Below are 115,343 nucleotides of genomic sequence, written 5' to 3' on the forward strand. Positions count from 1 at the left end.
AACAAGCAAAAGCTGCTCTTGCTAAAGCTAAAACTGACCTACAATCACTGTCTGCAGAAATAAAAGAAGCTGATGCAATTAACAAATCTGTCGCTAAAGCTAAAGCAGCCCTAGCTAAGAAGAAAGCTGCAGCAGAGAAGAAAGCTGTAGCAAAAGCCAAAGTAGCGGCTAAAAAAGCAGCGGCACGTGAAAAGGTAGCTGCCAAGAAAGCTGCTGCTAAGGCCAAATTAGCAGCAAAAAAAGCAGCGGCTAAAGCTAAGATAAAAGCTAAGAAAGCAGCAGCTAAAGCCAAAGCAGCCGCTAAAGCCAAAGCAGCGAAAGAAAAGGCAGCCGCTAAAAAAGTAGCCGCTAAAGCTAAAGCAGCAGCAAAAAAGCTAGCCGCTAAAAGCAAAGCTAAAAAGGCGGTCAAAAAACCTGTAAAGAAAACCGCTAAAAAAGCAGCTAAGAAAACAGTAAAGAAAGCATCTAAAAAGAAATAACGATTAAGCAAGTTCTAAAAAACCGCGTTTATATCACCATATAGACGCGGTTTTTTTATGTTTTTCATATACTTACAGAGTCATGAAAGCCAATGCCAACTTACTAATCATTAGCTATTTAGACAATACGTACAACAAACAAGCAATCACTAGAAATACTACAAAGGGCGAATAGAAACATTACATTTTTCTAGGTTATGTATACTTGCCGTTGCCAAATAATTTAATACCGTTTTTTTTGAGCTTAATGTTTGAAACTCAATATAATAGATATATTCACCCACTTCATTGACATCTGGCTCTGGTGGCATTTCAGAGATTACCTTGGCATTAGTAAATAAATTGGCTTTTCGGGTAAATACCTCCTCACATATCCCCCAGTACTGCTCTTTTTCTTTCTCTTTTCTTAACTTTTCTTTGAGTAATTCAGCTTGTCTCTCAAGCTCTTCTTCTATCTTTTTTTGCTTTATCCACTCTTCTAAAGAGTTTGTTACATGTAATGTGTGCGCATTAACATTAAGGGTAAACAGGCGCCTTTCTTGTGTCCTACAGCGAAACGTAAAGATAATATTTCGCATCGAGGATTCACTTTCATTTAAGGAGCCATCGATAAATTGATAACAATAATCATTGTTATGGGCTTTATCGGCGGCAGTCAACATTTCGGGGTAATACTGCTGGTAAGAAATAGGGAGCCAAAGCCGCTTTTGCTTTATTTGTTCATCTTGAGAATCATTAGTTTCTGCTATTGCCTGCTGGGGCAATGCGAACAATAATAAGTACGCATATAGTACGATAGAATGAGTAATACGCTGTGTTAAACAACTAAAATAAACAACAATCACAAGTAACTACACCACTTCGGTTAGATATAACTATCATTGAGTATAGAAGTGATTCGTAAATTTAGCGCTTTTCCTTATTATTGATCGCTAAAAGAACCTACAAATAATCTGAAATCGGTCTCACCATGAATAAGCACTTCGCCAATATCGACCAAACTGGAGCCATCAAGCTACTAAAAAATATAACTATAATTGATATACGTGACCAACACAGTTATCTCACGGGACATATCGAAGGCGCCCTGCATATTACGGATAAAAATATTGATTTATTTGTACAAAATACTGAATTTGATCAAACTATTCTGGTTTATTGTTATCACGGTCACAGCAGCCAGCATGCTGCTGGGTTTTTATATGAACAAGGGTTTGAAACAGTGTATAGCTTGATTGGAGGGTATGATGCTTGGCAAATAAAAGGTGAGTAACACTCACCTTTTATTTGATAATAATAAGCGCTTAGAGGTTAAGATCTGGAGACGGTATTTCGCCATCAGCAAAATGCAGACTACCAAAGCTCGCATTCCATTTTAACAGCAGTTGAGATAAGTCAACGACCTGCTTAAACAATGCACGTAATTCTTGCTCGCCATCTTTAGGACCAGTATACAGAGTGATCCCTCGGTGTTGGTCTGCCAGTGGATGACTACGATACTTTGATCGATACATTTCTAGCTTCCAGCGCACGCTGTGTATAGCATGGCGATAATATTCTAACTTTGTTGCTAAAGAAATACGGCTATAGTCAGTGAGCTCACCAAACATACCAAAATCGGTGCCGAATAAAATAGCTTCTCGGCAATTTTCATCGACATGAACATCTGCCGTTCTTGGCATTTCTAAATAAACTGACAGATCACCTAATACCTCACCGGGGGTTATGTAATTGACATGATGCCCCTCACCCTCATTGGTATTGTCATTAGGTAGCGAAACGATAAGCTGACCTTTAACAATAAAATAACTCCACGTATCTAAATCGCCTTTTGATATAACTTTTTCACCGGACGTAAAATGAATAATACGCGAGAAACTCATTAACTTAGTGAATTGCTGCTGATCTTGTTTTTTTATTGCCTTATAAAACGGTATTGCGCTAAGCAATGCTTCAAGTGCGTCGCTAGGGATAGTGGAGACTTCACGTATTTTCATTTACAGGAAAACCTAAAAAATTATTGACGATGACGCAGAATACCCTGCATATTTGCTATAGAACGACTGCCTGTATATTGTTTGTAGAGATACAACTCAGTCTGTTAGGTTTCCAATTATAGCAGTAATTGCCTATTCGGGTGCTATGTGGAATATATTTCTTCTTTTGTTACGTATTATATTTACCGATTAGCGACTCTGGTTAATACACTCAAGTATATTCTCTATACATTCTTTTTTTTAGTCTACACTTTATGTAAAAAGCACTATTCAATTAACAGCAAAAATATACCTACCCAACGGTTAAGTGTCGACTACATAAGGTTTACCCATGAATTACAACTCCGCTTATGCCCGATCCATTGCTGATCAATTAGAAGCTGCAATTACGGCACAAACCATTGACGTCCCAGTACTTCCTGATGCTACACATAAAGTGCTAGCACTTACTCAGGATCCCGATTCGGATGCCTTACAACTCGCCAACATTTTGCAATCAGAACCGACACTATCTGGGCACGTCATATGCATTGCAAACTCAGCCGCTTACTCGGCTGCATCCAATATTGTTTCGCTGCAACAAGCAATTACTCGTTTAGGCATGGTAGAAATTAGTAATATTGCCATTGCTGTATCACTCAATAACAAGCTGTTTAAGGCATTGGGTTATGAACAGCATGTTGATGCTATCTGGCAACATGCTCTGTTAACGGCTCTATGGTCAAAAGAGGTCGCACGTAAACAACGAAAAAATGTAGAGGCCGCATTTTTGTGTGGTTTACTACACAGTATTGGCAAAATAGTGATCTTACAAACCATTGCAGACTTTCGTGCATCACAAGAAAGTATTATGGGCGATTACGACTTAACCGTTCTATTTTCACAATTTCAGCGCGATGTATCTGAAGTCATTACTGATTCGTGGAGTTTACCCAGTATTATTGCGGAAGCTGTCACTTTCCACCATCACTTCGATGATGCACCGAATCACTCAGATGTTGCTGCTGCCGTTATGTTTAGTCGTCAAATCGCAACACATACAACCGATGAAACACAATTAAGCGACGAAGCATTGCGGCAATCACCCGCATTACGTTTATTGAACTTTTATCCGGATGACATTGATGAACTCTTAGCATTAGTTCCTAAAATCAATGAAGATGTCAAGGCACTTGCGCTATGAGTAATACCAACAGTTCAGAGAATATCATCAAAAACACAAGTTTCGATGTCATCGTAATTGGTAGTGGGCCTGCGGGTCAAAAATCAGCGGTGCAAGCTGCAAAGTTGGGTAAAAAAGTGGCATTAATAGAGCGTGATCGTTACTTAGGTGGCGCTTGTGTGCACCGCGGCACAATTCCTTCAAAAACATTACGAGAAAATGCCCTACGTGTCACTCACATGCGAGCTAATGCTAAATTATCTAACTTTTCATTGTGTGAAAATTTAGAAATGTCGGTACTGATTGATCGTTTAGACGACGTACTAAAAGCTCATGACAACTACATGGAAAAACAAATCAGCCGTAACCATATCGAACGTATCCATGGCTGTGCTGAGTTTATTGACGAGCATAGTATAGAGTTGGTTCGACCTTTAGCGGAACCTATTACCTTAACCGCCACACAGTTTGTTATTGCTACAGGGTCTTATCCCAGAACTCCCGACCATATTCCTATTGATCATGAATATATTTTTGATAGTGACTCTATTTTATCAATGCTGTACTTACCCAGTAGCCTCACTGTATTAGGCGGAGGGGTCATTGCCAGTGAATACGCCTCTATTTTTCAAGCGCTTGGGGTTAAAGTCACCATGGTTGATAAATACCCACAACCTTTAGGTTTTTTAGACGGCGACCTCACGCATAATTTTGTGCATGCGTTTGAAAGTATGGGGGGCACTTGGCTGGGTAATACCAACGTTACTAGCGCGCGCTGGGATGGAAAACAAGTTGTCACGAGCTGCGAAAACGGTGAAGAAATCGTCAGTGAAAAACTGCTCTGCGCTGCAGGCAGGATCGGTAATACGAGCAGTTTATCTTTAGATAAAATTGGGATTACGCTTAACAACCAAGGCTTGCTCTCTGTTAATGATCAGCTACAAACCTCCATTGCGCACATTTATGCCGCAGGTGACGTAATCGGGCCCCCTGCCCTCGCTTCTACCGCAATGGAACAAGGGCGACGCGTATCCTGCAATGCCTATGGTATTCCTGTGGGGGATATGAGCCAAACCATTCCTACCGGTATTTATGGCATCCCCGAGTTATCATCTGTTGGGCTTAGCGAAGGTGCTGCTCGTGAACAATATGGCGATATTATTATTGGCAAAGCCATTTTTGAAGAAATTGCACGCGGGCAAATATCTGGCATACAAGATGGTATGCTAAAAATTGTCTGTGATGGAGAAGGGAAGAAAATACTCGGTGTGATGATCGTTGGTGAAGGCGCTACAGAGCTTATTCATATCGGACAAATGGCATTATTATCTAACGCAGATGTCGATATATTTGTAGAAAGTATTTTTAACTTCCCAACCCTCGCAGAAGCTTATCGTGTTGCTGCACTAGCAGTGATAGGCCAGCGAAAGCAAGGGATTGATTCATATTAAGTCTTAATTTATATTTTGTAGCGTCGTTAATACCGTAGAGCTATTCAACATTCAATTTATATTCTTATTTTTATTATCTAAAAAGCAACCTCACTCACTAATAATGCCTTCGTAACTTTAGTGTGTAATCATCATAAGATGGCTAATAAAGTATTTATTAGTCCATCAACATAAAAGAGCTAGGTAGTAAGTAATTTTTTTCATTGGAAAACACCTCTGATCAAGGTGTTGAGATACATTGGCTGTCTAAATAGACTCTATGTTTCGATATCAGTTTTATCTCCTTGATCTTGTGAAAACTGTGAAACTAGATCTTGTAGCTCATTCGCCAAATCTGATATTTTGCTACCGATACCATCAATAGCAATTGAAGATTCCAGCGTCGCTTCTGTGACTTCATTCGCTGTGTCGATATTATTATTAATGGTGTGAATAATCACATTCTGCTGTTGTGTAGCTTGTGCAATTTTTTCGTTCATTTGGTTAATTTTACTACTACCTTCAACAACCATTTCTAACACTGTTCCCGCTTCAGATGCTAGTTCTACGCCACTCTTACTTTTTTCCACACTACGCTTCATAGTTGATACCGCATCACCGGTACCAGTCTGTAATTTATTGATCGTTTCAGCAATAGAATGTGTCTCTGTTTGAATTCTGTGCGATAAGCTGCGCACTTCATCGGCAACAACTGCAAAGCCGCGACCATTTTCACCCGCTCGAGCAGCTTCAATAGCAGCATTAAGCGCAAGAAGATTAGTTTGATTTGAGATGTCATCAATAACAGATAATACCGCTGCGATATTTTTGGAGTCATCTTCTAAGCCCTGCAGAGCTTCTGAAGTAGCGCTCACTTCTTTGGAGATTGTTTCTATCGCAATCACCGCCTTATCTGTTGTCTTCTTACCTTCATTCGCTTTCTTATTAGCATCAACAGCCGCTTCTGATGTGGAATTAGCATACTCATTGTTTTGATCAATATTTGACGTAATTTGATGTATCGAATCAACGACATTCTGCATTGTGTCTTTTTGTTTCAACGACTGATCTTTACCTGATTGCGATAAATCGAGTAAGCCAGAACTCTGCGTTAATAACAGCGAGGAAGTTTCAGCCACTTGTTCCACAATATAATCTAGCTTAGAAATAAATAAGTTAAAACTCGTTGCGAATTCAGAAATTTCATTATCACCTGCATCATCTAAACGGCTTTTCAAATTGCCATCTCCGCTAGCTATCTCGTTCATACGCTGGGTAATAAGATGTAACGGTTTAAAGATAATATTAGCTAGCAATAGGACAACAACAATCGATACCAATATAACGAGCACTGCTATCACCGCCAATGAGGAATTGAGCTGTTTCGCAAGCTCTGTCGCACTTTTGAAGGCCTCATCGCGGTCGATTTCACTCACAATTGCCCAATCAAAACCTTGCACATTAATAGGTGAATAAGTGGATAACACTTCATGTCCATCATAGCGTTCAAATATGTTAAAACCGCTTTCTCCCGCCAATGCCGCTTGTGTAGAAGGCGTAACAATTTTTTGTAAGCCAATATCTGTACCACTAGAAATAATATCGTCCACTGGTTGAGGATTAACTTCATTATAAGCACGCAATTTATTAATATACGCATCAGGTTGCTCAAAGTACAAGCGGCTGGTATTACGCAATGTGTAATCAGAACCTACCAAATAATTTTCACCGGTTTCCCCTAAGCCCACCTTTTTCCATTCTTTATCATTGGTCATAATCGCGTCAATAACATCAATAGGGAACTGAACGATAAAAACACCTCTTACACGCCTAAATTTAATTAATGGCGACGCCACAAAAGCGGCTGGCGAATCTAATAATGGCGCGTAACGGCTAAAGTCTTCAATAACGATTTCGCCCTTTTTAACTTCCAATGAACGATTATAAGCTCTCGCTAAACCAGAGTCGGCAAAAGGACCATCCACTAATGAAGTGCCTAATTCAAAGCCCTTACGGTATGAATAAGTAATTTCACCATCAGCATTAACAAAATAAACATCGCCATAACCAAGATCGCTAACATAACTGCGAAATACTTCATGATAGCTTCGATGGCTTGTACTATAAGCCGAAAATTCGTTGGCTGGAGCATCCATATCGGCTTTTTTATCAAGCTCATTAGGATTAGCCACTATATATTGATATTGCAGCATCCAATGGTGTTCTTTAAAGCCTTTAAAATACTGCTCAACAGTAGGTGCACTTTTTCCATTTTTGTTCTCATAAGGCGCTAAGTAATTTTCAATATAGTATTGCTTTACCAATTCTTTTTGTTCTGGCTTTATCTTTAATTCTTCACCTAGTGTCGTAAATTGATTCGCAAAATGATAATTTGCTTGGTCGGTATTATGCTCAATAGCGATTAAGCGAATTTGGTTTGATAGGTTGGTAAGGTATTGCTCTATGTGTGATTTTTTAGCCTCCAATATAGAAGACATTTTACCCTGCGCCTGTAGACTCATTGCTTCGTTAGTATTTGTTTGGGCAATATAATTAGCCACGATACTCACAACTCCGACTGAGCAAAAAGCCAGCAGTAAGGTACCAGTAATCAACTTAGTTTTAATTTTCATTGAAGTGTCGGCCTCCACCGGAAACTCTTATACACGCACGTGGTGCTAGCCCTATTGCTATAACAGAATTAATTAAATAACGTTACTTTAGGTTTAGCAGTTTTTTACAAGTACCGCAAGAAAGTGGTGACTTTTTTTCAACTAACAAGAATACTAATTAAAACTTAAAAAAACATAAGTCATTGAAAATAAAAACTTTTACATAAATTATAATTTCTCAAATTATGGATGCATAGAGAATAACGATGTATGAAGAACACTTAAAAATAATGAAAAAGGCATATAAATCAAAGAGTAACAGATGATTATTACTCATGTTTCATAAATAGTTCTCTGCTTTTCAATTGACGGTTTTTTAAGTGGGGAGAAAGCGCTATTCGCGCAATTGACTTTGCCGCTTGTCGCACAGTAGTAGAATGGTAATCACGCTGACCAATAGATATCACTGCTTGCCCACTAAAAGTGGCTGCTCGAATATCCGGATGTAAATCGGTTAGAACAAAGCCTTGATCCGGTAAAAAGTAATAATGCTTAGCCGGATCTATGCTTTCGTAGTGATCACTTTCATGCTCAAAATCGATACCATACCCTAACTCAACAAGCAGCGAAAACTCAAACGGACGCAGTACTGCTTCTATCGGTAAGTCCTTGCACGCTAATAACTGCAATGTTTTTTGGTAGATTGCAAATATGACATTACTGGCATCATCATCTTGTAATAAATAAACCAGTAACTCGTTCACATACATCGCGCTATATAAGCGATTACCTAAGAGATTTATTTGAGGGGAAGTGGCCTCCATTGAGGTCAGAGTCTTTAATGCACTTTTCCCTTGCCAAGATAACGCTAAGGGAATAAAGGGCTGAAGTAAATAGCGAGGGTTTTTTGTTGATTTGGTCGTTTTACGTGCACCACGTGCAATCAACGTTAATTTTCCATGAGTCTCGGTTAACACCGTAACTAATAGGCTGGTATCGCGGTAGTGGCGAGTATGAAGGACATAAGCAGAAGCTAGATCAACGGATACCGGAGACATTACTAAACGGCAATGAGTGAATAGCGGCCATAAAATAACGCTTTAGCGATCATCATAGCCGAGGCTACGTAAGGCTCGCTCATCATCAGACCAGCCAGACTTCACCTTAACCCATGTTTTTAGCATAATTTTGCTATCAAATAAGACTTGCATATCTTCACGTGATTGCTGTCCTATTTTTTTCAGGCGATCGCCTTTATCGCCGATAAGAATACGTTTTTGCCCTTCCCTTTCTACTAATATTAAAGCGTTAATATGTAGTATTTTACCTTCATAGGTAAACTCTTCGATTTCAACCGTCATCTGATAAGGAAGTTCGTCACCTAGTTGACGAGTAATCTTTTCACGGATGATTTCGGCCGCTAAAAAGCGAGAACTTCTATCGGTAATTTGATCTTCGGCATAAAAAAAGTCATCTTCAGGTAATCGCGTGCGAATAATCTCTTCCAGTCGATCTAAGTTTTGATTATTCAAGGCAGAAACTGGAATTATCTCTGCAACATTGACTCGCTCTAACATTTTTTGCATGTGCGGTAGCAGCATCTCTTTATCATCGATCGTATCAACTTTGTTTATGACCAAGATAACAGGCGTTTTTAAATCAGCTAAACGCTGTGCCACTACTTCATCTTCAGGCAACCAGTGGAGCTTTTCGATCATAAATAGAACAACGTCTACATCTTGAATAGCCGTGGTTACTGCCCGATTCATATAACGATTAATTGCTTTCTTTTGGCCCTGATGAAGACCCGGTGTATCAACGTAAATATACTGAGTGTCTTCTGTTGTCTTAATGCCTAATAGCTTATGACGGGTAGTTTGCGGCTTGCGCGATGTGATACTAAGCTTTTGACCTAATATATGATTCAGCAATGTCGACTTACCTACATTAGGACGCCCCACAATTGCAATGTATCCACAACGAGATGAATTTTTTGTCATAAGTTTTGTATCAACGGTTAAGTAATTTTAAAACACAGGTTGCAGCTTCCTGCTCCGCTTGGCGACGGCTGCTAGCAGTAGCTGTGACTATATCCTTCAATAAAGCCACCTCACAGCCTACGGTAAAGCGCTGCTCATGAGAAGCCCCTTCTACATGTGCAACAGTATAGGCAGGCAAAGGCTTTTTTTGCGCTTGTAACAATTCTTGCAAGCGTGTTTTTGGGTCTTTAAGCTGATCGTGTGATGACAGGTTTTGCAAGCGATCACTAAACCAATGCAATATGACACTTTGGCATTGCTGGATGTCGCTATCTAAATAGATAGCGCCAATTATGGCTTCAACAGCATCTGCCAAAATAGAATCTCTACGGTAGCCACCACTTTTTAACTCCCCCGACCCCATAATAAGATAATCGCTTAGAGCAAACTCTCTCGCTAACGCAGCTAATGTCACCCCTTTAACGAGTCTTGACCGCTGTCGCGACAAAATGCCTTCTTTCACATCAGGAAATTGTTTAAATAACTGTTGAGAGATCGTCACACCCAGCAGAGAGTCACCCAAAAACTCCAGCCGCTCATTATTAGATGAGGAGAAACTTCGATGTGTTAATGCTGTTTTAAGCAATGATTCATCAGAAAACTGGTAGTTAATGCAGTGTTGAAGTTGCTGTAAATTCGGCTTAGCTATCACAGGGGATCACAACATTCTGAAGGTTTAGACGTATCTAAATAATGACTGAACGTTAATTGGATAGCTGCATTGGCGATCAAAGGGACATCAATCGCATAATCAACGGTCACCACGTAACGTGAACCTACTTTTCTCTTAATAGAGAGAGCATTTAACGCCTTTTGATTAACCTCTTCTTCTCGAAAATTTTGAGCCAATATCTCACCTATCTCTGAACCAGACAGAGACGATAATCTAGGGTCTTCCGATAAATATACTATTGCAGCGCGAACAGAACGGTCATCAATATAATAAGGTGTCAGTTTTATTGTGTATTGAATAAGTATGCCAGCAACGAGTAAATATACCAGCCAGCTGACAAGGGAGGCACCTTTTTGATTCTTAACCAAAAGTTTATTTCTCAACGTTTTCATGATCAAATATTATTATAATTTTATATACAGCAGAATTGATGAAATTATTTCGTCATTCTACTCTATAGCACCCACTCTTGAGAAGCTTGGGAAGTCGAATAAACCTTTCCAATGCATCCATATCGCAAATGCCTCTCCAACAATATTTTCTTCCGGAACAAAACCCCAACGGCGGCTATCATCGCTATTATCACGATTATCCCCCATCATAAAGTAATGTTTTGCAGGGACTTCCCACGTTTTATCTCCAGAAAAGGCAACCGCTGTCGTACATTTGCGTATTTGGTGTGTTGTATCATCAATAGTTTCATCAAACAATTGATAACGAGCATTCACTCTAGAGCAGCGGTCGTATGGACCCGCATTCGACAATTTAGCTTCTGAAGCGACAAAATCGTGCTGTAACAACTCACCATTCACAAACACCTGGTTATTAAAATAACGAATAGTATCGCCGGGAATTCCAATAACTCGTTTAATAAAATAGCGTGACTCATGAGGCGGAAAGAAAACCATCACATCACCGCGCTGAGGCTGGTTAATATCGGCAACCTTTGTACGAATAACCGGTAATCGAATACCATAAGTAAATTTATTAACGAGGATAAAATCGCCAACTTTTAAAGTAGGCACCATCGAAGGAGATGGAATTTGAAAAGGCTCAACAATAAAAGAGCGCAAAATAAATACCACGAAGAGTACAGGAAAGAAAGATTTGGAGTATTCAACATACAAGGGCTCAGCCGCTATATTACCCTTACTATCCGCTTTGCGACGCGGAGCAAGAATAATAATATCTAGCAACCAAATAAGGCCACTGGTAAATACCAACAAAGCTAAAATAAGGGGGAAATTAAAATCCATAATCGACCTGTTTGTTATCAAAGGCTATGTAAAAAGCAACTAACTATCCATTTTAAGCACAGCTAAGAATGCTTGCTGCGGGATTTCAACATTACCCACTTGTTTCATGCGTTTCTTACCTGCTTTTTGTTTTTGCAGCAATTTTTTCTTACGCGAAATATCACCGCCATAACACTTTGCGGTTACATTTTTCCTCAATGCTTTTACCGTAGTACGCGCAATCACCTGACCACCTAACACCGCTTGCACAGCAACATCAAACATCTGTCGTGGAATAAGCTCTTTCATTTTTTCTGTAAGATTGCGCCCCTTTGCTTGCGCATCTTCACGATGAATAATTAATGCTAACGCATCAACTTTCTCACCATTAATCAACACATCCAAACGCGTTAGCGCCGCTTGCTGAAAACGTACAAAATTATAATCAAGTGATGCAAAGCCACGGCTAACCGACTTTAAGCGATCAAAAAAGTCCATGACAACTTCATTCATGGGCAATTCATAGCGTACCGCCACTTGATTACCAATATATTGCATATCTTTCTGAACACCACGTTTTTCAATGCATAGAGTAATAACAGCGCCTAAATGATCGCTGGGTACAAGAATATTCGCCTCAACAATAGGCTCTCGCATTTCATCGATATAAGTAGGGTCAGGAAGTTTTGATGGGTTAGCCACACTAATGACTTCGCCATCATTCTTAAGCACTTCAAACACTACGGTAGGTGCCGTAGTAATAAGATCAAGATTATATTCTCTCTCTAAGCGCTCTTGGATAATTTCCATATGCAGCATACCCAAAAAGCCACAACGGAAGCCAAAACCTAGCGCATCAGAACTCTCGGGTTCAAAAAACAAAGACGCATCATTCAACGTCAGTTTCGCCAATGCTTCACGAAATGACTCATAGTCATCCGAAGATACCGGGAACATGCCCGCATAAACCTGAGGTTTTACTTTTTTAAACCCGGCCAATGCGTCAACATCATCATTATTAACCGAATGCGTCAGTGTATCGCCCACTGGGGCACCATGAATATCTTTGATACCCGCCACAACAAAGCCCACTTCACCGGCTTTTAATACTTTGGTCTCTATACGCTTGGGGGTAAATATACCGACACTATCGACAACGTGTGCCTTACCAATAGACTTAGTAACAATTTTATCTTTGACTTTTAATGTACCTTGAGTCACTCGTACAAGAGACACTACACCTAAATAATTATCAAACCACGAATCAATAATCAGCGCCTGTAATGGCGCATCAACATCGCCTACCGGCGCTGGGACTTTATCAACAAGCTCTTCCAATACATCATGTATACCCAAACCAGACTTAGCACTACAACGCACGGCTTCAGTGGCTTCAATACCAATAATTTCTTCAATTTCTTGCGCTACTTTATCTGGATCTGCCTGCGGCAAATCCATTTTGTTGAGAATAGGAATCACCTCCAGCCCTTGCTCAATAGCGGTATAACAATTCGCCACCGACTGAGCCTCTACGCCTTGTGCTGCATCTACGACAAGTAGCGCACCTTCACAAGCCGCGAGTGAACGCGATACTTCGTAGGAAAAATCGACGTGCCCTGGGGTATCAATAAAGTTTAACTGGTAGGTTTTGCCATCTTTTGCTGTGTAATCGAGTGTCACGCTTTGCGCTTTGATCGTAATACCACGCTCACGCTCAATATCCATAGAGTCAAGAACTTGAGCTGCCATCTCCCTTTCGGATAACCCGCCACACTCTTGAATAAAACGATCAGCTAAGGTCGATTTTCCATGGTCAATGTGGGCAATAATAGAGAAATTTCGGATATGACTAAGGTCGGTCACTACAAATACACCGTTATGTGAAATCAATATAGATCATTAAATGTTTCGAGACTAAAGCCTCGTTTCTAAATACAGGGCGCGGATTTTACCCTATCGGTCGATAATACGATATAGGCAAGATTAAAGGAGTGGATAGGGAAATGATAAGGTAAACAATGACTCAAGAACGATAGGCGCCAAAAAGCGCCTGTGCCGAACAATTAACTTACTTTTCAATCACTAAACTTCTAAACAAAGAAGTACCCTGACGTATCACGCGAACAGGTAAAGGCTTATTACTAGGCAACGCTTTCTCTACAGAGGTAAATATATTGACCGACGTCACATCTTCAAAACCCAACTGCACAATGACATCGCCTTGACGTAAACCCGCTTTTTCTGCTGGGCTAGATGGCTGAATGCTAACAATAACGACCCCTTCACTACCGACAGCTTCACGCTCTGTATCAGTCAGGCCTTGTACCGCAGCACCAATACGGGACTGCTGAGCTTGAGAATCACGGTCTTGGGCTGTGGCAGGTTTACTTCTTGAACCAACAGTAACGTCTAATTCAACGAGTTTGCCTTTACGCATAACTTCTGCCGATACTGTTGTGCCCGGCTTAATAGGACCAACAATATGAGGTAAATCCGAGGAGCGCTGAACCGACTTACCGTTAAAGGACACGATAATATCGCTTACACGTAAGCCGCTGGCCTGACCAGGGCCATTGGCATCAAGTTCAGCAATTAATGCACCTTGAGGCTTATCAAGCCCAAACGACAGGGCCAAATCTTTACTCACATCTTGAATCACGACCCCCAACCAGCCGCGATCAACGCTACCGTTATCCTTTAATTGAGCCACAACGTTTTTTGCCAAGTTCGCCGGTATCGCAAACGATAGGCCAATTGATCCACCGGAGTTGGTATAGATTTGTGAATTAATACCCACAACCTGCCCTTCTAAATTAAATAATGGGCCACCTGAATTACCGGGATTAATCGCAACATCTGTTTGAATGAACGGCACATAGTTTTGTTGCTGACTAGAAGGAATGCTTCGGCCAATAGCACTCACAATACCTGCACTCACAGAGTAATCTAAACCGAAAGGCGAGCCTATCGCCAACACCCACTCACCGACCAGCAAATTATCCGAATTAGCTAACTCGACATAGGGGAGATCCTCTGAGTCAATTTTTAACAATGCGAGGTCAGTCTGAGGATCAACACCGATAATCTCTGCTGTAAACTCTCTTCGATCAATCAAGCGGACCGTAATATCAGTAGCCCCCTCGACAACATGGTTATTAGTCAATATATAACCGTCCTCAGAAATAAAAAAACCCGAGCCCATAGAGCTACTTTGTCGCTGACGATTAGGGTTACGCTGCTGAAATTGGGGGTGCTCAAATAAATGCCGAAAAATTTCAGGAATATTATCCGGTAGTTGGAGATTGGGCTGCGCTGTCGATTGTGCGCGCGTCACCGTTTCTATCTTTACAACTGCCGACGAATGCTCCTGAATTAAACCTGTAAAGTCAGGTAACGGGGCACTATGCGCCTTAGCACTCAGCAATAACATCACCAACACACCGGTTAAAAAAGAACTAAGCAAGGTAGACATAAAAGATAACTCCTTATTTTTTAGCAGAATAAATAACCACACCACTCACGAGAGATTCCGGAGCAACAACTGTCGGCTGGTAACGGGGATCATTTTTATATCGAAGCCCATGTAAGCGAATAATATAAGCTCCACTTAATAAGCCCAGAACACCTGCAACAATTAAAATACTATCAGCCATAAAATATGTATGGGCAACCCCAGAGAAAACAACCAATAATAAAAGTGGCAAACAATACACCAGCAACGAACTCACCACGATGATGTGCTCTGGGATAGCAATATTCACAACATCGCCAACCGAATATTTAGTGGTATCATTTTTATCAATAAGCGCCTTAACACTGGCTGAACCGATGCCGGTACTCGATAGTAACCGCTGACCACAACCTTTGCGTGCACGGCAACTACCACAAGTAGACTGCTGTATGGTTTCAACCCACACACTATCGTTATTGACGGAGGTCACCGTACCCGTTTCAGTAAGCATTATGATCCTATTAGTATCCGACGATTTAGAAGAAGCATTCAATATTTTACGAGCGAAAAGATATATTGTCTTGGAGACACCAAGTTAAATGATAGTGAACAAGCGGGACTTATTTTTCCTGCACAGAAACAGCCATACGCCGAGCGGTCGCCGTAGGGATTTCGCCAACGACAGCAACGAGTTTGTCTTTATTGAAAGACAAGGGTGACAACACCGCAATCGTTGCACCACGCCGCGCTGTCACTTTTGGCAGATCTTGATGCTGTCGAGAGGTAATAAATACCGAAACAGAAACCAACCCATCAGTAAACATTAATACCTGTTCACCCTGAGCTGTAATTCGGTTACCTGCCGAAGAAAAGCCTTCGGGCAGCCACTCGACAACCCAGGAACTCTGAAATTGTTCCGTATGACAAGGCTCAACTTCTGGCACTCGCCAAGAAATAGCGTAATTTTCACCATCCGTCGAATCCGACGGAACCGATGGTTGATTCAGGCTCAAAGAAACAAACTGCATTCTCTCAACAATATTGGCACTTTCAACAACTGCCGAGCGTAATATTAACCCTGTTTTTTGATCAATATCGAATCGGTGTGCATAGCGATCATCATTTTTCGGCGCAAAGTAAATACTAAGAGCTTGGCGCCCTGCTACACGAGACTGCCCCTCAAATCGAACATCATAGGAACGTTTTAGCGCTTCCTGATTAAACACACTAGGCCATAAACCCCACCGTGTATTCCCACCAACGCAATAATTAAGCTCTTGTTCTCTCAAAACACGTCGACTTTCACCATTAAGAAAAGCAAGCGTTTGATAGACCCTAGTAAACTCACCCGATGCATCAATACGCTGATCTAAGCTTAAAGTGTTTAAAGAGCCATTAGCTTCATAAGTAAGTAGCCCTTTGTAGCTAAAGTGCCGATTAGCATTAACCACATCATTCAGCAGGTTTTCTATCGTTAATTCTTTATACGATTGCGAGGAAGGCGTAACATGGCCATTAGCGGTCTTTTTTGAGTCTATAACGCCCTGAGCCTGAACAGAATGAGACAACAACAGTGTTAGCAATAGCAACACATAGTGCATTATGCTACGTCGAGTAAATAACAAGGGAAGCGATGACAACATTAACGATTTAATTCATTAGTATAAAAATGATCAGTGTAATACAAAATCATTTCGTACGCGCTGGCTTTAGGGAAAAATGAAGAGATTAAATGAGGATGAAACAATATTGTATCGATGAAAGGTCACTAGGTAAGCACCACAAAAGACTCCTTAAATGTGATAACTAATTACTATCATTTAAAGAATCGGAGGGTTTATTGTTTATTCTGCTGAGTTTTCAGGCACGCGAGCATACGGCAATACACCCTGCTGTGTATTTTGCGATGCATTCTGTGCATGCTCTAGCATTAAGCGATTAACCTGCTCTTCCGCTTGCTTCAACTGCTCTTTAGTATCCTCATTTAAAGTAATTGGAGCACGTTGCTCATTAACCAATGATGAAGTTGCTTCATTGCTAACCGTGCTCACTACAGTATCGGAAGGGATACCTTGCCCAAAACTCGAAGGTGAGCTGGCAGATGGCAATGTCACCGGATCACTATCAACAATTTGATTATCTAAGCCCGAAGGCGAAAACTGAACGCCTAGAACGACTGCTCCAGCGACAGATGCTGCAACGGCAAAGCGCCCAACTCCAGACCACATCTGGCGAACACCTGATTTTTTAGCCGCGCTAGCCGACTTCTCTCCATAAGTTGGCTCTTCATCAATAGCAGAGCTAATAGCCAGCGAAAGGTCAATAGTAGAGAAACCTACAGCATCATCAGAACGGTTAACCGCACTAGCCGAGTGATAACGAGACCATTTTTTCCTCAACACTTGAAAGTCGCCGTCATTCGCTTTTAATAAACGACGTAGCTCCAGCTCACTGATTTCACCATCCATCAGACCAGACAGGGATTCCTGTAATGTTTCAGAAACATCGGTATGGGAGGACGCTTTATGATTTGTTTGGCTCATTGATCTACCTTTAAATAGCATGTTGTGTGCTTTAATTACTAACAAAGCTGCAATATATGACGTTTTGTTATTAGCAAAGTTCAGTTTTTAGTAAAAATTTTTCGAAATAATTAATTTCTTTGTTTATCAAATACTTAAAAATCATCGGTCATTGGCTTAATCACTTTATCGATCGCTTCTCGCGCGCGAAATATACGAGAACGCACCGTACCTACAGGGCATTCCATAATTTCCGAAATCTCTTCATAGCTAAGCCCTTCCATTTCACGCAATGTAACGGCTGTTCGCAAATCATCAGGCAACCCCTGAATAACTGAATGCACGGCTTGCTGTAGCTCATCTCTAAACAAATTATTTTCCGGTGTATCCACGTCATGTAAATTATCATTACCGGCATAATATTCCGCATCATCTACATCTACATCCGAGGATGGCGGTCTACGCCCTTTTGAAATCAAATCATTTTTTGCCGTATTAATAGCGATACGATACATCCACGTGTAAAAGGCGCTTTCTCCCCTAAAATTAGGTAACGCTCGATAAGCCTTAATAAAGGCTTCTTGTACAACATCGTGTACATCGGCTGGATCACGCATATAGCGATGCACAACCGATATGATTTTGTGCTGGTACTTTAGTACCAGTAGATCAAACGCACGCTTATCACCTTGCTGCACACGTTCCACTAAAAGCTGATCAGCATCTCTTGCCGATGGCTCTTCTACTGATGATTCCCCCAAAACGTTCCCCTAATCTTAACTAAATTCTTTTAATCGACTATTTAATCGACATTCAATGTGTAGTATTTATTTTTCTGAGCTGTAGGACTCACGCCATAACAATAAGTTCCGCAATGGTATACTAAAGAATCAAACGAACAATAACGAGTAGCTTATTTGATGAAAAACCATTTTAGCCATGATGTACTTATTATTGGCAGCGGTGCAGCAGGGCTCACATTAGCACTTAATCTCGCTGCAGTAGGCCGTGTAGCCGTTATTAGTAAAGATCGCCTTAATGATGGATCCACATGGTATGCGCAAGGTGGAATAGCTGCTGTTTTAGACGACTTAGATTCGACTGATGCACACGTAAAAGATACCTTAGATGCAGGAGCAGGGCTATGCCATGAAAGCGCCGTGCGTTTTACTGTTGAAAATAGCGTTGATGCGATCAATTGGCTGATAGAACAAGGGGTTAACTTCACACGTAATGATAATAATCAACATTACCACCTAACGAAGGAAGGCGGCCATAGTCATCGTAGAATCATTCATAGCGCCGATGCCACAGGCAAAGCCGTACACAGCACTTTAATTGAGCGTATTGAAGCCAGTAAGAACATCGATATTTTTGAACAACACATTGCTATTGATTTAATTCAACAGGCTGATGCACATAAGCCACGCCTACGTTGTAGCGGTGCCTACATCTATAACCGAGTGGCTGATACTGTGTGCACATTTGATGCGAAGGTCGTTATCCTAGCGACAGGCGGCGCCAGTAAAGTCTATTTATACACCAGCAACCCTGACGGTGCGAGTGGCGATGGCATTGCTATGGCTTGGCGAGCGGGTTGCCGTGTAGCCAATATGGAATTTAACCAATTCCATCCCACCTGCTTATACCACCCCAAGGCAAAAACCTTATTAATCACTGAGGCATTACGCGGCGAAGGCGCTCACCTCAAATTACCCAATGGCGAACGCTTTATGCATCGCTTTGATCAACGTGAAGAATTGGCGCCACGAGATATTGTTGCACGCGCCATCGACCATGAAATCAAACGTCTAGGCTGCGATCACTTATATCTCGATATTAGCCACAAACCGGAATCTTTTATCAGCAGCCATTTCCCTACGGTACAAAAACAATGCTTACAGTATGGCATCGACATTACTAAAGAACCGATCCCCATTGTTCCTGCTGCACACTATACCTGCGGCGGTATTATGGTAAATCAGCATGGTGCAACAGACTTAGAAAATCTCTACGCCATTGGTGAAACATCATTTACTGGCCTGCATGGCGCAAACCGCATGGCCAGCAACTCCTTACTCGAATGTATTGTCTATGCGCGCTCAGCGGCAGAACATATCCGAAAGCAATTGAGCACTATTGAAGCAACAACGACACCACCAGAATGGGATGAATCTAAGGTGACAGACTCCGACGAAGACGTGGTTATTGCGCACAATTGGGACGAATTGCGGCGATTTATGTGGGATTATGTCGGCATTGTACGCACCCATAAGCGGCTAGAGCGCGCCCAGCATCGAGCTAAACTGCTCCAAAAAGAGATTGCTGAGTACTATAGCAATTACAAAGTGGGCAACGATTTAGTCGAGTTGCGCAATCTGGTCACAGTAGCGCAACTCATTATTCGTTCAGCACTAGAGCGTAAAGAAAGCCGAGGACTACATTACTCTTTAGATTATCCTGAGTTAGGTAAAATCACTCGCGATACTATTTTAGTCCCTACTAACTTTGCTGGACAGAATATTATTGTCGACCAACACTAAAGCAAACGGTCGGAATGATTGGGTGGCGAAACCATGTATTTGATAACCACCTTTAACCAACGAAACTCGTCCGACCGGCAGCTATCAAAGGCTACAGGAAGATAGCGCAAGCGGCCTTCCGCACTTTGCACAGATAATATGAGTAGAAACCGAGAACAATATGACCAACCTACCAGGCTAAAAGCGCCCTCCTGACTCCATACATTGTTACCGTAATATTTTGCTCGCTGCTGAGCCTCTGGCATCAATAACCAATCACCATGAATATGGTGCAAACTCAACAATGGCATAGAAATATATCGATAAAAAAGATTGAACAAGGAAATGCACAATAATAAGAGGCCCATGGCGACCACTACGACTGGAATTGAAGACAACACCAAACAAAACAATGCCGTGATATGTAACAGCAAAGCAATGCCAAACAATCGTAGCGAAGGAGATAAGCGTACCAACCTCGCGCTAGGCGATACACACGCACGGCCGAAGTGAATACTACTCGTTGGGTTGCATACCGGTGTTTTCACGTATTATCTTCACTATCCTTAGTAAATCGGGGTCGGAGGGGTCTTCCCTTCGCATAAACCATCCAAATAAGTCTTGATCCTGCTCTTCTAATAATTGATGGTAGCGCTGTTGATCTTCATCAGACAGTGTTGAGTAAACATTCTCAATAAAAGGCATCAGCACCAAATCTAACTCTAACATGCCACGACGGCTACTCCAAAACAAACGATTTTTATGCATAATAACCCACTAGTATTTTGACTGTTTATACGTGATTATAAGGTATTGTGTTGGCATGTATAACTAATATAAATGCCAACAACGACAAAACACGACCTTTTAACAAAGACTTCAATAATTGACTATACGATACCAGCGCTATGACGTTCTACCCTATTCAACATGCCATACTTCTCATCAAAGGAATCGATGCAAAGAAATTTTTACAGGGCCAAGTCACCTGCGATATTGATGCGCTCAGTGACGATAATAGCTCACCAGTACTTGCCCCTATCGGTGCTCATTGCACTCACAAAGGACGAGTACTTTTCAGTTTCAGAGCATTACAGTTACCCAACATAGAAAACAACGAGGTAAGCGAGCCAGTTATTGCACTATCAACCCCCTCTGATATGGGTGATGTCGCGCTAGCAGCATTGCAAAAATACAGTGTTTTTTCAAAAGTTGAACTATCTCTTGCATCACCGCCCTATCGGATCTTAGGCGTTCAAGGAGAAGAGGCCACACAATCATTAAGATCATTATTAAGCAATACAACGACCAAGAATTCAGGCGAAAAGGATTTACTTCCCTCTGAGCCACACACAGCGATACACACTACGCTAGGCACTATCGTTTGTGTTGCAGAAGCGAGCTATGAATTATGGCTGACCGAACAACAAGCCATTAGCTTGACTGAAAACACAACAACGTCGTATCCACTAGACAATAACTATTGGCATACCGTTATGATTCAATCAGGCCTTGCGCATGTTGATCAAAGTACCAGTGGCGAATTTACACCCCACGATTTAAATTACCCGAATATCCCTCATGCAGTCAGTTTTAAAAAAGGTTGCTACACGGGGCAAGAGGTTGTTGCTCGGATGCATTATTTAGGCAAATTAAAAAAGCATGTGTACTTGTTTACGGCTCCCGCAAATCAAAATGAACCTTCTATAAACGGCAAGTCCGTATTTAGTTCAGAAAAGACACAAGCCGTTGGAACCATTATTGATAGTTGTATTAGTGAACAACAGTATATTTTTCTAGCGCTCGTCACAAGTGACTATATTGAACAAGGCGATCTATACTTAGATGAAAACCAGACACTTGCAATAGAGTTATTATTGAAAGAGTAATTATCGAAAAATAAATCGTGGCCTGATCAAAGGTTCAACAAAAATATAGAACAAAAGGAGCTCAACATGAGCCTGCGAATTAAAGTTATGTGCGCACTACTCATTCTTGGATGTGCAGGGTTATTTATTTTAAAAAAGCCCGATGGCAGACCGGTTTTATCTATCGATGAATTTTTACCTGACACATCAGAAATAAGTACCTTAGCTCAAACACTGCTTGATGAATTTGACAACATTTATAATGAAGCAAGCACTATTCTGGCGGAAACAGAAAATAGCGATATTCAGCAATCTGTCGAGCCTGCTAATGACTCAAAAATCTACCGCTGGAAAGATAATAATGGCAATTGGCAATTTTCAGATACACCGCCATCCAACCAAACAGCAGAAGCCATTCAGGTCAGCGGTGATCTTAATAAAGATTTAAGTGTAACTTACACCGCCCCCGAAAAAGAAATAGTGAGCGATGATATACCGGCTAGTGCTCAGCCATCGTCGGTACTACCGATGACGGTTTCACCTGATAAGGTATCCAAATTGATAGAAGACGCTAACAACATCCAAAAACTAATGGATGATCGAGCAGACACGCTGAATAATTATTAGAGATTTTACGAAAGCCATTTCACTCTCATGAGGCTCTTATCCCACAGAGAGGTTACGAGAAAAATGTACTCAATCGGCCACTTTTTCCTTGTTTAAAGGTATCTCTTAAAGTGATAGCCAATCAATAGGAACGTCACCTTTTTGAGTTAAATAGTGATTAGCTGCGGAAAAATGCCCGCAACCAATAAACCCTCGATAGGCGGATAATGGCGATGGATGAACTGACTTCAGCACACAATGTTTTTCTGTATTAATCAGCTTACCTTTTTTGTGTGCGTAGCTACCCCACAATAAAAACACGATACCTTGCTGCTGCTCATTTAAAAGCGCGATAACCTTATCCGTAAATATCTCCCAACCCTTGCCTTGATGTGAACCAGCATTGGCTTGCTCAACCGTCAAAGTTGCATTCAATAGCAGCACTCCCTGCTCAGCCCAAGACTGCAAACAACCATGCGTTGGAGCTTCACCACCAAAATCACGATGCAGTTCTTTAAAAATATTTATCAGAGAAGGCGGAATGCGCACCCCCTTAGGTACCGAAAAGGACAAACCATGCGCTTGACCACTACCGTGGTAAGGGTCTTGCCCCAAAATAACCACTTTCACATTGTTAAATAAAGTGTATTTAAAGGCGTTAAAAATATGCGCCCCCCGAGGAAAAATGGCTTTACCCGCCGCTTTTTCTTGCTGTAAAAACTGCTTAAGCGATTGCATATAAGGCTGATTAAACTCATTTTGCAAATGCTCAAGCCAGCAATCTGGCAAGTCAACGTTATTCTTTTTGGTGGATGACATTAAATACTAGGAACCCCTAAATAAGCCAATTAAGGCAATATTACCGCTTCTTTTATATAATCAGGGTTGGTCACTTTACCATTATCCGCACTCGCCCCTTTTTTAATACTGTTAACAACTTTCATGCCCGCCACGACTTTACCAATCACGGTATACTGTCCATCTAATCCTGTTTGAGCATCCGTCATAATAAAAAATTGACTATTGGCAGAATGAATATAGCGACTACGCGCCATACCCACGACACCTTCCTTGAAAGAAATATCAGAGAACTCTGCTTTAAGATCATCGTATTCAGAGCTGCCAGAACCCACTAGGCTTTCATTAAATCGTTCGCGCCCACCAAATTCGACATCTCCGGTCTGAGCCATAAAACCCGTAATCACTCGATGAAAAGCCACGCCGTTGTATAAACCCTCTTCGGTTAGCTGTTTAATTCTTTGCGCATGATTGGGAGCAACTTTAGTATTTAACTTAATGATAACAACACCCTTTTCCTCTCCTTTAGAAGAGGCGATCGTCAGTGCTAGACTGTCAGCATGGCTAGCAAGTGGCACGAACAACAACGTTATCATCAATAGTAATATGCGTGGGTGGCGGGACATAATCATTTCTCTTTATATTTTGAAATACCGTATTATTAATTAATACCTGTCATTGAAAAACGGGATAAAGTATATCGTACCTGTGGTGCATTCTGAGCTACATTGCATTCATAGAACAGAAGAGCAGGTTATTTCTTCAGCAACTCTTGGCAGCAGGGAAGCTGCCACGAAGCTTATAGGATATATTTACAGCGTGTTGCTGAAGAAATAACCTGCTTTTTTGTTCGAAATTTTATAATGCACCACGAGTATATCGTATTATTTTCTCTCACACGAACAAAGACAACCGAAACAAAAACACAGCAAAGATCGCTAGTACTCGACACAAGGATACGCTAAGCTGCGCTGCCCATAGATCGCCAGCCATTTAAACAAGTTCATCGTACGAATATGCGATCACGACAATATTGATGGAATCCCTTACATTTACCACCACAATGGTTTAGTTAAGTGTTTCGCTATAACCTATCAACTTACTCCAATTGCACTACAAAACACCACTAACTGGCACTTACTGACTAAAAAGAGACATTATGCATTTTTCCGATTTGGGGCTTTCAGATCCCATATTACAAGCCGTGACTGACAAGGGGTATAACACTCCTTCACCGATTCAAGCACAAGCAATTCCCGCCGTCATCAAAGGCCGCGACGTGATGGCCGCTGCCCAAACAGGCACAGGTAAAACCGCCGGGTTTACCCTACCTTTGCTTGAGCGTTTATCGACGGGCAAAAAGGCTTCGCCTAATCATGTTAGAGCGTTGGTGCTCACGCCAACGCGTGAACTTGCCGCTCAAGTCGCCGAAAGTGTTGCTACCTATGGCAAATATTTATCGCTCAAATCAACCGTGGTCTTCGGTGGTGTAAAAATTAACCCTCAAATGATGAAGCTGCGTGGAGGTGTTGATGTACTCATCGCCACACCCGGGCGACTTCTCGATTTATATCAACAAAACGCCGTCAAATTTGACGAGCTCGATGTGCTCATACTAGATGAAGCCGACCGCATGCTAGACATGGGGTTTATTCATGACATTCGACGAATACTCAAAGCGCTTCCCAGTAAACGCCAAAATTTAATGTTTTCTGCCACATTTTCTGACGATATTCGCGAGCTAGCTAAAACGATCGTCAATGATCCGATAGAAATATCCGTCACCCCCAAAAACAGCACAGCCAAAACCGTTAAACAATGGATACACCCCGTCGATAAAAAACAAAAGCCCGCCCTGCTGCTTGAGCTTATCAATCACAATCAGTGGGAACAGGTACTCGTCTTTAGCCGCACCAAACACGGAGCGAATAAGCTAGCGACATTTTTGGATAAAAATAATGTAAAGGCAGCGGCGATTCACGGTAACAAAAGCCAAGGCGCACGTACCCGCGCCTTAGCCGAGTTCAAGTCAGGAAAAGTGCGTGTATTAGTCGCGACTGATATTGCCGCTCGCGGCTTAGATATTGAACAGCTTCCTCAGGTTGTCAATGTCGATTTACCCAACGTGCCCGAAGACTATGTTCACCGTATTGGCCGCACAGGTCGTGCCGGTGCAACAGGTCAAGCTATTTCTCTGGTGAGTGCCGACGAAATACAGCAACTGAGCGATATTGAACGCCTAATACAAAAGCTACTACCGCGCGAATTAGTGGATGGATTTGAGCCTATACATGATGTACCTGAGTCGCGATTACGCCCCCCTGCACGTCCCAAAAAGCCTAAAAAAAGTCGCCCTACAGATAGTAATAATGCCGACCATAGAAATAAGCGCGGACAAAATACCCGAGGCAATCGATCATCCCAAGCGAAAGGGACTAACAAAGGAGCTAATACTAAAAGCCGTCGCAATAACACAGCATCAACCCATAATGGGCCAACGGCGAAAAAGCCAAGCCGTCGTTCATAATGAATAAAGTCGCAGTATTTGTCGATGTGCAAAATATTTATTACACCACACGCGATACATACCAGCGCTCGTTTAACTACCGACAATTTTGGCAAAACATTAGTCAGCAATCCACTATCGTATCGGCGTATGCCTACGCCATTCATCGAGGTGATGAGCAACAACTGCGATTTCAGCAGGCGTTAAAAAGCATAGGGTTTACCGTAAAATGTAAACCCTACATTCAACGTCAAGATGGATCGGCTAAAGGCGATTGGGATGTCGGTATCACCATTGATATTATGGCTATAGCGGCGGAAAAATCCGTCGACAAAATAATCTTACTCTCTGGCGACGGAGACTTTGATTTACTACTCGAAAAAGTAAAAAGGGATTACCACATCCCTGTCGATGTGTACGGCGTGCCAGCACTCACAGCAAAAAGTTTGATCGACTCCGCGTCGGCGTTTTTGCCTATCACCACCGACATGCTCATGAACTAGATAAACTGAATGAGATAGCACACCCGCTGTTCTGAGCTTGTTTTAGCTCTTTATTAGCCCCGTATATGACGCACTCGGAAAGAACGTCCTTTTAATTTTCCTTGCTCAATTTTGTAGAGTGCCGTTTTTAATTCGCTGCGACGCACTGCCACATAAGCACAGTGATCAAAGATATGAATTTTACCCACATCACTGCCTGACAAACCATCGTTACTGGTTAACGCACCTAAAATGTCTCCGGGTCGCACTTTTTGACGCTTACCGCCGTCAATTTGTAAGGTTGCCATTGGCGGTTTATATGTTGGCGTATCCAGTACTGTCGACGCAGGTAATGATGATGCAACAATCGTCTTTGATAAATGTTTTTCCAGAGCCTCTATTTTGTAACGCTCTTTAGGGCTATAAAGCGTGAACGCAATACCTTTAGCCCCCGCACGCCCTGTGCGGCCAATGCGGTGAATATGTACATCGGTCTCTCTTGATAACTGGTAATTAAATACTGCATCAAGCTCATCAATATCTAAACCACGCGCAGCAACATCGGTAGCGACCAAAATAGAGGCACTTTTATTTGCGAAACGTACCAAGGTCTGGTCTCGCATTTTTTGCTCCATATCTCCGTGTAGAGCCAGTGCCGAAAAGCCCATACGAGAAAGCTCATCTGCAATGTCTTGTGTTTCCCGTTTGGTATTACAAAACACCACTGCCGCACTCGGGCGATATTCAAGCAACAACAATTGCAATGCCGACACTCTCGATAAACGCTCATCCAATTCAAAAAACTTTTGTTCAATACTGACATTATCATGTGTTGCCGCCACACTCACCCTTATAGGGGAAGACATAATACGTTGCGATATGCTCTCAATATGATCAGGGAATGTCGCACTAAATAGCAGCGTTTGACGTTGTTGACGAGGAAGATAATCAACAATCGCATCTAAAGAAGGCTGAAACCCCATATCCAACATACGATCCGCTTCATCCAGTACAAACGTTGTCACATGCTCCAAACGCAATGTACCTTTACGACAATGCTCCTCGATACGCCCCGGCGTGCCCACGACAATGTGAGCGCCATGTTCTAATGAACCAATTTGTGGGCCAAAAGGCATACCTCCACAAAGGGTTAACACCTTAATATTATGAATACTTCGCGCTAACCGTCGAATTTCTTTAGCCACCTGATCCGCCAACTCACGAGTCGGACACAGTACCAAAGACTGCACACGAAACTGCTTTACCTTGAGTTTATGCAACAATGCAAGACCAAAAGCGGCTGTTTTTCCTGATCCCGTTTTTGCTTGCGCAATGACATCTTGGCCATTCAGCATAGCAGGCAGGCTTTGCGCTTGTATCTCAGTCATCACCTTATAATTAAGTGAATCAAGATTTGTTAGCAGGGAATCGTGTAAAGGGAGTGACTGAAAATCGGTACTCATTAGCTAAAGGCTCTATCAATGAGGGAGAAATATAAAAAAGGAATGAATATTCACTTAGCGTAAGATATATATTGTACGACTTACAGAACTTATCGCACGACAACAAAAAAGGGCAAAACCGAAGTTTTGCCCTTTTCGTTAACCACTGTTTAATAAAAATTAAACAGGAGTAATGTTCTCAGCTTGAGGACCTTTTTGGCCTTGAGTTACTGTGAACTCAACTTTTTGGCCTTCAGTTAAGGTTTTGAAACCTGAACCTTGAATAGCACTGAAGTGTGCGAAAACGTCTGGACCTGATTCTTGCTCGATGAAACCGAAGCCTTTTGATTCGTTAAACCACTTAACTGTACCAGTAGTAGTAGACATAATGTGTATCCTATCTTTTCAAGAGTAATGTAAATTTTACGCAGTATTACGTAAAACTGTTGGGCTAGAAGTGTTGCTATTACTTATGGAAAAACAGAACCAGTGTGTAGAAGTCTACCATCGAGATTTTGTGCATAAATATAAGACGTACTTTCAAGCAGTGAGCATTGTATACCTATCCCATGGCTTGTCAACCAAACTCAAAAAAAGCCGCAAAAAAGACGGTTATTTGGCGCAATAATACATTTATTAGATGATTGTTGCCCCACAATAGAACGAGAAGCGAACAAACGTATTCACATTAAGTAAATCTATTGCTTTGCACCCGCTGCTTAACGGTATACTTGCTATCGAAATAACTATTATTCAGGGTATCCGCTTACCATGTACCACATACATATCGCAGACGATCATCCATTATTTCGTAGTGCTTTATTAACGGTTGTCCATCAGCATTTTTCTGACGTGAAAATCAGCGAATCATCAGATGTCGATTCTACCCTTCAAGCTCTTCACGGTAATGCCGACATTGATCTGCTCCTATTGGATTTACACATGCCCGGTAGCGAAGACCTTTATGGCTTAATCACTATTCGAGAAAAACACCCTAGCGTACCTGTCGTGGTGGTATCAGCCAGTGAAGATAAAGAAACGATCAACCGAGCAATGGGTCACGGCGCCAGTGGATACATCACTAAGTCACTATCGGCTGAAACACTGCATGAGGCGATAAAGGCCGTCTCTGAGGGAGAGCAGTGGCTACCGCCATTGGTGAAGCATCAAATAGTCCCTATTAGCACGGAAGAGAAATCTCTAGCAGTAAAGATGTCAACGCTAACACCTCAGCAGTACCGTGTGCTTTGTTATATCAAAGAAGGCTGGCTCAACAAACAAATAGGTTTTGAGATGGGTATTACCGAGGCAACGGTAAAAGCGCATATTACGGCTATATTTCGTAAACTAGGTGTAAGCAATCGAACGCAGGCTGTCATTGAGTTATCAAAAATTGCATTACCTAAACAATAAGCACTCGGCGACGCTGCCATTATAGAATTCGCGATAACGTCACAAAAGCCCACCACTACACCTAATAGTTACACGACTCGGCGCTCATAAATATGCGCTAATAGCGCACGTAAACGGCCGGGCTTGACGGGTTTACGTAGAAACTCAAATTCGCTATGAGACACCCTCTCAGGCAAACCGATTTCAGACGAAGCAGAAACAATACATATAGGCAATAGCGATTCATGCCTACCGCAAACCAGATTTTGCATTTCCTTAGCTAGCGTAATTCCGTCGATTGTTCGCTCACCCAATTGATAATCCATCAATACTATATCGGGTACAGCCTTCTCACCATTACCAATAGCTTTACAATAATTTCTAGTCTCAGCTACCGACGATAAAGGCACCATTTCGCAATGCCAGCGATTTAAAAGCACTTCAGTCGCTATCAGATTTTCGGGCTGGTCATCGACATACGCCACAACCATACCTGCAAGCGCTTCCTGACCCAGCGCTACCTCACTGTGATGATTAGACGTTATTTCGGTTTGAGACAACACAGGAACACGCACCGAGAAACAACTCCCCTTAGCCATAACCGATTGGCAACGTACCGGGTGCTTAAGCAACTCACTAAAGCGACTAACAACGGATAAACCTAAACCTATCCCGGGAATATGTTCTTGATCAGCACCGTATTGCTTAACAGACGGCACTCGATAAAAATCGGAGAAAATCAATTGCTGATCCTCTTCAGAAATACCCAAACCAGTATCCAGTACACAAATATCAACATAGGACGTTGTTCGATCATCACCCGCCACACGACGACATCCAATAAGCACCTTTCCCGAAGGTGTATATTTAATGGCATTCGACACTAGATTTTGTATCACACGGTATAAATAGTGCTGATCGGTTGTCACCGATACAGAGGTAGGACAATAACGTATAAGCTGTTTTGAAGTACACTGCAAACTGGCCTCATTCACAATAGCCAATAGCATTTTATTGAGATCAACAGCCGTTATTTGCGGTTTAATTTCTCCATGATCAACTTTAGATATTTCTAATAATGTCGAGATAATAGATTCCGTATTGCGGATAGAGGATTGTAGCTTTTCAATAATACCTTGATCTTTCGTCATCCCTTGCTGATTTTCATAACGACTAGAAAGCGCACTAGCATATAAACTGGCCGCATTCAGTGGCTGCATAATGTCATGACTCGCTAGCGCAAGAAATTTAGTTTTTAATGCGTTCGCCGCCTCTGCCGACTTTTTGGCCTCGCGCAACGCGATTTCAGTCTCACCTCTGCGCAAAATTTCTTTCAATAAATTGCCGTTAATTTCTTCAATCATTTGTGTTCTGTCTTGCACTCGCTCCTCGAGTGTGACGTTCATTTCTTCTAAACCCTGCTGGATCCTAATAAGTGAGGTGATATCATCATAGGTCGTCACATAACCACCATTAGGCAATGGGCGACCTTTAATTTCTATAACAATATCACTATGATGCTGGCATTCTGCTCGATACTCTTTACCCTCCACCATATATGTGAGCCGCTGTTTAACGTCGTTATCATCTTCATCAAACAAATGTCTGGAGATGTTAAAACGCATCACCTCGACAACAGGAATGCCAACAAAAAGCATGGTTTCAGGGTAACTAAAAATTTCCTCATAACGACTATTCCATGCAATAAGCCGCATATCTGCATCAACAACACTAATACCTGAGGATACATACTCAAAGGAAGTGGATAGCGCTTCTTGTTTAAAGCGTAATTCTTTTGTTGTTTCACCAAAGAGACTAACGACATCTTCTACCGCCATTTTTTTACCGCGGCAAACACCCTCTATCATAGACTGAGCAGATGCGACGCCGACAATACCAGCCAGTATTTTTTGTGATTGCTCAACAATATATTGATTCGCTTTATCATTGGCGACGTTATCATTCAATGGACGAGATAATTCTAAATCATTGGTCGATGAATAACGCTGCTTAGCGTAATGGGTAAACATATTGTCTACTACAGGCTTATCAACAAATTCTCTCAGTAATACACGTAAATCATCGGTATTAATATCTTGATAATGGCTATGTTGCCCCTTGGTCAATTGCGTAAATGCAATTGCCTGCACTTTATCAATTAACTTCTCAAGTGAAAAAAGAGAGCCCACGATATAAAACAGAATATTAGCTGATAAACTCATTACCACCGCTCGCGTAAAGCTATCGCTAAATGATAAGCCAAATAATAACTCTGGACGCAGCCACCAAACACCCAAAAAACCCTGATCTAAAATCTGGCTACTGATCAAACCCGCACTTGCCAACAAAGGAATGATTAAAGTGTAAACCCATAAAAATAGACCAATCAATAAACCCGCATATAACCCTACAACATTACCTTTTTTCCAATACAGCCCAAATAAAATAGCGGGCGCCAATTGCACAACCAACGCAAATGCAACTAAGCCAATACTGGTTAAAGCCGCATTTTCCGCCAATAATGCTTGATACAAATAAGCGGCAAAAATAACGAATATTACGGTACTACGACGAGAAAAAATTAAACGCTGAGAAAATTCCTGCGCCACTTTATTTTGTGATTTACCACGTAAAAAAATGGGCAAAACGACATCGTTACTTAACATATGGCTCAACGTCATAGTCGATACAATAATCATTGCTGTCGCCGCTGAAAAGCCACCTAAAAATGCCAACATAGCCACCCACGGAAAACCTTGTGACATAGGCAGAGCGATAACATAAGTATCTGCACTCACGTCAGTATCATTACCTAACAGCACATTGCCTGTTGTAGCAATAATGGCTATACAAACACTAATCAACAATAAATAGGCAATAAATACCCAACGAGAAGAACGCATATGCGTACGTGACAAGCATTCAACAAAGGTCACATGAAACATTCGTGGTAAACAGAAGATGGCACACATCGCGAGCAATGTTTCGGTAATAAAACGCGGCCATGCGATCGGCTGATAAAATTGACCTGAAAATAAAACGGATGATGACGTCAACGATGTCACCATCATGTCCTTCCATGGCGTGCCTGCAAGCCAAAAAAAGCACAAAGCCGATACAAAAATCAACACCACTAATTTAACCAGTGATTCAAAGGCGATAGCGGTCATTAAACCTGAGTGATAACCCGATACATCAAGACGTTTCACACCGAATGATAAAGTAAAGGCCATCATGCAAAGAGCGATAACAAATGTTAGATCCTGAGTCGCCAAAAAGTTATCGCCTAAGGTGAGCAATAACGTGTCAGATACCGCTTTTAGTTGTAATGCGATATAAGGGATTGTAGCAATGAGGACAACAATACTGACTGTTGCGGCGACGCTTTGACGCTTACCGTAACGTGACGCTATAAAGTCTGCCACGCTATGAATATGTTCCTGCCGACAAACTCTATAAATACGCTCTAGTAGTGGATAGCCTAAGGTGAATAAAAGAATAGGCCCTAAGAGAATAGGAAAAAAATTCCACCCTTTTTCCGATGCAGTGCCCACCAAACCATAGAACGTCCACGATGTGCAGTAAACACCTAAGGCTAGTGCGTAAACAATGGGGTGCCTGATCCAACGCACCTTATGAAAATATTGCTGATCCCCCCATTTCGCAATTAAAAATAATAGCGCGATATAAAGAAAGAGAACAATAAATAGGATGGCTGGCAGCACAGACTAACTCTTATTATATTTCGAAAGACTAAAGGGTATCATTTCCCATTAATTAACAACGGGTCATGTAGAGTCTACACCCTTAAGTCTGATAGGAATATAGCATTTGAACGCTAGCCCTAATGACTCACACGTATTGCTATTACATCAATAATTGGGAAAAAACAGCAATACATAGACATAAAAAAAGCCCGCACAAGGCCACTACTGTCCCACAGTTTGATCTAGATAAGAAAGCCTGAACCTCACTTGTTATAATGATTCTGCGAAGAAAACATTACTAACAAAGGGGTTCAGGCTTTGTCACATCATAACACCGCATTTCATCAGTTACTAAAACCATTATCTAGACATGAATTTGAAGGGCTTGCTAAAAAGCATCATGTAGGGCAAAAATTAAGGTCGGCCACTCGCTGGGATCAGTTTATTGGTATGGCGATGTCGCAGCTATCTGGCCGCCAAAGCCTACGAGATATTCAATCTAATTTAGAATCTCAACAGGATAAGCTGTATCACTTGGGTGCAAAACCCGTTTCAAAATCAACGCTATCTCGATTAAATGCCAATCAACCTGCAGAACTCTACGAAGCACTTTTTTATAAACTACTGAATCGCTGTAAAAACCAATCCGGCCAGCACAAATTCCGTTTCAAAAATCCATTGTATTCACTGGATGCAAGTGCGATTGATCTCTCACTAAAACTGTTTCCTTGGGCAGCTCATCGAGATGATACCGCTAATGTAAAACTCAGCGTGGGCTTGAACCATGGAACACTGATGCCTGAGTTTGTCGCACTGAGTGATGGCAACGAAAATGATATGGTTAAAGGTAGAGAATTCACCTTTCCAAAAGGAAGCATTGTTGCTTTTGATAAGGGGTATGTGGACTACCAATGGTTTGGAAGTCTTACACAGCAAGGTGTATCGTTCGTAACGCGCCTACGATCTAAAGCCGTTTACCGCGTGTTAGAGCGCAGAGAAGTCAACAAAAAGAAAGGCGTTTCAAGTGATCAAGTTATTCAGCTGAGCAGTGCTCACGCCATCAAACGCGGTGCGCCTACGCTACGACGGATAGGCTACCGAGACAAAAATAGCGGTAAGTTCTATACGTTTTTAACCAACAATTTAATACTGGCGGCGAGTACGATTGCTGCCATTTACAAAGACCGCTGGCAAGTCGAATTATTCTTCAAAGCGATTAAGCAAAACTTACAAATCAAAGCGTTTTTAGGCTTATCAAAAAACGCCATATTGACACAAATTTGGATAGCAATGATTACCTATTTACTACTCGCTTTTGCTCGGCATTCAGCAAAGAAAGGGTGGACAGTGCAGCGCATTCTTCGGGTGATCCAACTCAATTTATTTGAACGAAAAGCCTTGAGAGAGATACTTGATCCAAGTCCTCCTCCTAAACAAAAAGACCAACCTCAAATGAGGTTGGTCTTATGATTTCAAACTGTGGGACAGTAGTGGCACAAGGCAGGCTTTGGCTCTACATCATAAACGGGGGACACCGGTATTTATTAAACTTGATTTTCTGACGATCAATTTAATAGAGGCAACCGATGTCCCACGCAGAAACCATTATAGGCCTTCCCGGTCTTAAAATAGAACGTGTTTACCGTAAACCTGCATTTGAAGTCTGGGCTAAGCCCACTCATCGACCTCAATGCTTGTATTGTCATCGTCATGGATTAACCATTAAGGCGACTCACCAGCGCACCATTAAACACACTCGACAAGGCAATCAGGTGATGACTATTCATCTCCAAGTGCCCAAGTATTACTGTGCGCATTGCCATCGCTATTTTCGTCACCGTTTCACGGGCATACGTCCTCGTTATCGCGCGTCTGAAGCGTATCGATTGGAAGTCTTTGAGGCACATGATGGTGGGGTCACTCAACGTAAATTATCACGGACACACCAGATAAGCCCTGCCACGGTTGAGCGCTGGTATCACCACCACATTGCCCTCAAGCGATCTGAAATGAGTCACCGTCCTTGCCCTCGTGTATTGGGTATCGATGAACACTTCTTTACGCGTAAGAAAGGCTATGCCACTACGTTTGTGGACTTGAGGAATCACAAGGTATTTGACGTCAAGCTGGGGCGCTCAGAAGCCAGCTTACGTCAGTATTTAAAGGGCTTAAACGAACGCGACAAGGTACAAGTGGTGGTGATGGATATGTCTGAGACTTATCGTCGTATTGCTCAGCGTTACTTTCCTAATGCGATTATTGTGGCAGACCGCTTTCATGTGGTTCGACTGATTAACCATCATTTTTTGAAGGTGTGGAAAGGGCATGATGCAGAGGGAAGAAAAAACCGAGGGCTCATCAGTTTGATGCGTCGTCACCAATGGCGATTAACCCCCGAACAGCAAGCGAATCTGATGGATTATTTAAGTGAATTTCCGGTGTTAAAAACGCTATATGAAGCAAAGCAAAAACTGATGAGATTTATACTGCTCAAAACACTCACAGCCCGCCGTACACGTGAAAAATTACCCGGCTATTTTGAGTTGTTGGAGCAACTGAAAAATAGTCCGCTACGGACGCTCGCCAACACACTCACCTCATGGATGGAGTCTATTGTCGCTATGTGGCGTTTTAGTAAAAGTAATGGCATTACGGAAGGGTTTCACAACAAGATGGAGATGATATCAAGACGAGATTATGGCTTTAGGAATTTTGAAAATTATCGATTAAGAGTTCTAGCTCATTGTGGCTGGGATGGTATTATTAACCGAGTGAGATAAATGCCTATCCCCCGTTTATGTTACAGAGCCCAGGCTTTTAGGTAACTTAAAGTAGTATATGGCGGAGAGGGAGGGATTCGAACCCTCGGTACCGTGAGGTACACACACTTTCCAGGCGTGCTCTTTCGGCCACTCAGACACCTCTCCAAAATCAGAGGCAGCACTCTACACAAGGCTTTTCAAAAAGGCAACTGGTGGTCTACCCTAATATAGATGCTGCCAGTCAAATATCCATGGCACCGTCAAATACCCATAGCACAATGACGATGCAAGCGACGTATTGACCTAAAGCTCGTTTGCACAACTACATTACACTTAAGCAGCGAATAATAGATGCGATTAGGCACGAAAAATGCTATTTTGGCTGACCTGAAAAATATAGGATAACCGGATTTATCTCCATGGCGTATTATCAGACCGACAACACTCACCTTAGCGGAGATCGCCGCAAGAGAATCGCGATATTGAAGAACTCATGTCGCTCGGTGATCAGTGTTGCCGTTATTATCGCCTTATTCGGTAGCGTACTCACTCACCAAACGCCTGACATTCTAAGTATTGGTCTTGCTTTGGCCATCTTCCTGTACACACTTATCGCTTGGTTTATCAACAATCATCAAACGAAAACTTCCACGCTAGTTATTATTCTTGCGATTGATGGTTTTTTAACTGGCCTAATTATTAGTGAACTTAATTACAACCCTTGGCCGAGCTTGGTATTAATTTCACTCATCTATTTTAGCTCTCTCTACTATGGCGGTATTAAAGATTGGGGGGTTGCCAATATAGGGCTTGCCATCGGCATTGGTGTGGGCTTTTTTGTGCTAGGAAATCAAACATTGATATTAGCCAGTAGCGCTATACATCTCGTCATTGCCGTTGGTGCTATTACTTATATGTGCTTATATAGCTTTTTTAACCATCGCCAAGCCCAAGATATCGAAGATGAGCACAAAGTCCTAGTTAACGAAGTTAAAGAGCAAAAGCTACGTATTTACCAAATCTCTCAATACTTACCTAAATCTGCTTGGGATATTATCGAAGGCAAACGCAAAGCCAAGATCCAACGTAAACCCATCACTATTTTCTTCTCTGACATTGTTGGCTTTAGTAGCCTTAGTGAAGAGCTAGAAGCTGAAGTACTGTCCAATGTGCTAAGTAGCTATTTGGCTGAAATGAGTAATGTCGTTTCGCAGTTTAATGGCACCATTGACAAGTTTATCGGCGATGCCATTATGGTCACGTTTGGTGATGACAGTGCGATATCATTAGGTGTCAAGCAAGATGCTACCGCCTGTGTATCAATGGCAATTGCAATGGGCAAACGTATGCGTGAATTGCAACATACCTGGGTTGAAATGGGTATCAAAAAACCTTTACAGATTCGCATGGGTATCAATACAGGCTATTGTACGGTGGGTACATTTGGTACCAGCAAGCACTTAGACCATACTGCTTTAGGCGTACATGTTAACTTAGCCAGTCGCTTAGAATCGGCTGGACAAGCGGAAGAAATTTTAATTTCTCACGAAACATGGAGTCTTATTAAAGACACCATTCTCTGTAAAGATCGCGGACACATCAAAGCAAAGGGCTTTACTCACCCCGTACAGGTTTATCAAGTGATTGATCATCGTAAAGAAATGGGCGTTGAGCAAAGCTACTTCTCACAAACTGCCGATGGCTTCTCAATGCACTTAGACATTGAAAAAGTCAAAAACTATGATCGGGAGAAAGTGATTTCCAGCTTAGAAAAAGCCGCAGAGAAACTCAAAAAGCAACTCAGTATCTAGCGTATACACTCACCTATATACTTCGCTAATCAGCAATATACTCTTCGACACTCTTGTAAAGTCTACTGACGAATAGTGCGTAACACCTGGGATATTAATTGGCTGGCAGGCTCACCATTTGCCGCCTCCATCTTATAACTAGTCCGCAAGGGATTAATATCCAAGCCTCCTCGACGAGTATAACGCGCATATACCGTGAGCTGATCAGGTTTACAAAAACGTTTTAAATCACAAAACAAGCGCTCAACACTATTTTCGTGAAAATCCTGATGTTCTCGAAACGAGATAATATAGGCTAACAAACCGCTATGGTCGATTTTAAAGCCTGAATACTCAATAAACACCGTCGCCCAATCAGGCTGATCGGTAACGGGGCAATTAGTCTTTAGTAAATGGCTATACACTAACTCGCTGACTTTTTCTGTTGTCGATACGGATAACAACTCAGGTTTTGGTTCATAATTGAGCGCATTTACCGGTAAATCATCAATACACTGCCCAATCGGTTGGCTCACCGCCAAAGGCAGTGCGTCATCCAGCGGCAATAAATTCACTAATACTGCCGCACCAGCCGCGACTGATAAATCATTCGACATTACTGAAACCACATCATTCTCTTGCGCGAAGACCGTCTGGTTAAATGAATTGAGGTACAACTTAAAAGATTTTGATTCAATAATATTGGGGGAATCACAAGCCACTATAAACTCTGCCACTCTCACCTGCGGCTTACCGCTTTCGTCTAACCACGACACCTCATAAGCCGTCCAACGATCATTCCCCTGAAACGGTAACTCACCCGACAACCCCAATTTATCACGCGACTCCGTACGTTTAATCGGAAATAGTAGTGTTGCATCATAAACACTGGGGTAAACCGTATGATGACCTAATGGATTTTCAACCGACATAAAAACATGAACCTATTGTGTAGAAGTCATTGGCATAACATAAGCGATTCACCCCTAGAACTAGGAACACAACCGCGTCCCCTTCGCTAGCAAACGCAAACAAATAATGGTGAGCAAAACGGTAAATACCAATACGCCCGCAAATGCATAGCTAATATTGATATCTGAAATACCTAAAATACCGTAACGAAACGCATTCACCATATATAAAATAGGATTTAACTGAGATACCGACTGCCAAAAAGGTGATAGTAAAGTAATCGAATAAAACACACCCCCAAGATAGGTTAGCGGGGTTAATACAAACGTAGGGATAATTGAAATATCATCAAAGGTGCGCGCAAAAACAGCATTAAAGAAACCCGCCAAAGAGAACACAACGGCTGTCATAAATACGATAGAAATTGTAATCGGCAGGCTATGTATACTTAAGTCTGTAAAAAATAATGACACTAGCGTTACCACTAGTCCAACTAACAATCCTCGGCATACGCCGCCCAATACATATCCTAGCAAAATAATATAATTAGGTGTTGGTGAGACTAATATCTCCTCGACACTGCGCTGAAACTTTACACTAAAAAATGACGATACAACATTACTGTAAGCATTGGTAATCACCGACATCATAATTAAGCCCGGCACCACAAAATCCATATACTTAAAGCCATCCATTTCACCAATACGTGAGCCGATAAGCTGACCAAAAATCACAAAATATAAGCCCATTGTGATCACAGGCGGCAATAAGGTTTGCACCCAGATGCGAGTAAAACGAACAATTTCTTTTCTAACAATTGTGCTTAATGCGACCCACTGCTCTGAATATTTCATCATTCTACTCCCACTGTAGCACTAGCCTGTGAAGGTACATCAGTATCATCGACCATATTCTTTTCCACCAGTGACACAAACAGCTCTTCTAAGCGATTCGCCTTATTACGCATACTCATCACATCAATAGATTGCTCAGCCAATAAAGCAAACACCGGGTTTAGCGGTTGGCCTTTTTGCAATTCAACTTCTAAGGTTTTTTCATCGATCCATGTTACCGAATAATCACCCAGTACCGGCGCCGATGTGACTGCGCTTTGCAAATCCAACACAAAAACTTCTTTATCTAAACGATTCAACAATGATTTCATATCCGTATTTTCAACAATCCGTCCTTGATCAATAATGGCCACGTGCCGACATAGATTTTCAGCCTCTTCCAAGTAATGCGTGGTTAATATAATCGTGATACCTTCAGCATTAATTTCCCGTAAAAATTGCCACATCGAACGACGCAATTCAATATCAACACCGGCCGTCGGTTCATCGAGTATTAACAACTTAGGTTCATGCACCAATGCACGAGCGATCATTAAACGGCGCTTCATTCCACCCGACAAACTACGCGAGGGGCTATTACGCTTATCCCATAAACCCAATTTGCGTAAATATTTCTCTGCACGCTCAACCGCTACCGCTCGTGACAAGCCATAATAACCCCCTTGGTTGGCCACAATGTCAATGACTTTTTCAAACTGATTAAAATTAAATTCTTGTGGCACGATGCCAATGTCTTGTTTCGCTTTAGAAAAATCATCGTCAATATCCGTACCGAAAACCTTCACCGTACCCGCGCTTTTCACCACCAACGAACAAATCACACCAATCGTGGTCGACTTACCCGCCCCGTTGGGGCCTAACAAGGCAAAAAAATCGCCTTGCTGTACGCTTAAGTCGATATTTTTTAATGCTTCAAAACCATTATCGTAGGCTTTCTTAAGACCACTGATGGATAGTGCTTCAGTCATAATCGTTCTCGGTGAGTAAAAGTGTTCGTTGCCCGCATCAAGTACTTTATAATGCGTTAATATTATTTATTGAAGTGATTTTTCAACTATGACGCATTATACGCAATACCTAAAACATCATGTAGATTTACTCAAAGAATTTAAGGCCGCGTGTATTCACTTACCGCCGTTTCGTCGTAGCGATGACACGTTGGATACCAACGACGACGAAACGACCGAATGGCTGAATACACTTGACCAACTATGCCAGATGGGCGAGCACAGTGAATCCATGAGTGAAAAAGGACAATGGTGGGCAGGACGGGTGGTAAGCACTTATTCGCACTTGATGCCTTTTTTAAATCGAGATCTACTCTGGTTTTTTGGTGGTAACTGCCTACATTATATGCCCGATGAAGAGATTACCTTTTATCAGCAGCTTGATGAATTGCGCTTTAGTGCAGAAGAAGCCGGGCATGATTTTGACTACACCGCAGCTAAACAAAGCTTATCGAAACCACACTAACGAGTGCTGCTATACTTATTATCTATGTGGCGCATTTTGGGCTAAATTACACTCATAGAACAAATAGCAACACCCTCTTTAATACTGAGAAAACATTATGTCTGAAGAAGATGCACTGGGACGACTCACAACACGCACACTTGCCATGCCCTCGGATACAAATGCCGCCGGCGATATTTTTGGGGGCTGGGTATTATCACAAATGGATATTGCAGCAGGTATTTGTGCTGGCCAACGTGCTCAGGGGCGAGTAGTCACTGTAGCTGTAGAAAGTATGAGTTTTATTCGCGCCGTAAAAGTCGGGGATATTCTTGGGCTATATACCCACATTGCTCAATTAGGCACAACCTCTATGGTCGTTCATGTCGAAGCATGGGTACGCCGTGATCGTATTGGCTCAAGAGAAAAAGTAACCGAAGGACGTTTTAAGTTTGTAGCCCTCGATGAAAACGGCTCGCCAACTCCTGTACCCAGTGCAGACGAGTTGCCAGACTACGCTAGAGAGGTGTGCCAGCTCTAAGTTCAATCACTGTAGGTTTTACACAACTTCTATATGTTTCACCATAAATTGCACCGACTCCTGCCCTCTGAACCGGTTCACGGCTAACTGATAAGCCAAATGCACTCGCGTTGCTTGCGTATTTGGCCACTGTTGGGTGTCGATATTAAAAGCAATCGCATCAACCGTATGTTGGCCCGACGCATCAGGAGAAACCACCAGCTTTAAATGTTTTTCACCCACAATCCGCTGCTGAATAATAAAAAATTCGCCATCAAATAACGGCTCTGGAAACCCCTGCCCCCACGGCCCAGCTTGCTCGATAGACTGTGCCACCGATAACGCGATTTCTTGCGCTGACAAGATGCCATCACTTAACAGGGTTTCTTCAAAATCTTGGGCAGAGAGCTGTTCTTGTACGGTTTGATCAAACAATGCTGTAAAGGCATCGTAATCTTTTTTGTGTAAGGTTAAACCTGCGGCCATTGCGTGTCCGCCAAATTTCTGAAGTACCTCAGGGTGACGAGTCGCAATCACGTCCAAGGTATCGCGAATATGTAAAGGCGGAATAGAACGTGCCGAGCCTTTTAAATAATCCGACTCGGTATCCGAAGGCGCAAAGGCAATCACAGGGCGATAGTATTTTTCTTTGATACGCGAGGCCACAATTCCCACAACGCCTTGATGCCACGAAGCATGATACAAACAAATACCAGCAGGCACTGCGCTGTCATTAATGGTCATTTCATCAAGGTGGGCAATCGCTTCTTGCTGCATCGAGGCCTCTATTGCTCGGCGATCTCGATTGAGGCCATCCAGCTCTGACGCTAACTCTTGTGCCACATTAGGATCTTCCGTCAATAAGCAACGAATGCCCACCGACATATCATCTAATCGCCCTGCTGCATTTAAACGCGGCCCTACAATAAAACCAAAATCACTACTGGTAATACGTTGGTAATCTTTACCGGCAACGTGTAATAACGCCAAGATACCCGGTCGTGTGTAACCTGCCCGTATTCGCTGTAAACCTTGATGCACCAACAGACGGTTATTACGATCTAACGGCACAACATCAGCAACCGTGCCTAATGCCACTAAATCAATATAGTTCGCCATGTTTGGCTCGGCGATATTTTGTTGTTCAAACCATCGTTGCTCACGGAGTGCAGTACGCAGTGCCGTTAATACGTAAAAAATAACACCCACACCCGCTAAATTTTTGCTGGGAAATTCACATCCTTGTTGGTTAGGATTAACGATCGCATCCGCTTGCGGTAATACATCGGGCGGTAAGTGATGATCGGTTACCAACACATCAATGCCCATGGCTTTCGCTTTAGCGACGCCATCAACACTGGCAATACCATTATCAACGGTGACGATTAAATCAGGCGCATAACTGTTTGCAACCTCAACAATTTCAGGGGTTAACCCATAACCGTACTCAAAACGATTAGGTACTAAAAAATCGACCTGCCGCGCACCCATGGCACGTAATGCGAGTATCGACAAGGCGCAACTAGTAGCACCATCAGCGTCAAAATCACCCACTATAACTATATTTTTTTGCTCACGTACCGCGTTACTTAATAAAACCACCGCCTCGGGTAAGCCTTTGAGTAATGTCGGTGGATGCAAGTGTTTAAGCTGGTAGTTAACGTCATCATCTTGTGTGACACCACGAGCAGATAGCACACGTTGCAACAATGGGTGAATAGCAGAAGTCAGTTGATGGGAGACCGGCTGACGCCGAGAGATGGCAGGCATAGTAGAGGTATCAAAAGATATTATTACTTTAAAAAATCGAGGGCACTAACACTGCCCTCGATGCGTTACACGCCCAATACTAACGGATATTATCACCAATAAATTGCTGAACCGTTGAAATATCGTTATCCAAGACGGTGTATCTTTCTTCACGATCAAACAAATCTGCCATATGGTGCGGCAACGCTGGATCTTCTGATTGCCCTGCTTTACGCACCGCCTCTGGGAATTTAGCAGGATGTGCGGTAGCCAAACACACCATAGGCGTTGTCGATGAGCGACGTGTTTTACGCGCAGCATCAATACCAATGGCCGTATGCGGATCGAGTAAATAACCGGTACTTTCGAAGACTTCAGCAATCACGTTCACCATTGCTTCATCATCTAAGCGATAACTCGAAAAATGCTCTCGCACCTTGGCTAAAGCTGCATCTGATAAGGTCATCGAACCTGAAGCAAATTCTTCCATTAACTGCTTAATTGCAGCACCATCACGGTCGTAAGCATCAAACAATAGGCGTTCGAAGTTACTCGAAACCATGATATCCATACTGGGTGATAGCGAGTGATTCAATGTTTTTTTACTGTGGTCATTCTCAGCCACACAACGATGAAGAATATCATTCGAGTTGGTCGCGATAATTAATTGATCAATGGGTAAGCCCATTTTTTTCGCCAAATAACCCGCAAAAATATCACCAAAGTTACCCGTAGGCACAGAAAATGATACCTTACGATGTGGGCCACCTAATGCAAGAGACGCATAAAAGTAGTACACAATTTGCGACATAATTCGCGCCCAATTAATCGAATTCACTGCGGCTAATTGTCGACCATCGGGTAAAAACGATTGATCGCGGAAACTGGCTTTCACCATGTTCTGGCAATCGTCAAAATTGCCTTCTAGGGCGATATTAAATACATTATCAGCCAGTACCGACGTCATCTGTGTACGCTGCACATCCGATACACGCTGATGCGGATGTAAAATAAAAATATCAATATTGTCACTATGACGACAGCCTTCGATTGCAGCCGATCCGGTATCACCTGACGTTGCCCCCATTACAACCACGTGTTTATTACGCTTCTTTAAAAAGTGATCGAGCAATAAACCTAACACCTGCAAAGCAAAATCTTTAAACGCTAATGTAGGCCCTTGAAATAACTCTAACACCCATTCGTTATGCGCGGTTTGCACCAGCGGTGCAATCGCATCGTGGCGAAACGACGAATAGGCTTTGTCGATAATTGCCTGTAACTCTTCATCACTAATTTCACCGTCGACAAACGGAGAAATCACCTTAAAAGCCAAGGCTTCATAAGATAAACCTGCCCATGAGGCAATTTCGTCATGGCTAAATGTAGGCAACGTTTCAGGGACATATAAACCACCATCGGTGGCTAAACCTGCTAAAACGGCTTCTTCAAAATTCAACGTGGGCGCATCGCCACGCGTACTAATATATTTCATGATTGTTCCTACTTATTAGCCTAGGCTTTCAACACGGATTTTATACACATTACTCGTAATCGAGTCTAGACCTTCAATTTCACTAACGGCGGATAACAATTTATGTTCTTGTATTTGACTAGTAATTAACACAATCTCCGCTTGCGCTTCTCCTTGTTCAGGTTCAGCCTGCTGCATACTCTCGATACTGATACCGTGATCACTCAAAATCGTGGTGACCTTGGATAACACACCAGGCTTATCCATCGCCATCATACGCAAATAATAAGCGGTGCTAACATGGCTAATATCCACCAGCAACTGATCACTAACCGTATTGAAACCTAATAACGGCACTGCAGGCTGATTATTTTGACAAGCGAGACGTGCGATATCAACAATATCGGCGATCACTGATGAAGCCGTCGCTTCATCACCCGCGCCGGGGCCATAATACAATGTTGGCCCTACGGCATCACCCTTCACCAACACTGCATTCATTACGCCATCAACATTAGCGATCAGACGCTTTTGAGGAATTAGCGTCGGATGTACACGCAACTCAATACCGTTTTCGGCACGACGCGCAATGCCAATATGCTTAATGCGGTAACCCATTTTGCTCGCGTAAGCGATATCGCGGGTTTCTACTTTGCTAATACCTTCGGTAAACACTTTATCGAACTGCAATGGCATACCAAACGCTAGCGACGCTAAAATCACTAATTTATGCGCGGCGTCAATGCCTTCAACATCAAAGGTAGGGTCTGCTTCGGCGTAACCGAGTTGCTGAGCTTCAGCGAGCACATCATCGAAGTCGCGATTCTTATCGCCCATCTCCGTAAGAATAAAGTTACCCGTTCCATTAATAATACCCGCTAGCCACTCAATACGATTAGCCGCTAAGCCTTCGCGCATCGCTTTAATAATCGGAATGCCTCCTGCCACAGCCGCTTCATAAGCCACTGTTACACCTTTTTCAGCCGCCGCGGCAAAAATAGCATTGCCGTGTTCGGCTATCAGCGCTTTGTTCGCCGTGACCACATGCTTGCCGTTAGCAATGGCTTGATCAACAATGTCTTTAGCAACAGTTGTTCCCCCAATGAGTTCAACAACAATATCAATGTCTGGATTGTTAACCACATCGAAGATATCACGAGAAACATTAATACCCGTAAGATCACAAGCAGGGTTATCTCGGCGCGCACCCACTTGCGCGATGGTAATGGTACAGCCAGCGCGTGCTTGAATCGCTTCAATATTACGCTGTAATACGTTAAACGTACCACTGCCCACAGTGCCAAGACCACAAAGCCCTACTTTTACCGGTTTCAAAACTTTCTCCTCAAATATGCAATAGAAATACCGCCCAGAATAGGCAGCATAGGATCAAAAAGAGAGCAACCTTACGCGTGAGAACTCAGCGTGTCAACCGCATAAAATGCAGGGGCATCAAGCGTTGCCCCTAGGGAAAGGGAGATAAAAGCAAGAGGGAAATATCACGGTAATAAGCCGCTAGAAGCGACCGTAAAAGTACAGTTAAATACCCATTTCTCGCGCTAAACGCTCAGGGCTAACAGCACCGGGTATCAGCTGACCGGACTCCAAGACGATTGCTGGCGTACCGGTTACACCCACATCTTGCCCCAACATATAATGATCAAAAATGGGGTGACGCTCGCAATTACTTAATGCGATATTTTCTCCGCGCTTAAAACGCGTCATCAATGATTGCGGATTATCCGAACACCAAGTAGTAATCAATTTTTCTGCGCTGCGTGAGTTCACTCCGGCACGAGGAAAAGCCAAGTAGCGTACTTCAATCCCCATAGTTAACATTTGATCAAGTTGGCTATGTAGACGACGACAAAAACCGCAGTCGATATCGGTAAATACATAGATATGCCCCTTCTTCTCTTCCGGTGAATAAACGATCATTTCTTTCGTATCAATGGCCGCCAACATCCGTGCACGCTTAGGCGCAAATGCAACCTCTTGTTCACGCCGCTCTTCTTCTTGCAGATTCAGTAGATAACCGGGGTTAATTTGGTACATTTCACCGGATATTAAAAACCCACCATCTTCACTCACAAAGGCCAATTGACCATTAAGATCGACCTTATAGATACCTTCTAAAGGGGATCGTCGTAAATTGGAAATTTCAATATCAGAACGGGCCTCCTGTAAACGGCGAATAATAGTATTGGCAATACCTTGTGGGATCGCCTCTTCGGTGTTTTGCACAGGTAACTTAATCGGCTGCGCTACTACGCTATGGCTAACCATAAGGCTAGCCAGTAACAATGCCGTAAACAGCACAGCTAAAACATAAGGCGACTGAAAGGAAAACCGAACTACAGACATACTCACTCCTAAAAATACTTCTTTGGGTGGCTGCGTACACCTGCACACAAAAACCACGACTCAACGGCGAAACTATACTCATGTTTAATATATACGCCAAAAATGCTATTAATGCCCTGTTTATGAAGGCTTTATTCGAGGAAAGTTCACTGGGCATTTCGTTTATTTGAAATAGCACCTCGTACTAACGGGCTACATCAGTACTTTCAAAAATCTTATCTGCCGATTTTGCTACAAAGCCTTGGTACAGATCACCACTCGGCAAAGGGTAACGGCGAGCAAATTCATAATAACAACTGGCAATACGCGCTGCTTGATCACTAAACACGACATCAATGGTATTAGCTAGCGTTGACGACTGCTCAAGATATTGCTCGGGACTACCTTTAATCTCACCACCGGCAGTATTCAATTGAACATCATTTGCGGCCAGATAAGCGTTGAGCGACTCTAAACTATCATGAGAAGACAGAGCATTCACAAACACCGTAAAGTGATTGGGACGATAACCAAATGCTGCCATCCACGCGGCATACTCACTTTCGGCCAATAACTGTTGATAATCCGCATAACTCACATGCCACGGCCGCCCTGAATAACAAAAATCATCACGATCTAATTGTGATGCATCAACTTGCTGCACCAAACCCTCGATACACTGCTGGGCACTTTTCGATAACAACCCCACCTTCAGCTCACTGATAAACACCTTAGGCAACCGTGAGTCGCTATGCTCCAAATGCTGGGCGTAGAGTTTTTTCTCGGTAAAATGATACTCACCGGCGTAATCATAACCCTGCACCAAAAACGGCGCGGCTAGCGTCGCAATACCCAAGTGATGACAATCAAACGTACGCAACGCGATATGATCATTCACAATATCGCCATTATTCTGATCCGCTAACAGTTGGTGTATACGCTGCACTTCAGGGTTAAACGCTAAATAGTCCCGCCACATTTCATCGAGTAAAGTATGTATGGTCATGTTGACATCCTTTAGTTAAGTCATTGATATAATACAGACGGATGAATTAATGTTCTTCGCGCACATCATGGTTGTTAATATTTCGTGAACACAAGATATCAACACAATAATTTGCAACTCAAAAAAATCAAGACTGTATTAAACCAATAGACTTTATACGCTTCTAAAAGCGTAAATGCGATCTCAATTTATCACTACATACAAACTCCATGCATAAAAAAACCGAAGACAATGCTTCGGTTTTTTACGCAAGAGGCGAACCTCTTGAAAAAGTCGATTAACCCAACTTTTCTTTAATACGAGCTGCACGACCTGTAAGTTCGCGAAGATAGTATAGTTTCGCTTGACGGACATCACCGCGACGCTTAACCGCAATGCTATCAACGAGTGGGCTATGCAGTTGGAATGTACGCTCTACGCCTACGCCGTGTGAAATCTTACGCACGGTAAATGCAGAGTTTACGCCACGGTTACGCTTGGCAATAACAACACCTTCGTATGCCTGTAGACGCTCACGGCTGCCTTCTTTAACTTTAACTTGAACAACAATAGTGTCACCTGGTGAGAACTCAGGCACATCAGTTTTGATTTGCTCTTTGTCTAATTCCTGAATGATTTTGTTCGTCATGATGTTTTCCTAGTCAATAAAAATGTGTAGCTTCACAGCTAGAACATGTAGTGTTGGATTAGTGGGGTCAGAGTCGTGACTCTGACCCCACTAATCCTTTAATCTTTGAGTAAATCCGGACGCCGTTGCTTCGTCCGTTGTTGCGATTGCTCTAATCGCCATTGTTTAATCGCTGCATGATTACCCGACATAAGCACTGACGGCACGTGTTGGCCTTGGTACTCTTCGGGACGCGTATAGTGAGGGCAATCTAACAAACCATCGCTAAACGAATCCTCTGCGGCTGAATCCTGATGCCCTAAAGCATTGGGCAGCAAACGTATGACAGCATCTAACAACACCATTGCTGGCAACTCACCGCCACTGAGAACATAGTCACCAATAGACCATTCCTCATCGACACTGGTTTGCAAAAAGCGCTCATCGATCCCTTCGTAACGACCCGCAATCAACACAAGGTTTTGCGAAGTTGCACTGCTTGCTAATTCGGCCACACCCGACTGATCTAACACTCGCCCTTGGGGTGACAAATAAATCACCTTGCAAGGCGTACGCTCGGCGTCCAACCATGTTTTTGCTGCTGCTAATGCAGCCGCTAATGGCTCGACCATCATCACCATACCAGGGCCACCGCCGTAAGGGCGAGCATCCACTGTTTGGTGACGGTCTTGCGTAAACTCACGAGGGTTGATGGTTTTCACCTCGACCAACGTATTGTTCACCGCTCGACCAGTAATACCGTAATCGGTTAATGCTGCAAACATTTCGGGGAATAATGTAATAACGGCAACGCGCATTGTTCACTCCCCAATTTGCTTAATAATTCTAAAATTCAGGATCCCACTCAACACGAATAACACCTTCGGTGATATTAATGTCGGTAATAAACTGTTCTGGTACGTAGGGTATTAATCGTTCTTTCTGATCAATACTTTGCTCATCACCGATAACCACTAACACATCGTTAGCACCCGTCGGCAAGAGCTTTTTCACTGTACCAAAATCATGGACTTGACCTGAGAACTCACTAATGACTCGTAAGCCTTCTAATTGATGCCAATAAAATTCGCCATCATCTAGCGTGGCTAGTAAGTCTTTCTCTACCGCGATGGTCACGGGGCATAATAGCTCCGCAGCATTACGATCATCGACGCCCACAATTTGTGCAACAAACCCTTTACCGTGAGGCCGCCACTCGCTCAACTGAGTTGGCTTTACGCCATGCTGAGTTTTTAAATACCACGGTTGGTAGTTAAAAATATTTTCGGGTGGCTCGGTTTGCGAATGGATTTTCACCCACCCTTTAATGCCAAAAACACTAGTAATACGCCCAACGTTTAGTAGATTAGACATGTAAACGAGTTATCCTAAACGTATTACGAAACAGAGGCATTACGCCGCTGCTTTTGCCTGATCTTTTAATAATTTTGCAACGCGGTCTGACAACTGCGCGCCTTGGCTGACCCAATGATCAACACGTGAATTATCAACACGTAAACGCTCTTCTTGACCACGAGCAACGGGGTTAAAGAAACCTACACGCTCAATATAACGGCCATCACGCGCTCTGCGGCTGTCGGCAACCGTTAGGTGGTAAAACGGGCGTTTTTTAGAGCCGCTACGGGCTAAACGAATCGTAACCATCTTAATTTAATTCCTATCATTCAATAAAAGAGTATTGCCTCACGGCAAGACAAACATAATATTTTCAGGATGCACAAACGTATGCGGCACCATGAAGGCGGCGTATTCTACGGGAAATAACGAGATATGTATAGCATTAGACAATAAAACAACCACGGCAAAATGCGGCTGTTTTATCTGTTCGAATTCACTGGCATTAAGTAGATGGGATTACTTACCTAAACCCGGCGGCAAACCACCACCTGGAGGCATTCCACCGGGAGGTAAGCCACCACCGCCTCCCATCATACCGCCAAGGCCGCGCATCATTTTAGCCATGCCGCCGCCTTTCATCTTCTTCATCATCTTTGCCATTTGCTTGTGCTGTTTGAGCAAACGATTAAGGTCTTGCAACTGCGTACCCGAACCTGCGGTAATACGACGCTTACGCGAGCCATTAAGCACGTCAGGGTTTTTACGTTCTGCAGGCGTCATCGAGTCGATAATCACTTCCATCTTTTTGAACTGACCACCCATATCAGCCTGCTCAACCATTTGCCCCATGTTACCCATACCGGGCATTTTTTCCAGCATGGCACCCATGCCACCCATATTGTTCATTTGCTGAAACTGATCTTTTAAATCATTGAGATCAAAGCGCGTACCTTTTTGGACTTTTTCGACCAACTTCTGCGCTTTCTCTTTATCGACTTTGCGCTCAACTTCTTCGATCAGTGACAGCACATCGCCCATACCCAAAATACGCGATGCGATACGATCAGGGTGGAAAGGCTCTAGGGCGTCAACTTTTTCACCCATACCTAAGAATTTAATAGGCTTGCCCGTGGTTGCACGCACAGATAAAGCAGCACCACCACGTGCATCGCCATCGGCTTTCGTCAATATCACACCGGTTAGCGGCAAAGCATCGTTAAACGCTTTTGCGGTATTAACGGCATCTTGACCAATCATCGCATCAATCACGAAGAGGGTTTCGACAGGGTTGATGGCTTTTTGTAGGTTTTGAATTTCCGCCATTAAGGCATCATCAATCGCTAAACGGCCAGCGGTATCGACAATCACAACATCAAGGTGTTGCTTTTTAGCCGCACTAATCGCCTCGTTAGCAATCGCGACTGGCTGCTGCTCGGTTGATGACGGATGAAAAACAGCACCCACTTGTTCAGCTAAGGTCTCCAATTGCTGAATCGCCGCTGGACGGTACACATCGGCGCTCACGACCATGACTTTTTTCTTTTCACGCTCGCTTAAATATTTAGCTAACTTGGCTACCGAGGTCGTTTTACCCGCACCCTGCAAGCCTGCCATTAAAATCACTGCCGGTGGCTGCGCCGCCAAGTTCAGCGTTTCATTGGCCTCACCCATCATCTCAGTGAGCTCATCTTGCACAACTTTAATAAATTGCTGCGATGGGTTCAGCGAACGCGCAACCTCTTGCCCTACCGCGCGCTTACGCACTTTATCGATAAAGCCCTTAACCACCGGTAAAGCCACATCCGCTTCAAGCAAGGCTTTGCGCACATCTTTTAATGCATCTTGAATATTCGCATGGCTTAAACGCCCTTTGCCGGATATTTTTTTGAGGGATTTAGATAAACGATCTGACAGGTTCTGAAACATAACTTCTCTAACAGTTAACGTGAATGGTAAGCGCCCGAAGCACTTTTGCGGCGATTATAGCAGGCGAGTTGTCCGGGGGCTACGCGGGGATACTCGCGATCGTTTTATACAGTGCAGGAAAACCCATCGCCTCACAAAAGATACGAATAGCCGCTAAATCAGCCGACTGCCTATTTAGGGCATTAACACTATTAATCAGCGGCAAATCCGTCACAATCGTCGCGAGCTGTTGCGACATGGCTATTTGTTCACGATGCACATCTAAGCGCTCAGCTATTGAGCGCGCACCGCGTATACCTAACGGTGGCGTTATCACCCACGAAGAAATATCGGCTAATAATGTCTCTATCGTCTGGTAACGACTCAGTAGCGTAGCAGCTGTTTTTGCACCAATACCGGCCACACCAGGAATATCATCAATCGCATCGCCTACCAATGCCAGGTAATCAACAAGTTGATCCGGGCGAACACCCATTTTTTGCGTCACATCTTCAGGATACAAACGCTTATCTGCAGCATAATCCCATAGACAATCTTGCGGCCGCTGTAATAACTGCCCAAGATCTTTATCTCGTGTGAGTATGGCAATAGGCGCCACACTGCGCTGACATTGCCGATAAAGGCTGCCCAATAAATCATCCGCTTCATAACGTTCACTAGCGTAAGTCGTAATACCTAATAATTGAGTAATGGTCTGGCAGGCACGCAATTGAAAAGCGAGAGCTTCGTCGGGTAATGCGCGGCTGCTTTTATAGCCGGGATAAATTTCATTACGAAAACACTGATCAAGGCTTTCATCAAAACAAGTGGCAATACGTTGCGGCTGGTGTTTTTTAAGCAAACGTACTAAAAAGGTCGTATAACCATAGACAGCAGCCGTAGGGTAGCTATCATCTTCACTAAACCAATGGTCGGGCAGTGAAAAATAATACTGAAAAATGTAAATAGAGGCATCAATGAGAAAGGTATGCACTGGCGACACTGATACTTCTGACATAACTGATTTGGGCATAAAATAACAAAAAGTAACAAGGCACGCGTGATTAGAAAAAATGACGGTATACAGTACCCTATTGAGACAGGCTTTGTAATATACTTGTCTACTGATATTTAGCGACAGTGATTGTATTTTCACGCATCAAAGGCTGTTGATTAAAAACAGTATAACCCGATTACTCGACCGATAATGGCTACCCAATAATGATCAAAGCACTCGGCACATTGGTACTCATTTTACTCGCCATAGGGGTTGGGTTTAGCCTGTACCTACCGCCTTATTCTGCCGATACCGATATACTCGCAACACCCACTCCTCGCTTTACGATCATAGACGATTCGCTCACCACGCCATTTCCTGCAGATGCTCTACGCTATTCGCAATCGTTACTGGCAATAGAACCAGATGATAAAACACCGGCAAGCTATGGCTTGCAATTAGGTATTTTCGGTTCACTAAAAAATGCCGCTTTCGACGCAGAAAAAATCAGCGACAAACTATCAACGCTACTCATTACCCCTGCTATTTTCAAAGTAGAAAACCAACAACGACAGTGGTTCGTGCTAGCTCTAGGGCCACTTGAGAGTAAAAATGAACTCACTCGCTATCAACGCCTATTGAATGATCGCTATATTAGCAGCACGCATATTGTTTGGCCGGGGACGACAAAAACAAAATAGAGTCTTATATACGAGCCCCTTGTTATAATATTCTATAATTAGTGGCATACTATAAAATGATCACGATACCACTTGGTCAGATACTAATGTGAAACGATAGGGTCAAATCAAATCTATGAGCCAAAACACTCCACCACCGCTAAGAAACTACGCACAAATGGTTCGTGTTGTGCGTGATGATTCTATGGGAAAGGGCTCTGTGGGAGGTGATAACAATCCTTTTCAGGCATCGGTGCCTTATCAATTAGGCAAGGCTTACGGTGGCGCGGCCTCTTCGGGGGCGGAAACCCGTATTCGTTCGTTGGATGAAATAGGGATTAGTAGCCGTTCGCCAAATCAACTCCAAGCCCCTGATACGCAGACTAATTATGATACTCGCTCATCGACGGTGCTCTATCACCAACTTAGCGATGATCAACAGTTATATTTTGATGGCGTCAGCCCTAATAAAGCACCTACGCGTCAAGACGCTATGCCGGGCACTAAAACCAGAACCTATCTGGGTAGTACCAGCAGCCAAGCGGCGACTCAGCAGATAACGGTGAGAGCCGCAAGCCAAGGTCAACCGGCAACGAGCCGTTCTGGGTTAAGTGGCTCTGAGTTAAGTGGCTCTGGGTTAAGTAACTCTGAACTAAATGCTTCTAAACCGTCATCCAATGCTGCCACAGTAAGACCGCAACCCACCGCGTTACAAACCCACTCGTTACCCGTTGATAGTAGTTTTAGCCATGAAAAAGCTGCGCCGAAACAAACCCGCTTGCCGTTTGTGACTCATCACTCGCTGGAAGGGACTGCAGGTAATGCATTAGGGTTTTCGTTAACATTTTAAGCCCATCTCATGTAGAAGCATATATAGAGATACTAACGGGGCACTTGAAAATAATACACTTGAATTTCAAACACGCTGTAAATATATCCCTATACGCTTTACGTCGGCTCCTGCCTCCGAAAGTCTGAAATCCAAGTGTATTATTTTCTTCCGACTCAATAGTGTGTGTCTTCAGGCCTTCTATTATTAAAACCAAGCCTTCCTTTTGTCCATTAAGAAAAATAAAGCACCTTCACTTGTGAAGGGCTCAGTGTGCTGCCGGGAATATTCAGCGCCATCCCATTTTGACCTGATACCGATAACATTTTAGTCGCAGGCATCACACTACGAAAAATTTTTACACTACCTAATAAATGAATCGTAGGGCCACAAATTAATTGAGATACAACACCTAATAAAGTTCCGGCTTCGTTACCGTTAGAAACCGGTACGGTTGTCATCATATTATGTACCGGCATGCAGGTAATAAATTGATTAAAAATATTAGGGATAGCGCTACTGGTAAATGACATATTCGGATAAGGAATGGGGACTACTGCAAGCGCCACTAGCGTTTTACACACATCGGGAAAACCAAGGTTTAATGCATAACTTTGTGTATTAGCGAACATACTTTTTACCCCATATTGATTCGTTTGGCATCCATGCGAATATCGTCTTCAGCAATAATGACTTGCTGCCGGCCATTTAAGCGCATGAGATCTTTGGCCGTAACCGAATAATTTTTAGCGTGCTGGATCATATTACGGGCTTGCTGCACAAAGGTTCGGCTGGCACCCAATACCATATCAGCGGCTGATAACGTTAACTTATTAGCCGATAGCAATTCCATTTCTTTAAAGGCTTTAAAACGTAAAACCGGCGCAATATATTCGATAGGTCGTGACGATGACATTACCAGTGGCGTAGATGATGGGGCGCGCTGTATCACTTGCGTGATAAATAAAGCATTATCGATCTCGACGCAGAGTATCGTATCCCCCACTTCGGCTTGTACTAGTAAACCTTCTGCCGACGCAGCAGAGCGTTGAACATCACCTAATTGCAGTTGATACTGCGATTGTTTTTTACCATCAACGGCTAACACAACAGCACTGTAACCTAGCGCAACGGGCATAGAAGGTTGATGATTTAAATGAGCAACTGAGTTTATCGACTGCAATCTATTTTTTTGCGATTCGTTTGAATAAATGAGTGCGCTCATAAGGCAATTCCTCGTGCTTGTAATTTTTCATCGATGGCTTGTTGATCCGGTTCGGTTGTCACCATATCTTTTCTATTGGTGCCACTCCAATCACAATCAGACTCTTGCATGCTATGCACAATCGCTCGTTGAAAGTTGGATTTTTTAAACTGACAGTGATCTAACGTGCTATAGCTTAAGTTGCTATTGGATAGATCGCTGTCGATAATTTTGGTTTGCTGAATAGACACCCCTTTCATCCATGCATCGTTAATTTTTGCATGATTCAATGCACTTTCTTTAATAACAGCATATTGAAAATTAGCGCCTTCAAGCGCAGCTTCATTGAACGTACACTCGGTAATCGCAGACTCAATAAATAAGCCCCTCTGTAATTGCGCACCATCAAATTGGCATTTTACGAGCGTTGATTTAGACAAGTTAGTTTCTGTCATATTCGCCTGAGTAAATAAACACGCTTCAAAGACACTATCGTTAGCGGTACAACGGGTAAAGGTAGTATTAGAAAAATCTTTTTTGATCACCGTGCTTTCTAGTAACAGTACCTGAGTGAATTCACATTGTTTTATAGCGGTAGTGCTAAAGTCGGCTTTTGTCCATGTGACGTTATAGAAAGAACACTGATTAATCACAGCACCATCCGTCGCGCACTCCATTAAGATACTGGTTTGAAAAAAGCAGTCTTTTAAATGAGCATGTGAAAAATCACAATTAGTTAATGTGGCTTTATCTAACTCGACTTTATTCCACTGACTGTTTTTGAGGCTAGAATTACAAAAAGTAGCGGCTTCTATAGCACCTGAAAAGATGGCTCCCGTTAGATCACATTCAATAAAGCTCGATTGTTGCATCACGCTATTATTAAATGAGGCATTCGGTAATTGGCATTGCGTAAAAACAGCACGCTCGATATTAGCATCAGAAAAATTGCATTCAGAAAACTGACAATTTAAGAATATAGCGCCTTCTAGATTTTCACCGAAGAAATTAATACCACTAAGATCGACCTTCATGATAGGCATACCTTGCGCAAGGGTATTTTTTAATTCTTCTAAAGTCATTATTATTACCTTTTGTATTAATCACTTCGCTAGATAGTACTTAGGCGACAGTTGACATCGTATGGATGCTGAATCAAGTTCAGCATGACGGATTTTTTTACTTTCACTCTATCTTTACTTTTGACTTCGCATTTACTTTTTACTTCGTCATACCACCGCCACACCACCGTCATACCATCATCATGCCACCGCCACACCATCATCGTCATGCCGGACTTGATCCGGTATTGATCCGGTATTGACCCGACATCAGCATGACGGACTATATTTTATCAATATCTCACTCTACCCTTTCCTCATACCATCGCCACACCATCGTCATGCCGGACTTGATCCGGTATCACTATTTAAGTGACGCCTGCGGATTCACATTGATATTTCTTGTTAAGGTGTGCTGTAAAATATTATCTTCTAGGGTGCAGTTAAAAAATGTTGCGCCTACTATGTCACTATTTTCAAGGTTCACTTTTCGCATAACTGCCTCATTGAATAATGCGTCGCGGCAATGGGCAGAATCAAGTTGTGCCATGCTCATTAAACTGCGTTTGATAATGACTTGAGCCAGATCGGATTTATGCAGTTTTGCATCGCCAAAATCGCATTCAATAAATACTGCACGGCGCGCGCATAAATGTTTAAGGTTTACATTTCTAAAACCACAGCTTGTACAATGTGCTTCGCTAAAGTTGGCAGACGCTAATGTGGCCTCGCTGCTAAACTGGACTTTATCTAATAGAGCGCGGCTAAAATTAGCGCCTTGCCCCTGCGCATCAACAAAGATACATTTTTGTAAATCAGCCGATACCCAATGAGATTGCTGCAAATTAGCTTGCATAAAGATGGATTCTTTAAGCACTGCTTCTTTCCACTGAGAATGAGAAAAATCGGTGTCGTTAAATAGGCTTTTACTGATCACTGCTGCAGTAAATAGGCTATGAGTGAACACAGCCGTTGTCGCCACTATATTGTCGGCCTGAGTAAAACTAAAATCAGCACCGGTAAAATGGCTTTCAGTTAGCGTACTGTTATCAAGTATTGCACGAGTAAATTGCGTTGCCTCACCTTTTGCTTGGCTAAAATTTGTATTGTTGAGTACTGCATCACTCAAGTTGGCATGATGTAATTGTGCTCCGGCAAAAACTGCACCGGCCATATTGGCGTTAACAAATAAGCAGTGATCAAGAATGGCATTTTCAAACATCACATCGCGTAGATCTAAACCGGAGAAATCAACACCCGATAAATCAAGGTGTGATAAATCTCGTCCGGCTAAACTTTCGCCAGTACTAATCAGTTCAAGCACCCATACTTTTGCTTGTTGTTGCACATCACTGCTTAGTAATTTTAGCGGTGTGCTTTGCACTGCCGATTGCCTAGCCTGTCGTTGCATGACTAACAATTTGTCGTAGGCTTGCGCCAAAGTATTGGGATCGAGTTCGTCAGCATTATCGAGTTGTTGTTTGGCGGCTTCGGGCAAATCTTGAATAATATCGCCAATGGTTTTTGTTGCTGCAGCTTGCTGCTTTTCCTTTAAATCTGTAGCCATTACGTAAACAGGGGTTAATAGACGCAGTTTGACATCATCTACTGTTTCTTCGGTGGCAGCGGTATGGTTAGCCGGCTGATCCGCATACTGTTCTTGATACCCCCCTGCCAACGTTTCTAACTCTGCCTGCTTTTCTGCCATTTCTTGTTCTAGTGTGACTTGTAATTGGTCAGTGGCTGCCAACATATCAGTAAGATCAAAATCTCCACTGGCAAGTACGGCGCTAGGAATAGTCGGTATATCATAAGGAGAGTTTTGCGAAGAAGGTGCTTGGGCAGAAAGTGCTTGAATAGAACCATCTGCAGATTTCGATTGATGAACCGCTAAAGCGTCACTGGCTTCTTGTTGCCCGGGCGCGCCTATTGGTAATTTTTTTTGCACGATCTCTTCTGCTTGCTGCAAAATCTGTTGGCGCATCTTATCTACCGCCACTTTTTCTTCTTTCTCACTTTGCGTAACTAACTGCGCTAATGCTTGCTTTTCTTCTTCGGTTTTTTCTGGCATCAATTGTGATTCGTTAAACACATGCGCCATCGCTGTTTTCATATCGGTACGCAGAGATAGTACATTCTGGTAATAGTCGATAGACCGTGGGGAATCATCCGCACTTTCATAAGCGAGTAGCAAAGCATTAACGTCGAGGCCATCACTATCTTGTACCGCAATTTCTCCACGAAAAATAGCCACACCAATATCAACTTCAGGAAAAAACCAGAGGGTTTCTAACACAGTATCGATTTCGGTAATATCCTTATTCGACGACTCATTGAGTTGCGCAAATGCACGTACGCGAATATTGGGAATATGCCCCTCAATACAGGCTTTATCCGCATGCATATCCGTGAGGCGATAAGCGGTATTGGGTGAAAAATACGGCGTGGTTAATAAGCCCTTTTTCAGTTGCTGATCTTTACTGGCGGTATTAAATAAACGTTCATCGGTATCTGTGGGCAGCCCCGGATGCACGGTATCCAACCACTTTTTATCATAGGTACCGTTATAACGGCTGCGCTGCTTATCGAGCACATCTAAGGGCATAAATTGGTTTAAGGGATTTTTTTGTGATTGTTTAAAGCGAGAAAAATGAGGTAATCGTACGGATTTTTTGATACCACCTATTCCAAGCTCCCCCAATTCAAGGCCCCCCACCTCAAGGCAAGGCGATGAGCGATAAAACAAACCGTGCTGGTGAAAATATCCATTAGCACATACGAGGGCTTCTCCACGAGGCTTAACATAACCAATATCTAATGCTTGCCCCTCTGGTAGCTGCCCCATCACTCTCGGCCACTGGTCGTACTCAATAAGTGGGTGCTGAGTATTTTTTTGCAAACTAAAAAAAGCCAACGCCCCGACTGCAAAACGATGATGATGCAGGTGGTAGGTTTTATGGATTAAACCTAGGCGGTTGGATTTAATGATTTGCATTATGGCGTCCGTGATAACTCAGTAGTATCACGCCAGTTTTTACTTGGTATATATCGAAAAACTGAAAAAATGGATTCCGGATAAGCAAAAAACGCTTTCCAGAATGACGAGATATTTTTAAAGACTACGTCATACCGGACTTGAGCCGGCATCCACTCGACATCTAAAAACATGGCCTTAATATAACGTTTAGCCAGATACATCATACTTTTAAATCCATACCCGATACCACTTCAGCAATCGTGGCTCTTAACTTAGCTTGTTGGCGAAGATCAGATTCGGCTTTTGTCACACCGTTAATCATTTCAAAATCAACACTGGCTTGGTTAATGATTTTTGCAGTGGCGGCTAGTGAGTTAATTAACTCGACACTAGCACTTGCCGTATTAGTTATAGAAGCGGAGGCGGACAGGGTATTAGTTAGAGCAACGCTGGCGCTTAAGTTCAAGCTCATTGAGGTGGAAGCGCCGATATTTAAACTGGTATCGGCTTTTGCAGCGATGGATACATTCGTGGAATTACTCGCAGCTAAACTAATCGAGGTATCGTCTGATACGCCCACAGAAATACTCGTCGATTTACGTGCGGCTACGTTAATTGACGTATCATCGGTTGCGCCTACAAAGACGTTGGTCGATTTTTTGGCGGCAACATTCACCGACGATTCATTACTCGCACCCACGGTGACACTGGATGAATTTCTATTCGCGACATTGACAGACACATCATTGGTTGCACCCACGAAAGTACTGGTCGAATTTTTTGCGCCAATATAGGTAGAGGCATCAGTTGCACTACCAATGGTGGTGCTAATATTTTTAGTATCCGTAAGATTAGTTTGCATATTAGTGCTAGAACCAATCGTCGTTGATTGAGAAAAAGTATCGGCAATTTGTAAACCGTAATTAAAGGAAGGGCCAATAGTTGTTGATAGACTGGTCGTGCCAGCGATGCGGGTATCTATATTCATAATGGCACCAATAGTGAGGGAGTTACTAAACTGTGCCGCACACGTGATGCTATTACTAAAAGACATTCCTACCATTAACGAATCGTTAAAGGTAGCGCCTAAGGTTTTGCTAATATTTTCGCTAATGCCCAAAGTGATTGAAGAGTTATAGTGCGTACCGGGTATTAAACTCCCAATAGACACATCCGGCGCGCTGATACCCACACCGTTGCAATTGATAGATCGCCCCAGCACTGATGATCGGCTAAAGGTATCGCCGTTCGATAATTCATCGGTATATTCACTAATATCTTTTGGCAGTTTTCCATTAATAAAACTCGGATTTTGTAAATCTGGACTTGGAGTGTACTTGCCCACAACAGAAACATTAGCGCTCTTACCCGTTTCGGAATAACCTTCACTAACCTTGGTAGACCCATAGTTATAACTATGAGCGGTGTGAGATTCACCAAAACTACTGCCTTGCGAAATAGAAGCACCAATAACACCTACATCTGGGTTGGCCTCATTGCCACTGAGCGACACGCTCCACGAACCACCTTTGTTATAACTGGTACTCCCATACTGTGTACCCGCCATACCAATATTATCGTAGGCGCCTTCAACCAGACGCACTGCCTGCGGTAAATTAGTTTGCGCCATATGACCAAAATGGATGCTCATATTATCGCCATAACTGGTGGAGTAGCTGCTACCCCAATTGGTATTAGCCTGCCATGATGCATTGCGACGATCAGGCGGCTGAATCACTTTTGAACCATGAGAGGCTAACACCTGCTGTAGCTCCGGCTGCTCGCTCTCATTACTGCCGCGCCCAATCATCACCATGGAATTAATTTCTGGCACAGATTGCGACGAACGCGGTAGCACGACCCAGTGTTTTTGTCCGGTCGCCAATTGCACTAAACAGCCGGCCTCACCGTGACACTCTCCATTGTGTTCGAGGTTCCCTTCAAAAAACACTTGGCCTTTTTCGGGTTGAAAATTATTTTTACTGCGATAGCGCCAGCCAACGGGCTTTTCGTGGTCGAGCACTTTGGCCAATACACTCCCTTGCTGTGTACTGTGCATAGAAAAAGGCGTTAAAAATGTTTTTTCCGTTTCGTCACCCTTTGTTACAACTTCAGTCGATTCTATACTACCGGTATAACCTGTCTCGCCACTAAATTTGTGCTCAATTTTAGTGACGACATAAATTTTCTGGTCGAACTCAGGCCGCCCCTTACCTTCTACTTTTTCTGCGTTATCGCTTTTATCCAGCAGGGGGTTAAAGAGTTGAAAACAGTAACCCGGACTTAATAGTGGGTTATACACTGAGCCGGTTAAGGTACCGGTTTCAGTACTAATTTGTTGCGCAATTTTACGTTGTTGATCTTTGGCTTCGTTATCATTAACGCCGTAATCATAATTCCAGTAATGCTGAAAACCGACTGTCGATGATGCGCTATTATCTTGCGCGCTATAACTATTAAAGTTAGCTACCGTATTATCTTTCCATTGAGGGTCTACTTGGCTTAATAATGTTTGCACTTTGGCGGGCATCATTTTTACGGAATAACGTAAATTAGCAAAAACATCATATTGCTGTGACCGCAGCGGCTCAACAGAGCTAAAGGTATAGCGTAATGGTAATGGCCCGTGATGAAAGCCCGGAATCGACACGGTATCGGGCGTCAGTGTTTTATCCGAAAACACCAACACTAAACGGCTTTCTTCGTGAATAAAAAAGTAGTTAAGAAACGCTTTTGCCAAAATGCGCTGCAACATATCCATCGACGACTCACCCGCCTGCATCCAGTCTTGAGTACGTGTTAGCGTCGGGCTATCACTTAAATCAAAGCGTAAGGCAAAACGCGGATCTTGTAGTTCATGCTCAAGTAAACGAGTAATTAACTCACGAATATCGCAGCCACTATAAATATAGTAATTATTACGTAGCGTGAGTAGATGCAGGGGGGATTGCAAGGTGAGTGTATAAATGCCGGGCGCACCCACGGCTATTTCGGTAATCACCCCACGAAAAAAACGTGGGGTAAAGTCACCTTCTTCTGGCATGGCTATGGTTATCTTCGCCCAGTGCCCCATATAGTGTGCATCTAATAAGGCACCCGCGTTGCTCGTGTCATCAGCGCGTAATTCCACTGACAATTGAAACGGCTGCGAGACCGACTCCTGCCCTTGTATCGAATGCACACGTATATATTGGCTGCCAATAGTTTCTCTATTGGCATCGCTCTCGATCTCGATAATCGCTAACTGATGATCAACGTCGAGAGACTCAATATTAAAAGGAGGAAAGCTGTCGACCATAACATACGCAAATTTGCTGATAAAGAATAAGAGCAATTGCAGTTTTAGTGCCAATATGTGAAAGCAGCAAGTACGGAGTCAATAGTCATAAACGTAGGGGATTAACCCTTATTCAAGGGCTAAGAGAACAGAAAAAAGCGCCATACGGGTTATTTTTGACCCGCCCAACATGGGTAAAAAGTGATGATTGAGATAGAAAAGAGCGTTACTGTCTACCAACGACCACCCAGCGCCATATATAAGTCAGTTCTTTGATCAAGCTGCAAGCGCTGCAAAGTAGTTAGGCTTGTTTTTGCGCTAATTAAACGTTGCTGAATAGCCAGCACATCTAACAAATTAATTTCGCCTTCTTGGTATCGTAAACTCGCAATACGATAAGCTTCTTGCGCTTCTTTTTCTACAGTAGCGAGTTCCCGCTGACGCTGTGTTAATACAATACCTTGATCTAGTGCGGTTTCAACTTCACTAAACGCTGTTAGTGCCGACTGACCATAAGTCAATAGCGCTTGTTTTTGTTCTGCTGATGCAGCATCAATCTGTGCCTGCTTAGAACCGCCGTCAAAAATAGACACTAATAAATTAGTGCCTAAACGCCACACCGTATTGGCAGGATCTAATACATCCGCAAGCGAACTAGACGAACCACCAACGCTACCGGTTAAGCTAAGTGAAGGTAAGCGTGCCGCTTTTGTCGCTTCACGTTTATTAAAGGCCGCAGCCACCCTTCTTTCGGCGGCGACTAAATCTGGGCGACGTTCAAGTAATGCCGAGGGTATGCCTGCAGGTGGCGCAGGTGGTGGTGCAGGCAATAGAGAAGCAACTGTCAACTCTGCGCTAGGATAACGCCCCAATAACACCTCTAAGGCTCTCGCTGCATTTCGCTGCGCACCTTCTAAGGTGATTAGTTGCTCACGCGCACTGGCACTATCGGAGCGCGTGAGCGATACATCCTGAGCCGACACGATGCCATTTTCATATTGAACATTCACGATACGGGATGTTTCATCCAGTATCGCTAAACGCTCACGTGCAACCTTAATTTGATTGTTGGATTCTACTAAAGAAAAATAGGCTTTCGCTGTGGTTGCCGCTAATGAATGCTGGGTATAACGGAAATCTGCTTGAGCTGCTTGAGCACTATTGGCCGCAGCCTGTTCGCCACTGCGAATACGCCCCCATAAATCCACTTCCCAGCTAGCTTGCAAACCAATACCGCGACTATCAATAGGCGCAATATCGCCATCTCTAGAGCCTGAGCGCCCACCATCTAGACTTAAGCCGACATTAGGCAATAAAGTAGCGCCCGCCTGTTTAGCTAATGCTTGTGCACTTTCGACACTGGCCGCTGCGGCTAATAAGTTACGGTTATTGGCTTGTGCCTCACTCACTAGTGCTCTTAGTCGTGAATCATTAAACGACTCAAGCCAATTAACTTCAATGTCGCTGGCATCTGCTTTAGTGGCCCATTGAGCAGCAGTAATAGCGGTCTGTTCTTCTAACTTATTTTTTATCGTTGATTCGCTTTTTTCCCCCGACATAAACCCACAACTAGATATCAGCGTGGTCACGGTTGACATAATAATAACGTTTGAAAGTGTCGATTTACTCAATGAAAAGCGGTTCAATGAAAATAACATAATTTACGTCTCTACCTTTCGTCGGCTTTAATATTAAAGAAAATACTATATAGCACTGGAATAATAATCAGCGTTACTAGGGTTGCGAATAATAATCCAAAAATCAGTACGACCGACATCGATTGAAAAAATGCATCCATATAGAGTGGCAATACACCTAATACCGTCGTCAACGTCCCCATCATCACGGGTCGTAAACGGCTAGCGGCTGACTCAATAATCGCGGTATAACGTGGCTTACCACTGCTAATTTCAAAATCAATTTGGTCCACTAACACAATGGCATTTTTAATTAACAAACCAGATAAAGAGAGTACGCCTAGTATCGCCATAAACTCTAAAGGCAGTTCCATTAACAGTAAACCCGCGACGACACCCACAATGGCTAAAGGGACGACTAACCAAATAATCACCGGTTGTCGCACCTTACCAAATAACACAAATACCACTAAGACCATTGCTAACAAACCTAACGGCAGTGTCGATGCTAAATCTTCATTAGAATCTTTAGAGTTACCATATTCGCCATCCCATTCTAGTGTGTAGCCATCCGGTAAGGCGATAGCTTCTATCTCAGGCTTTAAGCGTTTATGTAAGCTTGATGCTAATTCACCGGGGAATGGATCTGATTGCGCTTTAATCGTCCATATTCTATCTTCTCGTTTAAGCACACCATCGCGCCATACGGTGTTAAACCCGTCAACAACTTGTTGAATAGGCACAAGCTGGCCCGTCGCTGAACTTAAAATTTGAATATTGCGAATATCCTCAATACCGACACGTTCATTAGCTGGCGCTCTAGAAATAATAGGAATAAGTTCATCACCTTCACGATAAACGCCCACCGAACGACCTGAAAAATTCGTTTGTAGTGCCTGCGATAAGTCGGCTCGTGAAATACCCGCTCGACTGCCTTTTACTTCGGAATATATAGGCTCGATGATACTCACAGGTTGGCGCCAATCATCTTTAATAGATAATGCACCACCGTCCGCAATCATAATCGTTTTCGCTTTGTTAGCGAGTTGTCGCAATACCACAGGATCAGACCCTTTAAATGTGGCCTCAATTTTAGAACCGCCACCGGGTCCTAGTTGAAAGCGCCACACTTTAGATTGCGCATTAGCGTAATTGTCATCAAGGTAAGTTTGAATTTGAGGAATTAACCCATCAATTTTTTTATAGTCATCGACTTTAATTAATAGCTGACCATAAGCTTCGTTGGCCGACTCTGGTGAATACACCAACATAAAGCGAATACCACCTGCGCCAATACTAGTTTGTATATCCGTCACACCGTCCAAGTCTTTAACAAATAATTCAACTTGCTGAATATCGCTTTGTGTTTTGGCAATGTTAGCGCCTTCGGGCAACCAATAATCCACAACAACTTGCGGTGTAGTCGATGCAGGAAAAAAGCCCTCTTTCACAAACTGCAAACCCCAAACTGATGCCATAAAAATACCGACAACCGCACCAACGGTTATCCAACGAATCGAAATGGCTTTATGGACACACTCTTTATAGACCCGAAAAAAGGCGTTATCAGCTACGGGTTCATTGGCTGTCGCTTTCAACTCATTGAATAACCAAAAGCAAAACAAAGGCGTTAGAGTGATAGCAAACACCCAGCTATATAATAAGGAGATTAATATCACCCAAAACAAATGCCCCGTATATTCAGCGGTCGAACCCGGCGCTAAGCCAATGGGTGCAAAGGCAATAATGCCAACTAATGTACCGCCTAATAATGGCCACTTAGTTTGAGTAACAATTTCTTTCGCTATGGCTAACTTTTTACGTCCCTTCTGTACGCAAATTAAAATACCTTCCGTCACGACAATAGCGTTATCAACCATCATGCCTAAGGCAATAATTAATGCACCCAGTGAAATACGGTGCATAGGAATATCAATCATACTCATGGTGGCCAAGGTCGCCGCAATAGTCAGCAATAATATGGCGCCAATTACAATGGCAGACTTTAACCCCATAAATATCAACAAGGTCACTATCACAATCGCTAATGCGGCCATCACATTAACCACAAAATCTTTTACGGCTAGATCAACAATATTACCCTGATGATAATACTCGTGCAGCTCCATGCCTAATGGTCGACGACTCTCTGCTTCTTGAATTTTTTGATCAATCGCTTCACTTGTTTTCACAATATTACCGCCAAGTTGACCCGCAATACCAAGGCCAATAGCCGTTTCACCGTTATAACGATGGAGTAAACGCGGCGGGTTTTGGTAACCGCGCCACACATGCGCAATATCTTTTAAATAAATCAGTTTAGAAGACGAGCCTTGGGTTGTTGTCGTCACTACTAAATTTCTAATCGCTTCAACAGAATCAATACCACCCGACGGATCTATCGTAATACGCTGGTCACCTACCACCACATTACCTGCAGAGGTAATCGTGTTTTGCTGCTCTAACGCCTGATAAACATTGTTAACCGAAACACCTAAAGCTGTAGCACTTTCTCGTGACACTTCAACAAAAATAGCTTCTTGCAACGTACCGCTTAGAGCAACTTTTGCGACACCATCTACCTGTAATATTTCATCTTGCAAAGATTTCGCATAGGTTTTTAATTCCGCTGGTGTATATCCATCGCCCGTAATGAAATAATATAGACCGTACACATCACCAAAATCATCGTTAACAATTGGCGCTAGCGTGCCGGGTGGTAATGATGACCCTGCATCGTTAATTTTATTGCGTAGCTTTGTCCAAATTAATTGTAAATCCGCCTTAGTCGGTGAAAATTCATATTTAATATCAACAGTAATCTCAGATACACCCGCACGAGATTTCGATTTAATCACATCCACTTCTTGTAATTGCTTAATGGCTTTTTCTAAGGGCGAGGTGACTTCTTCAGCGACTTGCTGCGGGCTTGCACCCGGGTATTGGGTAATAACCAAAGCACTGCGAATAGTAAACTCAGGGTCTTCAAATCGCGGCATCGATTCATAAGCAGTCCAACCACCGAGTATGGCAAGCAAAATTACAATAACGCTTAATACGGTATTTTTTATGGTGAATTCAGCAATGTTTATCATTATTTATTCTCAGTAAAGGGGCGGTAAGCGTGAGTATCTGTCAGTGGGGGTTATTCCCAACTTCTCACCGTCATCCCCTCGGCTAAATAAGATGCACCGGCACCGGCGATCATTTCACCCGGAGCCAAGCCCTTTTTAACAATCAAGTTGGCCCCTATCCCTTGCTCTAATATCACCGCACGCTTTGATACCCTCATTGACTGCTGATCCACCACCCATACAAATTGCTGATCACCATCAGATAAAATAGCCGCTAAAGGTAAAACAACCGGCACCACTTCATTTGCCGTAGACGATTGCGTCACAACGGTTGCATTCATGCCGGGTAAAATAGTTAAGTCACTAGGAGGGGTAAACGAAAAAACAACATTATAGGTTTGCGAAACTGCGTCAGCTATTAAAGAGGCTTCTTTAAACGTGGCCTCTATAGAGGTATTAGGAGCAGCATCTAAAATAACAAACGCTTTCTTATCACTGCGCTGCTCAATCGTAGCAATAACACTGGCAGGAATATCAATAGAGGCTTTAAGGGTTTGTAAATCGATGAGTGACGCTATTGTGGTGCCGGGCTGTACGCTTTCTAATTTTTTAACCGGCACTTTGGCAACAACACCCGTAAATGGCGCGCGTAATATCGTGTCTTCAAGGGCTTTTTTAGCACTATCCAAACTCGATCTCGCCACATCACGCTGTGCTTTACGTTGATCCAGCACATTTTTTGCGATGGCATTCTCCTTAGACAAGCGTACTGCTCTTTGGTATTCATCGTCAGCATTTTTAAATTGTGCCCGCGCAGACGTCACATTATTGCTAAAGTCTCGTTGACGTAAAGTGGCGATAACAGCACCTTTTTCAACGGGCTGAGATTCTGTTACCAATACATCTTCTACCAAACCTGACATTTCAAACGTTAAATTGGATGACTGCGCCGCATCAATCACCGCAGGGTAACGAGTAGACACCGTCGCGCTCGCCTCATTAACCGTAATCAGCTTAATAGGGCGAACAAGCGGTTCGGCAGACTCGGTTTGAGTATCATTACCACAACCAATTAATAACGTAGCTAATGCACTAGCCAATAAAGTCTTTCGTAGGGTGAATACACGAGTGGGCATAAGAGACTACCTTTGTTACTATTGGGTTAAATGGCGACTACATTATAATTATGAACTGGTCATTCTACAGACATAAACTTGTGCACGAATAATAAAACAAATAGATCAGGAAAACCAAACAAAACACTTCTTCTATAAGGTATATTACGCTTTTTACACGCTAAGATGGCTACCATGATTAATCAATTATTACTGGGCTCGTTGATTATTGTTGTCACGGTTATTATTCAAGTGGCATTTTTCAATATCGCTATAAGCCGCCTTGTTCGCATTGGGCAATGGCTGGTTACTCCTGCATCTTTTTTAAAAACCTCCATGATCATGGTGGTAGTCGTATTATGGACATTACTCGGCATTACACTCAGCACGTGGATCTGGGCAAGCCTATTACTTATGGTTGGTGCCCTTCCGTCGTTTGAAGAAGCGCTGTATTTTGCTACCGTGACATTAACAACCTTAGGCTATGGTGACATCACCTTAAACGTCGATTGGCGTCTACTTTCTAGCCTAGCAGCAGTTAATGGACTAATCATTTTTGGGCTGAATACGGCGTTTTTAGTCCAGTTTGTCGAAAAAACACGAGGCCTGCACCTTAAATAACTCTCACCTTCAAAAAACCATATTACACAAACCTTCAACCCTCGCAGTAAAGGAAAGTAATTTTGTATGAATAATTATGTTGTTGATGACTTCTTAACTTACACGCTAGGTATTTTGGTGTTTTTCATTGGCGTCAACATTAATAAACGTGTCGCTTTCTTACGAAAATATAATATTCCCGACCCGGTTACCGGCGGTTTACTGGCCACTCTGTTCACCTTTTTGATTTTTCTCGTCACCGATACAGAAATCACTTTTCAGCTAGAAACACGCGATACCTTACTCATCTATTTCTTCACTGCGATTGGCTTAAACGCGCGCTTTTCCGATTTGATTAGTGGTGGTAAACCGCTGTTTATCATGCTGATACTCACACTATCGTATATTGTCATTCAAAATATCGTTGGAATTGCAGGTGCAACATTAGTTGGAAGCCCTCCTGCTGTGGGCGTACTGGCAGGCTCGGCCTCATTAATTGGCGGCCACGGAACGACTATCGCATGGGCACCCGATATAATGGCGCTTGGCATAGACAACGCATTAGAAATTGGTATTGCCTGCGCGACCCTAGGCCTCATTATCGCTAGCTTAATTGGCGGCCCCATTGCGCAGTATTTATTATCTCGCCATAAACTGAGTGGGCAATCGGGCGAAGAGCCTATGGTGGGCATTGCTTATAAAGAAGCCGACAGCAATAGTGGCTCTATTAACCATATGCACCTAATGGCAGTTATTCTGGTACTACACATTGCCATCATTATTGGCTACATACTCAATGAGCAAATTACCGCACTCGGCTTCAAACTGCCTTTATTTGTGACCTGCTTATTAACGGGTATTGTGTTATCCAATAGTATTCCTTATTTACTGCCTAAAGTGCACTGGCCTGCACGCACACAAGCGCTGGCATTAGTGTCTGACTTTTCATTGGGTTTATTTTTAGCCATGTCGTTAATGAGTATGCAACTCTGGACAATAGCTGGCCTTGCTGGCCCATTGCTCGTTATTTTGTTATTACAAACGATCACCGCAGCGGTATTTATTATTTTTGTGCTATTCCCTTTAATGGGCAAAAACTATCAAGCCGCCGTATTAAGTGCAGGCTTTGGCGGCTTTGCACTGGGGGCAACCCCCACAGCAATCGCGAATATGACCGCAGTAACAAAATCCCACGGCCCTGCTCCCGCCGCTTTTTTAATATTACCCTTAGTCGCCGCTTTTTTTGTCGATGTCGCGAACTCATTTGTGATTCGTTTTTTACTTGAGTGGTAAAGGCATACAGCGCATGAATAATAGTGATCAATCTTAAATAAACATTTGATTCATCATCAGCGTTCAACCAATGTAAAGAGCAATTTTATGCACTTAAATACAAACGTAAAAACCAGTAAGAAACACGTCCTGTTTATTTTCCTACTCGGTTTTATTGTTATTAACGGGGGATGTACCACTCCCCCACCTAAAAATAAAGCCAGCATTCTCACTATTAATGATTTAATTATCACCAACAAAACATCCACATTGATAGAAGATGTGACCTTGAGAGACTTGGCAAGTCATACATTTTTTTCATGTAGTAAAATATTAGCTAACGCTGAGTGCTCGATGGGATTCCAAACAATAGACGCCGAAGATCACGCGGCAATTATCACATGGCGACAAGGAACACAGTCTTACCAACATAGAGTAAAAGCAGAAAACACACTATCAAGCCCCGAAGCGGTTCAAGTACATATTGATATCTACTATGGAGGCAAACTTCATACGTATTTTAAAGCGCTATTGGATATTGACTGAATCGAACTTCGTTAATGGTGGTATCAGTCCTAAGCATGTCTAGAATATGTTATATTAAAATTCTCTTTTACTTAATCTTCGAAGTATAGGTAAACTAGCATCGCATTACAGGCATCACTTTCAATATCATCACACAAAAATTTTCATTACACATCACCTACAAATAATTATAGGAAAAAATATGAAGAGTGGATTTATTGTTTTTATGAGCATATTTTTTTCTGGCTGTATGTTTATAGGTCTTAGTGAGGATGTCGAGAAACTGGAAGCAGCCACGTCTATTACTGGAAAAATAGAATTAGCAAACAACAGTCATTTACCCATAGTGGTGACGTTAAGCCGCTCAGAGGGTGGAGAAAATCCATTACAGTCCTATACCGTTGTTTATGATTCTAATGATTTCTTTTTCTCAGTTCCAAAAGGCAAGTACTACTTGTTAGCCTTTGAAGATAGTAATCACGATTTCACCCTGCAAGACAATGAACGTGTGGGCTGGTATGGTTCCCCAACGCTAATAGATACTGATTCGAAAAAAACTTATACCAACATAAGTATTACACTGCGCGAGCCTACAGATGCTAAAATCATACTCCCTTCGTTGTACACCCCAGAGATGGTGCACAAGCCCGTTAACATCGATAAAATAAACCTCGGAAAAGTAGTCGATACATCGGTATTCAAACCGGAGCTAGGCTCTCTTGGCATGTGGGAACCGGTTAAATTTCACCTTGAAGGCCATAGCGGCATTTATTTTCTTGAACCATATAACAAGAAAAAGATACCGGTATTATTGGTGCATGGGATCAGTGGCTCGGGGCATGACTGGCTATACGTTCTTGAAAATTTAGATCGTGAAAAATTTCAACCTTGGGTTGTGCAATATCCTTCTGGTATGCGACTTAGCTTATTGAGTAAGTCCTTGAGTCAATCTATTAACGAGCTCAAAGCAACGTATAACTTTACTGAACTAGCCGTTGTTGCCCATAGTATGGGAGGGCTTATATCGAGGGGGTTGATTAATCATCAATCGGTAAGTGATGAAAAAAGTAATAGTATCAATACCTTTATTACGATATCGACACCTTGGCTTGGTCATAATGCCGCAAGTCAAGGGGCAAAGTATGCACCAGTAGCGGTGCCATCATGGTTTGATATGGTGCCTGAAAGCCCGTACTTAAATTCTTTGTATAAACAAGCTTTACCAAAGAACATACAATTTCACCTACTGTTCAGCCACAAAGGTAAAGGCGGTGGCATTATAAAAAAGGCTAATTCAGATGGAACCGTCACATTAGCTAGCCAGCTTCCTAACAAAGCCCAAGAAGAGGCGGTTAAAGTCATAGGTTATGATGAAACTCATATTGGTATTTTAAATAGCGTAGAAGTTATTAAAAAAATAAACAAAATTCTTAAAAAAGCCTATTAAAGTAAAAAAACGACGATTAAGTTTTTATAAAAACCTAGCTGATACATAAATCATAATGATGGAAATTCGGTTTACGTGCTTATCACCCTAAGCAAGAGAAGACAACGCCCCATCACCAATAAACTAAGGAAGGGAAATCAACCTATCAAGCCGCTATGGTTTGCTGATTCGGTACGGGCTGAATATCACTGTTCATGGCATAAAGTAAATATTTAAGCCCTTGGAACAATTGGTGTTCTGGTTTATTCGCACCGCGATAGTAAAACACTTCGTGCTCGTCGGGAGCGGCGGCAGCAAAAGGTAATGGCTGAAATCCTATTTTTTGAATGGCTTTATGCGAGGGAATATTGTCTGCATATATTTTTGCATAGCAGCATGTCATACCTTGCTGCTCTCCCCACTGCATTAATAACTCCACGGCTTGAGGGCCTAAACCCATACCCTGAAAGTCTTCACCTAGCCAATAGTAGAAAAAACCAACACCATCATATAATTGCAAACTAACACTGCCGATAAACCCCCATTCTTGATGAAAAATAGCGAATACTTCTCGATGGGGATCGTTTTGCATATCGTCGAGCCAATAATGCCAATCGTCATTTTCGGTAAACACCGGAAGATTACACAATGCCTGTATGGATTCATTATATTGCCAAGCAAAATCGTACAGGTGCTGAACTAATAGAGGAGTAATCCATAAATCATTTTTTTCAGTACACACCAAGGGCGTGCTCGACTCACAGGCATAACGCCATGCCTGTTGCTGTCGTTGATCGTCAGGGTGAGCTAATAAGGCAAGCCTGAGAACGTGTTTCGCCAAATCATATCGACCCATATGTTGATAAGTTTCTGCTAATAAAGTAGCGGGATCACTATTATTAAATAACTGGCTGGCGTCGGGCTGCTGCATATACTGTTGATGCACAACAAGGCGTAACGGCCAATCGCATAGTAAATCAGCGAGCTCCACTAGCTTGGCCAGAATGCTAATGGCATTGGCTGAATTAGAGGTATGACTACTATCTGCAAGTATAGAAGGCAACAAACGACGGAGTTCTAATAAATAGGATAAACGCTGAGAACCATCAATACATCGCTCTTTAGCGTCGCTCAACCATTGGTCTACGGTGTGGCTGCAAAACTGATTCGCCATCACGTGATTATCTTTAGCTGAATGCTGATTATCGTTATTCATACCATTAACCCTACGAGCGATTAGGAGAGTCATAAGTGCTACACACGGCACAGACTTTCATGTCTCGTTAGCTCAGCAAGTCAGCGGCAGCTTGTGCCGATGCAGAAACACGATTACACATTTTTTGTCTCTCTTGTGGTGTTGCAATACCAACCTCTAATTAAAATTTAGAACGCAATATCTATTGTTATTTACCCAATTTTTTCGTCCAATAACTCACTGAATGCTTAGCCGGTTGTTCACCTTTGCCAATACGATCTAATTGTCGATCAACATTATCGGTAAAGGCAGGGAATGCTTTTTTGACTGCAGCACCATATTTATTAATTTTTTGTAGCTTGCCTTGAAGATCTTGTGGTGAATAAAGATCATGCTTCATTGCATGTCTGAGCTCACGATTATGTGCGTGAAATTCCATAACCGATCGATGTTCTTTACCACTCATCCCTTGATCTAATTGCTGTACATGAATACTCTCATGATACATCGTAGCCTGTAGACGCTTATCGGTCACACCACTGGCCCAATTACTATTGACCGTAATGCGTCCTGTTGACGGGTTAGTTGACGCATGCCCAGATGGTTTAGGAATACTTCTTACTTCACTGCTGCCCACTCTTGCTTGAATACTAGGTACATCGGCAACAATTTTTTGTACTCTGCGATTGACATCATCAGCCATAATTTATTCCTCTTATTGTTAAGATGAGAACCTACCGTTATTCATTTTTTTCTTTATCGGATAAGCCCATTATTTCAAAAATATTGAGCTGCCCTGCTTTATGTAAAAATAATTCTTGATACAAGTCAGGCGCGGATTTTTCTCCCCACTGACAGGCAGTATTGACCATATAAGGTACAGGGCTATGCGGATCATCTTTCATTAAAAACGTGGCCGCTTCTCGCAAGCGTGCAAAAGCATCAGCACGGTTACGAATCACGCCATTATTAGGTGGAGCGTCATCGCCTGAGCCTGCCCCACCAGAATTACCTTCACCTGAATCATCACTATTCTGAGCATCGCTATTTGCTGCTGCTTGTTGCTCACTATGTTCATCTACTACCGCTAACTCATGAGCAATAGCATTAACGTGTAATCCCCTTCGGTGCAGTTCGTTTTCAGCAACCGAAGCAATATCGCCCATTAAACGTGTCATTTCATTAAGGCTGGGGCTATCGTGTTCACATTGCTGATCAAACCATGCGATTAAGTCATCGATCGCTTGATTGGCATCAAAAATATCAAGACATAATTGCTGTAAAAAGATTTCATCAGTAGCTGCTAAGCGCTGCCTAAACAATTCAGTATTAACACCTTCCCACTTAATTTGTCCCTGATGTTGACGCTGGAGTTGTTCGTAGCGTTGTGCATTTTCCCAGTCATCCCATGTATATTCTTTACCATCAAGGGGAGTATGAGTGATTGGCAGTAAGCGCAAACACAATGACAGTTTTTGATTCATCCAGTTGATGGGGTTCGTTCTAAACTCGATGTCACCATCTAGCATTTGTGGATGCATGGTATCCCAAAAGGTTTCACATAAAGCACGCAATAATACGGCAGCCGGCGCAATACCCGCAAAGCCGTAACGATGAATACTTGACTCCATTAACCACACACCCAATTGCAAATCTTTGCTTTTAAAACACAAGGCTTCAAGTGCGGTAAATTCTACTTTTTCCCAGTCAGCAGTTTTGAGTTCGTGTGTCCATACGCCTTGCGGCAAGCTTGCATCATCTTCTCGACGCGCTTCTTTAATTTTGGCATAAACCCCATTGTGACGAACCGAATCGCCCACGTGCGAATCACCAATAGGAGTAAGCAGTTGCTCTAAACTACGGCCAAAGCGTTGCTCAAGATAGGTATTCACTTGCTCATTAAATACCATAGGCTGGTCATGAATTAATTCTGGGAGGCGCATCATATTATTGGTCTCCTCCCGGTAAACCCGGTGCGGATTTCGGAAATTGCACAGGTACAGCGATATATTTTTCACTGCCGCTTTCTGTCATTATTACCAGTTGTAAACCAAGATGAATACGGCTGGTATAAGCGACTTTTTTTGCACTATTTAATGGTTGCTGATTAGCTGTAGTTACTGGTACTAAAAACTCCAACCATGTCTGGTTTTTGGTTGATGGGTGACTAAATTGCTGTGCCCATTCAAATAATGCCCACTGACTCGTCGAACGAAAATGTGCCATACGTTGATCCGCAGATACCGAAAATTTAGAGTCTGCACTCGCTAATGGTGTGAAGACGGATCCGTTCGCCCAGCGTAAAGACAGTGATAAATCATCTCCTGCCTGCCAACGAATACGATTGTCTCCATTGGGGAAAATAATACGCTCGTCGCCGCTAAGCAATTGCCATTCGATAATCTGGTCTTGCCCTTTGGAAGAGGCAACTAGTCCATCAAAGGCTACGCGTAAGTTGACCAAAGCGGTGTCTTTATCCCGTATCTGCTGATAAAAGTTTGCAAACTGATCGACCTGTTTGACGAAACGCAACCAATGATCCAAGCCACTATTCGGATTCTTTTGTAGATAACGCTTTAGAGCTGTGCGTAACGGCTGACCTTCTGCAGGTTGACCCCACGTGGTTTGATAATCGTCAAGAAAACGATGCAGTACAGGTAACGCGAGATCACGCCGTGGCTTATCATTAATGTCAGCGAATGGAAACCGACCTTTAAGGTCTTGGTTAAACCGTTCGGCTAGCGCAAAATACTGACGTACAACACGATTTTTACCGTAGTTTTTACAGACATAACGTACCTTACTATCAATATCGTAATGGCGTTGAGAGAACAACCCACCTTGGCTAATTAATTGAGGTTGCTCTAATAAGGCTTCACATCCAGCCCATGTTTGCTGACCTAAATCTTCAGCGACATATTGTTGCAACTGATTAATCGTATTGGCGGGTTGCTGGCGATCATACTGTGTCAGTTCGATTAATGTGTTGTACCACAAGCGTGCATTATTTTTAGTTTCTGCAATGGTGGTACTATCAATCAAATAACTCACTAATGGTTTAGCATAATTTTGTGCTAAAAAACTCAAACGCTGGCGCTGGTTATCCAAATAATTAGCCAGTGCAACTGGGTTGCTGTAGTCAAATAATGCTTGGGCTAAGTTATCGCTTTTCCAGTCGATACGCTGTAGGGGAACATATAAGCGATTGCTCCCCGTCACTTCGGTTAATTGATCTAATTGCTGGTATACAAAATCATTGGTTTGATTCACCAGTTCGGTAGCGTTAGTGGCATCACCGGTTTGATGTAACAAGGTGGTGAGCTGACGAATCATACTCTCGGCTCTTTCAAAGCTAACAATACTCGCACTCATTGTTGCCTCGCGATCTTGGGTACGCGTAATGGGCAGGGGTGACTGAGTATATTCGCGCACCTGTGCTTTATTAACGAGCTGCTTAACAATTGCACGTAAACGATCGCGTAGTGCTGGCGCATAAAAAGGTTCACTGCGTGATGATGTGGTACTTGTCCACCACTGCTGGCTAAAACGTTGAAATTCTAATACCGCATCAATCGCTTCACCCAGAGGGGCCGTATTCCACGCAATCACCTGACCGACTTCTTCATCCTTGGCGTTTAACAAGTCATCATAAGAGAGCAAACTCAGTGATTCTAATGCCGTAAACTCATCGACCCAACGATTAAGTTGCGACGAATAAGTGATATTGCCATTGCCATCGTCGGCAAATAGTTGACCAAACGGCGATACGTTTAAGTTAACAAGATGACGACGAATGGTTGCATCACAATGAGTCTCACTAAATTCAGCCGCTGCCGTATTCACAGCAAGCTTAGGATAACCTGCTGCACTAAGCTCATCTGCTAGCTGACTCATGCGTTGATGAAAATGACCACACGGGCTGTTGTAAGCATTAGAGCTTAGCCACGCCTGAGAAATATAGCGTAACCACTCTTGAAAGGTGTTGATTGATGCGAGCATATCTTCAGATGCATTAAGCGAGAATCGAGGTGTATTCGATGCGTCGTCATCAATGTTATGTGCTAAAAATGCACGCCGAATATCATCAAGCGGTGGCGACAATGCCGCCTCGTTTATTTTATCGCTAACACGCGTACTCAATGTAACAAGGTAATTGGCTTGATCGGTTGCATCAACCAGATCGTTGGCTTTCCATTCTATATCGTAGTGTGCATCCATTACCCCGCCAACAATAATTGCTGTACCAAAATCAATAGAGGCGGGAATCGTACCGTCATATAAATAGTCTGTCAGTTGGCGCAAATCACGCACAACATGTGTTGTATCCGGCAACGGTCCTGCCAAACGAATAAATTGTGTTTGTGCTGTTTGATAGGCCGATAATGCTTCGGTGTAATCTGTTAGGTATTCGCTGAGTGCTTTTAGGTCTGCACTACGCGGTAATGTTTCTGTACTCAATTGTGTGAGTTCTTGCGCACGCACGTGCAAACGACATTCATAAGCGGGAAATAATATGGAAGGAAATACACTCTCTGCAGCGGCTTGGCGCATAGCATGAATTTGCCCACCTCCCCATGAAAAAGGAATCGTTAATGTGGTCGGCTGATCGTCAAGCAAAGTTAAATTATTGAGTAAACGCCAAGTCTCTATCCCTTGGCTATGGCAATAACGCGAATACGTGTTTGAAACAGAGCCAGTTGATACAGCACTATTAGCTTGAGTCGCCGCACTGGTATTACTTTCTAGCGCACTAGCACTCGGAAATTGTGAGTTATTAAAAATAGCATCCCACGATTTTTGTGCAGTATAGGTGTAATTATAGAGGCGATAAGCATCTATAATTAAGCCGATTGCCAGTAGCGCACCAATAATGACCGAGACATATTGTGCTTTACGCAACGTTTTATTTGAAGAAAAAAATCGCTGTTCTACCGGATGTGCTAAATGTTTTTCTGGCCAAATTTTTTCAGAAAAAAGGTCTTCGCTTAACGATACCTGCCCACCAATATTGCCGCTAAACCAGATACCGCGTAACGGTAGCGCCTCTTGAAAACTGCTACTAGCAAAACTATGTTCGATCACTTCAGTCAGTGGCGCTTGTAGTGTTTGAAATTCTCGATCAAACAACATAAAACGATCAATATTATCAATAGCCTCACCGGTCGCCGCTATTGCGAGCTGCGCTTTACGGATCGCCTCAATAACGTGATTAAAGGCATCATCAATCCACGATAGAGAAAAAGCGGCATCAACACGGGATGGGTTAGACCAGCCAAACATATCATCAGCAGGGGTATTGCTCCACGCATTCCAAAATGTTGAAAAACCTTCAATCGCCTCACAATCAGTCACTACTAAATAAACCGGTAAGATAAAACCGGTAATTTTTTGTGTCGTCCACATTTTTTGGTAAAGGTTTTGCCCAAACTCATGTAACGTTGCCGTACTCTCTTGAGCTGCAAGTAATTGCTTGGCAGATAACGTTAGAATAATACCGTCTAGAGGCCGTTCTGGACGATAGCTATTAAGCAGTTCAACACCTTGCGTAAAATCACTATCATCTTCTATATCAATCACAACGCCATGATCAAAAAAATGCCAGCCGCTACCATCGGAAACCAACTTTTTTTCACGCGCCAATAAATGGCTTCGACGGCCTTGTTGAACATCATTAATCCATGCACTTCTACTTAACGCAGGTTCCTGCCCTGTTAACAAATACCAATACGACTGATAACGCCAATCCCGACGCGTGGTCAAGTAACGAGCCGTATCGAATGCTTGCTTAATGCGAAAAGGGCTTAACCAAAAACGGTTTTGTGCAGGACTCTTATCTTTTTCTTTATTCGGCGAGGAAAAAATTATTTTCCACAGGGCAGCAATACCTGAAAACAGAATATTTTTAATGCCTTCAGCAAAGGCAGCCAAACCACCACCCACCCATCGCAACACCCAAAAAAGGATAATAAGGCAAATAACGATAGCTAATATCGCGCCTAAAAACTGCCATAATGGATCACTCCATATCGGCTGTAATTGCACAATAAGGGGCTCGAACCGTGTAACAAGATCGTCAAACAAACTATAGCCATCATTCAATACCGCATTAAATGCACTATTGATATTGCTATTATTATTTAGCGCTGGTTCAGCTAACTCTTGTTTCATTTAATTTGATGATCCTAAAAAATACTATTGATAACACAACACATTGATGACCTTAATCAAAGGCCTTTGTCATACTGGACTTGATCCTGTATCTATTTAACCCGAGTATTTACTCGATTCCGGTTTTCACCGAAATAACGTATTAAGCAAACACCTTCGTCATACCGGACTTGATCCCATAACTGTCCGGAATAAATATTCATAGAGCAAGAGCTCCTTGCATGGATTGGTAATACAAGACTTTCTTACGCCTCTTTTTCTCTATTTGCCACTCTGTTTCAACTCTCTGAAACAGAGTCGCTCGCAAGCTCATTAGGCACATCTTCAAGCTCACATCTTGTCGAAAATTGCGCTGATACAATTGCACCAACAAGTACGTAATAATGGCGCTATAAATTTGTATTTTTACCGCATTTTTACTACGACCCAAGAACACTTTTATTTTTAAGTGTTGCTTGATCCATTTAAAAAACAATTCAATTCCCCAACGCTGTTTATACAACTGAGCAATCTCTTTCGCTGACCGCGTCATGTCATTGGTCGCGATAATTAACGGCGTATCTTTATCCGGCCGACTCACTGTAATCTTTCGTAGTGGCGTACCGTGATAATGATTAACCCTAGCGCCTCCCGGACGTTTGTTTTTAAAACACACTATCGCATCTTCTAAAATTATCGCCTCATCTTTGGCTTCGATTGGACGATACGATTCAACCACTAAAGACGCATTACGTTTAAAACGAGAGACGAATACGCTACCTGATTCATGTAAACGATACCACCAGTTATAGTCGGTATAACCCCTATCAAACACATACGTCGCGCCTATTTCCGCTTCCGTTTTTCTACCTACTTCAAGATCACCTATCTTAGGTTCTGTTATTTCAAGGTTGACCGGAGTATTACTCGGAGACGCTATCGTTAAATGCGCTTTTAATCCCTGAATACGATTATCTTTTTCTGCTTCAGCCCACTCATCGTAACCTAAACCCACTAACGGTATCGGTGTGGAATCTAGTAAATACAATAGGTCACTGAGTTCACCTTTCACTTTTTTGTGTCCGCGCTTTAAGAGCAATGCACAGATATCAGCAAACACGTTATTCGAACGATATTTATTCGCATCTGATAATGTCGAACGCTTAATTTTACGACAACCTAAATGGTAATGATGCGTCTCCTGACTATTAAAACCCGCCTCTAATTCTCGTAAGCTTTGGCATCCTGATACCTGCGCATAGATCATTGCGAGCAGTTGATTCCAGCAACGAAATCCTTTGTTGTGCTTATCTGCTTTATGCTTTGAAACCACTTTTTCTACTGCTTGGCGAGGAAGTGCTTTCATTAATTCAGTAAATCGTGTATTTCTATACATATTGCAGCCTCTAGGTTATGAGTCGTGTCAGTGGGTTTTACCCTTTAAACCTAGAGGCTGCAACCTCTTCAGCAATACGCTTAACTTTTATTCCGGACAGTTATGGGACTTGATCCGGTACCCCTCCAACACAGCACCGACTAGATTCCGGTTTTCACCGGAATGACGTACCAAGCAAACACCTTCGTCATACCGGACTTGATCCGGTATCCCTCCAACACAGCACCGACTAGATTCCGGTTTTCACCGGAATGACGTATTAAGCAAACACCTTCGTCATACCGGACTTGATCCGGTATCCCTCCAACACAGCACCGACTAGATTCCGGTTTTCACCGGAATGACGTACCAAGCAAACACCTTCGTCATACCGGACTTGATCCGGCATCCCTCCAACACAGCACCGACTAGGTTCCGGTTTTCACCGGAATGACGTACCAAGTCTCTTAAAGCGATATATCCCACACACCGGTTAAACTAGCCCATACGCCCCAACTGACTAATAAATAGAGCAACACACCATTAACCACCATTTTTTTCCAACGGGTTAATGGCGCTAAGCGATATTCTTGCATCGACGTAAATAAGTGCTGATAGGCTTGCGGGCATACCCACGCCTCTTTATCGTCGACACCATTATTAATACGTTTAAATAGTCGTTTACGCACAATGTCTAAATTTTTCGGTTGATCACGATAGCGCCCCGCAAAACCCAGACGTAAAGTTAAAAAATACACTGCCATTAAATTACGTTCTTGAACATCAATCACTCGGTCGTTAAGTAAAGTGAGCACATTGTTAAAAAATTGTTCGCCTGCATAACAGCTATGAAATACTTTTTCTTCTAATAAGACTAAATGCCAATATTTTTTCCCTGCCCACTGAATATCCAAAATAAATAGTTCATCAGCTAATGCAGCAGCAACATACAATGTTTCGTCGATACGGCTATATTCTTTTTCTGTGAGAACTTTTTTAGCGGCCGCACGTTTTTTATCTATCCAGTGTTGCAGCCGTGCGCTAACAACCTCGGCCATTTCTTGGTCGGTGGGCTGTCGGTCAACTTGTAAAAACTGAGCTACTTCTTGATCTAAACGATGAACTTCTAGTGACTTTTTAATCAGCACAATTTGGCGATAAAAATCATTAAGCACCTGTAAAGGATCAGCTAATTCAGCGATATGATTTGTCTCACTCATTACCTTATTGACTCACTCTTTGGTCGTTGCTCAACGCATTACTATTCATGGGCGATATGCACGAGTATTGTTTTCGGACACTGATCTTGTACTTTACGGCTGGTAGCCATAATCACTAATTTTGCATCTGAAGAAATTAATTGTTTTTCGGCTTTTATTTTAAATAACGCATTGCTCGGTGCAGGAACAATATCGGACGTGTCATCTCGCTCGATATATTCCGATTTTGCGCCTAATAAGCGACGCTCTGATAAGTTTTTATGCAAATGAGCACTCGCGATACGACTGGAGGCCACCCATTGCTTAACCCCTTCTCGACTGCCATTACTATTTGGACATACCTCGATAATCAGGTCTTTACCTTCCCAAGATTTTTCAAACAACAAGCTAAATACACCTTCTCTTTTTTGTTCAAAACTCAGTGTGGTATAACGTAAATTAACGCGATTGACCTGCTCTTTAATATAAGCCATGGCTTTTATCAGGGCAGGTAAATAGTTGTCGTGCTGATAGGCCGGGAAACGCGGCGGGATATTATTAGGCGCGAGCTCACTAATCGGCCCAGCCATACGCACAATGCTTTGGTATATTTGGCTTGGCGTACTGCTTGTCGCGTCGGCAAGCAATTCAAAAGCCGGGAGTTCTTGCACCATCGCACGAATCCAGCGATGGTGTCGTTGATTAATATTATGACCCAACTGCTCTCCATCTTCAGCAACGCCCGCTAACTGCATCGCTTTATGGCGAATAGTTAATGCCAACTCTTTTGCGAGTTGTTGTATCGGCTTGATCGACACACTTTCTTCATGACCTGTTCTAAAATTATCCGCCCCAATCGATAACAATGGCGGGCTATATTGTGGGTCTAATTGAATACTTCCTTCTTCAGGCTTAACCACACGAAACAGAGGCAAACCGATATATCGGCTACTCACGCTATCGGTGACCTGTAGTGATAATTTAGGCACTAAACGCGGTAACACCATTTCATTATCGCCCGTGTTTTCATCAATACGGGGTTGGTCATCGCGACTGGTATAGCGTTGGATTTCAGAGCGCTCACTCGCACTACCCGGCACATGAATAGGTACCGCTAATTGGATAGTAACCGCTTTATTATCGATCTCTTCTAGGGTAATCGTTAATGGGTCATCGATGCTAGCATCGTAATCAACTACAAGACCATCAGGCATAATAGCCATTAAACGCTGAATAATAATATTGCCTTCTAGCAAGGCCGCATCGTCGACGGTTAACTGACCCACTCCCCAATAATAAGGCGATAGCGTTGATGCTACTCGACTCAACTGCCCTTCCCAGTACTGGTGATTTTGTTGGAAGTGATGGGGCGATAGCAACATACCTTCGTGCCAACATAAAGGACTCGGTAAACGTTTACCTCGAATATCGCTAGCGCTCGCTGAAGAGCGAATGGTATTCATGGCGACAACATTAGATGAAGACATTATTGACCTCCTTCGGGTTGCAGCGTGTACTGTGTATTCAACAAACGAATCGTTAATTGTTTAAAGTGGCTAAGCTCTGCCATATATTGACCATCGCTGGTTCTATAATTAGCGAACAGCACAATATTTTTTGCCTGCTTATGTTTTTTAGGCAGCGATACCGACTCAATACGTGATAAAGGCACCATTTCTATGTCAACAATATCGATAGCGTTAGCAAAGCGCTGGCTAAAAGAAAGCTTTTGCTGAAACCATTGCGGGCCATTTAATTCACTTAACAATGGCGTGATTTTTTCGTCATAGATAAAAATAATATCGAGAGCAACTGGGGTATCAAGATTACTATTCGCTGCGGCTTCGATAGTGATTTTTTTTAAGGCATTATCACTGCCCAAACCCACGAGCTTTAACGCACTTTTAGCACTTGAGCATCCACTAATCAGTAGAAGAACACACAATAGGCTACCGCCTAATGATCGATAAAAAGCAAAAGTAATACACTGCATTACACTATTCCTCCTGCGGTAAAACTCACATCATTACCGACCACTGAGCTCGGATTTGAAGTTTCAGCAGTAAAACGAACTTTCATCATTGTTGATTCACTTCTTTCATTAGTAGATACCGCTCTTATATTTTTTTCGCCACGTACAGAGGGTGTGTTTACTGACGACAAACGTGTGGTTAAACCTAGCACGACGTCATTATTTTTTTTCTTTGCCAAGTCTTCTGAGCGAGACACCAAAGACAATTGCGGCACTTGCTCCGTGGGTAACAACAACACAACATGGCAATCACAACGGCAGTCTGTAATGCGGCTTAATAAAGCGAAAAACTGTTGATGATCGGCACCACCCGGGATAAGCCGACGTACTTTTTCCCAAGGTAGTGGACCCATTACGAGCTCGATAGCTTGTTGCTGATCCCATACTTTTGAGCCTAATGTCGCTGTTGTGCCCAAACGGCTCGTCGCAGCACCTAATTGACTATGATCTTGTTGATCAACCCGCAACCATCCGCCTTGACAAGCATTTAACGCTTGCAGAGGTAACCCCATTTCAAAATGTAATAACTGTTTAACTACCGGCAACGACATACGGCTATTCGCCAATAAACCAGATAAGCGAATATCGGTTTGTTTAGCCGACTGCTGGTTAAGTGAACGGTTAAATACCGTGCCACTTAAGGCCTGAAATAGTTCACCACTATGGCTATTATCAGACGTAACATCCATTAAATTCGGCCGCGTTGTGCGACACACTAGGTAACGCAAAGCCATCAAGCGGTTGTTAAAAATATCTAAAAAATCAGCCATGGCATAATCGCCACGTGCCGCTAAATCTTTAATCCAAGAAACAAAAGGCTCTGGCAGTGGACCATCGGTGGTTGATAACACGCCATTAACCAAAGTAATTTTAGTGCGCAGCTCTCCATCTTTTTTTTCTACCCCGCGTATTTCACCTGGGGGAAAATCAGATGCTAAAGACCCTGTGAACTGTATTTCTTGGCTGAGTGCATTCAGTAGTGCATCGTCATTATCCAACGCCGTTGTATTCGCCATTAACAATAACGTTTTCACCAGTTGTAAAAATTCCCAACCGGCTTCTCGCTCGTTAAGTAGGCTCGCTACAGTATGATTTGTTCGCCAATACGCGGAGGCCATTGCTTCCACACTCCTTCACGCTGATAACTCACAAATTGTAATTGCACAAAATGGTTAAGTGTTGTGTATAAACCTAAAAACTGGCTAATAATATCGCCTAGTAACAACGGATTAGCACCATCAAAAAATGACTCTTCGATCGTTAACGTAATCACTGTGCCGCGATAATGACCACGCCATGCGTCAGCTCCCATTCGTCGAACCGACGCTTGGGTATGAATATGTTTAATACCGTCAATTTGGCGACGATGAGAAGCTGCCATCGGATCACAATAAAGATGTAATAGTTGCTTAAACCGTTTTAGTGACATTTTTTGTATGTCGGTATCATCGGCTAGCCAGTCGGCGCTGTTTCCTCGACTTGACCCAGAGGCTGAACCGACCAGCGATAATTGGTTCAATTGGAGTTGAGATAACAACTTAACGGTTGACTCGTTATTTAACTGTGCCCCCTTAAATAGAGTAGGCCTTGATACAAGGCTGGCATCAACCATTGCCCCAGCACCCAATAGCTTTAATGTATTACCAATACGTAATGACTCAGGCAGCTCTCGATTATTACAAAGCCCTTTAGTACTCAATGTTTGGTCAACAGGGTTAGCGGGCGATAAGCTGGCATCAAAGAGCGAGATCATCGTATCGCAACCTGCAACACCCGAACTAACAGGTTTAACTAAGCGACTTAAATAAGATAATGAGCTACTCGCCACCGATTCGACATGCGAGTTCAGTGTATGATCATTAGCATTGCTAGTACCCACACCCACAAAGCTATCATTAGCCGCACCACCCAACCAAGGTTCGGCATGTCGCACTCGTCCATCCGAGGAAAGTAGACGCACCTGCGTAATATCATGTACTTCGCTCTGTCCATATTGAGATTCGTCAGCAATCACACGGTATTCATAACGGCTATGATCTAACTGAATAGGCTTAAAGGTAGTTTGGAATAAATTGATTGCAGGAAAGCTATTGGTGTGCAGACTATTTTTATTGAGCCCCTGTAATTTATCGGCTTTATTCAGTATGAGTAATAATTCAAATGATTCGGTAATACCTGAGACATCGAGTCCATCAACATCAAAAAAATAGAATTTTTCAGGGAAATAAAAATATTCTAATAGCAAACGATAGGCATTATGCGTACCTAGCGGCTGTGGTAACACATTATCTTGATCGCGCAAACCTAGCCATTGAATGGCCGCATCCGGTAATTCAATAATGTTGTCGCCATGACGTAGCGCAACACCACATAAATTATTCGATAAAAGATGATGCAATGTAGGGCGTAACTGAGGATCCGCAATAAAGAAACGTAACGACGACAATGGATATTCATAAATAGGGTCAGTGCCAAAGTTTGATAGTGCAATGGAAATCACACCATTCACTTCGTTGCGTCCTTCTAAAAAGTCAAAAACATTTTTAGGTTTTAAAGCAATATCGTCAATGGATAATGGCCACATGGGCGTGTCATAGCTACACTGCATACGGCATTCAACAGCACGCTTTTCTTTACCATCAATACCTCGTCGCTGGGTACTCCATGTAGAAAACATACGCCCTTTTTCTAAGGTATAGCCATTAACATAATTCGCACCATCGGCTAATACATTCCCCTGCATGACCGCCATACTAGGAATTGAGCGCAATAAATGCGGGTATAAATTCAATAATAGATGGTTAGGAATTTCTTGACGTTGCTGCTCTAAATCGCAACGTAGCTGACTGGTTAGCCAAACAAAAGATTGTAATAGCTGTTCTACATGAGGGTCGGCCGAATGCCCAGCGCTCAGGCGTAATTCTGATGCAGCCGCCGGATAGGCATGACTAAACGACTCCACCGCGCCACGTAAAGCGCTGAGTTCGTGTTGAAAATAGTCAATATGTTCGGCCATAAAATCAATTACTTACATTCATTAAAACATTTAAGGAAGCTCTGATTAAGCCCTCTCGTCATACCGTATTTAATCCAGAATGACTTAACTTAGGGCTTACTTAAAAGAAAAACTGCTCTTCTAGTTCAATATCTTCGAGCTTTAGGAGCAAACGGCAATTGGCTCTATCACTATAACTAGTGATATTTTTAACTTGCACATCGACTAAACGAGGTTCAAATTCCAGTATTTTCTTTCGTAATACTTCTTGATACTGCGCGTGCTCATCTCCTGCATGACTATATTCACCAACCACCTCTGGCACGCCAAAGCCGGTTACCCACGAATCTAGCACCGGCTTACTTCCAAGATATGTTCGCGTTGAAATGATGCGTTGCACTTGATCGCGGACAGACTGTTCTAAGGAGTATGACTCGCAAGAAGCATCTAGTTTTTCAAACAGTGTTTTAGCAACCATAGTTTTCAGTTTTTATAGATGCCGGATCAAGTCCGGCATGACGTATATTTTTTTATAGCAATGCAACGTTTGGCATGACGGGCAACGATTCGTTTAAAAAAGAAACCCGTCATGTTGAACTTGATTCAGCATCGATACCGACACAAAATAATTATGTCGGTAAAAACTACATCGTATATGAGCCCGGAGCAATTGGACGGTTGCGAGCAATGCTCCAACCAGTTGCCACATGACCTTTGTTTTGTAAACCCGGGCCTTGAAGACAATGTACCCAAGAAATTTCAGTGAAGTTCAGTTTAAATTGCTCTGTCGCCATATCATTAGGATGCGACTGAAATTGAATTTCACTAATCAGCACTTGCGTCAATTCAAATTGCATCAATAAGTTTAAACGGTCACCAGAATTACGTAACACATGAATACGGCACGGAGAACCTTCAGCATCGAGTAACTTTGCGCGTAAACAGTATTCATACAATTTAGGCGAACTCACATCGACATATTTAACACAAGTAAAGTCGGATACAACGGGTCGCCCAGATGTACGTGCACTGTTACTCACATCGGTAGTCACCTGCTGCTGAATACCTTGGTTGATAGAGACAAGCTCTACACACTTTGTTGCATCGAAGCCAAGCTGTCCCGGGTTATCGGTAATGCCTACCCAGTTGTCGGCTGCTTCGCCATCAATAAGCGAGCCACCCGCGCCAGCATCATTACCTTTAGCTGAGGTCAATGCGGCATCGCCAAGTTCAAGTAATATTAGATCCATGATGATCTCCAAAAAATGTTCAAATTAATTTCACTTATTACGTGAAGCACTAGCCCGGAATATCGGCAACCAAACGAATAGACGTGGTTAACTCTTCTAATTGAAAATGGGGCTTAAGAAACACCACCGCCTTATAGGAGCCCGGTTTACCCGGAACATCGGCAACATCAATACGTGCTTCCCTCAATGGATAACGCGCTTTAATTTCATTCGCAGCAGCATCATCAATCAGTACATAACTGGCAATCCACGTATTCAAGTAATCAGCGACATTGTCTTTTGTTAAGAAAGAACCAATCTTGTCGCGCATAATGACTTTAATATAATGCGCAAAACGTGATGCATTGAGTACATACGGCAGCATGGCTGATGTTCTTGCATTGGCATTGGCTTCGTCGGTGTTATATTTTTTGGGCTGATTCGTTGTTTGACCACCAAAGAACGCCGCTTTATCACTACCCTTACAGTGTAAAATCGCCATAAAACCAAGATCGTTAAGTTCTTTTTCACGTCGATCAGTAATCGCGACTTGTGTGGGACAGGTTAACTTAATATCACCTGCGGCCGTCTTAAACGTATGAGCAGGCAAACCTTCAACCAAGCCACCGCCTTCAACGCCGCGAATCGCAGCCAACCAGCCAAACTTAGCAAAGGCATTGGTAATACGCTGACCAAGAATAAAGGCAGGGTTACCCCATAAATAACGAGAAGCATCGGTACCATCCACTTCTTCAGTAAAATCAAAACCATCAACAACAACGGTTTCAGGACCGAAAGGTAGACGTAACAGTACTTTAGGTAATGTCAGGCTCACGTAGCGCGAATCTTCGCTGTCGCGAAAGCTACGCCATTTAATTAATTCCGCACTCTCAAAGATTTTCGATAAATCCCGTGGCTGAGATAGCGAGAAGTAATCTTGCAAATCAAATAACTTCGCATAAGCGGAAGAAATAAATGGCGCATGTGCCGCAGCTGCTACACCAGAAATTTTCTCTAGCAGTTCAATATCTTCAGGATGACGACCAAATTCATAATCACCGATTAGGAAGCTATAAGGGTCTCCACCGTAAGTACCGAACTCATCCTCGTAGACCTTTTTGAAGAGCGCGCTTTGATCAAACTCAGAGGCTTTTTGCAGATCTTTGAGCAATTCTTTTTGTGTGACATTGAGTACTCGCAGCTTTAATCGTGTACTAGTCTCAGTATTCATAACTAAAAAGTGCAGACCACGCCATGAAGCTTCGAGTTTTTGGAAGCTAGGCTCATGTAGCACTATATTGACTTGTCGAGTGAGCAAATTATCAATTTCAGCAATGCGGTCATTCATTTGATCGGCCGCATCACCTGCCCCGTCTTTTGCTTCATTAGCTAAAATATCACTCGCAAATTGACCAATCAACGATAGCGCATAAGGCTCTTGCGATTCATCCAGTGCCATACGCCCTTCGGTGAGTAGGCGTTTAATAAAGTCGGTAGGCGTAATTGCCGACATATCTTCTGCATCTTTATAAGCTTCGACAATCTCTTTTTTAAGATCATCGCTGTCTAAAACTTCACTCAACAAACCATCGAGTGCGTCATTACCATCGAGCTTTGCAAGAAAATCTCGCAATAGATTTCTCGATGCAAAAAGCGCATTCGTTGCTGGTATTCTTTGCACGATACGCAAAGGAGAGAAGTCTTCTATCGTTTGAAAATATAACTCAATATTGGTTTTATCTTCAGTATCTTCTGTTAATGCATTATCCACTTTCAGAGTAAGACGTGGAGCGTAACCATCTAATACTTCATCAAAATTATCACGATCAATTTCTATAAATGGACGTTCTTTAAATGGAGGCAATGCCTCTTTTGGATTACCAGACAAATCTGAAAGGATACCCACAATCAATGGTAACTCTCGCTGAAGCATCGCATTACCGATTTCGACATCGTAAGTAATATGCACGCGAGGTGAGCGAATCCTAGATAGTTTTTTTTGTGAACTTTCCAAAACTAATTCCTCTTGTTAAATAAGATAAAAATAATTGGCAGATTAATGCTGAGCGTACCGATAGTATTCGTCTTCTACTTTTTCGATAACGCCTTTATCAACAAGCATGCCTAGTGCACTGTTGACTGCATCCGCAGATTCATACAATTTTTGACGAGTAATCCACCACTTTGATATCCCGTCGAAGCTATCCATAGCTTCTGGATGTGACCGCAAGTATTCTTCAATAAGACGCGCCACATACATCGATTGATCGTTACAATAGCTTTGAGACACACTATCACCCGTATTGTTATAGTTAGTAGTTAATTCGTTGTAACACATGTATTACAACTACCTGCACTATAAAAGCAAGGACAATGCCAACATTAAAAACACTTATATTTCAAAAACTTACGCACAAAAAAGAAAGAAAACAGAAAGAAAAAACAAAGAAAATCGCAAGAAAAACCCACCCAGTTAATTTTTAACCCACCCAGTATTAGCCTGCGGTAATGTAAAAAATATCTTCTTGAGTAAAAACAAATATTGCATCAGCACTTATGCTGTATCACTGCTATCCCGTTAACTTTTCGATAGTGGAATTCTAACCATTAGGCAAAGCCATCACCTGCATGGATGCGGGTGTTGAGCCTACATGGACGTATTCACGGCGTGCTTTGAATAATGGTTAGATAGCGAATCAGACTTGGCGTGACGAAATAGAGCTAACAAAAAAATAATGAAAGGATAAAAATAATGGGCCATGCCAGAAAACAAACATTCCCACTCAATCTAACGCTAATCCTCACAGATAGAAGATATAGACTTTTTAATGCCGTACTTTTTAACTAACTTGCCAAACGCTCGCCGCTCTTTACCGCAAATTTGCGCAGCCAATGTGACATTACCTTGGGTTTTTTGCAGAATATTTTCTACATAGCGTTTTTCAAATTGTTCAACTGCGATGCGCTTATCTCTGGAAAAATTATATCCTTCATCATCACCTATATCACCAAGGTCGGCTTCTGAAGAATAATCAAATACATCACTCGAAGCAGGCAATTGATCTATATGATATTGGCGTTGCTGAGAAATTTTAGAAAAACCATCATCAAGATCATCAATACCAATCACCGCCCCTGCACTACATAAATACAAACGATGTATAAGATTTTCCAGCTCTCTCACATTACCCGGCCAATCCAATTGTTCAAACAACGATAGTAATTCAGGCGATAGCACTTTTAGGCCAATACCGTACTGGTAATCAAATTGAGCGATAAAATGATCGGCTAAAATTTTAACATCAGCCTCTCTATGCCTTAGTGGTGGCATGTGCACACTAAGAATATAAAGGCGATAGTAAAGGTCTGCTCGAAACAACCCCTGTTTAATTTTGGCTTCTAAATCACAATTTGCAGACGCAATTAATCTTACATCTGCTTTATACGTGGTCTCCGAACCAACAGGGCGATATTCTTTTTCCTGTAAAAAACGCAATAAAGCCGCCTGAGATTTCAACGATAGGCTATCTATCTCATCAAGAAACAAGGTGCCTTTATCAGCAGCCTCGAGCAAGCCTTTTTTATTTTTCTTGGCATCTGTAAATGCACCTTTAACATGACCGAAAATTTCACTCATGAACAAATCATCGGTCAGCGTAGCACAATTAATTGCAACAAAGGCTTGAGCACAACGACTACCCGTGTAATGCAACCCCCTTGCGGCCAACTCTTTACCAGTGCCCGTTTCTCCAGTCACCAATACCGGCGCATCATAACGACTGTGTGTCGCAATCAAGAACCGAACCTTTTTGATAGCAGACGATTCACCAATAATATTCGCCAATGCCAGCGATTCATTGAGCGTGCAGCTATCACTTTTTTTGGCAGACGCTAAAGTGGTATCGGGACTATTAATAGTACGCACATTTTGCGCACAATTATCATCACCAATAAGCGCTGGTGCTTGATCGATAGAGTGGGTTGATTCATGGCAAGGGGAAATCATTTTCTACGCCTTAGTTATTGTTATATGTGACAGCAATGTCGCCTGACTTATTAAAAGCTACCGAGTAAACGTTTTTAAACAATCAGCAAAACATTTGCAACAGCACATCAATAGCAAGTTTAATACCAATAAATCCAAGAAGAGTATTTAACCAACTTATCAGATAATATTTTTGATGATTCAAAAAATCTCAAAAGCATCGACGACTAGCCACACTGGCTTTAAACGGTTTTCGCTAAAAAAACACAGAAGAGAGATAGTAAAGGATCGTTATAAAAAATGCGAGTAGGTAAGTATTAAGAAAAAGTGACATGTTATTTAACGTGTCACTACGGGTAAAATAACACCCAAGACTAGCGGGTATGAAATCACCCTTTATAAAAAGTAAAGGCCAACATTAAAAACATGAACTGCATCACAAAAAAATGGACATTTTTTTCGCTGAAAAACGGAATCTAGCAAATACTTTTATTATATTAATTCCTCAAGAGAAAAATCAGCAGGCGAACACACTGGCATAGAAAAATGTTCAGCTAAAATCGCAGAAAAAAGCGCTACACGATCATTATTATCAACACATTGTTTTTTAGCTTCTCTACAAACAGCCTGTTTAAAACTTTCACTCATTGCTAGACCACCATTTAAGTTGTCTGCACTTAATCGAAAACGAGCGCCACATGATCGAGAAAACAACCATTCAATCGCCTGCGGTTTCACTTCAACTTTTTCAAATTGTTGCTGTTGTTGCGGTGTTCGGCCATCAGGCGTATACCAATATCCATAATCGACTTGTTGTCGACGCTGCTCTCCTGCAACACACCAATGAGCCACTTCATGTAATGCACTAGCAAAATAATTTTGAGTAAAAATAATTTTATGATCATCCGTATCATTGCACGCTGGAATATACTCTGGCTCTTCTCCTCCACCTACCAAGCGCGTTCGGTGAGAAGTTAAAAACGTTTGGTTAAACAGCCGGATAAGCACGTCGCTATTGTGCTCCACGGAAATATTGGAAGAAGTATTCATGATCACATTTATAATGGCGTTAAGATAAGGAGGCTTTTACATAATCTATTAAATATTGAGTTGCCTGATTGGCTCCCTGCCCCTGCGTAATCAAACTAATACCGATGGTACCGAGTTTGGGCAATTTATCTGATGGCCTTAATTGGCGGAGATGTTCAGGCGCCGTACTTTTAGTCAGCACTGTCACCCCCAAACCTTCGTTAATCGCTGCCTCAATACCACCAATATCTGAATTAGTATAAACAATTCGCCATGCACGGTGGTTAGCATTCAAGGTTTCGATGGCCCGCTCACGATAACGACAACCTTCAGGCGCTACGATAAGAGGTAAAGGATCTTGTAAATGCACATCATGGTTATCGCTCGACAACCAAATTAGATCATCATTTTTAATCAACTCCCCTCCTTTTATAGGGGTGTAATGTGAGGCCAAAATTAGATCGTAGTTTTCGTGCTCATCGCTTTGCTGCTTCTCAAGCAGTTCTTGGCTCAGCGCACTCGTTACCTCAAGGCTAATATCGGGATAAGACTCGGAAAAATGACGAACGATTTTTGGTAGTAATGTCGTCGCAAATTCGCTGGGTACACCAAAATGTAAATTACCGCTAACCGCTGTTGTCATAAACTGTGTTAACGCCTCATCATTAAGCGCCAATATGCGCTTAGCGTAGCTATACAGTGTTTTACCTGAATAATTTTGCTCTACCCGCTGTCCTAGGCGCACAATAAGTGTTTGACCTAATAAGGCTTCCAAGCGTTTTATCTGCAAACTAATGGCTGGCTGAGTACGCCCCAGCAACTCAGCCGCCTGTGTAAACCCGCCCAATTCAACAACGGTCACGTAGGTTCTCAACAACTCTGTCGGTATGTTTTTCATGGGTCTATTCTTTCCCTATTAGTAATGTCATTGACCATACAGAACCTCTTACTATGCGTGAGAAATATAAACAGCCGCTATACGAGTAATCCGTAAATCGCCGCTAACAAAAGGTATAAATATTATTAATGAGAACATTATAACTATTAATTTTACTATATCTACATTCAGCGCTAGGATAAGCCAATGATCACACATTTACTAAGGGCTTAATCATGTCAGACACCTCTTCAGGCACACCCACTGAGCTTCACGTGACTCCTTTACATGCATTGCATAATGAACTGGGCGCAAAGATGGTGCCATTTGCGGGCTACGATATGCCCGTACAGTACCCTGCTGGCGTTAAAACAGAACATCTGCATACTCGCAAAGAAGCGGGGCTTTTTGATGTATCACACATGGGACAACTCAAGGTATCTGGCGACAATATTGCCAGCGAGCTAGAAAAACTATTGCCTATCGACGTAGGTGCGCTTGCTATCCATCAACAAAGTTATGCCTTGTTAACTAATGATGATGGCGGCATCTTGGACGATCTTATTATCACTCGATGGGCAGAAGACACTTTCTTCATTGTGGTAAACGCGGCTTGTAAAGAACAAGATATTGCACACTTTCGCAAACATTTACCGAATGCCACAATTGATGTACTTACCGAGCGCGCGCTCGTTGCGCTACAAGGCCCCAGCGCTAAAGATGTTGCTGAAGTAATAGCACCCGCAGCTTGCGAGCTTACCTTTATGCATGGTTGTTTCGTGACAATTACCTGTAATGAGACGCCGGTTGAATGCTATATCACGCGGTCAGGCTATACCGGTGAAGATGGCTTCGAGATTTCTATTCCAAATGAACATGCCGATGCGGTATCTCGCTTACTTCTGAGTTTTGATTGCGTCGAAGCCATTGGGCTAGGCGCAAGAGACTCGCTACGCCTAGAAGCAGGGCTATGCTTGTATGGCCATGATATGAATACCGACACCAACCCGATAGACGCTTCATTACTGTGGAGCATTAGCAAGTCTCGACGCCCCGGCGGCGCCAAAGCTGGCGGCTTTATGGGTGCAGACAACATTTTTGCGGCTATAGAAAAAGGCTCTGACCGTAAACGTGCAGGCCTCATCATTGATGGACGAGCGCCCGTTCGTGAAGGAGCCCCTCTCGTCGATGCTGATGGCAATAGCATTGGTATCGTAACTAGCGGTGGCTTTGGCCCATCGATTAGCAAACCTATAGCCATCGCTTATATCGACAAAACGCACGCTGCGCTAGGTAGTGAAGTATTCGCTGAAGTACGGGGTAAAAAATTACCCGTTACCGTTAGCAAGATGCCTTTTGTCGCACAACGCTACTATCGCGGATAGTTTGCCCCCAACACTATTGCAGATAAACATAGACACCGATTAAAACACTTAATATTAAGCACATATACGTCATACGGCCGTAAACACGTATATGAAAGGAGACAAGCAGTAATGATTAACGATACCCCATTTAGCGCTCGACATATTGGTCTTGAGTCGCCAGATCAAAAAGCCATGTTGGACACCTTAGGCTACGATAGTATGGCGAGCTTCATCAACAATGTAGTGCCTGCAGCCATTCACTCGTCCTCTCCTTTGCAATTAGGTAATGCCCTTAGCGAACAAGCCGCAATCGCCGAGCTACGCGGTCTAGCCAAACAAAACAAAGTCTACCGATCGCTTATTGGGCAAGGATATTATGCAAGCTTTACCCCTTATGTCATTCAGCGCAACCTACTTGAAAACCCAGCATGGTATACCGCCTACACCCCTTATCAACCTGAAATCTCTCAAGGTCGACTAGAAGGTATCCTCAATTTCCAAACGATGATCACTGATCTAACGGGCATGGACTTATCTAGCTCATCGCTATTAGATGAAGGCACAGCCGCTGCCGAGTCTATGGCGCTATGCAAGCGTATGGCTAAATCAAAAGCACAATCATTTTTTGTGGATGAAAACTGTTTTCCACAGACAATTGAAGTCGTCAAAACGCGTGCTAAACCTTTAGGTATTGAAATCGTCGTTGGCGACCCATTAGCGCAAGATAGCTACGACCATTTTGGCTGGTTACTCCAGTACCCTGGTGCCAACGGTGAAATTCGTGATTTTGCGCCATTAATTGCAACAGCACATGACAACAAATCGCTCGTTGTTATGGCAGCAGATATTCTTAGCCTGTTATTACTAAAATCCCCAGGTGACACCGGTGCTGATGTAGCGATTGGCTGCACACAACGCTTTGGTGTTCCTCTGGGCTTTGGTGGCCCACATGCTGCCTATATGGCAACACGTGAAGCCTTCAAACGCTCATTACCGGGACGCCTTGTGGGCGTATCGCAAGATAGCCATGGCAAACCGGCTTATCGTTTAGCATTACAAACACGCGAGCAACACATTCGACGAGAGAAAGCGACCAGTAACATTTGTACTGCTCAAGTTCTACTTGCCGTTATCGCCAGCATGTACGCCGCCTATCATGGCCCCGATGGGCTGCGCGCTATCGCTACGCGTGTTCACCGCTTAACGGGTCAGCTTGCTCGTGGATTAGAAGATCTAGGTTTTGCACGTGAAAATACCCACTTTTTCGACACGCTTACCATTTCTACGGGTGAAAAAACTGAGGCTATTCATGCCGCAGCTAGAGCCCATGAAATTAACCTACGCGAAATCGACACGAACACCTTAGGTATTTCACTTGATGAAACCTGCGATAGTGCGCAAGTTGAACAATTGCTAGCCATTTTTGCAGAAAAAGCCATCACCCTACCCGAAAAACCAGTTGAAGGTATTGATTCTGCATTAGCAAGGCAGGATGCCGTATTAACTCACCCAGTGTTCAATACCTATCACTCTGAGACAGAAATGATGCGCTATCTACGCAAACTTTCTGATAAGGATATTGCGCTAGATCGCGCCATGATACCTCTCGGTTCGTGCACCATGAAACTGAATGCTAGCGCAGAAATGATGCCGATTAGCTGGCCAGAGTTCGCCAACATTCACCCCTTTGTGCCTGCCGATCAAGTATTAGGTTACAAAGCGATGATCGAAGAAACCGAGCGTATGCTCTGCGAAATCACCGGCTATGATGCGATGTCACTCCAACCCAATGCAGGATCTCAAGGTGAATATGCGGGCCTGTTAGCGATTGAGGCTTATCATGCGAGCCGTGGTGAAGCGCACCGTAATATTTGCTTAATTCCCAGTTCAGCACACGGCACCAACCCAGCATCAGCGCAATTATGTGGCATGCGTGTGGTGGTGGTTAAATGCGATGAACAAGGTAATGTGGATATTGACGATTTACGACAAAAAGCCGATGAATGTAGCGACAATCTTGCTGCACTGATGGTCACCTACCCTTCGACACACGGAGTATTTGAAGAAGCCATTCAAGAAATTTGCGGCATTATTCATGACCATGGTGGCCAAGTGTATATTGATGGTGCCAACCTCAATGCGATGGTGGGAGTCTGTCAGCCGGGCAAATTTGGCGGCGATGTTTCTCACTTAAATCTGCATAAAACGTTCTGTATACCACACGGCGGCGGCGGCCCCGGTGTTGGACCTATCGGTGTTGGAAAACACTTAGAACCTTTCTTACCCGGCCACTACACCAATAATGAAGAATCTACCGTAGGTGCTGTTGCATCGGCTGCTTGGGGCAGTGCGAGCATTCTGCCGATCACTTGGATGTATATCAAAATGATGGGCGCCGATGGTTTACGAGAAGCAACCGAAGCGGCCATATTAAGTGGTAACTATATCGCTAAGCAGCTAAGTGATGCCTACCCTGTACTTTATACCGGTCGCAATCACCTAGTGGCTCACGAATGCATTATCGATTTACGCCCCATTAAAGATAACTGCGGCGTGAGTGTCGACGATGTAGCAAAACGCCTTATTGATTATGGCTTTCATGCACCCACCATGTCGTTCCCCGTTTCCGGCACCTTAATGATTGAGCCTACGGAAAGCGAATCAAAAGCCGAAATTGATCGCTTTATTGAAGCCATGCTAATGATTCGCAAAGAAATTAACGAGGTTGAATCTGGAAAAGTGCCTGCAGACAACAATGTACTGAGCAATGCACCGCACACCGCAGAAGCACTCACGAGCGACGAATGGAATAAACCTTACTCTCGCTCGCAAGCGGCTTACCCTGTGTCATCGTTAAAAGCCAGTAAATACTGGGCACCCGTAGGACGACTAGATAATGCTTACGGCGATAAAAACCTACAGTGTTCTTGCTTACCACTTTCAGCCTACGAATAGCACTGACAACAATCACCTACCAATAGTGGTGTATGTATTAGCTTTTCATACACCGCTCAGTATCAATACCTCAATAATCCCTTAAAGATTGGAGAAAGCGTATGATTTCACAAAATCCGACCCTACAAACATTTGACCCAGAACTCTTTAACGCCGTAGAAAAAGAAGAAACTCGACAAGAACACCATATTGAACTGATCGCCTCTGAAAACTATGCCAGTCAAGCAGTGATGTCATTACAGGGGTCGGTACTCACCAATAAATACGCAGAAGGCTACCCTCACAAGCGCTACTATGGTGGATGTGAGCATGTAGACGTGGTTGAAGCCCTCGCCATTGATCGTGCTAAGCAGCTTTTCGGCGCAGACTATGCCAATGTGCAGCCGCATTCTGGTTCACAGGCGAATGCCGCAGTCTATATGGCGCTATTACAGCCTGGCGATACTATTTTAGGCTTGTCACTCGACCATGGGGGGCATTTAACCCATGGTGCAAAACCCAACTTCTCCGGCAAAATATATAACGCCATTCAGTATGGTATTGATGCGGATAGCGGTGAGCTTAACTACGATGATATCGAAGCACTTGCCGTAGAACATCAACCTAAAATGATTGTCGCAGGATTTTCTGCTTACTCACGCACCATGGACTGGAGCAAATTTCGCACTATCGCAGATAAGGTCGGCGCATACCTGTTAGTTGATATGGCACATGTTGCTGGTCTCGTGGCTGCAGGGCTTTACCCCAACCCTGTGCCTTTTGCGGATGCAGTGACGACCACCACACACAAAACCCTACGCGGCCCTCGTGGTGGCTTAATTTTATCCAAAAGAGAGCCAGAATTTACTAAAAAATTCGACTCGATGATATTCCCAGGTATTCAGGGTGGCCCATTAATGCATGTCATTGCAGCTAAAGCAGTGGCATTTTTAGAAGCATTACAGCCCGACTTTACTACCTACCAACAACAAGTCATCAAAAATGCTCAAACGATGGCTGACACTTTTATTGAACAGGGTTACAACGTCGTCTCTAAAGGGACAGACAATCATTTATTTTTGTTAGACCTTATTGATAAAGGCCTCACCGGAAAAGAGGCCGATTTAGCGTTGGGATCGGCTAACATTACCGTCAACAAAAATACCGTGCCAAACGATCCTCAATCACCGTTTGTCACCAGCGGTATACGCATAGGTACTGCAGCTATTACCACACGCGGCATGAAAGAAGCGCAAGCAAAACAATTAACCTTATGGATGTGCGAAGTACTAGCGAACCCCAGTGATGCTGATGTCATTATTGATGTTCAGAAAAAAGTAGTCGCACTATGCGAGCAATTCCCTGTATATCAATCATAGGATACGATCATGTTTGTCAGCACATTTGATCTTTTCTCTGTCGGCATTGGACCATCGAGCTCTCATACCGTAGGCCCCATGCGAGCAGCAACATTGTTTGTAAGCTCTCTCGAAGATACAGGCTTACTTACCCAAGTATCCAGTGTTAAAGCAGAAATGTTTGGCTCTTTAGGAGCCACAGGCAAGGGGCACGGCACACCCAAAGCGGTACTAATGGGTTTAGAAGGTGAATCACCTGAAGCGATCGATGTGGATAGCATTGCTCAACGAGTAGCCGATATAAAAGAACAGCAACAGCTATCGTTAAGCAAAACACACACGATTTTCTTCAATTACGATACAGATTTAATTCTCAACCGCAAAGAAAGCCTCCCACTTCACTCAAACGGCATGCAGTTTATAGCCTTTAATGAAGCTAAAGAGGTCATATTAGAAAAGACGTATTACTCCGTCGGCGGTGGCTTCGTACATGACGATGACGCGATGAATATGGATAAGGCATCTGATACTGACGATGCCACTGTTGGCGCTCAAAAATCAACCGACTATTTTGAGTTTTCTAGCGCTAAAGAACTGCTCGAACTCTGCAAAGAGCACAAGCTCTCAATTTCAGAAGTCATGCTACACAACGAATGTGTTCATGCCGATGAAGCCACAGTAAGATCAAAACTAATGGATATTTGGCATGTAATGGCTAAATCCGTGACCAACGGATGTCAGGCAACAGGCATATTACCCGGCGGTCTAAAAGTGCCCCGCCGAGCACCAGAGTTATACGATCGACTCAATAGCAACCCCGCAAAAGGCTTAAGTGACCCTCTGACGGTGACCGATTGGGTAACGTTATACGCGCTAGCGGTTAATGAAGAAAATGCTGCCGGCGGACGTATTGTTACCGCTCCCACTAATGGTGCAGCGGGCATTATTCCTGCCGTCATGCACTACTATAAAAACTTTGCACCACACGCCAGCGATGAAGGCATCATTAAGTTTCTACTTACCGCTGCTGCCATCGGCACACTTTATAAAAAGAATGCTTCTATTAGCGGCGCCGAAGTGGGCTGCCAAGGAGAAGTAGGGTCAGCATGCTCAATGGCTGCTGGCGCACTCTGTGAAGTAATGGGTGGCACACCCGAACAAGTTGAGAATGCGGCAGAAATAGGCATGGAACATAATCTCGGCCTTACCTGCGACCCTATCGGTGGCCTAGTACAAGTCCCCTGTATCGAGCGCAACGCCATGGCGTCAATAAAAGCCATTAGCGCATCACGGATGGCCTTATTAGGCAATGGCTCGCACTTTGTTTCATTAGACAAGGTCATTAAAACCATGCGCGACACAGGGAGAGATATGCGAGATAAATATAAAGAAACATCTAGAGGCGGCTTAGCAGTCAATGTACTAGAAGTGCCCGTCAATATTGTTGAATGTTAACTTAAAAAGGTGAAGATAATGAGAAAGTACACTGAAGACCATGAATGGTTAGAAATTGAAGGGGATGTGGCCACCGTAGGTATTACCGAACACGCCTCAACCCAATTGGGCGATCTTGTCTACGTTGAACTCCCTGAAATTGACACTGACGTTAATACGGGCGATGAAATCGTCGTTATCGAATCGGTTAAAGCCGCCGGAGAAGTACTCGCACCTTGTGACGGAAAAATTATCGCAATTAATGAAGCGCTTGTAGATGATGCGGAAATTGTCAGCAATAATCCTGAAAGCGATGGCTGGTTTTTTAAAATACAGATCAGTGATAGCTCTCAAACCGATGGCATGATGGACAAAGAAACCTACGATGCAATGTTTGATTAAAACGTCACTTATAACCACAAAAAAACCTAAAATACTGACAAAATCCTACTAAATAAGCCGAATTTCTAAAAATGCAGTAAAAATAAACAGAGAAAAAAGCAAAATAAACGGAGAAAAAAGCAAAAAAACCGTATTTTTAGATGTACTAACGGATCGTTATGGATATAATGATCCGCACCATTCGAGAGCTTGTCGAATAAATTATAGGTAAAAAAGCATAGTTTTTAAGCTCTATTACCTGTCGATATGTTTAAGAAAAAGATGGTGAATAAAGTACTAAGAAACATATCCTTGATCCCTGTTTCCAGTCGAACATCGTATTCGTCTGATAGCAATTATATAAATGAGCGCATGCGTCTTATTTAACAATTTTTGTGTAACTTTAATAATAACTTTAATAATCAGGAGAAATCTAATGAAGAAACTTTCAACAGTCGTTGCTGGTGGTCTAGCCCTTGTTGCCCTAGGTGCACAAGCAGGTACACTTGATGATGTGAAAGCACGTGGCGCTTTATCTTGTGGTGTAAGTACAGGTCTTGCTGGCTTCTCACAAAAAGATGAAAAAGGTGCATGGAGCGGTCTAGACGTTGACGTTTGTCGCGCTGTCGCTGCTGCCGTCCTTGGTGATGCTTCAAAAGTTCAATACAAGCCACTAACTGCTAAAGAGCGCTTTACTGCACTTCAGTCTGGCGAAATTGACATTTTGTCTCGTAACACTACATGGACTCACACTCGTGATACATCTCTAGGTCTAAACTTTGCTGGCGTTAACTACTACGACGGTCAAGGTTTTATGGTATCTAAAAAGTTAGGCGTTAACAGTGCACTAGAACTAGACGGTGCTGCGGTTTGTATTCAAGCAGGTACAACTACTGAGCTGAACTTAGCAGATTACTTCCGTACTAATGGCATGAGCTACAAAGCAGTAACTTTTGATAGTTCTGACCAAACACGTATCGGTTTCGAAAGCGGCCGCTGTGACGTATTAACATCTGACCAATCACAACTTTATGCACTACGCATTGGTCTACAAGATCCAAGTGCTGCGGTAGTTCTACCAGAAGTTATTTCTAAAGAGCCACTAGGTCCTGTTGTTCGTCAAGGCGACAATGCATGGTTCAACGTTGTTCGTTGGTCTTTAATGGCTATGATCGAAGCTGAGTTCTTGAACATTGACTCTGCTGGTGCTGACACTGCAAAAGCTAGCGGTTCTCCTGAGCAAAAACGCTTAATGGGTACTGAAGGTGGTGCTGGTGAAAAACTAGGTATCTCTGATGACTGGGCATACAACATCGTTAAGCAAGTAGGTAACTACTCTGAAAGCTTTGAGCGTAATGTTGGTTCAGGTTCAGCACTTAAAATTGCACGTGGCTTAAACGCACAGTGGAATAAAGGCGGCATTCTTTATTCTTCACCAGTTCGTTAATTTCTCGTGATTGGGTAAATACAAAGGGGCTTTTAGCCCCTTTGTATTATTTGTAACTACGATTTTATGAAGTACTACTTATGTCGAATCAACAACTTGTAACAACCTCCCCTTCCTTCTTTAATAATCCTAAAAATCGCTCGTTAATCTATCAATTTCTATTGTTAGCAGGGCTTGTCTATTTTTTCTACGGTATTGTGAGCAATACCATAGCAAATATGGAAGCATTAGGAATTAAAAGTGGTTATGGCTTTTTATACGAAACAGCAGGTTTCGATATATTAATGTCTCTTGTTCCTTATGATGCAACTTATACTTATGGTCGAACGTTTGTAGTTGGGTTTCTAAACACTATTTTAGTGAGTGTCATCGGAATATTTTTATCAACTATTCTTGGTTTTATTGTCGGAATTTCTTACTTTTCTAAAAACTGGTTAATACATAAGATTTCAATTACTTATGTACAAACATTCCGTAATATCCCTCTACTTTTACAAATTTTCTTCTGGTATTTTGCCGTACTTTCAGCATTACCCAGTGCAAGAGATAGCATAAATATTGGTGAGTCTGTTTTCTTAAACGTACGCGGCCTTTACTTCCCGGCACTCGTGGGCGAATCAGGTTCTGGAATTGTTTATATCGCTTTATTAGTAGCCGTTATCGCAACATTTATTATCAAGCGTTGGGCAAAAAAGCGTCAAGATGAAACCGGTGAACAGTTTCCTGTATTGATGACAGGCTTAGGCTTAATTATTGGCTTACCTTTGATTGCTACATTAGTCATGGGGCTTCCTTTTACTCTTGATTACCCCGCACTCCAAGGCTTTAACTTTGCAGGTGGCGTAACGGTAATCCCTGAATTAATGGCATTATCTTTAGCATTGACAGTATATGGTGCAGCCTTTATTGCAGAAGCCGTGCGCGCAGGTATTCAAGCCGTGCCTCATGGACAAACCGAAGCTGCTCGTAGTATCGCACTGCCTGAAAAGCGCATCATGTCCTTAATCATCGTTCCACAGGCTATGCGCGTTATTGTTCCTCTGCTAAATAGTGAGTATCAAAGCCTTATTAAAAACTCTACGCTAGCAACGGCTATTGGTTACCCTGACCTATTTACAGTATTTGTAGGTACAACACTTAACCAGACTGGGCAGGCTATTGAGATCGTCTTTATGACCATGGCAGCATACTTTGCAATCAATATGCTAGTGTCAGTGATCATGAATTTTGTCAATGGCGGCGTTGCATTGACTGAAAGAAAATAAATATTTGAGGTATTGAACGGATATGAAAGAATTTATCGCAAAACCTGCAAGACCGGCGCCTTCATCGGAGGTGGGTCCTGCTGCATGGCTAAGAGAAAATTTATTTTCTTCAGCATTTAATGCTATTTGTACTCTCATTGTTGTCGCGTTTTTAATTACTGTGATTCCCGACTTACTGGACTGGTTTTTCTTTTCAGCAGACTGGGCCGGAACAACACAGGCAGCCTGTGACAGTGGCGGTGCATGCTGGGTATTTATTCGCGCATGGTTCCAGCAGCTAATGTACGGCAGCTACCTTGATGGCGAATTGTGGCGTGTTAACCTATGTGTTATTTCGCTTATTGCAATCATTTATGCAGCAACCGCACTCCCGAAAGATTATCGTAATAAAGTCGCCATTCCTTTATTCTTAATCTCTCCATTCATCTGGATCATCATTCTAGATGGTCGCCTTATAGGCTTAGAGTACGTTAATACTGATTACTGGGGTGGCTTTGCACTAAACGTGCTTATGTCTGCAGCGAGTATCATTGTTGCGTTTCCGTTAAGCTTTTTGTGGGCACTCGGCCGACGTTCAGAAATGCCTTTCACACGTACAGTTTGTGTTGTGTTGATCGAGTTTTTCCGTGGTACACCTGTACTTGCTCTATTCTTTATGGGCTCGGTAATGTTGCCATTATTCTTCCCTGAAGGAACTAATGTCGATAAGCTGATTCGTGTATGGATTGTACTGATTCTATTTATGTCAGGTTATATGGCTGAAGTATTCCGTGGTGGTTTCCAAGCGATTCCCCAAGGACAATACGAAGCGGCTGACTCGTTAGGCTTAAGCTATTGGCAGAAAAACTTGTTAATTATCTTGCCGCAAAATATTAAGGTTTCTATGCCTAATATCTTGGCAACATTTATCATGTTATTCAAAAATACAACATTCTTATTGATCATCGGTATTTTTGAAATTCTAAGTACTACGCAAACTGCGTTAACTAATTCAAATTGGTTGGGCGGTCATTCAACTGAAGGGTATGTTTTTGTGGCGCTTATCTTCTGGGTATGCTGTTTCAGCATGTCGATGATAAGTAATTCTATCGAAAGAAAATTAGAAACTAGCCATAGACGATAATATTTAATAGAGGGTGTATTTGTGACTACAAATAATCAAGCAAAGAAAGAAAAAGGCGAAGATATCATTGTCATTAAAGACATGAACAAATGGTATGGTAACTTCCATGTACTAAAAGATATTAACCTAACCGTTCAAAAAGGCGAGCGTATCGTTGTGTGTGGTCCTTCTGGTTCAGGTAAATCAACGATGATTCGTTGTATTAACCGCCTAGAAGTATTCCAACAAGGCTCTCTAGTGGTTAATGGCATCGAAATGATCGACGATGTTAAAAACATCGAAAGCATTCGACGTGAAGTTGGTATGGTGTTCCAACACTTTAACCTCTTCCCTCATTTAACTATTTTAGAAAACTTAACGCTAGGACCTATTTGGGTGCAGAAAAAGCCTAAGGAAGAAGCCGAAGCAACGGCTATGAAATACCTTGAGCGCGTTAAAATCCCTGATCAGGCACTTAAATTCCCAGGCCAATTATCAGGTGGACAGCAACAGCGTGTAGCTATTGCTCGATCGCTTTGTATGGCACCAGAAATTATGCTTTTTGATGAGCCAACGTCAGCACTAGATCCAGAAATGATTAAAGAAGTTTTGGATGTAATGGTTGAACTAGCAGAAGAAGAAGGCATGACCATGATTTGTGTAACGCATGAAATGGCTTTTGCTAAAACAGTTGCTGACCGCGTTATCTTTATGGATGGTGGTGAGATTGTCGAAGAAAACACGCCTAATGAATTCTTTGATCATCCAGAAACTGATCGTTTACAACTATTCTTAAGCCAAATTCTTTAATTAATTGGTAAATAAGCATTGATTTCATCATTAAATCTTTCTAATTAATGCTTATTTAAGTTGTAATTTTCAGCATCTAGATATACATTTAAAGGTAAGTGAAGCGATTCACTTACCTTTTTTGTTTTTATAGGGGTGCTTATGAAAACGCCAGATGACTCTTCTCAAAATGATAACGTCGTTGACTTATTTAGCGGCAAATCACTTTCCGATCTAAAAGACCAACGTTTTATTCGACTTGCGCCTGAGCTAGATGGATTAGAAATGCTCTATTCCAATGATATTTCTGATGGACGCTTGTTTAGCTTACAAGTACTTTGTTGGGGGCTAAGAGCGAGCGGTGAAGTTGTTGGGCTCGTACCATGGCTAAATCAACTCATTGCCTGTACAGATATATGTGACCCCCTTAATGGACAGTGGGAAGGCTACTATGATCCGGGCATTGATGACATTTTCGACGAACCCCCTATGCACAAAGTCGTTGAGTTAGAGACAGCGTCGGAATATTACGAATACCACTCAGATAACCCTGAGGATATCATTCAAGAAATTCCAGATACTATTGGCACACATGCCATTTTATCCGATGACGGCTTTCAGAGTGTTACTTTATCGGAAATTGTTAGCTGGCGACTGCTCAACGACGGCAGTATGGACGGTATGCTGGCTGACCATGAAAAAGTGATTTCAACTCCCGTATTACCAGGCGACGACTGCTTATACTCTGCTAATAAGCACCCTCAGTTTAAATACTTCTTTCAACACCATATCGCCAATAAAATAAAATCTAAAGACCCTGAGGCAATAGCCGCTATTTCATTGCTTGCAGAAGATGAACCCGGTGAATAATGATTATTCCCATAACATTTTCTTGGGTGATAAGGGCTCGTTAAGTTAACCTTTATTCTTTTCGATAATATAGGTATATATCCCCTTTTCTTGATCACTCGACAGCAATTTGTATCCCAGAAAGTGACAAAACTTAGGGATATCCCGCTCTGTTGATGGATCTGTAGCAGTTACCTCAACGACATCTCCTGCCGTCATTGCTCGCACGGCTTTATGTAAAAGCATTACGGGTTCTGGGCATAGCAACCCCGACGTATCAAGCTGTATCTTCTCTGTCATATTTATCAAACTTTATTATTCATGTTTTTCATAACTAACCTGCACCCGAGAGATAAAGCCTTATTACACTCTGTAGGTGCAGCGAATTTTTTCATCTATTTACTCGTGATTTTACCATTATTGACTAGACTTATAGGGTGAAAGAGGCAATTTATATCCATGTAACACCTCAACCAATCGAGCGGTAATTAGACATAGTGAGTATTTTTAGTAGTATCGACTCCCAGTCACTTTTCTTAACCCATAAGTTGTTAAGTGTACATTCGCCAAAATTAGGCGAAGCAATCCCCTATGATACCCAATCTCGATACGATATTGGGGAAGTAACACTTGAATTAGATGTCGATACAATTAACCAAATCATTGAAGAGTTAACGGGGATCGGGCAAGGCTGGCTCAACGATAAAGATAACGAATGCTTTGAAGAAAGAAAACAGATTATGTCTTACTTACTTAAACAATGGATTAAAGTGGGTGAAGAAACTCAACGCGTACACGATAGCCAAACAAGTACTCACAGTGGCGACCATGAACATTCACAAACTCGTCACTAACTAACTTCAGCTGTTATAACCATTCATCGTACTGCGCTTTTGTCATCAGATTGACTGATTCACTCGCCGCGTCATAGACAATAAGTACAATTCCCAATTGTAGTTGCTTTTTAACCTGAACAACTTTTTCGTCAAGCGCTATTTCTTGTTCTCCATAATCTGTTCCCTCACGAGTAATAAATGACTCTATTAACGCCTCTAGAGTATCAAGGGGAATTTTTTCAACAGGAACAATCAAAGTGCTCTACTCTTTTAAATAGTGATTTGAAAGCCTCACCTAACGAGTATTAGCCTTCAATGTAGTAAAGCATATGATACAAGATGCCTGCACTTAATAGGAGAGTGGATATCAATATTCCACCAATGCCAACTGGCGCTCATTAATATAGCGCTCTATAGATGACTGGCTATCTGCATAAAGGCGAGCATAGCTAAAAGCCTGAAGCGCATCATCCACTTGATTCAAGGAATCAAGAGAGACCGCCAAGCCTAACCAAAGGCGCGGATTTTGGTAGTCAACATTGAGTAACTGCTTATACCAATAAGCGGATTGTTCAAAATCACCAACTTTGTACTGCAAACTAGCCAACAATAAATAATAAGCTTTATTATCAGAAAAGTCAGGGCGATGAGCCGATAGCATATTCAGCGCACCTTGATTGTCTCCTCTGGCCATAATAATACGTGCGGCTTTTTCAGTAAATTGATGTGTATCCAGCGCTTTACTCTCATAAATCAAATTTTCTGCTTTTGCATATTGATGATTCGACAAATAAATTTTTAGCAATAGATCATTAGACTCACCCCAAAAACCAGAAAGGCGCGTGAAGTTTTGCAGCATTTGTTTTGACGCAGGCTGTTGACCCGTTTCATAAAGCGCTATAGCAGCTTGAGAGACTTTTTGATCGGCAATAAAGATGCTATCACGCTGTTGATAAGCCATCTCTTGATCATCATATTGAACGGCATCATCTGCGATCACATGAGCGTTTTGTGACTCGTCACTTTCATCAGAAAAAAGTGAATCATCCGATAAATACGTCGAGAACCGTTGAATGATTGTCGATACGTCCATATATTTTTCGCCAGCGCGATAGGCGCTTTTTACTAAAATAGGCACCTTATAGCTTTCGTTTTTTGCAATAACCGACTCGGCCAAATAAACATAACGATCAACAATATTCTTAATACCTTGTAAAGCCTCAGTATTGCCAGGTTCTATCGATAGTACCTGCTCATAGCGTACAAAGGCATTTTCTCCCGGTGGCGACATCAAGCGGTCTCGTGCAAATAAACGGTTACCAGAGGCCAGTACTTTATTAACATTAATCTCAGCGTTTACGTCGGGGATCACTTCCTCCAAGCGTACGTTACCATTTGCCTTTTGAGGAACGCTCACCAGCAGTTCGGCATCAATAAATCGAGCGATCTCTTCAGGCACCGCATGCTGAAAGTCGGTCGAAGCACTATGATTTCCAGTCAGTAACAGAGCCGCCGGTGTTTCAACAACCGTATCCGACAACACTTCACCCAATGCAGGAGCTGGATGAAATGCTTCTAAATTTTCATACTTCACAGGAATCAGTGGCTCTAATATCTGGTAGTGCCACACAAACACTGAAGAAGAAACCAGAAGCAGTACAAACAATATATTCAACCGTCTATCTCTTCGCTTTTTTAGTAACTTTTCATGAGCAATCTCATCAGACAAATAGATATACCCATCAATTACTTTCGATGAGTCAATCAGCTTGGCATCCAACTGTAATTCACTAAAGTCAGAACGCATCATATTCATATTTCACCTCCAAGTAGGTCATGCAGAACACAACCCACTATCGGGACCAACATCCCGCTTATCTCTTAATATTGAGTACATGTAATTAAAGTGTAGCTAAAAAACTAAAATACTCTATAAAACACAAAAATAAGCCGCCAAATTGCACTAAAAACCACGTAGTAAAATAAGTTCCAAGTAGAAGAAAGGTCGAAACATCCTATTCACTACAACCATATCTTGAGGTTCTATGGGGAGGTAAAATTGTCTATACTCTCCTCCACTACGAGATCAGATGATTTCAGCACCGCTAGAATATCCCGAGTAACGCCATGCCTTTATGTAATATCGTATTATTTGAACCAGAAATACCGCCAAATACCGGTAATGTCATTCGTTTAGCCGCCAACACAGGTTGTATATTGCATATTATTGAACCAACAGGATTCGATTTGGATGATAAGAAACTACGGCGAGCAGGTTTGGACTACGGTGAATGGAAAGATATGCAAACCTATAAAAACTGGGATGCTTTTATAGAAAAAGCCACACCACAGCGACTCTTTGCCATTAGTACTAAAGGCAAACGCTATTACCATGATATTGATTTTCAAGAAAATGATTTTGTCGTATTCGGCCCAGAAACAAGAGGCTTACCCGACAATGTGCTCTACCATCCCATAATGACCGAACAAGTCCGTATTCCAATGACAAAAAATAGCCGGAGTATGAACTTATCAAATTCTGTTTCGGTGATTGTTTACGAAGCGTGGCGACAACAAGGCTTTGTAGATTCCGTTTAAGCCTATTGCCTATTCATTTTCAGACCCGGCACCCATGCTATAACGTATAATGGTGCAATCAATATTATTCCATTTTTATTAACGAGCAAAAAATATGAGCAACGCACCTATTGGCTTATTTTACGGTAGCTCAACCTGTTATACCGAAATGGCTGCAGAAAAAATACAACAACAGTTTCCTAACAACAGTGTAGATGTATTAAATATTGCCGACACACCAATTAGTGAAATGGGCAACTATACGCAACTCATTTTAGGGATTCCAACATGGGATTACGGTGAACTACAAGAAGATTGGGAAGACCATTGGGATAGCATGGATGCGATTGACTTTAGTAATAAAACCATTGCACTTTATGGTTTGGGAGATCAAGTAGGCTACCCTGAATGGTTTTTAGATGCCATGGGTTATTTACATAACAAAGTACTGTCGCAAGGCGCGAAAATAATTGGATACTGGCCAAATAAAGGTTATGAATTTACCGAATCGCAAGCGCTCACCGAAGATAAAACACACTTTGTCGGCCTGGCCTTAGACGACGAGAATGAGTTCGACCAAACCGACCAACGTATTAGCACCTGGTGTGATGAATTAAAACAACACTTTGTTATACCCCGCTAAATTAATATGGACGAACTTAATCGCACCATTTATTGGGATGACGAGGGGCAACCCATATCACAACACTTTGATGACATTTACTTTTCTAAAGAAGATGGGCTTGCCGAAACCGATTACGTTTTTTTACAAAATAACCAACTTGAACAACGTTTTTCTCACCTTCAAACGGGGGATATTCATACAATAGGCGAAACTGGCTTCGGCACGGGGCTCAATTTTTTAGCCTGTTGTGAGCTCTGGGGGAAAACCGCACAACCCAACACACACTTACATTTTATTAGTACCGAAAAATATCCCCTGACTAAAAAGGTCATTACTCAGGCAGCCGCACTCTGGCCAACGCTATCTTTTGCGACCGAATCACTGCTTAAGGTTTACCCCAGCAATATCACTCAAAATACCATCACCCAATCGGGTGAAACCGTCGACATGTATCGTCTATCTGTTAGTGAATCAATCACATTAACACTGCTCATTGGCGATGCCGCCACTGGACTTGAGCAACTACTCGCTCGCACATTACCCAGCTCAACGACCAGCTCAACGAAGAGTCTTGAACATGACTATCATGCTGACTCTATACAGTGGCAAGGCATTGACACTTGGTTTCTCGACGGCTTTGCACCGGCTAAAAACCCAGATATGTGGACTGAAAAACTCTTCGCCACAATGGCTAAACTAAGCCATAACGAGACACACCTAGCCACTTTTACAGCAGCAGGCAACGTACGTAGAGGGCTCAGTGCAGCAGGTTTTTCTCTGTCAAAAGCACCGGGCTTCGGCAAAAAACGAGAAATGTTGATAGGCCGCTTTACGACTCATAAAAACAATAGCCAGCAAGAAGACGAGCAAAACAAGAGTACAAATAACACAGCCAATAAGCTCAATGAAAATCCGCTTCTTACAGTGCAAAGTAGAAAAAAAGAGACGGGTATTGTGCACCCGCTCTCCACATGGGCGCTTACAAAAGATTATAAACCCACAAAAAAAGCAGACCGTGTTGCGGTCATTGGCGGTGGTCTTGCCGGCTGTCATAGCGCTTATGCATTGGCAAATAAAGGCTATCAAGTCACTATTTTTGAAAAGAGCGACCGCCTAGCTAGCGGCGCCTCAGGTAATGCTCAAGGTGTTGTATACGGTAAGCTATCCGCGAAATGTGATCCGCTTGGTGAGATTAATCGCTATAGCTTACGTTATGCGCAAGCATTGTATTTTCGCTATTGGCAACAAAAACAGTGTGCTAATCAAGGGGATGCCTGCGGTGTTTTGCAACTTAGCCTTTCAGAGAAAATGCAGCAAGCACATCAAGCGATTACCGATAACATTATTAACAATCCTGAATATGTTCGCTATTTATCCGCACAAGAGGCAAGCACTGTAGCCAACACGCGCATTGATTACCCAGCGCTGTACTTTCCTCAGTTAGGCTGGGTAAATCCGGCTCTCTTATGCCAATGGCTCACCCAGCATTCGAATATCACTATCACGCCCAATACGCATATTGATCAATTGAAGAAATCTATAAACTGGGTCGTAAAAGGAAAAAAAAGTACCACACCCTTCACCGACAATTTTGACCTCGTCGTTGTCGCCAATGCTTATGACGCGGCTCAGTTTGAGCAGACGCAACATTTACCCATAAAAAAAATACGTGGCCAAGTTAGCCATTACCCCGCAACGGAAGTATCACAGCACTTACGTACCATCGTGTGCGGCAAAGGGTATATCGCGCCTGCAACGCATCATAAATCGCAAACAAAGATACACTGCTTAGGTGCGAGCTTTAACTTACATAACAACAGCACACAACTTAACGCACAAGATCACCAGCAAAATATAGAACATATCCAGCAACAGACGCCTGAGCTACTACCCGAGTGGGGTGATGAATCATCGCAAGCGGCTATTGATAGCTTAGAGGGGCGTGTCAGTTTTCGGTGTGTCACACCCGACTACTTACCTATTACTGGTGCAGTTCCGGTTATCGATGCCATTAAACGTCGCTATGGCTCACTCAGTAAAAATGGGCGCCAAATTATTAATGAAGCCGGCGACTACCACCCAGGTCTTTACGTCAACATTGGCTATGGCTCACGCGGCCTCAGCTATGCACCGTTATGCAGTGAAATACTCGCCAGCACCATCGAGGGTGCACCACCGCCTATCCCCCAATACCTTATTCAAAAGCTGAATCCTGCACGTTTTGTTATTCGAGACCTTATTCGCGCTAAGCCCTAAGCTGTAAATTCGCATATTTTCAGATCAGCACTATACTTTTTATATTGCTTTATCTGCACACTAATATGAAGGTCTATTGCTATGCTTATGTCACGTCCACGCGCTGCGTCTACACATGCTGAAGTTGCTAATATTCATAACTATTACGAACGATTGGTGACCGAAAGTATCACCAAGACCGATGACCGCGCACTAGAGGATACCGATTTTTTAGCGGATGTATCCTGTGTAGCCTTGAACCATTTACCTCCCCGATATATTCGCCATGATGTAGATATGAGCTTTTTTATGTCTCCAGTTGAGAGAGAAGAGACGGAAGAAAAAGTACAAACAGCGGTCGATTATGCACTTATTTTTGTCCGACAACGGGAAGAAGAGCGCCAAGAATTTACTCCTGAAGACATTATTACCGATGCGGTAAACAGCGAAGACGATGTTGAACAAGCCATCGCTGAAGAGTCCTCCCAGCCGATTGAGCAAGAAGAAGCTGCACAAGAGGCAACCTTAGCTCCTGAAACAGAACTAGAATCTGCTAAGCCAGGCAGCGAAGAAAGTAATGAAGATGCGATGGTAGAGACCGACACTGCACCTGCTCAATCACCCGATGCCGATCTATCCCTGATGGACTCTGACCACACCTCAGGTTCTGTCGAAACTCCTGAACATAATGCTGATGCATCCGCAGACAACACCGATATGACAGAAGCAACAGAAAGCCCGATGCCCGTCGAAGATAATGAGCAAGATGAAGCAGCACCCACAGACTTTTCTATGGATGATATGCCTATGGACGATGCGGGTACCGATATGATGGATGAAATGCCAGAACTGACTCAACCCAGTGCCCAAGCAGAGGTATTGCCCACTATAGAGACAAACCCGCCTCAGTAATTAAGGCTCTAGTAGAGTCACAAAGCGATCTATCCTACACTAGGGCTTTATTGGTTTCTTATGGTAGGTCGCGTTTTGAGCCTGATACAATACGTCATCTCTTTTTCTAGGCAATACTGGTTGATACATACCAGTGGCCTGCTGCTCTGCTTACTCTGTGTAATCGGTGTCAATAGCACTGTCAATGCCAGCAATAACAACACATCTAATCACCCCACAGGTGCATCAAGCCATTTTCCGGTAATTGTTCAAAAAATAGAATCCCATAGCCCCCTCATTTTCACTCAAGGTTTTATCAAACAAGACCATGTTTTTTATATCAGTAGTGGCTTGTACAAACAATCTTTCATTCAACGTAATGACAAGCAACATACATTAAGCTACTCATTACCCCCACGCTATTTTGCAGAAGGGCTAACATTATTTAACGACCGTCTATACCTCCTTACATGGAAGGAGGAAACATTATTCATACTCAACCAACACACATTACAGCCAGAAAAAACACTACGCTATCAGGGCGAAGGCTGGGGGCTCACACATAACAGCACACACTTAATTATGAGTAATGGCAGTTCAACACTTCTATTTCGTGACCCCAACGATTTTAGTATTTGGCGACGCCTAACCGTTAACCAAGCATTACAACTCAACGAATTAGAGTATGTGAACGGCATTATTTGGGCAAATGATTGGAATGAAGACACCATTTACGGTATCAGCGAACATAGCGGGTGTGTCATTGCGACACTCGACCTATCCTACCTTCGCCAACAAACCGTTACCCCCAATCGAAGTAATATCAGTAATGGCATCGCCTATGACAAACAAGCGCACGG

100 protein-coding genes and 1 tRNA gene (2 of these 101 only partly in view) are annotated in these 115,343 nt (G+C 42.7%); 37 read left to right on the top strand and 64 right to left on the bottom strand.

Going from position 1 to position 115,343, the window contains the following annotated elements:
* Window positions 1–479: the 3' portion of a hypothetical protein gene (locus tag ACZ5O6_RS07595; protein WP_447092320.1), read on the top strand. It extends 274 nt beyond the left edge of the window; 479 of the gene's 753 nt are visible here — the last part of the coding sequence; its start codon lies beyond the left edge, outside the window; it ends in the stop codon at window positions 477–479.
* 158 nt (window positions 480–637) lie between these two features.
* On the opposite strand, the gene ACZ5O6_RS07600 is transcribed toward ACZ5O6_RS07595, so the two are convergent.
* On the bottom strand, window positions 638–1,324 hold the full coding sequence (locus tag ACZ5O6_RS07600) for a hypothetical protein (RefSeq protein ID WP_447092319.1): 687 nt from the start codon (window positions 1,322–1,324) through the stop codon (window positions 638–640).
* 125 nt (window positions 1,325–1,449) lie between these two features.
* On the opposite strand from ACZ5O6_RS07600, the gene glpE reads away from it, so the two are divergent.
* Window positions 1,450–1,752 (top strand): thiosulfate sulfurtransferase GlpE, encoded by a 303-nt coding sequence (glpE, locus tag ACZ5O6_RS07605; protein ID WP_447092318.1) that lies wholly within the window; start codon window positions 1,450–1,452, stop codon window positions 1,750–1,752.
* A 31-nt stretch (window positions 1,753–1,783) separates the two neighbouring features.
* Here glpE and ACZ5O6_RS07610 read toward each other — a convergent pair whose 3' ends face one another.
* The gene (locus tag ACZ5O6_RS07610; RefSeq protein ID WP_447092317.1) at window positions 1,784–2,476 is read right to left on the bottom strand and encodes a cyclic nucleotide-binding domain-containing protein; all 693 of its coding nucleotides are present in this window, start codon (window positions 2,474–2,476) and stop codon (window positions 1,784–1,786) included.
* 331 nt (window positions 2,477–2,807) lie between these two features.
* On the opposite strand from ACZ5O6_RS07610, the gene ACZ5O6_RS07615 reads away from it, so the two are divergent.
* Window positions 2,808–3,659, top strand: a complete 852-nt coding sequence (locus ACZ5O6_RS07615; RefSeq protein ID WP_447092316.1) for an HDOD domain-containing protein — start codon at window positions 2,808–2,810, stop codon at window positions 3,657–3,659.
* Window positions 3,656–5,089: a Si-specific NAD(P)(+) transhydrogenase gene (gene sthA, locus ACZ5O6_RS07620; protein WP_447092315.1), complete on the top strand. Its 1,434-nt coding sequence runs from the start codon at window positions 3,656–3,658 to the stop codon at window positions 5,087–5,089. The genes ACZ5O6_RS07615 and sthA overlap by 4 nt, the downstream gene beginning before the upstream one ends.
* Window positions 5,090–5,346: 257 nt before the next feature.
* Here sthA and ACZ5O6_RS07625 read toward each other — a convergent pair whose 3' ends face one another.
* The 12 genes from ACZ5O6_RS07625 to rpoE all read right to left on the bottom strand — a co-directional run bounded on the left by ACZ5O6_RS07625 (window position 5,347) and on the right by rpoE (window position 18,361).
* Window positions 5,347–7,701: a methyl-accepting chemotaxis protein gene (locus tag ACZ5O6_RS07625; protein WP_447092314.1), complete on the bottom strand. Its 2,355-nt coding sequence runs from the start codon at window positions 7,699–7,701 to the stop codon at window positions 5,347–5,349.
* A gap of 308 nt (window positions 7,702–8,009) precedes the next feature.
* Window positions 8,010–8,738 (bottom strand): DNA repair protein RecO, encoded by a 729-nt coding sequence (recO, locus tag ACZ5O6_RS07630; protein WP_447092313.1) that lies wholly within the window; start codon window positions 8,736–8,738, stop codon window positions 8,010–8,012.
* Between the two features lie 42 nt (window positions 8,739–8,780).
* Window positions 8,781–9,680 (bottom strand): GTPase Era, encoded by a 900-nt coding sequence (gene era, locus ACZ5O6_RS07635; protein ID WP_447092312.1) that lies wholly within the window; start codon window positions 9,678–9,680, stop codon window positions 8,781–8,783.
* Between the two features lie 10 nt (window positions 9,681–9,690).
* Window positions 9,691–10,368, bottom strand: a complete 678-nt coding sequence (rnc, locus tag ACZ5O6_RS07640) for a ribonuclease III (RefSeq protein WP_447092367.1) — start codon at window positions 10,366–10,368, stop codon at window positions 9,691–9,693.
* Window positions 10,368–10,760, bottom strand: a complete 393-nt coding sequence (locus ACZ5O6_RS07645) for a DUF4845 domain-containing protein (RefSeq protein WP_464283493.1) — start codon at window positions 10,758–10,760, stop codon at window positions 10,368–10,370. Before ACZ5O6_RS07645 ends, rnc begins: the two co-directional genes overlap by 1 nt.
* 81 nt (window positions 10,761–10,841) lie before the next feature.
* On the bottom strand, window positions 10,842–11,648 hold the full coding sequence (gene lepB / locus ACZ5O6_RS07650) for a signal peptidase I (RefSeq protein WP_447092310.1): 807 nt from the start codon (window positions 11,646–11,648) through the stop codon (window positions 10,842–10,844).
* Between the two features lie 39 nt (window positions 11,649–11,687).
* Window positions 11,688–13,490, bottom strand: coding sequence for a translation elongation factor 4 (gene lepA / locus ACZ5O6_RS07655; RefSeq protein ID WP_447092366.1), 1,803 nt, complete (start codon window positions 13,488–13,490; stop codon window positions 11,688–11,690).
* A gap of 205 nt (window positions 13,491–13,695) precedes the next feature.
* A complete protein-coding gene (locus ACZ5O6_RS07660; protein ID WP_447092309.1) occupies window positions 13,696–15,099 on the bottom strand; it encodes a Do family serine endopeptidase in 1,404 nt (467 codons plus the stop codon).
* A gap of 13 nt (window positions 15,100–15,112) precedes the next feature.
* Window positions 15,113–15,589, bottom strand: a complete 477-nt coding sequence (locus ACZ5O6_RS07665) for a SoxR reducing system RseC family protein (protein WP_447092308.1) — start codon at window positions 15,587–15,589, stop codon at window positions 15,113–15,115.
* A 109-nt stretch (window positions 15,590–15,698) separates the two neighbouring features.
* Entirely contained in the window at window positions 15,699–16,679 is a 981-nt protein-coding gene (locus tag ACZ5O6_RS07670) for a MucB/RseB C-terminal domain-containing protein (protein WP_447092307.1), read from the bottom strand.
* A gap of 243 nt (window positions 16,680–16,922) precedes the next feature.
* Window positions 16,923–17,621 (bottom strand): sigma-E factor negative regulatory protein, encoded by a 699-nt coding sequence (locus ACZ5O6_RS07675; protein WP_447092306.1) that lies wholly within the window; start codon window positions 17,619–17,621, stop codon window positions 16,923–16,925.
* A gap of 134 nt (window positions 17,622–17,755) precedes the next feature.
* Entirely contained in the window at window positions 17,756–18,361 is a 606-nt protein-coding gene (gene rpoE, locus ACZ5O6_RS07680) for an RNA polymerase sigma factor RpoE (protein ID WP_447092305.1), read from the bottom strand.
* 159 nt (window positions 18,362–18,520) lie between these two features.
* Here rpoE and nadB point away from each other — a divergent pair, with 159 nt between their 5' ends.
* Window positions 18,521–20,143, top strand: coding sequence for an L-aspartate oxidase (gene nadB, locus ACZ5O6_RS07685; RefSeq protein WP_447092304.1), 1,623 nt, complete (start codon window positions 18,521–18,523; stop codon window positions 20,141–20,143).
* On the opposite strand, the gene ACZ5O6_RS07690 is transcribed toward nadB, so the two are convergent.
* Both ACZ5O6_RS07690 and ACZ5O6_RS07695 read right to left on the bottom strand, forming a co-directional pair.
* A complete protein-coding gene (locus ACZ5O6_RS07690; RefSeq protein WP_447092303.1) occupies window positions 20,140–20,670 on the bottom strand; it encodes a protein YgfX in 531 nt (176 codons plus the stop codon). The two genes, nadB and ACZ5O6_RS07690, sit on opposite strands and share 4 nt — an antisense overlap.
* On the bottom strand, window positions 20,639–20,890 hold the full coding sequence (locus tag ACZ5O6_RS07695) for an FAD assembly factor SdhE (protein ID WP_447092302.1): 252 nt from the start codon (window positions 20,888–20,890) through the stop codon (window positions 20,639–20,641). Before ACZ5O6_RS07695 ends, ACZ5O6_RS07690 begins: the two co-directional genes overlap by 32 nt.
* Before the next feature lie 140 nt (window positions 20,891–21,030).
* On the opposite strand from ACZ5O6_RS07695, the gene ygfZ reads away from it, so the two are divergent.
* Entirely contained in the window at window positions 21,031–22,011 is a 981-nt protein-coding gene (gene ygfZ, locus ACZ5O6_RS07700; protein WP_447092301.1) for a CAF17-like 4Fe-4S cluster assembly/insertion protein YgfZ, read from the top strand.
* A gap of 66 nt (window positions 22,012–22,077) precedes the next feature.
* Window positions 22,078–22,617: a DUF4124 domain-containing protein gene (locus ACZ5O6_RS07705; protein ID WP_447092300.1), complete on the top strand. Its 540-nt coding sequence runs from the start codon at window positions 22,078–22,080 to the stop codon at window positions 22,615–22,617.
* A gap of 105 nt (window positions 22,618–22,722) precedes the next feature.
* On the opposite strand, the gene ung is transcribed toward ACZ5O6_RS07705, so the two are convergent.
* Together ung and ACZ5O6_RS07715 are read right to left on the bottom strand one after the other, a co-directional pair.
* Window positions 22,723–23,415, bottom strand: coding sequence for a uracil-DNA glycosylase (gene ung, locus ACZ5O6_RS07710; RefSeq protein ID WP_447092299.1), 693 nt, complete (start codon window positions 23,413–23,415; stop codon window positions 22,723–22,725).
* 29 nt (window positions 23,416–23,444) lie between these two features.
* Window positions 23,445–24,020: a peptidylprolyl isomerase gene (locus ACZ5O6_RS07715; protein ID WP_447092298.1), complete on the bottom strand. Its 576-nt coding sequence runs from the start codon at window positions 24,018–24,020 to the stop codon at window positions 23,445–23,447.
* A 533-nt stretch (window positions 24,021–24,553) separates the two neighbouring features.
* Here ACZ5O6_RS07715 and ACZ5O6_RS07720 point away from each other — a divergent pair.
* Window positions 24,554–25,921: a DEAD/DEAH box helicase gene (locus tag ACZ5O6_RS07720; protein WP_447092297.1), complete on the top strand. Its 1,368-nt coding sequence runs from the start codon at window positions 24,554–24,556 to the stop codon at window positions 25,919–25,921.
* Window positions 25,921–26,403: an NYN domain-containing protein gene (locus ACZ5O6_RS07725; RefSeq protein ID WP_447092296.1), complete on the top strand. Its 483-nt coding sequence runs from the start codon at window positions 25,921–25,923 to the stop codon at window positions 26,401–26,403. The genes ACZ5O6_RS07720 and ACZ5O6_RS07725 overlap by 1 nt, the downstream gene beginning before the upstream one ends.
* A 53-nt stretch (window positions 26,404–26,456) precedes the next feature.
* Here the strand turns inward: ACZ5O6_RS07725 and dbpA are convergent, their stop codons facing one another.
* Together dbpA and ACZ5O6_RS07735 are read right to left on the bottom strand one after the other, a co-directional pair.
* Complete coding sequence (gene dbpA / locus ACZ5O6_RS07730) at window positions 26,457–27,845, bottom strand: ATP-dependent RNA helicase DbpA (RefSeq protein WP_447092295.1); 1,389 nt, start codon at window positions 27,843–27,845, stop codon at window positions 26,457–26,459.
* A gap of 159 nt (window positions 27,846–28,004) precedes the next feature.
* The gene (locus tag ACZ5O6_RS07735; protein ID WP_447092294.1) at window positions 28,005–28,211 is read right to left on the bottom strand and encodes a cold-shock protein; all 207 of its coding nucleotides are present in this window, start codon (window positions 28,209–28,211) and stop codon (window positions 28,005–28,007) included.
* Window positions 28,212–28,595: 384 nt separating this feature from the next.
* On the opposite strand from ACZ5O6_RS07735, the gene ACZ5O6_RS07740 reads away from it, so the two are divergent.
* The gene (locus tag ACZ5O6_RS07740) at window positions 28,596–29,237 is read left to right on the top strand and encodes a response regulator (RefSeq protein ID WP_447092293.1); all 642 of its coding nucleotides are present in this window, start codon (window positions 28,596–28,598) and stop codon (window positions 29,235–29,237) included.
* A gap of 68 nt (window positions 29,238–29,305) precedes the next feature.
* Here the strand turns inward: ACZ5O6_RS07740 and ACZ5O6_RS07745 are convergent, their stop codons facing one another.
* On the bottom strand, window positions 29,306–32,941 hold the full coding sequence (locus tag ACZ5O6_RS07745; protein WP_447092292.1) for a PAS domain-containing hybrid sensor histidine kinase/response regulator: 3,636 nt from the start codon (window positions 32,939–32,941) through the stop codon (window positions 29,306–29,308).
* Between the two features lie 300 nt (window positions 32,942–33,241).
* Here ACZ5O6_RS07745 and ACZ5O6_RS07750 point away from each other — a divergent pair, with 300 nt between their 5' ends.
* Both ACZ5O6_RS07750 and ACZ5O6_RS07755 read left to right on the top strand, forming a co-directional pair.
* Window positions 33,242–34,393: an IS4 family transposase gene (locus ACZ5O6_RS07750; protein ID WP_447093036.1), complete on the top strand. Its 1,152-nt coding sequence runs from the start codon at window positions 33,242–33,244 to the stop codon at window positions 34,391–34,393.
* A gap of 116 nt (window positions 34,394–34,509) precedes the next feature.
* Window positions 34,510–35,703: an ISL3 family transposase gene (locus tag ACZ5O6_RS07755; protein WP_464283494.1), complete on the top strand. Its 1,194-nt coding sequence runs from the start codon at window positions 34,510–34,512 to the stop codon at window positions 35,701–35,703.
* 59 nt (window positions 35,704–35,762) lie between these two features.
* Here the strand turns inward: ACZ5O6_RS07755 and ACZ5O6_RS07760 are convergent.
* A tRNA-Ser gene (locus tag ACZ5O6_RS07760) sits at window positions 35,763–35,850 on the bottom strand.
* A 317-nt stretch (window positions 35,851–36,167) separates the two neighbouring features.
* Here ACZ5O6_RS07760 and ACZ5O6_RS07765 point away from each other — a divergent pair.
* Complete coding sequence (locus tag ACZ5O6_RS07765; protein ID WP_464283495.1) at window positions 36,168–37,496, top strand: adenylate/guanylate cyclase domain-containing protein; 1,329 nt, start codon at window positions 36,168–36,170, stop codon at window positions 37,494–37,496.
* A 62-nt stretch (window positions 37,497–37,558) separates the two neighbouring features.
* Here the strand turns inward: ACZ5O6_RS07765 and queF are convergent, their stop codons facing one another.
* From queF to ACZ5O6_RS07780, 3 genes are read right to left on the bottom strand one after another with little or no spacing between them, the layout of a single operon-like run.
* Window positions 37,559–38,407 (bottom strand): NADPH-dependent 7-cyano-7-deazaguanine reductase QueF, encoded by an 849-nt coding sequence (gene queF / locus ACZ5O6_RS07770; RefSeq protein ID WP_447092859.1) that lies wholly within the window; start codon window positions 38,405–38,407, stop codon window positions 37,559–37,561.
* Between the two features lie 60 nt (window positions 38,408–38,467).
* Entirely contained in the window at window positions 38,468–39,241 is a 774-nt protein-coding gene (locus ACZ5O6_RS07775) for an ABC transporter permease (protein ID WP_447092892.1), read from the bottom strand.
* Window positions 39,241–40,209, bottom strand: coding sequence for an ABC transporter ATP-binding protein (locus ACZ5O6_RS07780; protein ID WP_447092860.1), 969 nt, complete (start codon window positions 40,207–40,209; stop codon window positions 39,241–39,243). Before ACZ5O6_RS07780 ends, ACZ5O6_RS07775 begins: the two co-directional genes overlap by 1 nt.
* Before the next feature lie 88 nt (window positions 40,210–40,297).
* Here ACZ5O6_RS07780 and ACZ5O6_RS07785 point away from each other — a divergent pair, with 88 nt between their 5' ends.
* Together ACZ5O6_RS07785 and ACZ5O6_RS07790 are read left to right on the top strand one after the other, a co-directional pair.
* Window positions 40,298–40,714: a PA2817 family protein gene (locus tag ACZ5O6_RS07785; protein ID WP_447092861.1), complete on the top strand. Its 417-nt coding sequence runs from the start codon at window positions 40,298–40,300 to the stop codon at window positions 40,712–40,714.
* Between the two features lie 97 nt (window positions 40,715–40,811).
* The gene (locus ACZ5O6_RS07790) at window positions 40,812–41,234 is read left to right on the top strand and encodes an acyl-CoA thioesterase (RefSeq protein ID WP_447092862.1); all 423 of its coding nucleotides are present in this window, start codon (window positions 40,812–40,814) and stop codon (window positions 41,232–41,234) included.
* Between the two features lie 18 nt (window positions 41,235–41,252).
* Here the strand turns inward: ACZ5O6_RS07790 and recJ are convergent, their stop codons facing one another.
* The 11 genes from recJ to ACZ5O6_RS07845 all read right to left on the bottom strand — a co-directional run bounded on the left by recJ (window position 41,253) and on the right by ACZ5O6_RS07845 (window position 52,689).
* Entirely contained in the window at window positions 41,253–42,983 is a 1,731-nt protein-coding gene (gene recJ, locus ACZ5O6_RS07795; protein ID WP_447092863.1) for a single-stranded-DNA-specific exonuclease RecJ, read from the bottom strand.
* 79 nt (window positions 42,984–43,062) lie between these two features.
* Complete coding sequence (thrC, locus tag ACZ5O6_RS07800; RefSeq protein WP_447092864.1) at window positions 43,063–44,457, bottom strand: threonine synthase; 1,395 nt, start codon at window positions 44,455–44,457, stop codon at window positions 43,063–43,065.
* A 15-nt stretch (window positions 44,458–44,472) separates the two neighbouring features.
* The gene (locus ACZ5O6_RS07805) at window positions 44,473–45,771 is read right to left on the bottom strand and encodes a homoserine dehydrogenase (RefSeq protein ID WP_447092865.1); all 1,299 of its coding nucleotides are present in this window, start codon (window positions 45,769–45,771) and stop codon (window positions 44,473–44,475) included.
* Window positions 45,772–45,975: 204 nt separating this feature from the next.
* The gene (locus ACZ5O6_RS07810; RefSeq protein ID WP_447092866.1) at window positions 45,976–46,800 is read right to left on the bottom strand and encodes a DsbC family protein; all 825 of its coding nucleotides are present in this window, start codon (window positions 46,798–46,800) and stop codon (window positions 45,976–45,978) included.
* Between the two features lie 184 nt (window positions 46,801–46,984).
* A complete protein-coding gene (locus ACZ5O6_RS07815) occupies window positions 46,985–47,785 on the bottom strand; it encodes a DUF1338 domain-containing protein (protein WP_447092867.1) in 801 nt (266 codons plus the stop codon).
* Window positions 47,786–48,062: 277 nt separating this feature from the next.
* Complete coding sequence (rplS, locus tag ACZ5O6_RS07820) at window positions 48,063–48,413, bottom strand: 50S ribosomal protein L19 (RefSeq protein ID WP_447092868.1); 351 nt, start codon at window positions 48,411–48,413, stop codon at window positions 48,063–48,065.
* 98 nt (window positions 48,414–48,511) lie between these two features.
* Window positions 48,512–49,210: a tRNA (guanosine(37)-N1)-methyltransferase TrmD gene (gene trmD, locus ACZ5O6_RS07825; protein WP_447092869.1), complete on the bottom strand. Its 699-nt coding sequence runs from the start codon at window positions 49,208–49,210 to the stop codon at window positions 48,512–48,514.
* A 28-nt stretch (window positions 49,211–49,238) separates the two neighbouring features.
* The gene (rimM, locus tag ACZ5O6_RS07830) at window positions 49,239–49,766 is read right to left on the bottom strand and encodes a ribosome maturation factor RimM (RefSeq protein ID WP_447092870.1); all 528 of its coding nucleotides are present in this window, start codon (window positions 49,764–49,766) and stop codon (window positions 49,239–49,241) included.
* Between the two features lie 39 nt (window positions 49,767–49,805).
* Window positions 49,806–50,057 carry a 30S ribosomal protein S16 gene (gene rpsP, locus ACZ5O6_RS07835; protein WP_447092871.1) on the bottom strand — a complete coding sequence of 84 codons (252 nt, stop codon included), beginning with the start codon at window positions 50,055–50,057 and terminating at the stop codon, window positions 49,806–49,808.
* Between the two features lie 210 nt (window positions 50,058–50,267).
* Window positions 50,268–51,677, bottom strand: a complete 1,410-nt coding sequence (gene ffh / locus ACZ5O6_RS07840; protein WP_447092872.1) for a signal recognition particle protein — start codon at window positions 51,675–51,677, stop codon at window positions 50,268–50,270.
* Window positions 51,678–51,756: 79 nt separating this feature from the next.
* Window positions 51,757–52,689, bottom strand: a complete 933-nt coding sequence (locus tag ACZ5O6_RS07845) for a 5'-3' exonuclease (protein ID WP_464283496.1) — start codon at window positions 52,687–52,689, stop codon at window positions 51,757–51,759.
* A gap of 188 nt (window positions 52,690–52,877) precedes the next feature.
* On the opposite strand from ACZ5O6_RS07845, the gene ACZ5O6_RS07850 reads away from it, so the two are divergent.
* Entirely contained in the window at window positions 52,878–53,354 is a 477-nt protein-coding gene (locus ACZ5O6_RS07850; RefSeq protein WP_447092874.1) for an SPOR domain-containing protein, read from the top strand.
* Window positions 53,355–53,469: 115 nt separating this feature from the next.
* Window positions 53,470–54,183, top strand: a complete 714-nt coding sequence (locus ACZ5O6_RS07855; protein WP_447092875.1) for a hypothetical protein — start codon at window positions 53,470–53,472, stop codon at window positions 54,181–54,183.
* 212 nt (window positions 54,184–54,395) lie between these two features.
* Here the strand turns inward: ACZ5O6_RS07855 and ACZ5O6_RS07860 are convergent, their stop codons facing one another.
* The 8 genes from ACZ5O6_RS07860 to ACZ5O6_RS07895 form a co-directional block, all read right to left on the bottom strand.
* Window positions 54,396–54,794 (bottom strand): DUF4150 domain-containing protein, encoded by a 399-nt coding sequence (locus ACZ5O6_RS07860; protein ID WP_447092876.1) that lies wholly within the window; start codon window positions 54,792–54,794, stop codon window positions 54,396–54,398.
* Between the two features lie 5 nt (window positions 54,795–54,799).
* A complete protein-coding gene (locus ACZ5O6_RS07865) occupies window positions 54,800–55,387 on the bottom strand; it encodes a DUF3540 domain-containing protein (protein WP_447092877.1) in 588 nt (195 codons plus the stop codon).
* A complete protein-coding gene (locus tag ACZ5O6_RS07870; protein ID WP_447092878.1) occupies window positions 55,384–56,448 on the bottom strand; it encodes a pentapeptide repeat-containing protein in 1,065 nt (354 codons plus the stop codon). Before ACZ5O6_RS07870 ends, ACZ5O6_RS07865 begins: the two co-directional genes overlap by 4 nt.
* A 343-nt stretch (window positions 56,449–56,791) precedes the next feature.
* The gene (locus tag ACZ5O6_RS07875; RefSeq protein ID WP_447092879.1) at window positions 56,792–59,422 is read right to left on the bottom strand and encodes a DUF2169 family type VI secretion system accessory protein; all 2,631 of its coding nucleotides are present in this window, start codon (window positions 59,420–59,422) and stop codon (window positions 56,792–56,794) included.
* Between the two features lie 202 nt (window positions 59,423–59,624).
* Window positions 59,625–62,702, bottom strand: a complete 3,078-nt coding sequence (locus ACZ5O6_RS07880) for a contractile injection system protein, VgrG/Pvc8 family (protein ID WP_447092880.1) — start codon at window positions 62,700–62,702, stop codon at window positions 59,625–59,627.
* 212 nt (window positions 62,703–62,914) lie between these two features.
* Entirely contained in the window at window positions 62,915–64,339 is a 1,425-nt protein-coding gene (locus ACZ5O6_RS07885) for an efflux transporter outer membrane subunit (RefSeq protein WP_447092881.1), read from the bottom strand.
* A gap of 11 nt (window positions 64,340–64,350) precedes the next feature.
* On the bottom strand, window positions 64,351–67,413 hold the full coding sequence (locus ACZ5O6_RS07890) for an efflux RND transporter permease subunit (RefSeq protein ID WP_447092882.1): 3,063 nt from the start codon (window positions 67,411–67,413) through the stop codon (window positions 64,351–64,353).
* Between the two features lie 50 nt (window positions 67,414–67,463).
* Window positions 67,464–68,528 carry an efflux RND transporter periplasmic adaptor subunit gene (locus ACZ5O6_RS07895; protein WP_447092883.1) on the bottom strand — a complete coding sequence of 355 codons (1,065 nt, stop codon included), beginning with the start codon at window positions 68,526–68,528 and terminating at the stop codon, window positions 67,464–67,466.
* Between the two features lie 174 nt (window positions 68,529–68,702).
* Here ACZ5O6_RS07895 and ACZ5O6_RS07900 point away from each other — a divergent pair, with 174 nt between their 5' ends.
* The 4 genes from ACZ5O6_RS07900 to ACZ5O6_RS07915 all read left to right on the top strand — a co-directional run bounded on the left by ACZ5O6_RS07900 (window position 68,703) and on the right by ACZ5O6_RS07915 (window position 72,351).
* Window positions 68,703–69,128, top strand: a complete 426-nt coding sequence (locus tag ACZ5O6_RS07900; RefSeq protein WP_447092884.1) for an ion channel — start codon at window positions 68,703–68,705, stop codon at window positions 69,126–69,128.
* Between the two features lie 66 nt (window positions 69,129–69,194).
* Entirely contained in the window at window positions 69,195–70,400 is a 1,206-nt protein-coding gene (gene gltS / locus ACZ5O6_RS07905) for a sodium/glutamate symporter (RefSeq protein WP_447092885.1), read from the top strand.
* Between the two features lie 87 nt (window positions 70,401–70,487).
* Window positions 70,488–70,925: a hypothetical protein gene (locus ACZ5O6_RS07910; protein WP_447092886.1), complete on the top strand. Its 438-nt coding sequence runs from the start codon at window positions 70,488–70,490 to the stop codon at window positions 70,923–70,925.
* A 181-nt stretch (window positions 70,926–71,106) separates the two neighbouring features.
* Complete coding sequence (locus ACZ5O6_RS07915) at window positions 71,107–72,351, top strand: alpha/beta fold hydrolase (protein ID WP_464283497.1); 1,245 nt, start codon at window positions 71,107–71,109, stop codon at window positions 72,349–72,351.
* A gap of 145 nt (window positions 72,352–72,496) precedes the next feature.
* Here the strand turns inward: ACZ5O6_RS07915 and ACZ5O6_RS07920 are convergent, their stop codons facing one another.
* The 17 genes from ACZ5O6_RS07920 to ACZ5O6_RS08000 all read right to left on the bottom strand — a co-directional run bounded on the left by ACZ5O6_RS07920 (window position 72,497) and on the right by ACZ5O6_RS08000 (window position 94,414).
* Complete coding sequence (locus tag ACZ5O6_RS07920) at window positions 72,497–73,546, bottom strand: GNAT family N-acetyltransferase (protein WP_447092888.1); 1,050 nt, start codon at window positions 73,544–73,546, stop codon at window positions 72,497–72,499.
* A gap of 187 nt (window positions 73,547–73,733) precedes the next feature.
* The gene (locus ACZ5O6_RS07925) at window positions 73,734–74,228 is read right to left on the bottom strand and encodes a hypothetical protein (protein WP_447092889.1); all 495 of its coding nucleotides are present in this window, start codon (window positions 74,226–74,228) and stop codon (window positions 73,734–73,736) included.
* 37 nt (window positions 74,229–74,265) lie between these two features.
* Window positions 74,266–75,471 (bottom strand): type VI secretion system protein TssA, encoded by a 1,206-nt coding sequence (gene tssA / locus ACZ5O6_RS07930; protein WP_447092890.1) that lies wholly within the window; start codon window positions 75,469–75,471, stop codon window positions 74,266–74,268.
* Window position 75,472: 1 nt separating this feature from the next.
* The gene (locus ACZ5O6_RS07935; protein WP_447092891.1) at window positions 75,473–79,693 is read right to left on the bottom strand and encodes a type VI secretion system protein; all 4,221 of its coding nucleotides are present in this window, start codon (window positions 79,691–79,693) and stop codon (window positions 75,473–75,475) included.
* A gap of 199 nt (window positions 79,694–79,892) precedes the next feature.
* Complete coding sequence (locus ACZ5O6_RS07940) at window positions 79,893–81,068, bottom strand: IS4 family transposase (RefSeq protein WP_447093035.1); 1,176 nt, start codon at window positions 81,066–81,068, stop codon at window positions 79,893–79,895.
* Window positions 81,069–81,514: 446 nt separating this feature from the next.
* On the bottom strand, window positions 81,515–82,267 hold the full coding sequence (locus ACZ5O6_RS07945) for a DotU family type IV/VI secretion system protein (protein WP_447092805.1): 753 nt from the start codon (window positions 82,265–82,267) through the stop codon (window positions 81,515–81,517).
* Between the two features lie 41 nt (window positions 82,268–82,308).
* Entirely contained in the window at window positions 82,309–83,733 is a 1,425-nt protein-coding gene (gene tssK / locus ACZ5O6_RS07950) for a type VI secretion system baseplate subunit TssK (protein ID WP_447092804.1), read from the bottom strand.
* The gene (locus ACZ5O6_RS07955; protein WP_447092803.1) at window positions 83,733–84,239 is read right to left on the bottom strand and encodes a hypothetical protein; all 507 of its coding nucleotides are present in this window, start codon (window positions 84,237–84,239) and stop codon (window positions 83,733–83,735) included. Before ACZ5O6_RS07955 ends, tssK begins: the two co-directional genes overlap by 1 nt.
* Window positions 84,239–85,396, bottom strand: a complete 1,158-nt coding sequence (tssG, locus tag ACZ5O6_RS07960; protein WP_447092802.1) for a type VI secretion system baseplate subunit TssG — start codon at window positions 85,394–85,396, stop codon at window positions 84,239–84,241. The genes ACZ5O6_RS07955 and tssG overlap by 1 nt, the downstream gene beginning before the upstream one ends.
* Complete coding sequence (tssF, locus tag ACZ5O6_RS07965) at window positions 85,360–87,294, bottom strand: type VI secretion system baseplate subunit TssF (protein ID WP_447092801.1); 1,935 nt, start codon at window positions 87,292–87,294, stop codon at window positions 85,360–85,362. Before tssF ends, tssG begins: the two co-directional genes overlap by 37 nt.
* A 100-nt stretch (window positions 87,295–87,394) precedes the next feature.
* Window positions 87,395–87,751 (bottom strand): GPW/gp25 family protein, encoded by a 357-nt coding sequence (locus ACZ5O6_RS07970; protein WP_447092800.1) that lies wholly within the window; start codon window positions 87,749–87,751, stop codon window positions 87,395–87,397.
* 166 nt (window positions 87,752–87,917) lie between these two features.
* A complete protein-coding gene (locus tag ACZ5O6_RS07975) occupies window positions 87,918–88,523 on the bottom strand; it encodes an Hcp family type VI secretion system effector (RefSeq protein ID WP_447092799.1) in 606 nt (201 codons plus the stop codon).
* A gap of 49 nt (window positions 88,524–88,572) precedes the next feature.
* Window positions 88,573–90,516, bottom strand: a complete 1,944-nt coding sequence (gene tssC / locus ACZ5O6_RS07980; protein WP_447092798.1) for a type VI secretion system contractile sheath large subunit — start codon at window positions 90,514–90,516, stop codon at window positions 88,573–88,575.
* Window positions 90,517–90,558: 42 nt separating this feature from the next.
* Complete coding sequence (locus ACZ5O6_RS07985; protein WP_464283498.1) at window positions 90,559–90,840, bottom strand: hypothetical protein; 282 nt, start codon at window positions 90,838–90,840, stop codon at window positions 90,559–90,561.
* A gap of 456 nt (window positions 90,841–91,296) precedes the next feature.
* Entirely contained in the window at window positions 91,297–92,508 is a 1,212-nt protein-coding gene (locus ACZ5O6_RS07990; protein WP_447092796.1) for a sigma-54 interaction domain-containing protein, read from the bottom strand.
* A gap of 471 nt (window positions 92,509–92,979) precedes the next feature.
* Complete coding sequence (locus tag ACZ5O6_RS07995) at window positions 92,980–93,537, bottom strand: elongation factor P hydroxylase (protein ID WP_447092795.1); 558 nt, start codon at window positions 93,535–93,537, stop codon at window positions 92,980–92,982.
* A 19-nt stretch (window positions 93,538–93,556) separates the two neighbouring features.
* Window positions 93,557–94,414: a LysR substrate-binding domain-containing protein gene (locus ACZ5O6_RS08000; RefSeq protein ID WP_447092794.1), complete on the bottom strand. Its 858-nt coding sequence runs from the start codon at window positions 94,412–94,414 to the stop codon at window positions 93,557–93,559.
* A 215-nt stretch (window positions 94,415–94,629) separates the two neighbouring features.
* On the opposite strand from ACZ5O6_RS08000, the gene gcvT reads away from it, so the two are divergent.
* The 10 genes from gcvT to ACZ5O6_RS08050 all read left to right on the top strand — a co-directional run bounded on the left by gcvT (window position 94,630) and on the right by ACZ5O6_RS08050 (window position 107,340).
* Window positions 94,630–95,778, top strand: a complete 1,149-nt coding sequence (gene gcvT / locus ACZ5O6_RS08005) for a glycine cleavage system aminomethyltransferase GcvT (RefSeq protein WP_447092793.1) — start codon at window positions 94,630–94,632, stop codon at window positions 95,776–95,778.
* A 111-nt stretch (window positions 95,779–95,889) separates the two neighbouring features.
* Entirely contained in the window at window positions 95,890–98,715 is a 2,826-nt protein-coding gene (gene gcvP, locus ACZ5O6_RS08010; RefSeq protein WP_447092792.1) for an aminomethyl-transferring glycine dehydrogenase, read from the top strand.
* Window positions 98,716–98,816: 101 nt separating this feature from the next.
* On the top strand, window positions 98,817–100,073 hold the full coding sequence (gene glyA, locus ACZ5O6_RS08015; RefSeq protein WP_447092791.1) for a serine hydroxymethyltransferase: 1,257 nt from the start codon (window positions 98,817–98,819) through the stop codon (window positions 100,071–100,073).
* A 9-nt stretch (window positions 100,074–100,082) separates the two neighbouring features.
* Window positions 100,083–101,507, top strand: coding sequence for an L-serine ammonia-lyase (locus tag ACZ5O6_RS08020; RefSeq protein ID WP_447092790.1), 1,425 nt, complete (start codon window positions 100,083–100,085; stop codon window positions 101,505–101,507).
* Window positions 101,508–101,525: 18 nt separating this feature from the next.
* A complete protein-coding gene (gene gcvH / locus ACZ5O6_RS08025) occupies window positions 101,526–101,888 on the top strand; it encodes a glycine cleavage system protein GcvH (protein ID WP_447092789.1) in 363 nt (120 codons plus the stop codon).
* Between the two features lie 415 nt (window positions 101,889–102,303).
* On the top strand, window positions 102,304–103,314 hold the full coding sequence (locus tag ACZ5O6_RS08030) for an amino acid ABC transporter substrate-binding protein (protein ID WP_464283499.1): 1,011 nt from the start codon (window positions 102,304–102,306) through the stop codon (window positions 103,312–103,314).
* Window positions 103,315–103,394: 80 nt separating this feature from the next.
* Window positions 103,395–104,579 carry an amino acid ABC transporter permease gene (locus ACZ5O6_RS08035; protein ID WP_447092787.1) on the top strand — a complete coding sequence of 395 codons (1,185 nt, stop codon included), beginning with the start codon at window positions 103,395–103,397 and terminating at the stop codon, window positions 104,577–104,579.
* Window positions 104,580–104,601: 22 nt separating this feature from the next.
* Entirely contained in the window at window positions 104,602–105,702 is a 1,101-nt protein-coding gene (locus tag ACZ5O6_RS08040) for an amino acid ABC transporter permease (RefSeq protein WP_447092786.1), read from the top strand.
* A 21-nt stretch (window positions 105,703–105,723) separates the two neighbouring features.
* Window positions 105,724–106,491 (top strand): amino acid ABC transporter ATP-binding protein, encoded by a 768-nt coding sequence (locus ACZ5O6_RS08045; protein WP_447092785.1) that lies wholly within the window; start codon window positions 105,724–105,726, stop codon window positions 106,489–106,491.
* Window positions 106,492–106,632: 141 nt separating this feature from the next.
* A complete protein-coding gene (locus ACZ5O6_RS08050; protein WP_447092784.1) occupies window positions 106,633–107,340 on the top strand; it encodes a hypothetical protein in 708 nt (235 codons plus the stop codon).
* Between the two features lie 45 nt (window positions 107,341–107,385).
* Here the strand turns inward: ACZ5O6_RS08050 and tusA are convergent, their stop codons facing one another.
* Window positions 107,386–107,619, bottom strand: coding sequence for a sulfurtransferase TusA (tusA, locus tag ACZ5O6_RS08055; RefSeq protein ID WP_447092783.1), 234 nt, complete (start codon window positions 107,617–107,619; stop codon window positions 107,386–107,388).
* A gap of 197 nt (window positions 107,620–107,816) precedes the next feature.
* Here tusA and ACZ5O6_RS08060 point away from each other — a divergent pair, with 197 nt between their 5' ends.
* Window positions 107,817–108,173, top strand: coding sequence for a hypothetical protein (locus tag ACZ5O6_RS08060; RefSeq protein ID WP_447092782.1), 357 nt, complete (start codon window positions 107,817–107,819; stop codon window positions 108,171–108,173).
* A 13-nt stretch (window positions 108,174–108,186) separates the two neighbouring features.
* On the opposite strand, the gene ACZ5O6_RS08065 is transcribed toward ACZ5O6_RS08060, so the two are convergent.
* Window positions 108,187–108,411, bottom strand: coding sequence for a YheU family protein (locus ACZ5O6_RS08065; RefSeq protein ID WP_447092781.1), 225 nt, complete (start codon window positions 108,409–108,411; stop codon window positions 108,187–108,189).
* Window positions 108,412–108,522: 111 nt separating this feature from the next.
* Entirely contained in the window at window positions 108,523–109,971 is a 1,449-nt protein-coding gene (locus tag ACZ5O6_RS08070; RefSeq protein ID WP_447092780.1) for a tetratricopeptide repeat protein, read from the bottom strand.
* Window positions 109,972–110,282: 311 nt separating this feature from the next.
* On the opposite strand from ACZ5O6_RS08070, the gene trmL reads away from it, so the two are divergent.
* The 5 genes from trmL to ACZ5O6_RS08095 all read left to right on the top strand — a co-directional run.
* Window positions 110,283–110,753, top strand: coding sequence for a tRNA (uridine(34)/cytosine(34)/5-carboxymethylaminomethyluridine(34)-2'-O)-methyltransferase TrmL (gene trmL / locus ACZ5O6_RS08075; protein WP_447092779.1), 471 nt, complete (start codon window positions 110,283–110,285; stop codon window positions 110,751–110,753).
* A 94-nt stretch (window positions 110,754–110,847) separates the two neighbouring features.
* Window positions 110,848–111,375: a flavodoxin FldB gene (gene fldB, locus ACZ5O6_RS08080; RefSeq protein WP_447092778.1), complete on the top strand. Its 528-nt coding sequence runs from the start codon at window positions 110,848–110,850 to the stop codon at window positions 111,373–111,375.
* Window positions 111,376–111,381: 6 nt separating this feature from the next.
* Entirely contained in the window at window positions 111,382–113,613 is a 2,232-nt protein-coding gene (gene mnmC1, locus ACZ5O6_RS08085) for an FAD-dependent 5-carboxymethylaminomethyl-2-thiouridine(34) oxidoreductase MnmC1 (RefSeq protein WP_447092777.1), read from the top strand.
* 87 nt (window positions 113,614–113,700) lie between these two features.
* Window positions 113,701–114,504 (top strand): late competence development ComFB family protein, encoded by an 804-nt coding sequence (locus tag ACZ5O6_RS08090; protein WP_464283500.1) that lies wholly within the window; start codon window positions 113,701–113,703, stop codon window positions 114,502–114,504.
* Between the two features lie 75 nt (window positions 114,505–114,579).
* A protein-coding gene (locus ACZ5O6_RS08095) for a glutaminyl-peptide cyclotransferase (RefSeq protein WP_447092775.1) crosses the window boundary here: on the top strand, window positions 114,580–115,343 show its 5' portion. The gene runs 91 nt beyond the window's last position; only the first 764 of its 855 coding nucleotides appear in the window; the start codon lies at window positions 114,580–114,582; its stop codon lies off the right edge, out of view.

The sequence above is a fragment of the Eionea flava genome (genome assembly GCF_055393785.1).

What these genes read in the sequence shown, in the direction of transcription:
- glpE (WP_447092318.1), top strand. Translation starts at nt 1,450, where the DNA reads ATGAATAAGCACTTCGCCAATATCGACCAAACTGGAGCCATCAAGCTA.
- ACZ5O6_RS07610 (WP_447092317.1), bottom strand. Translation starts at nt 2,476, where the DNA reads ATGAAAATACGTGAAGTCTCCACTATCCCTAGCGACGCACTTGAAGCA.
- ACZ5O6_RS07615 (WP_447092316.1), top strand. Translation starts at nt 2,808, where the DNA reads ATGAATTACAACTCCGCTTATGCCCGATCCATTGCTGATCAATTAGAA.
- sthA (WP_447092315.1), top strand. Translation starts at nt 3,656, where the DNA reads ATGAGTAATACCAACAGTTCAGAGAATATCATCAAAAACACAAGTTTC.
- ACZ5O6_RS07625 (WP_447092314.1), bottom strand. Translation starts at nt 7,701, where the DNA reads ATGAAAATTAAAACTAAGTTGATTACTGGTACCTTACTGCTGGCTTTT.
- recO (WP_447092313.1), bottom strand. Translation starts at nt 8,738, where the DNA reads ATGTCTCCGGTATCCGTTGATCTAGCTTCTGCTTATGTCCTTCATACT.
- era (WP_447092312.1), bottom strand. Translation starts at nt 9,680, where the DNA reads ATGACAAAAAATTCATCTCGTTGTGGATACATTGCAATTGTGGGGCGT.
- lepB (WP_447092310.1), bottom strand. Translation starts at nt 11,648, where the DNA reads ATGGATTTTAATTTCCCCCTTATTTTAGCTTTGTTGGTATTTACCAGT.
- ACZ5O6_RS07660 (WP_447092309.1), bottom strand. Translation starts at nt 15,099, where the DNA reads ATGTCTACCTTGCTTAGTTCTTTTTTAACCGGTGTGTTGGTGATGTTA.
- ACZ5O6_RS07665 (WP_447092308.1), bottom strand. Translation starts at nt 15,589, where the DNA reads ATGCTTACTGAAACGGGTACGGTGACCTCCGTCAATAACGATAGTGTG.
- ACZ5O6_RS07670 (WP_447092307.1), bottom strand. Translation starts at nt 16,679, where the DNA reads ATGCACTATGTGTTGCTATTGCTAACACTGTTGTTGTCTCATTCTGTT.
- ACZ5O6_RS07675 (WP_447092306.1), bottom strand. Translation starts at nt 17,621, where the DNA reads ATGAGCCAAACAAATCATAAAGCGTCCTCCCATACCGATGTTTCTGAA.
- nadB (WP_447092304.1), top strand. Translation starts at nt 18,521, where the DNA reads ATGAAAAACCATTTTAGCCATGATGTACTTATTATTGGCAGCGGTGCA.
- ACZ5O6_RS07695 (WP_447092302.1), bottom strand. Translation starts at nt 20,890, where the DNA reads ATGCATAAAAATCGTTTGTTTTGGAGTAGCCGTCGTGGCATGTTAGAG.
- ygfZ (WP_447092301.1), top strand. Translation starts at nt 21,031, where the DNA reads ATGACGTTCTACCCTATTCAACATGCCATACTTCTCATCAAAGGAATC.
- ACZ5O6_RS07705 (WP_447092300.1), top strand. Translation starts at nt 22,078, where the DNA reads ATGAGCCTGCGAATTAAAGTTATGTGCGCACTACTCATTCTTGGATGT.
- ung (WP_447092299.1), bottom strand. Translation starts at nt 23,415, where the DNA reads ATGTCATCCACCAAAAAGAATAACGTTGACTTGCCAGATTGCTGGCTT.
- ACZ5O6_RS07715 (WP_447092298.1), bottom strand. Translation starts at nt 24,020, where the DNA reads ATGTCCCGCCACCCACGCATATTACTATTGATGATAACGTTGTTGTTC.
- ACZ5O6_RS07720 (WP_447092297.1), top strand. Translation starts at nt 24,554, where the DNA reads ATGCATTTTTCCGATTTGGGGCTTTCAGATCCCATATTACAAGCCGTG.
- ACZ5O6_RS07725 (WP_447092296.1), top strand. Translation starts at nt 25,921, where the DNA reads ATGAATAAAGTCGCAGTATTTGTCGATGTGCAAAATATTTATTACACC.
- dbpA (WP_447092295.1), bottom strand. Translation starts at nt 27,845, where the DNA reads ATGAGTACCGATTTTCAGTCACTCCCTTTACACGATTCCCTGCTAACA.
- ACZ5O6_RS07735 (WP_447092294.1), bottom strand. Translation starts at nt 28,211, where the DNA reads ATGTCTACTACTACTGGTACAGTTAAGTGGTTTAACGAATCAAAAGGC.
- ACZ5O6_RS07740 (WP_447092293.1), top strand. Translation starts at nt 28,596, where the DNA reads ATGTACCACATACATATCGCAGACGATCATCCATTATTTCGTAGTGCT.
- ACZ5O6_RS07755 (WP_464283494.1), top strand. Translation starts at nt 34,510, where the DNA reads ATGTCCCACGCAGAAACCATTATAGGCCTTCCCGGTCTTAAAATAGAA.
- queF (WP_447092859.1), bottom strand. Translation starts at nt 38,407, where the DNA reads ATGTCGGTTGAAAATCCATTAGGTCATCATACGGTTTACCCCAGTGTT.
- ACZ5O6_RS07775 (WP_447092892.1), bottom strand. Translation starts at nt 39,241, where the DNA reads ATGAAATATTCAGAGCAGTGGGTCGCATTAAGCACAATTGTTAGAAAA.
- ACZ5O6_RS07780 (WP_447092860.1), bottom strand. Translation starts at nt 40,209, where the DNA reads ATGACTGAAGCACTATCCATCAGTGGTCTTAAGAAAGCCTACGATAAT.
- ACZ5O6_RS07785 (WP_447092861.1), top strand. Translation starts at nt 40,298, where the DNA reads ATGACGCATTATACGCAATACCTAAAACATCATGTAGATTTACTCAAA.
- ACZ5O6_RS07790 (WP_447092862.1), top strand. Translation starts at nt 40,812, where the DNA reads ATGTCTGAAGAAGATGCACTGGGACGACTCACAACACGCACACTTGCC.
- recJ (WP_447092863.1), bottom strand. Translation starts at nt 42,983, where the DNA reads ATGCCTGCCATCTCTCGGCGTCAGCCGGTCTCCCATCAACTGACTTCT.
- thrC (WP_447092864.1), bottom strand. Translation starts at nt 44,457, where the DNA reads ATGAAATATATTAGTACGCGTGGCGATGCGCCCACGTTGAATTTTGAA.
- ACZ5O6_RS07810 (WP_447092866.1), bottom strand. Translation starts at nt 46,800, where the DNA reads ATGTCTGTAGTTCGGTTTTCCTTTCAGTCGCCTTATGTTTTAGCTGTG.
- ACZ5O6_RS07815 (WP_447092867.1), bottom strand. Translation starts at nt 47,785, where the DNA reads ATGACCATACATACTTTACTCGATGAAATGTGGCGGGACTATTTAGCG.
- rplS (WP_447092868.1), bottom strand. Translation starts at nt 48,413, where the DNA reads ATGACGAACAAAATCATTCAGGAATTAGACAAAGAGCAAATCAAAACT.
- trmD (WP_447092869.1), bottom strand. Translation starts at nt 49,210, where the DNA reads ATGCGCGTTGCCGTTATTACATTATTCCCCGAAATGTTTGCAGCATTA.
- rimM (WP_447092870.1), bottom strand. Translation starts at nt 49,766, where the DNA reads ATGTCTAATCTACTAAACGTTGGGCGTATTACTAGTGTTTTTGGCATT.
- rpsP (WP_447092871.1), bottom strand. Translation starts at nt 50,057, where the DNA reads ATGGTTACGATTCGTTTAGCCCGTAGCGGCTCTAAAAAACGCCCGTTT.
- ffh (WP_447092872.1), bottom strand. Translation starts at nt 51,677, where the DNA reads ATGTTTCAGAACCTGTCAGATCGTTTATCTAAATCCCTCAAAAAAATA.
- ACZ5O6_RS07845 (WP_464283496.1), bottom strand. Translation starts at nt 52,689, where the DNA reads ATGCCCAAATCAGTTATGTCAGAAGTATCAGTGTCGCCAGTGCATACC.
- ACZ5O6_RS07850 (WP_447092874.1), top strand. Translation starts at nt 52,878, where the DNA reads ATGATCAAAGCACTCGGCACATTGGTACTCATTTTACTCGCCATAGGG.
- ACZ5O6_RS07855 (WP_447092875.1), top strand. Translation starts at nt 53,470, where the DNA reads ATGAGCCAAAACACTCCACCACCGCTAAGAAACTACGCACAAATGGTT.
- ACZ5O6_RS07860 (WP_447092876.1), bottom strand. Translation starts at nt 54,794, where the DNA reads ATGTTCGCTAATACACAAAGTTATGCATTAAACCTTGGTTTTCCCGAT.
- ACZ5O6_RS07865 (WP_447092877.1), bottom strand. Translation starts at nt 55,387, where the DNA reads ATGAGCGCACTCATTTATTCAAACGAATCGCAAAAAAATAGATTGCAG.
- ACZ5O6_RS07870 (WP_447092878.1), bottom strand. Translation starts at nt 56,448, where the DNA reads ATGACTTTAGAAGAATTAAAAAATACCCTTGCGCAAGGTATGCCTATC.
- ACZ5O6_RS07875 (WP_447092879.1), bottom strand. Translation starts at nt 59,422, where the DNA reads ATGCAAATCATTAAATCCAACCGCCTAGGTTTAATCCATAAAACCTAC.
- ACZ5O6_RS07880 (WP_447092880.1), bottom strand. Translation starts at nt 62,702, where the DNA reads ATGGTCGACAGCTTTCCTCCTTTTAATATTGAGTCTCTCGACGTTGAT.
- ACZ5O6_RS07885 (WP_447092881.1), bottom strand. Translation starts at nt 64,339, where the DNA reads ATGTTATTTTCATTGAACCGCTTTTCATTGAGTAAATCGACACTTTCA.
- ACZ5O6_RS07890 (WP_447092882.1), bottom strand. Translation starts at nt 67,413, where the DNA reads ATGATAAACATTGCTGAATTCACCATAAAAAATACCGTATTAAGCGTT.
- ACZ5O6_RS07895 (WP_447092883.1), bottom strand. Translation starts at nt 68,528, where the DNA reads ATGCCCACTCGTGTATTCACCCTACGAAAGACTTTATTGGCTAGTGCA.
- ACZ5O6_RS07900 (WP_447092884.1), top strand. Translation starts at nt 68,703, where the DNA reads ATGATTAATCAATTATTACTGGGCTCGTTGATTATTGTTGTCACGGTT.
- gltS (WP_447092885.1), top strand. Translation starts at nt 69,195, where the DNA reads ATGAATAATTATGTTGTTGATGACTTCTTAACTTACACGCTAGGTATT.
- ACZ5O6_RS07910 (WP_447092886.1), top strand. Translation starts at nt 70,488, where the DNA reads ATGCACTTAAATACAAACGTAAAAACCAGTAAGAAACACGTCCTGTTT.
- ACZ5O6_RS07915 (WP_464283497.1), top strand. Translation starts at nt 71,107, where the DNA reads ATGAAGAGTGGATTTATTGTTTTTATGAGCATATTTTTTTCTGGCTGT.
- ACZ5O6_RS07920 (WP_447092888.1), bottom strand. Translation starts at nt 73,546, where the DNA reads ATGAATAACGATAATCAGCATTCAGCTAAAGATAATCACGTGATGGCG.
- ACZ5O6_RS07925 (WP_447092889.1), bottom strand. Translation starts at nt 74,228, where the DNA reads ATGGCTGATGATGTCAATCGCAGAGTACAAAAAATTGTTGCCGATGTA.
- tssA (WP_447092890.1), bottom strand. Translation starts at nt 75,471, where the DNA reads ATGATGCGCCTCCCAGAATTAATTCATGACCAGCCTATGGTATTTAAT.
- ACZ5O6_RS07935 (WP_447092891.1), bottom strand. Translation starts at nt 79,693, where the DNA reads ATGAAACAAGAGTTAGCTGAACCAGCGCTAAATAATAATAGCAATATC.
- ACZ5O6_RS07940 (WP_447093035.1), bottom strand. Translation starts at nt 81,068, where the DNA reads ATGTATAGAAATACACGATTTACTGAATTAATGAAAGCACTTCCTCGC.
- ACZ5O6_RS07945 (WP_447092805.1), bottom strand. Translation starts at nt 82,267, where the DNA reads ATGAGTGAGACAAATCATATCGCTGAATTAGCTGATCCTTTACAGGTG.
- tssK (WP_447092804.1), bottom strand. Translation starts at nt 83,733, where the DNA reads ATGTCTTCATCTAATGTTGTCGCCATGAATACCATTCGCTCTTCAGCG.
- ACZ5O6_RS07955 (WP_447092803.1), bottom strand. Translation starts at nt 84,239, where the DNA reads ATGCAGTGTATTACTTTTGCTTTTTATCGATCATTAGGCGGTAGCCTA.
- tssG (WP_447092802.1), bottom strand. Translation starts at nt 85,396, where the DNA reads ATGGCCTCCGCGTATTGGCGAACAAATCATACTGTAGCGAGCCTACTT.
- tssF (WP_447092801.1), bottom strand. Translation starts at nt 87,294, where the DNA reads ATGGCCGAACATATTGACTATTTTCAACACGAACTCAGCGCTTTACGT.
- ACZ5O6_RS07970 (WP_447092800.1), bottom strand. Translation starts at nt 87,751, where the DNA reads ATGGTTGCTAAAACACTGTTTGAAAAACTAGATGCTTCTTGCGAGTCA.
- ACZ5O6_RS07975 (WP_447092799.1), bottom strand. Translation starts at nt 88,523, where the DNA reads ATGGATCTAATATTACTTGAACTTGGCGATGCCGCATTGACCTCAGCT.
- ACZ5O6_RS07985 (WP_464283498.1), bottom strand. Translation starts at nt 90,840, where the DNA reads ATGTGTTACAACGAATTAACTACTAACTATAACAATACGGGTGATAGT.
- ACZ5O6_RS07990 (WP_447092796.1), bottom strand. Translation starts at nt 92,508, where the DNA reads ATGATTTCCCCTTGCCATGAATCAACCCACTCTATCGATCAAGCACCA.
- ACZ5O6_RS07995 (WP_447092795.1), bottom strand. Translation starts at nt 93,537, where the DNA reads ATGAATACTTCTTCCAATATTTCCGTGGAGCACAATAGCGACGTGCTT.
- ACZ5O6_RS08000 (WP_447092794.1), bottom strand. Translation starts at nt 94,414, where the DNA reads ATGAAAAACATACCGACAGAGTTGTTGAGAACCTACGTGACCGTTGTT.
- gcvT (WP_447092793.1), top strand. Translation starts at nt 94,630, where the DNA reads ATGTCAGACACCTCTTCAGGCACACCCACTGAGCTTCACGTGACTCCT.
- gcvP (WP_447092792.1), top strand. Translation starts at nt 95,890, where the DNA reads ATGATTAACGATACCCCATTTAGCGCTCGACATATTGGTCTTGAGTCG.
- glyA (WP_447092791.1), top strand. Translation starts at nt 98,817, where the DNA reads ATGATTTCACAAAATCCGACCCTACAAACATTTGACCCAGAACTCTTT.
- ACZ5O6_RS08020 (WP_447092790.1), top strand. Translation starts at nt 100,083, where the DNA reads ATGTTTGTCAGCACATTTGATCTTTTCTCTGTCGGCATTGGACCATCG.
- gcvH (WP_447092789.1), top strand. Translation starts at nt 101,526, where the DNA reads ATGAGAAAGTACACTGAAGACCATGAATGGTTAGAAATTGAAGGGGAT.
- ACZ5O6_RS08030 (WP_464283499.1), top strand. Translation starts at nt 102,304, where the DNA reads ATGAAGAAACTTTCAACAGTCGTTGCTGGTGGTCTAGCCCTTGTTGCC.
- ACZ5O6_RS08035 (WP_447092787.1), top strand. Translation starts at nt 103,395, where the DNA reads ATGTCGAATCAACAACTTGTAACAACCTCCCCTTCCTTCTTTAATAAT.
- ACZ5O6_RS08040 (WP_447092786.1), top strand. Translation starts at nt 104,602, where the DNA reads ATGAAAGAATTTATCGCAAAACCTGCAAGACCGGCGCCTTCATCGGAG.
- ACZ5O6_RS08050 (WP_447092784.1), top strand. Translation starts at nt 106,633, where the DNA reads ATGAAAACGCCAGATGACTCTTCTCAAAATGATAACGTCGTTGACTTA.
- tusA (WP_447092783.1), bottom strand. Translation starts at nt 107,619, where the DNA reads ATGACAGAGAAGATACAGCTTGATACGTCGGGGTTGCTATGCCCAGAA.
- ACZ5O6_RS08070 (WP_447092780.1), bottom strand. Translation starts at nt 109,971, where the DNA reads ATGAATATGATGCGTTCTGACTTTAGTGAATTACAGTTGGATGCCAAG.
- trmL (WP_447092779.1), top strand. Translation starts at nt 110,283, where the DNA reads ATGCCTTTATGTAATATCGTATTATTTGAACCAGAAATACCGCCAAAT.
- fldB (WP_447092778.1), top strand. Translation starts at nt 110,848, where the DNA reads ATGAGCAACGCACCTATTGGCTTATTTTACGGTAGCTCAACCTGTTAT.
- mnmC1 (WP_447092777.1), top strand. Translation starts at nt 111,382, where the DNA reads ATGGACGAACTTAATCGCACCATTTATTGGGATGACGAGGGGCAACCC.
- ACZ5O6_RS08090 (WP_464283500.1), top strand. Translation starts at nt 113,701, where the DNA reads ATGTCACGTCCACGCGCTGCGTCTACACATGCTGAAGTTGCTAATATT.